The organism is Modicisalibacter muralis, from assembly GCF_900102945.1.
Classification (GTDB): domain Bacteria; phylum Pseudomonadota; class Gammaproteobacteria; order Pseudomonadales; family Halomonadaceae; genus Modicisalibacter; species Modicisalibacter muralis.
The window spans coordinates 113,333-227,203 of record NZ_FNGI01000002.1; the positions used below are offsets into that span (position 1 = coordinate 113,333).

Below are 113,871 nucleotides of genomic sequence, written 5' to 3' on the forward strand. Positions count from 1 at the left end.
CGCCAATGATGGCGATGGACCCGGTCAGCAGCAGGACATTGCGGGTAAGCATGACTCTACCTAAACTAGATTCGGAAATTTTATTTAATTGCCGAATTAAGTTCTGGACAAGTGAAAATATGCCGAACGATGCAAAAACAGAAGATGTTCGGAATCGTGCTGCCGACACCCGCCCACTCGATGCCTTCGACCGAAGGATATTAGGCGAACTCGCGGTGGATGCCGGCCTCAGTTACGCCGAGCTCGGGCGGCTCGTTGGGCTTTCGGCCCCCGCCGTGCATGAGCGTGTGAAACGCCTGCGCGCCACCGGGCGGGTGCGCGGCACCGTGGCGGTGTTGGATGGCCCGGCGGTCGGCAAGTCGCTTCTGGCCTTCGTGCATGTCGACACCAGTGGATGGGGCAAGACCCAGGAGCTGATGTCGATCGCCGAATTGCCGGAGCTGGAGGAAATTCACTCGGTCGCCGGCGATACCTGCATGCTGCTCAAGGTGCGCTGCAAGAGCAGCCGCGCGCTCGAAGGGCTACTCGCCCGGCTGTATGCCACGCCCGGCGTGAAGGCCACGCGCAGCTACGTGGTGCTTTCGACCTATCTCGAACGCACACCCCAGGCCGACACCACCGATGCCTTGGAAGACGGGCACTCGATGGACAGGACTGGCACGGCCACGTTGCCGGCTGACTAATATGTCGTCTCCCCCAGGCGCGAGAGCTTGTCGGGATTGCGCATGATGTAGATATTCGTAACGCGACCGGCGTCGTCATAGGCGAAGGACACGGCCGCAACGGTCACGACCTTGCCCTCTTGACGCAGGACAAGCCCCCGGCAGCCATTGATGTCCAACGCGACCCACCGATAATCGGCCCAGAACCGGCCAAGGCGCTCGACGATGAACTCGACCACTGCCGCCTTGCCATGCAATGCCTCGAGCAAGGCCGGCACCCTGCCGCCACCGTCGGTGGCGAGCTGGACGTCATCCGAGAGCAGCGCGGCGAACGCGCTTGCCGAGCCACTGGTCACGGCTGCCTCGAAGGCGGCAAGTAGTTGTTCCTGGCGTTCAAGCGGCGTCGCATGACGCACTTTTGCCTGCTCGATATTGACGCGCGCCCGGGAGACCAACTGTCGGCAGGCGCTTTCCTTGAGCTCGAGCGTCTCCGCGATCTCCGGGTACGGAACCTCGAAGATATCGTGCAACAGATAGGCGGCCCGTTCCTTTGGCGTCAGGCGTTCCAGCGTCAGCAGAAAGGCGGTCGTCAGGGATCCCGCCAGCTCCGAGGCGTTCTCAACTCCCTCTTCGATTGGTGTATGGATCGGCTCAGGCAGCCAGGTGCCGACGTAATCCACGCGCGATTTATGCGCGGATCGCAGCAGGTCGAGACACCGGCGGGTGCAGACGGTCGTCAGCCACGCCACCGGGGCATCGATCGTATGCCGGTCGGCCTTGTGCCATTTGAGGAAGGTGTCCTGAACCGCATCCTCGGCGTCGGCCAGCGAGCCCAGGATGCGATAGGCCAACCCCAACAGTTGCGAGCGAGCTTCCTGAAAAATCTGAGCGTTATCCAAATCCGCCATAAATCAGTGCCTCGATACCTGAATTCTGTTCCACAGGTTGATCATCGCCACGGCTGCGGTCAGCGCGCCGATTTCCTTGTCGGAAAACTGCTCTCTCAAGCGCGCGCGAAGCGCCGCGAAGTCGGTTCGCGCATCGAGTACCGTCAGGGCCTCGGTCCACGCCAGGGCGGCCTTTTCTCGCTCGCTGAAATCATTGACGTGTTCCCAGACGATGACCCGGTCCAACCTCTCGTTGGTTTCGCCATCCTCGCGGGCCTCCCGGGTATGCATCTTGATACAGAAGGCGCAGCGATTGATCTGCGACGCGCGAAGCTGGACGAGGTGATGAAGGGTTCGATCCAGCCCCCGCTCACCGATCACCGCATTCGCGCCGGCCAGGGCTTGCAATACCTCGGGGATTTCCTGCTCGTACTTGATAGCGTTCGTGTCACTCACGACCTTGCTCCTTGGGATGATGAAAAATTCGACGTTCAGCCTTATGACGATTGAGCTTGAGTATTTGTGACAGACATGGCGAAAAACCGATTATTTATGCCAACACCGACTAGCTGGGTAACGGCCACGACTTCGCTACGCTAATGGCGCCCCACAACTCGGACAGAGCGTGGGTATGGTGTCGCACCGGGCCTCCCTCGACTCGGTTAGTCCTGACTCGGTGCATGGCGGCGCCGGGACCGGCTCGTATATCACATCATTCTCGGGATAAAGCGGTCTGACGATGCCCTGCTCGACATGCAAGCCGATGTCCTTGAGCAAGTGGGCATCGAGATGAGACAGCGTTCTTACGCTGTCGCGATTACGACGCAGCGCCTTGAGGGTTACGCGTAGCCGACGAAAGAACCCAGACAAGATCATTCCCCGCTCTCCTTGATATCCTTAAGACGATTGCCTATCGGCTACCCATTGCGACGGCGCGCTCGATGATCGGCCGCCAGTCGGGCTCCACGCGCAGGCCAAAGGTTTCGACCAGCACGCGCTCGATCTCGTCGGCGCTCAGCAGGCGCCGCTGCAGGTCTCCATCCGGCGTGCGTACGCTCAGGCGATTATGCGCCAGGGTGTAGCGCGCCCGCGGTGTCGTCAGCGCAACGATCAGGTCGTGTCGAAAGTGCGATGACGGGTGCGTGGCGGTAAACCAGTTGGCCAGTTCGTAGTCCACGTCGAACTGCACTTCGCTGGATAGTTCGTAGACCGGCACCCATTCATCGCCGAGTTGGGCCTCCAGCATCAAGCCGCTAGCGAGCGGCGTCAGGCGGAATGTCTCGTAGCGGGTGGCCTGCGGCTCGGTGACATCGAAGCGCAGCGGCGTGGTGAGCACGACGGAACCGAAGCCGACATCCACCAGCCAGGGCTCGCCGTCGATGACGACGCGTAGCGCCATGTGGGTGCGTGGGCGGGGTGGCGCATCGGGCGGCGCCATCCAGCGCACGCGAGCTGCCAGTCCTTCGACCTCGAACCCCAGCGCCATGAGCACCCGCTTGAACAGGCCGTTGTGCTCATAGCAGTAGCCGCCGCGAGCGGCGTCGATCAGCTTGGCATCGATGGCTTCGGGGGCGATGTCGATACCGCGATCCAACAGCACGTCGATGGCCTCGAAGGGAATCGATGCCGGGTGAAGCGCATGCAGGGCGCGCAGCGTCTCGAGCGTCGGCGTGCGTGGCCCGTAGTAACCGATACGCGCGAAATAGGCGTCGAGATTAACGTTAGCTGCCGGGCTATGATTCGGGCCATTCATGCCACCACCTGCTCATAGGGCGTGGCCCGACGCGCGGCATGCAACGCCGTTGCCCACCAACTGAGCCGCGCCAGCAGCGTCGCCATGCCTTTCCTGGCGCGCTGCGGCTCGAGTAGCTCGCCAGTGGTATCGAACTGCTCCCAGACACTGGCGAAGCTCACGGCATCCCGGATTGCCACCGCGTGCAGCTCGGCGAATACCAGGCGCAACTGCTCGACGGCGCGAGTCCCGCCCGAGCCGCCACCGTAGGAAACGAATGCGACGGGCTTGGCCTGCCATTCGCTCTTGAAGGAATCGATCAGGCACTTGAGCGCCGCCGGGTAGCCATGGTTGTACTCCGGGGTCACGACGATGAACGCATCGGCCTCGGCCATGCGCTGCTTGATCGATACCCACTCGGGATCATCGCTATCGACATGTTGGGTCGGAAATCCCACCAGGGCGGGGTCGATCAATTGCAGATCGAAGTCATCATGGCGGTCGATCTGCGTGGTGGCCCAATTGGCCACTTTGTCGCAGAAACGTCCCTCGCGCGTGCTGCCGTAGATCAGTGCGACGTTGATTTTCCTGTGCATGGGTCTCGCTCCGGTTGCGTCACGAATTACCAGTAGCGAGAACTGTAAAACCTCAGGCTTAGTTTAGGTCAAGCATTGATCTCATGGCCGACTGCGTCGATCGATCTTTTTATCCTCGGCCCGAAAGCTCGGTGGTCTCCGCGCGCCTGCGGAAATGACTCAGCGCAAAGATGATGGCGGCCTGGGCGACGATACCGACCGCCAATAGAAGGTACGGCGAGTCAACGAAGTTGGTTAGGCAATACAGGATGCCGCTGATGGACGCTGGAACCATGGCGTAGGGTATTTGCGTACGCACGTGCGCGATGTGATCGGAGCCGGCAAAGATCGACGACATGACCGTGGTATCCGAGATTGGCGAGCAGTGATCGCCGAAGATGGCTCCCGAGAAGACCGCTCCAATTGCGATTTGCACCAGTGCCATGTCGCCAAGGTTATAGGCCAGGGGCACGGCGATGGGGGTGAGAATGGCCATGGTGCCCCAGGAGGTACCCGTGGAGAAGGAAATCACCATGGCGATGGCGAAGATAAGGATCGGCAACAGGGCGGGTGACAGCCAATCTCTCGTCGCATCGACGATATGCTCACCGGTATTGAGTGCTTCGGTAACCGTGCCGATGGACCAGGCGAGGACGATGATCACCAACGCCGGCAGCATGGTACGAAACCCCGCCAGCATGGTGTTTTCGCAATCCTCCAGGGACATCCGCTGGATAAGCGCGATACCCAGGCCCGTCAATGTCATGGCGAACGCCGACCAACTCAGCGCGATACTGACGTCCGTATCGGCAAAGGCATCCATGAGCGGTTTGCCTTGCATGCCGCCACCGGTATACCAGAGAGCCCAGATACTGACACCGATCAATACCACGAGCGGCAACAGGAAATGCCATAAGCGGCCATTTTCCGTGTGCGGTTCGCCCAGTTCATTCTCGACACTCATCAGTGGGGTGTCGTCCGATGCCACCAGTTCCCCGGTGTCGGATGCGCGTTTTTCGGCCCGGCGCATGGGGCCGAAGTCGCCCATCAGGATGATCATCGGCACCGCCGCCAGGCATAGCAACGCGTAGAAATTCCACGGAATCGAGCGAAGAAAGGTCAAATAGGGTTCCGCGGTCGTCAGACTGAGGGAAACGAAGGCAGCCGCGATCAGCGATACCTGATAGCCGATCCAATCCGATACCGGCCCTAACGTGGCCATCGGCGCGGAAGTCGAGTCCAGAACCCAGGCAAGCTTCTCGCGAGAGACTCGCTTGCGCGCGGCGATATCGCGCGTGGCATTGCCCACGATCACCGAATTCACGTAATCATTGAAGAAAATGACCATGCCAAGCAGCCAGGCCGACAGCATCGCACCCTTGGCAGTCGACACCTTGGCCTCCAGCCAGCGCGCCACGGCATGCGAGCCACCGGTCTTGTACATGAAAGCGGCACCGGCACCCAGCAAGGACGTCAGTACCAGGAAGCGGGCATTCCACTCATCGGTCATCACCTTGGCGAACCAGTCGAAGGTTTGCGCGACCGCTGAGAGTGGGTTGCCGGTGAAAATCCAGGCACCGATCCAGATGCTCAAAAACAGGGATAAATTGACGCGCCGTGTCAGTAAGGCCAGAACCACGGCCGCCAAGGGCGGTATCAGGGAAATTAAGGCTTCCATGCGATGCTCCCATTATTACAAGTCACCGTGTCACGGTGACTAGTGGCCTAAGCCTAGAAGATTCAGGCATTGCCCGCTTGGCGCAGAAAGACGACGATTGTTGAGATTGCCGGATACACAACGCCTGGGAGGCCAGATGTCACGCGAAACCATCGTTCTGGGGGCCGGCATGGTCGGCGTCTCCATCGCCTTGCACCTTGCTCGGCGCGGCCGCTCGGTCGTGCTGGTGGATCGCAAGGCACCGGGGCGCGAAACGTCCTTCGGCAATGCCGGAATCATTCAGCGCGAGGCGGTTCAGCCGCACTGCTTCCCACGCGATGCTGGCAGCCTATTGCGTATGTTGCCCAACCGCCGCGTCGACATCCGCTATCGCCCGGCAAGCGTGCTCGCGGCCGCCAATCCGCTCTGGCAGCACTGGCGTTATTCCGAACCGCGCCGTTATGCGCGTATCGTCCCCGAGTACGCATCGCTCATCATGCGCTGCACGGCTGAGCATGAAGCTCTGATCGAAGCGGCGGGCGCCGAATCGCTGGTCAAGAAAGAAGGCTGGATCGAGGCTTTTCGCTCGCCAAGCGTCTTTGACGAGCAACTGAAGAATGCCGCCGATGCACAAAAGCGCTTCGGTGTGGATTATCAAACGCTCGATCAAGCCTCGCTGAAGGCGCACGAGCCTTATCTTTCCGAGGCGTTATTGGGCGCCATCCATTGGACCAACGCGTGGACGGTGGTCGACCCCGGTGCCCTAGTGGCGGCTTACGCTCAGGCTTTCGCGGGGCTTGGCGGTCACATCGAAGAAACCGATGCGCGCGGCATCGCGCCAACCGCAAACGGATGGCGTGTCACCACGCGCGGGGGAAGCCTCGAAGCGCGGGAACTGGTGGTGGCGCTGGGGCCCTGGTCAGGCGCGTGGCTACGCCAATTGGATTATCGCTTGCCGCTCTTCCCCATGCGCGGCTACCACATGCACTACGCCGCCAGCGCTGACGCCAAGCTCAATCATTGGCTATTGGATTTCGATGTGGGCTACCTGCTGGCGCCCATGCGCGCCGGGATTCGGCTGACCACGGGGGCGGAGATCGCCAGTATCGACTCCCCACCCCGCACGAGCCAGCTCGATGCTGCGGAAGCCGCGGCCAGAAAGCTTTTCCCACTGGGTGAGCGACTCGATGCATCGCCCTGGAAAGGCGCGCGCCCGTGCATGCCAGACATGAAACCAGTCATCGGCCCGGCACCCAAGCATAAGGGGTTGTGGTTCGCCTTCGGCCATGGCCACCAGGGCTTCACGCTGGGCCCGGTCACCGGCCGCTTGCTGGGAGAAATGATGGATAACGAGCCACCTGCTGTCGATATGTCGCCTTTCCGAGCGGACCGCTTCTAACGCATCTGTGTATTGCGAATAAGTGTTGCCGCAGTCACAACGGCAGTGCCGTGGTGTACTTGATGCGCTCCATGGCGAATCGCGCCGACACGTCGCTCAAGCCATCGATGCCGTTGACCAGGCGCTTGTAGACCCGGTCGTAGGCGTTCATGTCGGCGACCTGCAGCTTGAGCAGGTAATCGTAATCGCCGGCCATGCGATAGAACTCGGTGACTTCCTCGAAGCCCTCGACCAGCGCCACGAAGCGCTCGTACCAGGCACTCGAATGATCGCGGGTGCGCAGTTGCACGAAGGCGGTCAACCCGAGCCCAAGCGGTCGGGGTCGAGCAGTGCCACCCGACCACGCAGCACGCCGCTTTCTTCCAAGCGCTTAAGACGTTTCCAGCACGGCGACGAGGTGAGATGAACCGCCTCGGCAAGCGCGTTCAGCGATAGCGTGGCATCGCGCTGCAAGAGCCTGAGCAACTCACGATCTATCTTATCGAGCAAGACAACATCCATCATGACACCATCCGAGAAAAATCATTCTCCAAATGTCGTTTATCGCGGGCTATTTTGGCAAGGATTACTCCCTCTGGCGGGATACGCTAGGCAACATCGAGTCATTCCAATTGCGCTCATCCAATGCCTGGAGCCGCCATGCCATCACTTGCCCCGCTACCCATTGCCAGGGATTCAACGACCGAATCGGCGAACATCGCCAACGATCGGCAGGGATTACGTGTCTGGCGGTACGAGCGGCTGGCGCGATTGCACGCGCTCAAGCGCCGCACACCCGCGACCCCACTGCATCGGCTGACGTTTCCAGGGCTGCCCGGTATCCGCGTGTATCTCAAGGATGAACGCGCCCACCCCAGCGGCAGCCTCAAGCATCGCCTCGCCGCCTCGCTGTTCGAGCATGCGCTGTGCCACGGCTGGCTGACGCCCGGCGCACCGGTGATCGAGGCATCGTCCGGCTCCACCGCCGTTTCCGAAGCCTGGTTCGCGCGCCGTCTCGGCTTGCCCTTTATTGCCGTGGTGCCACGCGGTACCGCGCGTGCCAAGCTCGATGCGATCACCGCCGAAGGCGGCCGGGTGCATGCCATCGACGATGCGGCGGCACTTTCCAGCACGGCGGCACGGCTCGCCGACGAGCTCGGCGGGCACTTCATGGACCAGTTCCGTTTCGCCAGCGAGGCCAGCGATTGGCGCGGCGATGACAACCTCGCCGCCGAGAGCCTGCGCCAGTTCGATGCCCTTGATGAACCCGCGCCGCAAGCGATCTTTCTGGGTGCCGGAACCGGCGGCACCGCCGCGACCTTCGCTCGGCATCTACGCTTGCGCGGCCTGGCGAGCGACATTCGTGGCGTCGACCCGCAATGTTCCGTTTATCGCTCGCTGTGGGCAGGTCACTCCACTTCCCTACTCACCGACTCGTCTTTGGGTCCCAACCCTATCGAAGGCATCGGCCGGCCCTGCCCCGCGCAGGCCTTTCTGCCGCAAGCCTTCGATGACATGCAGACCATCGAAGATGCCGCCAGCCTGGCCACCGCACGCTGGCTGAACGAGTGTTTCGGGTTGTGTGCCGGCCCCTCGACCGGCACCGCACTGATCGGCGCCTTGCGCCATGCCGAATGTCTGCACGAACGCGGAGAGCATGCGGTGCTACTGGCGCTGATCTGCGACGACGGCCAACGCTATCGCGACACGTTGTATAACGATGCTTGGCTCGAAAGGCGCTACCCGGCGCATCGCCAATACGCTGATGAGCTGGCACGAATCACCGCTATCGGTCGGGATAGTCAATAGGACCAGCGAGCCTCAAGACAAACATGGGATCTGGCACTAGGCTGTGATGGAGACTCGCGTCCCACCCTGCCGAGGAAAACGTCATGAACGAGGAAGCCTTCAATCTCAGCATCCGCAAGTTCCTAAAGAAAGTCGGCGTCGGCTCGCAGCATGAGATCGAGCAGGCGGTGTACAAGGCTATCGAGGATGGACAACTGAAAGGAACGGAAACCCTGCCGACGCACATGACGCTAGAAATCGGTGAACTCAGCCTCAAGGTCGATTTCGACGGCAAGGTCGAGCTGGAGTGATCGCAACGCCGAGTAACCGTCGGCATTCAATCCAGCGATTCCTCATCCGGATCGAGCAAGTGCGGCCCCGGCCCCTGCTCGGCGAGTTCATCCCAGGGATTGCGTAGCGGGCACTCGTCCAGCGAAAGACAACCGCAGCCGATGCAATGATCGAGTTGATCGCGCAGTTGGGTCAGCCCGGCAATGCGGGCGTTGAGCTCCTCCCGCCAGCTCGCCGACAGTCGGCGCCAGTCCGCCGCCGTAGGCTTATGCCCCTCGGGCAATGTCTTGAGCGCATCGCGAATCGAGGCAAGCGGCAGACCGGTGCGCTGGGCGACCTTGATAATCGCCACCCGGCGCAGCACATCGCGGGTATAACGGCGTTGATTACCCGCGTTGCGCCAGCTCGCGATCAACCCCTTGGCTTCGTAGAAATGCAGCGTGGAGACGGCAACGCCGCTACGCTTGGCGACTTCGCCCACGCTGAGTTGCTTATGGATACGCTCGCAATCGCTCTTGCTCATCACACACCTCTTGACCTAAAGCAATATTGAGGTTTTACGCTGATGACGCTCGGCTGACAAGGCCCTGGAGCAGGCGAGGCTAGCGTTACAGGCGCTCGACACTAGACGCTGGAGGCGTTGTCGAGGGCTCGCAAACCTTCCAGCCGTAAGCGATAACGGCGACGATCATCAGGGTAATCAACACTCGCCCGACCAGAATGATCCAGATATCCGCGCCGAGAGCCAACATGAGCAATGTGTCCTCGATCAGCGAGTGCGACAATGACAGCCACGCCAGGGCCAAGAAGCATGTGCGGGCTGAGAACCGTTGCTTTCTCGCTTCTTCGATGATGACCGCCCCGCCATAGGTCAGCCCAAGCAGTACCCCGACCGTCGTCACGGTCGCCACTCGCGAATCGAGCCCCGAGATTCTCAGCAGCGGCGTCAAGGCGGTGGTGATCCAGCGTGTTATGCCTAACCGATCGAAAATATCCAATAACAGCAGTAGCACGATGATGACCATGAACGTTATCGCCAGCGTGAACGCCGTAGACTGCATCCAGCCCCACAGACCAGTGCTTTCTCCCACCAGCGAGGAACCCCGCAGCCACTCCAGTGAGACCGGTTCGCTGAGGGCACCGCTCAGGCGGCACGCCCAGGCGACGCCAGCGCCATAGGCCAGCGCCACACCGATACGCAGTAGCGTGGTGAGCCAGAAGCTGGCCCCCGCGCGACGCACGATTGCCTGTTCGATGGGCAGCGCATGCGCGAACAGCATCATGGCGCACAAGGCGCTCAGTTGCCCTACGGTAAGCTCGAGATTCGATGCGAACCCGCTCAGGGCCGCAATTCCACCATACAGGCCCGTAAGCAGCGTAGTGGCCCATACGATGCCGGCCCCGGGAGGCAAATCGATCAGCGCCATTGCCGGGGCAATGGCGTATCCCAGCATTTCGACAAGGCCCAGCCGCTGCCCCACGTAGACGATGACCATCACCGGCAGCATTATCCTGGCCAGCGCAAGAAACGTTCGCCAGCTTCGTCCCAGCAAATTTTTAACGTAGGCGTAAAGGGTCATTGTGATCACCAATAATTGCGCAATGGCCCATCATAACGCAGGTGAATCACAACAATTTGCACGATTATTGTGCTATAAAAACATTTAACGCCTATTTAATCTTAAACAACGCCTTGAAATTGCGAACATGGAACTCGACGCTTTCGATCACCGCATCCTAACCGCCTTGCAACGCGATGCCGATATATCCAATACCCTGCTAGCCGATGCGATAGGCCTGTCGGCATCAGCCTGTTTACGCCGGGTCGCCCGGCTGAAGAAGCTGGGAGTGATTCGCCGGGTCGTGGCGGTGATCGATCCTGCCAAGGTCAATCGCGCCCTGACCGCGGTCGTCACGGTGGAGTTCGCACGCCACGGCAGTGGCTACCGCCAACAGTTCGTCGGCAAGGTGCGCAGCGAAGCCGCCATTACGCAATGCTATGTGGTGACCGGCGAGGTTTCGTGCGTTGTGATCCTTCATGTGCACGATATGGAGGAGTATCTATCGTTGGCCGATCGGCTCTTCGATCAGGACGAGAACGTACAGGCATTCCATACCTATATTGTCATGCAGACCGTCAAGCAGGAGACGAGCATCCCCCTGGAAGCGCCAAATCGTGCCGGGGATTGATCGCTGCACCGGAGGCTGACTGTCGGTCGGCCGATGGCGATGCCGATTTTCCTTGACCTAAAGCTAAGTTCAGGTTTTAGGGTGACCATCGAATCGCGCGAGATAGGCAATCGATGAATGGTAACATCGCCATTTCGATTTCGATCTCCGCCGCAGTGAATGGACATCACCCGATCGAGGCACCCACCATGTTTCGTTTCTTCGAGTCGCTGATCGACCCTTACCCTCAAGACGAGCCACGCACGCCACCCAACGGCCTGCTTGCCTTTCTGTACCACTATTCGAAGCCGGTCCTGCCGTTGCTGGCGGTGATGTCGGTACTCACCGCCTTGGTGTCCATCGCCGAGGTGGTGTTCTTCGCCTACATGGGCGAACTGGTCGACTGGCTCGGCGCTAGCGAGCGCGGCGCCTTCTTCGCCGAGCATGGTTGGGAGCTTGCCGGCATGGCGCTGTTGATCGTGGTGGTATTCCCGCTGCTGGTGCTGGCGCAGTCGCTGATCGTCCACCAGGGGATTTTCGGCAACTATCCGATGATCGTGCGCTGGCTCGCCCATCGCTACCTGCTCGATCAGAGCTTGCCGTTCTTTCAGGACGAGTTCGCCGGGCGTGTCTCGCAGAAGATCATGCAAACCGCGCTGGCGATCCGCGAGACGGTGATGAAGCTGATGGATGTCTTCGTCTACGTGGCGGTGTACTTCACCGGCGCGCTGTTTCTGCTCGGGCGTACCGAACTCTGGCTGGTCGCGCCGCTGGTCGTGTGGTTGGCGGGATATATGGCCATCGCGGTGTATTTCGTGCCGCGTCTGCGGCGCATCTCCAAGGCCCAGGCCGATGCGCGCGCGCAGATGACCGGCCGGGTCGTCGATAGCTACACCAATATCCAGACCATCAAACTGTTCGCCCATACACTGCGCGAGCAGGACTACGCGCGTGGCGCCATGGATGGCTTCATGCAGACGGTCTACAAGCAGATGCGGCTGGTGACCAAGCTCACCGTCTGCCTGCAGACGCTCAACTCGCTGCTGCTGGTCGCCATTGCCGGCATCGCCATATTCGCCTGGCATCAGGCGCTGATTTCGCTGGGCGCCATCGCCGTGGCCATCGCCCTGGTCATGCGCCTGCGCGCCATGTCGGACTGGATACTCTGGGAAATCGCTGGGTTGTTCGAGAACATCGGCACCGTTCAGGACGGTATCAATACCCTGGCGCAACCGAAGGCCATCGCCGATACCCCCGAGGCGCGGGAGCTGACCACGCCGCATAGCGAGATACGCCTCGAGCATGTGCGTTTTCGCTATGGCAACAACGGCGGCGGGCACAGCGAGCCACCGGTCATCGACGATCTGTCGCTGACCATCGCGCCGGGCGAGCGGGTCGGACTCGTCGGCCGCTCGGGTGCCGGCAAGTCGACACTGGTCAATCTGTTGTTGCGCTTCTATGAGCTTGAAAGCGGGCGTATTCTTATCGACGGTCAGGATATCGCCGGTGTCACCCAGGCGTCATTGCGACGCCAGATCGGCCTGGTCACCCAGGACACCTCGTTGCTGCACCGCTCGATCGCCGACAACATCGCCTATGGTCGCCCCGAGGCCAGCGAGGCAGACATCATCGAGGCGGCACGGCGCGCGCATGCCGACGGTTTTATCCGTGGGGCGTCGGACTCCAAGGGGCGAACCGGCTACGCCGCGCATGTCGGCGAACGCGGCGTCAAGCTCTCCGGCGGCCAGCGTCAGCGCATCGCGATTGCCCGGGTGTTGCTCAAGAATGCGCCGATCCTGATTCTCGACGAGGCGACCTCGGCGCTGGACTCGGAAATCGAGGCGGCAATCCAGGAGCAGCTATTCGCGCTGATGGAAGGCAAGACGGTGATCGCCATCGCGCATCGGCTGTCGACCATCGCCATGCTCGATCGACTGGTGGTCATGGACGCGGGGCGCATCGTCGAGACCGGTAGCCATGAGCAATTACTGCGCCAGGACGGCATCTATGCCGGATTATGGCGGCGCCAGTCCGGCGGTTTCCTGGGGCTCGATGCCCAGGCCGGGACCTCATCAGGGCCGCACGTCATGCCGACGACCTGATTTCATTTTTCTGTTAAGGACATCGCATGCAGCCAGCGATCCACGTCTCGAATCTCTCCAAGACCTACGACTCGGGATTCCAGGCGCTCAAGAATATCGATCTGGAAGTACGACGCGGCGAAATCTTCGCCCTACTCGGCCCCAACGGCGCCGGCAAGACGACACTGATCAGCATCATCTGCGGGCTGGTCAACCCCAGCGAAGGCACGGTACTGGCGGACGGCCACGATATCGTCAACGACTACCGCGCGGCCCGTGAGAAGATCGGCCTGGTGCCGCAGGAGTTGACCACCGATGCCTTCGAGACCGTATGGGCCACCGTCAGCTTCAGTCGTGGGCTGTTCGGCAAACCCGCCAATCCCGCGCACATCGAGAAGGTGCTCAAGGACCTAGCCCTGTGGGACAAGCGCCATAACCGGTTGATTACACTCTCGGGCGGCATGAAGCGCCGCGTGCTGATCGCCAAGGCGCTATCCCACGAGCCGCAGATCCTGTTTCTCGACGAGCCGACCGCTGGCGTCGATGTCGAGTTGCGCCGCGACATGTGGGAAGTGGTGCGCCTGCTGCGCGAAAGCGGCGTGACGATCATTCTGACTACCCATTACATCGAAGAAGCCGAAGAGATGGCCGACCGCATCGGGGTGATCAGCAGGGGCGAGATCATCCTGGTGGAAGACAAAGCCGAACTCATGCACAAGCTCGGCAGAAAGCAATTGACGCTGCATCTGCAATACCCGCTCGAGCGCATTCCCGCGACACTTGGCGCGCATGACCTGGCGCTCGCCGAAGACGGCACCGAGCTGACCTACACCTACGACACCCAGGAGGAACGCACCGGGATTACCGGCCTGCTCGGCGATCTCAATGCCGCCGGCATCGACTTCAAGGATCTGCACACCCGGCAGAGTTCGCTGGAGGAAATCTTCGTCAACCTGGTAAGGGAACGCCAATGAATCTCCAAGCAGTTCGCTCGATTTACACCTTCGAAATGGCACGCGCGCGGCGCACGCTGCTACAGAGCGTCGTGTCGCCGGTCATCTCGACCTCGCTGTACTTCGTGGTGTTCGGCGCGGCGATCGGCTCGCGCATCAGCCATATCGAGGGGATCAGCTACGGTGCCTTCATCGTGCCGGGTCTGATCATGCTGATGCTGCTGACGCAGAGCGTCTCGAACGCCTCCTTCGCGATCTTCTTCCCCCGCTTCTCGGGCACGATCTACGAGTTACTGTCGGCGCCGATCGCCTATTACGAGATCGTGATCGGTTATGTCGGCGCGGCCGCCACCAAATCGATCGTGCTCGGCCTGATCATTCTCGCCACGGCGGGCTTTTTCGTGCCGCTCGAGATCGCCCATCCGCTGTGGATGCTGGCGTTCCTGGTGCTCACGGCGGTGACGTTCAGTCTGCTCGGCTTCATCATCGGTATCTGGGCCGACGGCTTCGAGAAGCTGCAACTCGTGCCGCTGCTGATCATCACGCCACTGACGTTCCTCGGCGGCAGCTTTTATTCCGTCGACATGCTGCCGCCGGTCTGGCAAACGGTCACGCTATTCAACCCGGTGGTCTACCTAGTCAGCGGTTTTCGTTGGAGCTTTTATGGCATCAGTGACGTCAGCGTGACCGCGAGCCTGCTGATGATCCTGGTCTTTCTGACGCTGTGCCTGGGCCTGGTGGCGTGGATATTCAAGACCGGTTATCGGATCAAGCCATGACATCGAAGCGCACCACCACCCCAGACTACAAAGCGCCCCATTAAGGGCATAACCTGATAGTCATCGATAGTCACTCTGGATACTTCATGGAGGCTAGTGATGACGCCAAATAAGATGATGTACCGCCCCGGCGATGCCCTGCTGATCGTCGACATGCAAAACGATTTTTGCGAGGGCGGCGCGTTGGCCGTGACTGGCGGCCAGAAGCTGATCCCGGCAATCAATACCGAGAGCGCCGATGCAGACATAGCGGGTGCACTTGTCATCGCATCGCGCGACTGGCACCCCGTCGACCATTGCAGCTTCGCGGCCCAGGGCGGGCCGTGGCCGGAGCACTGTATTCAGGATACCCCCGGGGCTGCCTTTCACCCTGAGCTGGAACTTCCCAGCAACACCGTGAAAGTCAGCAAAGGCACCGCCTTCGACCGCGACGCCTACTCGGCCTTCGATGGCACTGGGCTGGCTACCTTCCTCCAGCACCGCGATATCTCGCGCGTCATCGTCTGTGGGCTGGCAATGGATGTATGCGTCCGCGCGACGGTGATGGACTCCCTTGATGCCGGCTTCGCGACTTGCCTGCTGAATAAACTCACCGAGCCCGTAGCGATAGATCGGCGCCAGACGTGCCGGGACGAGTTGCGTGCGGCAGGCTGTGAGATCGTGACATGAAGATACCCAACCCGAGAGTGGCTGTGCTCAGCCTGCTCGGTTTCATCATCGGTATCTGAGCCGATGGCTTCGAGAAGCTGCAACGCGTGCCGCTGCTGATCATCACGCCACTGACGTTCCTCGGCGGCAGTTTCTATTCCATCGACATGCTGCCGCCAGTCTGGCAAACGGTCACGCTATTCAACCCGGTGGTTTACCTGGTCAGCGGTTTTCGCTAGAGCTTTTATAACATCAGTGACGTCAGCGTGGCCGCGAGCCTGGTGATGATCCTGGCCTTTCTGACGCTGTGCCTGGGCCTGGTGACGTGGATCTTCAAGACCGGTTATCGGATCAAGCCATAACGACTATTGGTTCCATTATCATCCTGGAAAGTGGCTCTTATGCAAGAGCCACTATTCGGCTAGCCTGCCCCTTTGTGCGCCACGAGAAAGCAGCATGTATCTACCCAAGCAGTTTCGAGAGACACGTGCCTCCGCGCTGCACGCACTGATCGAGCGCCATCCGTTCGCCACCCTCGTTACGCAGGGCTCGGACGGTCTCGACGCCGACCACCTGCCCTTCGTGCTGGATGCCGATAGCGGCGAACACGGCCGCTTGCGCGGCCATGTCGCCCGAGCCAACCCGCTTTGGAAAAGCGTCTCGGACAACGCCGACGTGCTGGTCGTCTTTCAAGGGCCGCAGGCATATATCACGCCATCGTGGTATCCCGCCAAGCGCGAGCACGGCAAGGTCGTGCCGACCTGGAACTACGGCTTCGTGCATGCTCACGGGCGTATTCGCTTCATTGAGGATGCCGATTGGCTATACCGGCTGGTCGACGATCTCACCAACGCTCATGAAGCCGGGCGTGAAGCCCCCTGGCATGTTCAGGACGCGCCCGCCGATTACATCGCCAAGATGAGCCGCGCGATCGTCGGCGTGGAGATCGAGATCACGCGGCTGGTGGGCAAGTGGAAGGCCAGCCAGCACAAGCCCGACGACGAGCGCCAGGGGATCGAGCGGGGGCTGCACGAGGAGAGCGGCTTATCGCGACGCGACAGCGGCTATCTGGCCGGCAGGGATTCATGAACGCGCCTTGTCGATTTAAGAACCCAACTGACGACCACTACCGCCCCGAGTAGCGTGCCTCCAAACACCTGCAAGGCGATAGCATGGCCGAAAGCATCGACCATGGCTCCCGTCGTGATGACGGGCAAGCTGAAACCGATATACGCCATCAGAAAGAAACCGGCGCTCGCTCGCGACTTTTGCTGGCCAGCCACTTCAAGCACACCGCTCAGGCCACCAAGGTAGATAAAGCCGTAGCAGGCGCTGCTGGCAGCGACGGCACCTATCAGCAACGTCAGCGTGGCCGCAAGCGTGGTGATGGTTCTGTTCTTTCTGACGCTGTGCCTAAGCGTGGTGGCGTGGATATTCAAGACCGGTTATCGGATCAAGCCCTGAGAAACCACCTTGATGAATACCTGCACGCGCGGGTTTTCTCATGACAGGCATGAAGTCGCTCTTTCATGTATTACTCGCTTTTGAACAGAGCCTTGAACTGACGTGGCTGGCTGCGCAGGTACTGGTTAGGCGCATGCACGCTGGCGCCGAGTTGCGCTGCCGCATGCCACGGCCAGCGGGGGTCGTAAAGCATGGCTCGCGCCAACGCGATGGCATCGGCGTCGCCGGTGCCGATTATCGCCTCGGCCTGCTCCGGCTCGGTGATCAGGCCGACGGCGATGATCGGCATGGCAACCGCCGCCTTGACGGCACGTGCAAAGGGCACCTGATAGTTCGGCCCCAGGGGAACGCTCTGCTTCGGCGTCAAGCCGCCTCCGGAAAGATGCAGGAAGCTGCAGCCGCGCGAGTCGAGTGCCTGGGCGAGCGCCAAGGTCTGCTCCAAGTCCCAGCCACCAGCTGCCCAGTCGCTACCCGACACGCGCATGCCTACCGGTTTATCGGCGGGAAATGCATCGCGCACGGCCTCGAACACTTCCAGCGGAAAACGCAGGCGGTTCTCGAGACTGCCGCCATACTCGTCGTCACGCTGGTTGGAGAGCGGCGACAGAAACTCATGCAGCAGGTAACCGTGCGCCCCATGCAGTTCGATCAACTCGAGCCCCAGGCGCTCGGCACGCCGAGCGGCGGCGACGAAATCATCGCGCACCTGATCGAGCTGCTCCCGCGTCAACGCACTAGGCGGGCGGTCGTCATCGCCATGAGCGATCGCCGAAGGCGCCAGCGCTTGCCAGCCGCCCTCCTCGATCGGAACCTGCCCACCGCCCTGCCAGGGGGCACGGCTCGATGCCTTGCGGCCGGCATGGCCCAACTGGATACCCAGCGGAATCGGCGAATAGCGCCTCACTGCCGTAAGCACCCGCTTCAGCGCCTGCTCGTTGGCATCCGACCACAGGCCAAGGTCTGCCGGACTGATGCGCCCTTCCGGCGATACCGCCGTCGCCTCGAGAATCAGCAGCCCCGCCCCGGAAAAGGCCAGGTGGCCGAGATGAATCAGGTGCCAATCGGTCGCGCAGCCCTCCTCGGCCGAGTATTGGCACATCGGGGCGATGACGATGCGATTGTCTAACTCGAGCGAACCGAGTCGTAACGGCGTAAATAGCGTGGGTGTTGACATCGGCGCATCCCGAAACGAAGTGAGCATAAAATGTAGCAAGCTAATAATTTCTGCGCAATTCCATGGAGATTGCGTCCGAAGTATCGCACTTGGAAGAAGCGGTTGGGTATATTCTGGCAGTTCACCATCTCGCGTGATGATAGTGGTTATCTGGCAGGTAAAACCCTCTAAGCTAGACCGATCCAACCCACTGCCGAGCACTCTCAATGTCGCTAACTACCTGGTTATTGTTCGTCGCCGTTGCCGCCATCAGTATTCTGAGCCCTGGCCCGGCGTTCCTGGTGGCCATACGCAATGGCATGTCCGGCGGCGTTCGCCGGGTGGCCGTTTCGTCGCTGGGCAATATTATCGGCCTGCTCGCCGTGGCGGGTACCGCGGTGCTGGGTCTGGGTGTGGTGCTTAAAACCTCGGAGTGGCTGTTCACCGCACTCAAGCTGTTCGGTGCCGGCTATCTGATTTACCTGGGGGTCCGCCAGTGGCGAAGCCGGGAAAGCCTTGCCGTGGCCAGCGCCTCCATGCCGAAGCGTGGCAGGGTTCATGTATTCGGCGAGGGCCTGTTGGTCGCCCTTGGCAACCCCAAGGCCATCCTGTTTTTCACCGCGCTGTTTCCGCAATTTCTGGATACCAGCGTGCCACTGTGGCCGCAGTTCACGATCATGGTCGGCACCTTCATGGCGCTTTCGTTCTGCACGCTGGTGATTTACGGCAGTCTCGCCCGGCGTATCGCGGGTCTGTTCGGCTCGGCGCGCCGCGTGCTATGGATCAACCGGCTGGTGGGTAGCGCGTTCGTTGGCCTGGGCGTCTCGCTGCTGCGGCTGCGCCAGCCGCTATGATCGGGACCTCGAACCCCATCACGACCGCAGGTTCTTGCGCGGGGAACATTCGCCGCCCAGCGGGCATCCTAGCGTGACTGGCAAGGCTGTCGCGACGGGAGAAAACATGCGGATGCCATTGTGCAAGGCGATTGGAGTCTTCGTCTTGCTAGCCGTGTTCAGCCTGCCGGCACTGGCGGGTCTAGCCAACCCGGTAGCTTTCCAGGCGACGTATCATCTCAGCGTCGATGGCTGGCCCGATGCGCGTATCAGCCATCGGCTGTCGCAGCGTGGCGAGGTGTGGCAGAGCGAGATGCGCGCGGCGATCTCGATCGCCAAGGGCGATGAGCGCAGCCGCTTCCGAATCGAGGGCGAGACCACCGATGCCGAGTCCTACGCTAGCGGTTACAACCTGCTGGGCTTTGGCGAACGCTATCGGCTTACCGAAGACGACCTGAGCACACTGCCCGATCGTCAAACGGCGCTGTTCGCGCTCTCGCGGCGTGCGCCCGAGGCACGCTGCACTCACGATCGGGCGCCCTGCACGCTGCATTACCTCGGCTACAAGGGCGAGGAGGAAACGCTGCGCTATCGGGTGATCGAGCGCGGCGAGACACGACTGCCCCCCGGCACCTTCCCCAGCGTCACGGTCGATAGCTGGGACCCCGAGAAACCCGACCGCCACTTGGTATTCACCTTTCATCGTAAAATGCCGGGGCTGCTGCTGGCCATGGAGTATCGACGCGACGGCGAACGCCAAAGTCGCCTGACGCTGACGCAATTGACCCTTAGCGAAGAAGCGCCTGCCCATCAGCAAAACTGATAGGCCATCAGCGAAAATCACTGACGCAAATAGCCACCAGACGCTAAAGTAGCCGGTCGTTTCACTGCAAGGGATGCCCAATGCTCGCCGGCTTATTACTCATACTGCTGCCACTGATCGTGGGTTATCTGGTCCCGGTACGCGATGAACGCGCCCTGGCCGCGATCAATCGCGGCGTGAATTTCTCGGTGTATGCGATTCTCGGCCTGATGGGCGTCAGCCTGACCGGCCTCGAGGATCTTGGCGGCCAGTTGGCGCGCATGGGCGGCCAGGCCGCGCTGCTGTTCGCGGTGATCACGCCGATCAATCTTGCCGCGCTGTGGTGGCTGTCGCGGCGCAGCCGCTTGCACATCGGCGACTCCAAAGTGGTCGAGGGCGCGCCGACCAGCAAGCTCGCGGCGATGCTCGGTTCGCTGGCGTTGGCGGGCGTGGTGGTGCTCGGCGTACTCGCCGGGCTGGGCTTTGGCACGCTAGGTTTCAATGAGGCACCCGCGCTCGCCGAGCAACTCGCTGAATGGGTGCTGTATGCGCTGCTCGGGTTGATCGGTTGCCAGCTACGCAATTCCGGCATGCCGCTCAAGCAGATTCTGCTAAATCGTCATGGCTTGGCCATCGCTACCACGGTGGCGGTGAGTTCACTGGTCGCCGGCTTGCTGGCCGCGCCGCTGCTCGGGCTGCGCTGGAACGAAGGTCTGGCAATGGCCGCCGGCTTCGGCTGGTACTCGCTGTCAGGCATTCTGATCGGCGACCAACTCGGCCCAGTGCTGGGCGGCGTGGCGTTCTTCAACGACCTGGCCCGCGAGTTGCTGGCCTTCCTGCTGATTCCGCTGGTCATCCACCGCACCACACCGCTGGCCATCGGCTACGGTGGCGCCACCTCGATGGACTTCACGTTGCCGGTCATTCAGCAACACGGTGGCGTGGCCTGCGTGCCTATCGCCGTGGTCAGTGGGTTCATTCTGTCGCTGCTATCGCCGCCACTGATCCTGTTTTTGTTATCTTTGTAGTAAATTTACCAAAAATAACGCAGCTCGCGTGACACTGAACGATTCCGCTTAGTCTTTGAATTTCCTGTCGTGTCAGTGACTTCTGAATCAATAATAGCTAATGCTGCGGCGCAGCTACTCATAAAGTCTAGGTTGATACGAGAGGTCACTGGTGGCTAACTTTCCAACATATCTTAAACGATTAAGACGACGTTTAAAGCCACACTGACAACAACAATCGACGAGGACACTCATGCGCCCATTTATGACCCGTAAACTGATCCCCGTGCTCGCCTTGGCCGGCGCCGGTATAGGCCAGGCCCACGCCGCCGATCTGACCATCTCCTGTGGCGCCGTGGGCGCCGAACTCATCCTGTGCAAGGAAGGCGTCAAGGCCTGGGAGGAAAAGACCGGGTATAGCGTCGATATCGTTTCCACGCCCAGCTCGTCGACCGCGCGCCTGTCGCTGTATCAGCAGATTCTTTCCGCGCAATCCGACGACATCGACGTGCTGCAGATCGATGTGGTGTGGCCGGGCATGCTGGCCAATCACTTGATCGACCTGCGCGAGCATGGCGGAGAAGATATCGCCGAGGGCCACTTCCAGACCATCGTCGACAACAACACCGTCGACGGTCGACTGGTCGCCATGCCCTGGTTCACCGATGCCGGGGTGCTCTACTACCGCAAGGATCTACTCACCGAATACGGCCATGAGGTGCCCGAGACCTGGCAGGAAATGACCAATATTGCCAGCGACATCCAGGCCGCCGAACGCGAGGCCGGCAACGACAAGATTTGGGGCTACGTATTCCAGGGGCGCGCCTACGAAGGGCTGACCTGCAATGCGCTGGAGTGGGTGGCGAGTTACGGCGGCGGCACCATCGTCGACGATCAGGGCGAAGTCACCATCAACAACCCACGTGCCGCGGCGGCGCTCGATCAGGCCGCTAGCTGGATCGGCGAGATTTCACCCAAGGGCGTGCTCAATTACACCGAGGAAGAGGCCCGCGGGGTGTTCCAGACGGGCAACGCGGTGTTCATGCGCAACTGGCCATATGCCTGGGCGCTGGCGCAGAGCGAGTCGAGCGATATTCGTGGCAAGGTCGGGGTGACCACCCTGCCCCACGGCCCCGAGGGCGAGAGCGCGGCGGCGCTGGGTGGCTGGAACCTGGCGATTTCCAAGTACAGCGAGAGCACCGAACTCGCCGTCAAGCTGGTGACGTATCTGACCTCCAAGGAAGAGCAGAAGCGTCGCGCCATCGAAGGCTCCTATAACCCGACCATCAAGGCGCTGTACCAGGATCAGGAAGTGCTCGCCGCAGTGCCCTTCTTCGGCACGCTCTACGACACCTTCGTCAATGCCGTGGCACGCCCGTCCGCCGCCACCGGCTCCGCTTATGGTCGGGTGAGTAACGCCTTCTTCAATACCGTGCATGGCGTGCTGTCGGGCAATCAGAGCAGCGAGCAGGCGCTCGAGAAACTCGAAGACGAACTCAACCTTATCAAACGCCGTAACTGGTAACCCTGGAGCGCGCCATGGCTATTTCCGAACCCCTGAGCGCGCCGCGTGCCGTGCGCCGCACCCGAAGCACCCAGGTGCGGCGCCAGCGCGTTCGCGCCGCCTGGCTATTCCTTTTACCGATGCTGGTGGCACTGGCCCTGGTGGCCGGCTGGCCGCTCATCCGCACCTTCTATCTCAGCTTCACCGATGCGTCGCTGGCCAATACCGGCGGCGCGCAATTCATCGGCTTCGAGAACTATCTGCTGTATTACGAGGGCACCTGGTACGGTCTGCTCGTCGACCCGGAGTGGTGGCGTTCGGTGTGGAACACGCTGTTCTTCAGCGTGGTTTCGGTGTCGCTGGAGACTTTCTTCGGGGTCATCGTCGCGCTGATTCTGAATGCCGAATTTCGTGGCCGCATGTTGGTGCGCGCGGCGGTGCTGATCCCCTGGGCGATCCCCACCATCGTCTCGGCCAAGATGTGGGCGTGGATGCTCAACGACCAGTTCGGGATCATCAATCATGCCCTGATGGGCCTGGGGATCATCGATAATCCACTAGCCTGGACCGCCAATGCCGACCTCTCTATGTGGGCGGTGATCATGGTCGATGTGTGGAAGACCATTCCCTTCGTCGCGCTGCTGGTGCTGGCGGCGTTGCAGATGCTCCCCAAGGATTGCTACGAGGCCGCCGAGGTCGACGGTATCAATCCAATCAAGGTGTTCTTCCGGGTGACCCTGCCGCTGATTACGCCGGCATTACTGGTCGCGGTGATCTTCCGCGCGCTCGATGCGCTGCGCGTGTTCGATGTCATCTATGTGCTGACCTCGAACTCCACCAGCACCATGACCATGTCGATCTACGCCCGCCAGCAATTGGTCCAGTTTCAGGATGTCGGCTATGGCAGCGCCGCCTCGACCCTGCTGTTTCTGATTATCGCGCTGGTGACCGTGGCCTACCTCTACCTGGGCCGTCGCCAGTTGGGAGGTGACTCATGAACTCGCGCCAACTCATCGCCATCGCCAAGCGTGCCGGCTTCTGGGCGCTGATCGGCGTGCTGATGGTGTATGCCATCTTCCCGTTCTACTACGCCGTGATTACTTCGCTCAAACCGGCAAGCCAGCTATTTCGTGTCGATTACTGGCTGAACTCGGTGGACTTTTCCAACTATGAGCGCGTGCTCACCCAAGGCAGCTTTCTCCAGGCCATCGGCAACTCGGTGCTGGTCGCGGTCTGCGTGGTGTTCATCGCCTTGCTGCTGGGCCTGACCGCCGCTTACGCACTCGGTCGGGTACGCTTTCGCGGGCGCAACTCGGTGCTGCTGATCGTGCTTGGCGTGTCGATGTTCCCGCAGGTCGCGGTACTCGCCGGACTGTTCGAGGTCGTTCGCGTGCTGAACATCTACAACAGCCCCTGGGCGCTGGTGTTGAGCTACACCATCTTCACGTTGCCGTTCACCGTGTGGGTGTTGACCACCTTCATGCGCCAGCTACCCATGGAACTGGAAGAGGCCGCGATCATGGACGGCGCCACACCCTGGGTGACCATCACCCGCGTATTCATGCCGCTGATGTGGCCGGCCATGGCGACCACTGGCCTGCTGGCCTTCATCGCCGCCTGGAACGAGTTTCTGTTCGCACTGACCTTCACGCTCACCGACAGCCAACGCACCGTGCCGGTGGCCATCGCGCTGATTTCCGGCGGTAGCCCGCACGAGTTGCCATGGGGAACGATCATGGCCGCCTCGGTGGTGGTTACCGTGCCATTGGTAGTGCTGGTGATGATTTTTCAGCGGCGCATCGTTTCGGGGCTGACGGCCGGCGCCGTGAAAGGCTGAACCACGTTTGTATTTCATCTAGTCAAGGAAATTTCATGCAGGACAACACCTTCTGGTGGCGCGGTGGCGTCATCTACCAGATTTACCCGCGCAGTTTCATGGATAGCAACGGCGATGGCATCGGCGATTTGCCGGGGATCACCGCCAAGCTCGATTACGTCGCCGAGCTGGGTGTCGATGGCATCTGGCTGTCGCCATTCTTCACCTCGCCGATGAAGGACTTTGGCTACGACATCAGCGATTACCGCGACGTCGACCCGATGTTCGGCAGCCTGGACGACTTCAAGGCGCTGCTGGCACGCGCCCATGAACTGGGTCTCAAGGTAATCATCGATCAGGTGATCAGCCACACTTCGGATCAGCATGCGTGGTTCCAGGAAAGCCGCCAGGATCGCGACAACGCCAAGGCCGACTGGTTCGTGTGGGCCGATCCCAAGCCCGACGGCACGCCACCCAACAACTGGCTTTCGGTCTTCGGCGGCCCGGCCTGGACCTTCGACCCACGCCGTCGCCAGTATTACCTGCACAATTTCCTGTCAAGCCAGCCGGACGTGAACTTCCATAGCTCCGAAGCCCGTCAGGCTCAGCTCGACGGCATGCGCTTCTGGCTGAAGCTGGGTGTCGATGGCTTTCGCCTCGACACCGTCAACTTCTATTACCACGATGCCGAGCTACGCAATAACCCAGCGGTGCCAAGTGGCGAGAGCAAGACGTTGGGCGCGCCCGACGCCAACCCCTACACCTGGCAGCGTCACCAATACGATATCAGTCGCCCCGAGAATCTGAGTTTTCTGCAACAGTTGCGCGCGCTGATGGATGAATTCCCCGGCGCCACCACGGTCGGAGAGATCGGCGATGACAAGCCGCTCGAACGCATGGCCGAGTACACCGCCGGCGGCGACAAGCTGCACATGGCCTATACCTTCGATCTACTCAACACGCCACATTCAGCGGCCTACATTCGCGAAGTGATCGAGCGCTTTCAGCGCCTGGCCGGCGATGCCTGGCCGTGCTGGGCGCTGTCGAATCACGATGTGATGCGCAGTCGCACCCGCTGGGGCGAGCGCGAGGATCCGTACGCCTACCCGCTGGTTACACTGGCGATGCTGCTGTCACTGCGCGGCAGTGTATGTCTGTATCAGGGTGAGGAGTTGGGTCTGCCCGAAGCCGAGGTGCCCTATGAGCGCATACAGGATCCCTACGGCAAGGTATTGTGGCCGGACTTCAAGGGCCGCGACGGCTGCCGAACGCCCATGCCGTGGAACGACGCCGCGCAGGCCGGTTTCTCGTCGGTCGAACCCTGGCTACCGGTAGACCCTCGCCACCGCGAGCTGGCGGTAGCGCGTCAACACGACGACCCGGCTTCGCTGCTCAACGGCGTGCGTCGCCTGCTTAACTTCCGCCGCGCGCACCCGGCGCTGTTCGATGGCGCGCTCGAACTCATCGATGTCGGCAACGAGCTGCTCGGTTTCACCCGAGCGCACGACGATGAGCGCCTGCTGTGCGTGTTCAATCTCAGCGGCGAGACGCGAATCACGACGTTGCCGCTGGCGGTCGATGGCGCGCTCGATGGGCATGGTTTTAGCAGCACGCGCAATGGCGACAGCTTGACCCTGCCGCCCTATCAGGCAGCCTATTTCCGGCTCGCATGACACGCAAACAACGCATGCCGGCACACGCCGCTGCCGGCAAGGAGTGAACATCATGGCAAGCGTGACGCTTAACAAGATCAATAAAGTGTTCGGCAGCACCCACATCATCAACGACGTCGACTTGATCATCGGCGATGGCGAGTTCGTGGTCTTCGTCGGGCCTTCGGGTTGCGGAAAATCAACCCTGTTGCGGTTGATAGCCGGGTTGGAGTCGATTACCGACGGCGACCTGAAAATCGATGATGACGTGGTCAACGAACTGCCGCCCCGCGAACGCGGCGTAGGCATGGTGTTCCAGTCCTATGCCCTGTATCCGCATATGAGTGTTTACGAAAACATGGCCTTCGGACTCAAGCTGGCCAAGACCGACAAGCAGACAGTGCATGAGCGGGTCATGGCAACGGCGCGCATCCTGCAACTCGAAGAGCTACTCGAACGCAAACCCAAGGCGCTCTCCGGTGGCCAGCGCCAACGCGTGGCGATGGGCCGCGCGATGGCGCGCGAGCCACGCATTCTACTGTTCGACGAGCCGCTCTCGAATCTCGATGCCTCACTGCGTGTGCAGATGCGTAACGAAATCGCCCGCCTGCACGACCGCCTGGGCTCGACGATGATCTACGTCACCCACGACCAGGTCGAGGCGATGACCCTGGCCGACAAGATCGTGGTGCTCAAGGGCGGCCACATCGAACAGGTCGGCAGCCCGCAGACGCTTTATCAGCAGCCCGCCACCAAATTCGTTGCCGGCTTCATCGGCTCGCCGACCATGAACTTCATGCCGGCGGAGCTCGAGGACAACCCCGCCGAGGGCTGCCGGGTGCGCGCCAAGGGCATCGGCGCATTGAATTTGCCGCAAGATGCCAGCGCCCAGCGCACGAACGCCCAACTGACGCTGGGCGTGCGCCCCGAGCATCTGCGCCTGGCGCCCGCCGAGGGCGACAACGCCTTCGAGGTCGTCAACGTCGAGTATCTGGGTAACGAGGTTTACGTTTATCTCGAACCGATGGAAGGCCGAACCCTGCTGATTCATCGCAGCGAGGCACCCTGCCAATGGCAGGTCGGCCAGCGCGCGGCGCTGATCGCCGATCTGGCGTGCGTGCATCTGTTCGACGGCAACGATCATTCGCTGGCGGTGCGCAAAACCAGCGCGGCAGCCTGATCCTTATTTCAGGCTCGGACTGCGTCTAAAATCGACTGTCCCGGCTCTGGCCGGGGCGGTATGCTGAGGTATCACCGCTACGCGACCGGGAAGGACCGTGCCAGCACAGCAACGCCGAATCACACTCAAATACCTCGCCGCAAAGCTCGGTGTTTCCACCGCTACCGTGTCCAACGCCTTCAACCGCCCGGATCAGCTATCGCCCAAGCTGCGCGATAGCATTCTCGCCGAGGCCAAGCGGCTTGGCTATAACGGCCCCGATGCCAAGGCGCGCAGCCTGCGCACCGGTCGCTCCTGCATCATCGCCGTGGTGTTGGCCGAAACCCTCACCTATAGCCTCAACGACGCGGTGGCCAGCGAGTTTCTTTCCGGTGTCGCCGAGGTGCTCGATGCCCACGGCCACACCCTGCTGTTGCTACCTGGGCGCGGGCGCACGCAATCGCCGGGCTCGGCAAGCATGGCCGACGGTTTCATCGTCTATGGCTTGATGCCCACCACCACGCTGCTCGACGGGCTGCCCCAACAATGCCCGCGAGTGGCGGTGGATTTCGATATCGACGGGTGCGCCGCTGTGCATGTCGACAACCAGCCAGCGAGTTACGCCATCGCCCGGCACGCCTTGGCAGGCGGGGCCAAGCGACCCGGGATCGTCAACCTGCGCTTGACCGAGCAACCCTGTAACGGGCGCATCACCCACCAGACACTGCTTCCCGAGAAACACACCATCACCCGTAGCCGTCTGGCCGGCTTTCATCAGGCGCTGCACGATCATGGCATCGACCCCAAAGGCGTGCCGATGTGGAATATCGAGGAGAATACGTTTGATGTCAGCGCGCCGGTCATCGAAGACATACTCGATTTGCCCGCCGGCGAGCGCCCCGACCTGCTGCTGTGCATGTCCGATCGTATCGCGCTGACCGCACTGACGCTGGCCGAGCAGCGCGGCCTGCGCATCCCCGAGGATCTACGCCTGACCGGCTTCGATGGCATTCGCGAGGGCCAGTATCGCGCCCCGCGCCTGACCACCGTACGCCAGGACAGCGCCGAGAAAGGCCGCCTGGCCGCCTCGATGATTCTGGGCATCGCGCCCCGCCAGCGACAGGTGCTGACCACCGAGCTGCTGCTCGGCGATAGTTGCCCCTGAGGGTTCGTGCCGGCTGGCCCTTGGACCCGATACTGTTACCCTATCTATATCGAATTTCGATTCCGGCCAGTTCATCGCCGACGGTAACCGCATGAAGTCATTTACCCGACCCAATGTCTCGCGCCTGGGTCTCAAGCTGTTCGTCACCATCTTGCTGGTCAACGTGGGCATCTGCGGGCTGATCTTCGTATTCGTGTCACGCAGCCTCGATCAGGGCTTCATCGATTACCTGGAGCGAACCCAGACCCAACGTGCCGAGATACTGGCCAGCGCATTGGGCGAGGAGTGGGCGCTGCGCGGCAATTGGCAGTGGTTGCGCGACAACCCACGCGCCTGGTCGCGGCTGGTCTACCAACAGCTCTGGCCCAACCGTGAGCAGCAACCGCCGGGCCTGCAACGCCAACTCGGCGACCCGCGCGATTTCGTGTTGCGCGACTCCCAGGACCGGGTAGTGATCAGCCCACCGTCTCTGCCGCTGGGCGAGGAGTCGCCTGGCACTGAAGAACCACTGCGCATCGTACCCATCGTCAGCAACGGTCGCTATGTCGGCGAACTCGGCTATCGCCCGCCGCGGGAGTTGATGGCGCGCATGGATCGCATCTTTCTCTCTCGCCAGCAGCGCAATCTGTCGATCATCGTCGGCTCGCTGGCGCTGGCCTCGCTGTTGCTGGCTGGGGTGTTGAGTTGGTGGCTGGGACGGCGTACGCGTGGCATGGCGCTGGCCACGCGTCGCCTGACCGAAGGCGATTACAGCGTGCGCCTGAGGGAGCGTGGCCGCGATGAACTCGCGCGCCTGGCCCATGACTTCAATGTGCTCGCCGAGACGCTTGAGGCCAATCGCGAGTCGCGCCAGCGTTGGGTGGCCGATATCGCCCATGAGCTGCGCACCCCGCTGGCGGTGCTGCGTGGCGAGATAGAGGCGATGCAGGACGGCATTCGCCCACTCGATCACGATAGCCTCTATTCATTGAGTCAGGAAGCCGAGCAACTGGAGCGCCTGGTAGCCGACCTGCGCCTGTTGGCGCAAAGCGATGCCGGCTCGCTACAAACGCACCTGGAACCGCTGGACCTGGCATCCTCGCTTCACGACCGGCTCGAGGAAGCGCGCGGCTGGCTGCATGACGCCGGTATCACACTGGAAATCTCGATCGCCGCGTCGGCACCGATTCGCGGCGATCGTCAGCGCTTGCGTCAACTCTGGACTAATCTGCTGACCAATACCCGCGCCTATACCGATGTGCCGGGGCACCTGAAAGTCAGCCTGACAGTCGATAACCAACGGGTGTGGGTGCGCTGGGAGGACAGCGCGCCCGGCGTGACCGCCAACGATCTGCCACGGCTCACCGAGCGCCTCTATCGGGTCGAGGCCTCGCGCAATCGACGCCGTGGCGGCAGTGGCCTGGGGTTGTCGATTGCCTCTGCTCTGACTCATGCGCATGGCGGTATGCTCAAGGCATCACCTTCGCCACTGGGGGGATTATGCTGGACACTGAGCTTTCCGCTGAATAGAGGCTAGGCAAGCGGCACGACAAGCAAACGGCAACGAGGAGACAAGCGGGTGAGCGAAGCCATTCTGATCGTCGAGGACGAACCCAAGATCGCCAAGCTGGTCGCCGACTACCTGGCTGGCGACGGCTTCACCGCGCATCGCCTGGAACACGGCGACGAGGTCATGCCATGGCTGCTCGACCGCCCCAGCGGGTTGCCTGCGCTGGTACTGCTCGATCTGATGCTGCCCGGCACCGACGGTCTGACGCTGTGCCGGCAAATCCGCCAACAGTGGCCCGCCCTACCCATCATCATGCTCACCGCGCGTGTCGAGGAAGTCGACCGCCTGCTCGGTCTGGAACTCGGCGCCGACGATTATATCTGCAAGCCATTCAGCCCACGCGAGGTGGTGGCGCGAGTCAGGGCGGTGCTGCGCCGCGCTGGCGGGGCCACCGGGCACAACGGTGAGGCGTTGGACAGCCTGGCATTGGATGACGACGGTTGGCGCGCACTGGCCGGCGAGCATGATCTCGGCCTGACCGCGGTGGAATTCCAGTTACTCAGGGTCATGATGCAGGCACCGGGGCGAATCTTCTCTCGCGAGCAGTTGATGGATCACATGTATCGCGACCATCGTATCGTCTCGGAGCGCACCGTCGACAGCCACGTCAAGAAACTTCGCCGCAAGATCGCCGATGTCTGGCCCGAGCGCGAGATCATCCGCTCGGTGTACGGTGTCGGCTACAAATACCAGCCCGAGGAATGAGCGGCATTCGGCTAGGCTCCGCACACCATCGGCACTTTTCAGGCATAGCCTAACCGCCTTCGCCACGCACGACCAGGCAGTCCATGCCCCGCTGCATCAGTTGCTGGCAGGATTGCCGAGCCTGACTCTCCTGCAGCCCGATGACACGGGCGCGGAAGATCCTCTGCTCGCCCTGTGCGGGCATCACCGCGCTGCGCGCCTCGCTTAGCTCGGTGGAAAGGTAGTCGACGGCTTGCGTGGCCAACTGCTGGGCCCCCTCCCGATTGCTGAAGGCGCCCACCTGCACCGCCCAGACATCGGAGAGCACGCTGCTGGATAATTCCCCGTCGCGCTCGGATTGCGCGATGAGCGCCCGGATGGGATCGTCCTGGGCACCGGTGTCCGAGGCCGCAACGAGCGTTTCGCCGGAAGTGTCGGCGTTATCGGGCGAACTCAGTCCCGGTCCGCCGAACAAATCGGTCTGCGCCACCCAGTCGCCCTGGTTCATCATTGCGGCTCGGGCGAAGCTACGATTGAGCAGATCGGCCATGTGGGCATCCCGCGATCTTGAGGTGAAGCCGCCCATCACCACCCCGGCAATGCGCCGATCACCGCGCACCGCAGAGGTGGCGACATTGAATCCCGAGGCGCGAATGTAACCGGTTTTCAGACCGTCCACGCCGGCATAACTGCTCAATAGCCGGTTGTGACCGGTATGCATCGTGCCATTATAGGTATATCGCGTTCTGGAAAAGTAGTCGTAATACTGCGGGAAATCCTCGATCAAATGCAGCGCCAACATGAGCATGTCGCGCGCGGTCGTGACCTGAGCATCGTCCGGCAGCCCCGATGCATTGCTAAAGACGGTATCCTTCATGCCCAGCGCCCAGGCCTTGTCGGTCATTTGCACGGCGAAGGATTCCTCGCTGCCGGCCAGCCCCTCGGCCACCACCACCGCGACATCGTTTGCCGAGGTCACGATCAGCGCCAGAATGGCTTTCTCCACGCTGATCCGATCGCCGGGCTGTACCCAGAGCTTGGACGCCGGCTGGGAAGCCGCATAACTCGAAACCGGAAAGGTGTCATCGAGCGTCAGGGTGTTGTCCTCCAACGCTTCGAACAGCAAGTAGAGTGTCATCATCTTGGTCAACGACGCGGGATAACGCGGTTCCCGGGCGTTGTCGGCGTAGAGAACGACATCGCTCTCGATATCGACGACAATCCCCGCGTATCGCGGGTTGTCGGCTTGTGCCGATGGTGCGCACAACAGTGCCAAGCCGATGAACCAGACGACAAGGAACGCTCCGAAGCCACGCGAAGTGGCGTAAGAATGAATGGGCGCCATGAGTCTTCCCTTCGAGTTGTTGTGTTGGCGACCGACGCGGTCACGCCATCAAGCCTCCGGCAAACCGCAGCGACGAAGGCCCTCCCCTGCAAGAGGGCATTTTCGCAGTTAGTGAATCATTACTACGCTCCGATATCCATCCCCTTCTGACCCCAGTTCTACGTTTTAGTCAATACCGATAAAGTCGATGCCTAGAAAAACCCCATCGGATTGATGTCATAACTGACCATCAGGTTCTTGGTCTGCTGGTAATGTTCTAACGCCATTTTATGAGTTTCGCGACCCACGCCGGACTTCTTGTAACCGCCGAAGGCGGCGTGTGCGGGGTATTGGTGGTAACAGTTGGTCCACACGCGACCGGCCTGGATACCACGACCCATGCGGAAGGCGACATTGATGTCGCGCGTCCACACACCGGCACCGAGGCCGAACTCGGTGTCGTTGGCAATCGCCAGCGCCTCCGCTTCGTCCTTGAAGGTCGTCACGGCGACCACCGGGCCGAAGATTTCCTCCTGGAACACACGCATCCTGTTATCGCCCTTGAGCAAGGTCGGCTGAATGTAATAGCCACGCGACAGAGCCGGGTCGAGGCTTTCCTTCTCGCCCCCGGTAAGAAACTCGGCGCCCTCTTCACGAGCGACGTCCATGTACGACATGATCTTGTCGAATTGCTCCTCGGATACCTGAGCGCCGACCTGAACGTCGGTATCCAGTGGATTGCCGCGCTTGATCGACTGGGTGCGTTGCATGACCTTGGCCATGAACTCGTCGTACATGCTCTCCTGAATTAGTGCACGCGACGGGCAGGTACACACTTCGCCCTGATTGAAGAAAGCCAGCACCAGTCCTTCCACCGCCTTGTCAATGAACACCGGCTCGGCATTCATGATGTCGGCGAAGTAGATATTGGGCGACTTGCCGCCCAACTCGACGGTCGAGGGAATGATGTTATCGGCGGCGCACTTGAGGATGTGCGAGCCCACCGGGGTCGAGCCGGTGAAGGCGATCTTGGCGATGCGCTTGCTCGAGGCCAGCGCCTGCCCGGCCTCCTCTCCGTAGCCGTTGACGATATTGACCACGCCAGGCGGTAGCAGGTCGCCGATCAGCTCCATCAGCTTGAGAATCGATACCGGGGTCTGCTCGGCGGGCTTGAGCACCACGCAGTTACCCGCCGCCAGCGCCGGGGCCAGCTTCCAGGTCGCCATCAGAATCGGGAAATTCCACGGGATGATCTGCCCCACCACGCCCAGCGGTTCATGAAAGTGATAGGCCACGGTGTTGGCGTCGATATCCGCGACGCTGCCTTCCTGGGCGCGAATGCAGCCGGCGAAGTAGCGGAAGTGATCCACCGCCAGCGGCAAATCGGCGTTCAGCGTCTCGCGGATCGCCTTGCCGTTGTCCCATGCCTCGGTGACCGCGAGCATTTCCAGGTTCTGCTCGATGCGATCGGCGATTCTGAGCAGCACATTGCCGCGCTCGGCAGCGGATGTCTTGCCCCAGGCCGACGCGGCCTCGTGCGCGGCGTCCAGTGCCAGGTCGATGTCTTCGGCGCCCGAGCGAGCAACCTCGCAAAACACCTCGCCGGTGACCGGCGTAACGTTATCGAAGTACTGACCCTTGACCGGCGCGACGAACTCGCCGCCGATGTAGTTGCCGTAGCGCTTGTCGAAGGCAACGACGGACTCTGCGCTACCGGGATTTGCATAAATCATGGCACACGCTCCTTTTGGCTGGCTCTCATGGCCGGGCACGGCGACGCTGGCTTGGCTCGCAGCGTATTCACTCGGCCTTCAACAAGCGTAGTGGAGTTTGACCATGAACCCATGCCGGGAAGCGCTAGTGGCGCACGGTGTCGCCAGCCTATCTACCGCCTATGCCGGGACCGGATCCTGACCGGGAATCTCGAGGCCTTTTCCAACCGCCGGGCGCGCAAGGAATGCCTCAAGGGCGCGCCCGACATTAGGAAAGTCCGCGATACCCACCAAATCGCCAGCTTCGTAGAAGCCGATTAAATTGCGCACCCAGGGAAAGGTGGCTATGTCAGCGATGGTGTAGGTATCGCCCATGATCCATCGGCGCTTGGCAAGTCGTTGCTCGAGCACGCCAAGCAGGCGCTTCGATTCGCCAACGTAGCGATCGCGCGGGCGCTTGTCCTGGTAATCCTTGCCGGCAAATTTATTGAAAAAGCCGAGCTGGCCAAACATCGGGCCGATGCCGCCCATTTGAAACATTAGCCACTGGATCGTTGCGTATCGGCCTGCGGGGTCCTGCGGCATGAACTGCCCGGTCTTGTCGGCGAGATAAATCAGAATCGCACCGGATTCGAATAGTGGAAGTGGCTCGCCACCCGGGCCATCGGGATCGAGGATGGCCGGGATCTTGTTGTTGGGACTGAGCGATAGGAATTCCGGCGACATCTGATCGTTGGTTTCGAAACCGACACGGTGGGGCTCGTAAGGCAGACCAGTTTCTTCGAGCATGATCGAAACCTTGACGCCATTGGGTGTCGGCAACGAGTAGAGCTGAAGCCGTTCGGGATGCCGCGCGGGCCATTTCCTTGTTATGACAAAGGCAGAGAGGTCAGTCATTGTGACTCCATTCGAGGGGTGCTCGTCGGCTATAATCTCACGCGCGTCATGATGACCTGCAAGACCGGTGCGGCGCGCAGCGCTTCCGCGAAGTTCAGATGTAGGCCAAGATACTACGAATAATGCCATCGGCGGAGGAACAGTGAGCATTGAAATTACGCTCATGGTATTGCTGGCCGCCATGCTCAATGCTGGCTGGAATACACTGATCAAGGTCAGCGGCGATCGCATCGCGGTCATGGCCGTGGTGACGTTGCTCGGCAGTTTCGTTTCAGCGCTGGCGCTGCCTTTCATCGACATGCCCGATCCTGCAAGCTGGCCCTTGCTGGCGCTAGCGATCCTGCTTCACACCGGCTATCACTTCGTTCTTCCCGTGGCTTACAACTACGGCGATCTCGGCCAGGTCTATCCGATTGCGCGCGGTTCCGCGCCACTTCTCGTCACATTGGGTGCCGCTTTCTTCGCTGGGGAAGTCTTGAGTGTCATTCCGTTCTTCGGCGTGGCCTTTCTCGCGGTTGGCGTCATGGCGCTTGCCTTCGACCAGCGAACGGGATTGAGTCAGAATCCACGTGCGGTGCTGTTTGCGCTCGGAACGGGAGCCAGCATCGCCGCCTACACACTGGTCGATGGTTTGGGCGCGCGACAGGCCGGCTCGGTGATGGGCTTTGCTGTCTGCCTGACGATCGGCGACGGCTTGTTGACGTTCCTGGTCGCGTCGACCTGGAAGGCCAAGGCAATCAAGCAAGTCGTCCGTACCAACCTGACACCGGCAGTGCTTGCTGGCGGGATGCAGGTCGGCGCCTATTGGATTGCCATCTGGGCCTTGGCGCACGCACCGCTCGGGATGGTCTCTGCACTGCGCGAGACGAGCGTGCTGTTTGCCGCGCTCATCTCGACCTTTATCCTGAAGGAAGGCTTTGGCGTCTGGCGCTTCGTGTCGGCGGGCTTGATTGCCTGCGGGATCGGCCTGACACGCTACAAGCCATAACTGAATACGCGGAGAACATCATGCTAACCGGCCTCGATCACCTGGTCGTCACCGTTACCGACATCCCCCGCGCGGTGGATTTCTACACCCGCGTGCTGGGTCTCGAAGCCCGCTATCGCGACGCCGAGCGCGTCGACCTGGTGCTCGGCGACATGGCGCTACGCCTTCACCAGGCCGGCACGCCGGTCAGCCCCAAGGCTGTACAGCCCACGCCGGGCAGTCTCGACCTGTGCTTTCGCAGCGCCTTGACGCTGGACGAGATCCACGACCATCTGGGCGCGCTGCAAATTCCCATCGAGGAAGGCCCGGTAGCGCGCCAGGGAACCAGCGGTCCGATCATGTCGTTGTATTTACGCGATCCCGACGGCAATCTGATCGAAATCTGTCGCCCCAGCCGTTGATAGGCGATGCGGACGCGCGCATCGGTCTTGGCTATGCTGGTGGTCGTCGCCTACTTTTTCCAGGGAAAATCGATCATGCAAGAAACGAGTTCCATGACAGATGACAGCGTGGCGGGAGAAGCGCCCAAACCGGCCGACACCACGGTAGCGCTGGTGGTTTATGCGCTGATGCTGGCCGGCTTCGTGGTCGGCTTCACGCCGCTGATCGGTGTCATCGTCGCCTATGTCTATCGCGGCAAGGGGCCGGCGTGGCTCGACGAGCACTACCGCTACCAGATTCGCACCTTCTGGATCGGCCTGCTCTATGCGCTGATTGCTTCGATTCTGACCCTGATCGGCATTGGCCTGATATTGATGATCGCCCTGGCGATTTGGCTGATCGTGCGCTGCGTCAAGGGTTTCAAGGCGGTGCAGGAAAAACGCGCGCCGAGCAATGTCGAGTCCTGGCTGTGGTAGGCAAGCGGCGAGCACGAGAAAGCGTCGCGGGTCATCGGTATAATGCGGCGTTCAGCTAGCTATTGCGGAACGCCATGAGTCAGACCGAAACGTCATCGTCCTTTCAAGCCAAGGCCATCGCCGCGCTTTGGCGCCTGCTGGCACATCGCTCGCCGGCAACGCTCTGGCGCCTTGCACGGCGACTCGGGCCGCTGGTGTATCGCCTCGGTCGCCGTGAGCGCGAGGTCACCGAGGCGAATCTGCGCGAGGTCTTTCCCGCGCTCGGCGAGCCTGAGCGCCGCACGTTGGGCCACGACAGCCTGATACATTCCACCGCCACCATGCTCGAGCTGGGCTTCGCCTGGCTGGCCGAACCTCGCCGCGTCGAGGATTCGATTCGCGCCGTGCATGGCCGCGAGTTGCTCGACGAAGCGCGCGCCGAAGGGCGTGGCGTGATCGTACTCGCCCCGCATTTCGGCAATTGGGAAGTGCTCAACTTCTGGCTGTCCAGCCACTTTCCCTTCACCGCGATGTACGAGCCACCCAAGATCGCCGCACTGGATCCGCTGATTCGCCATGGCCGGGAGCGCATGGGCGCGAGCCTGGTGCCGACCAACTCTCGCGGCGTGGCGTCGCTACTCAAGGCGCTGAAACGCAGCGAAGCGGTGGGAATTCTGCCCGATCAGGAGCCCGACTGGAGCGGCGGCGTATTCGCCGACTTCTACCATCGCCCCGCTTATACGGCGACACTACTGCCCAAGCTGGTGGCACGCACCCAGGCACGCGTGGTTACCGGTGTCGCCAAACGCTGTATCGACGGCGACAATCGCAGCCAGGGCTTCGAGATTCATTTTCTCGCCGCCGATCAGCGCGTCTACGCCGCCGCCGAGGCCAGCGCGGCGCGCGGTGTCAATGCCTGCGTCGAAGCCGCCATCGCGCTGGATCCGGCGCAGTATCAATGGGAATACAAGCGTTATCGCAAGACACCCGAGCAGCAGCAGGGGCACTCTCAGCACAAGCGCTTTCGGATATACCGCTAACGTGGGCCGAGCAGGCCGCGCCACGCATCGCGGGTGAGCGTCTACACTAGGCTAGACATTCACTGCTGGAAGCCCACTTCCGCGGCCCGGCTCACGGAGTGAACCATGCTTGCGCTATCTTCGCCCTTCACGTCCCCTCTCGCCTTTTTACCCGCATCCGGCCTGCTGGCCCTGTCACTGGCGATAGCCGGCGTGGCCCAGGCTCAGGATAAAACGCCGAATGCAAGCGAGTTGAGCCGCGTCGATGTCGCCGGCACCGAACATCGGGTCATGGCCCCACCCGGCGCTCGGATCGAAAAGGTCGTGGCACTGGATGCCCCTCGCCTGATCAGTTTCGGGGTCGATGGCGAGATGTTCATCGGCAGTCAGGCCGATAAGGTCTATCGCCTCGCGCCCCCCTATGACGAAGCCGAGGTACTCGTCGAGCTCGATGGCTACCCGCACAGCGTGGTGCAGCGCGGCGACTCCCTGTACGTTGCCACCACCGATGGGCTGTATCGCGCCAAGTACCAGTCAGGGGCCGATCTTGGCGAGGAGGATTTCGAGCTGGTTGCCGAGATCCCGGGCGGCGGCGGGCACAGCTCGCGCTCGCTGACGCTGGGCCCGGACGGGCGGCTGTATGTCTCGCTGGGCATTCAGGGCAACTGCTCCGATCAATACATCGGCAAGGACTATGCCTTCGAGGATTGGCGTGGCGGAGTGATGGTGCTTGATGAAAGCGGCGATACCCCGCAATGGCAGCCCTATGCCACCGGCCTGCGCAATCCGATCGGCATGGCCTGGAGCCACGACGGCGTGCTCTACATCAATAACAACGGGCCGGACCATTGGGGCTACGCCTTGCCTCGCGAGGTGCTGGTGCGCGCCGAACGCGGCAGCTTCTTCGGCATGCCCTGGTTCCAGTGGGTCGACGGCGAATTCAAGCGCGACGATTGCATCGACAGCCAACCGCCGCGCAAGGCCAGTGAGGCGACGCCGCCGGTGGTCACCTTTCCGGCTCGCAGCGCGCCCATGGGGCTGACGTTTCTGCCCGAGGATAGCGGCCTGGCCGTGGACATGATCACCGCCTTGCACGGTAGCTGGGGCACTCAACCGGATGGCAGCGCCGCCGGCGACCCCAGCACCCGGCGCGAGCCGGCGCTGATGAGCATTCGCCTCAGCGATGATGGTACCGAGGGCGAGGTAGGCCCACTGATTACCGGCTTTCAGAATGATCAGGGGCAGCGCTGGGCACGCCCGATCGGTGTCGCCTATGGCCCCGACGGCGCGCTTTATTTCACCTCCGACGAGGGCGAGACCGGGCTATATCGGCTGACCATCGATGGCCAGCCGATCGACGCCGATACCACGCTCGATAAGGCGACCGACGGCGAATCGTGATTGAACGTATCAGGCCATGGCAGCACTCGCGGCGACTAGGCTTCGCATAGCCTATGGCTCCTCGGCAGCGGCGATACGCGGGGCCGGCGTCTTGAACAGGATCAGCCATAGCGCCCCGGCGATCAGCACCCCGCCGATCAGATGCGCCCAGGTGACTTCCTCATCGAGAAACAGCGCCCCCCACAGCACGCCGAAGGGTGGCACAAGCATGGTCACGGTCAGCGGCTTCACCGGGCCGAGGTCCTCCATCAGGCGAAAGAACAGCAGATACGCCAGCGAGGTACACACCACCCCCAGCGCCAGCATCGCCGACCACGCTTCGATGTCGCGCCAGGCGTCGAGAGACGGCATCGACCAGACCTCGCCCAGCATCATCGGCGCCAGCATCAGCGTCGCGCCGATCTGCGTGCCCACCGCCAGCAAGCGCGAATCCAGGCCGCCCTTGGCGGTAATCCAGTCACGCACCAGAAAGCCCTGAAACCCGTAGCAGGCCGAGGCGGCCAGGCAGGCCAGCGCGCCAAACAGCAACTCACGATTCATGGCCACCGGGCCGGTCTGTAACAGCACCGCCACGCCACACAGCCCCAGCAGCACGCCGATCAGCCGATCGCGCGTCATTGCCTCATGGAAGAAACTGGCACCGATGACGACACCCAACAACGGTGTCGCGGAATTGAACATCGCCGAATAGCCGGCGGGCAGAAACTGCGCGGCGATGCAGAACATGGCGAAGGGAATGCCGGAACTGACCGTGCCGATCAATAGCGAGCGCCACCATTTGCCGCGAAAATCCCAGCGCACGCGCAGCACCATGAGAATCGCCGCCAGCCCCAGGCCACCCAGAAACACGCGAAAAAAGGCGGTCGAAAACACGCCCAACTGCGGCGCGGCAATGCGCATGAACATGAAGCTGGCACCCCAGATCGAGGAAAGCAGTAGCAGGCGAAGTGTTGCGTCCAGCGGCATTGGCATTCCTCTCGACGAGCGCTTGGCAGGTTTTTTCGATGCACTATATTAGCGCTTATTTTAATCAACGGGTGACACTGTGACTGGCCAATTTCGGCAGTCGCGCCGCAAGGGGCTGTTCAAGTCCTCGCAACTTGCTAGACTGACCCGGCATGCTTGACGGGGTGCCGGTAGAGCCGGCTGAGATGGTGCCTTCCTTCCTGAAGGACAGCACTGGTCCCGTTGAACCTGAACTGGCTAGGACCAGCGTAGGGATCAAGCGGCCACGCAGGTGCATCTCAGCTATAACAAGCCTAACGACCTGCCCGTGTCCCTCCTTCGCTTGTCCTCCTGAATCATCTGGGAGAACAACGCACCATGGCTAAGACCGATCACTTCCTCAACGAGCGCGCCCGCGTCGATGACGCCGCCATCCAGGCCCTGCCCGGCTCGCGCAAGATTCATATCGAAGGCTCGCGGCCCGACATTCGCGTGCCGTTTCGCGAAATCAGCCTCTCGCCGACCCAGACCTCCGGCGCCGATGAGCAAAACCCAGCGCTGCTGGTCTACGACACCTCCGGCCCCTATACCGACCCCGGGGCCGACATCGACCTGCGCCGTGGCCTGGCCGAACTGCGCCGCGCTTGGATCGACGAACGCGACGACACCGAGTGGCTCGACGGCCCGACCTCGGAGTACGGCCAGCGCCGCGCCAATGATCCGCTGCTCGCCCAGTTGCGCTTCGATCTGACACGCACGCCACGCCGCGCCAAGGCGGGGAAGAACGTCACCCAGCTCCACTACGCGCGCCAGGGCATCGTCACCCCGGAGATGGAGTTCATCGCCATTCGCGAGAACCAGCGGCGTCAGGCATTGGGCACGGAGGAAGTCGAGCGCATCCTCGGCCATCAGCATCCCGGCCAGGGCTTCGGCGCCCGGCTGCCCGAGGAGATCACGCCCGAGTTCGTGCGCCGCGAGGTCGCCGAGGGCCGCGCCATCATACCCAACAACATCAATCATCCCGAATCCGAGCCGATGATCATCGGCCGTAACTTCCTGGTGAAGATCAACGGCAACCTGGGCAACTCGGCAGTCACGTCGTCCATCGAGGACGAAGTCGACAAGATGACCTGGGGCATCCGCTGGGGCGCCGACACCATCATGGACCTGTCCACCGGAGCCAACATCCACGAGACCCGCGAGTGGATCATTCGCAACGCCCCGGTGCCGATCGGCACCGTGCCGATCTATCAGGCGCTGGAGAAGGTCAATGGCGTGGCCGAGGACCTGACCTGGGAAGTCTTCCGCGACACCCTGATCGAACAGGCCGAACAGGGCGTGGACTACTTCACCATTCACGCCGGCGTGCTGCTGCGCTACGTGCCGCTGACCGCCAAGCGCGTTACCGGCATCGTCTCGCGCGGCGGCTCGATCATGGCCAAGTGGTGTCTGTTCCACCACAAGGAAAGCTTCCTCTACACCCACTTCGAGGACATCTGCGAGATCTGCAAGCGCTACGACGTGGCCTTCTCGCTGGGCGATGGCCTGCGCCCCGGCTCGGTGGCCGATGCCAACGACGAGGCGCAGATGGCCGAACTCAAGACGCTCGGCGAGTTGACCAAGATCGCCTGGAAGCACGACGTACAGGTGATGATCGAAGGTCCCGGTCACGTGCCCATGCATCTGGTCAAGGAGAACATGGACAAGCAACTCGAATACTGCGACGAGGCGCCGTTCTATACTCTCGGCCCGCTGGTCACCGATATCGCTCCCGGCTACGATCACATCACCTCGGGCATCGGCGCGGCGATGATCGGCTGGTACGGCTGCGCCATGCTCTGCTACGTCACGCCCAAGGAGCACCTCGGCCTGCCCAACAAGGACGACGTCAAGACCGGCATCATCACCTACAAGATCGCCGCCCATGCAGCGGATCTCGCCAAGGGGCATCCTGCCGCGCAAAGGCGCGACAATGCACTCAGCAAGGCGCGCTTCGAGTTCCGCTGGGAGGACCAGTTCAACCTCGGCCTCGATCCCGATACCGCGCGCGAGTATCACGACGAGACTCTGCCCAAGGACTCGGCCAAGGTCGCGCACTTCTGCTCGATGTGCGGGCCCAAGTTCTGCTCGATGAAGATCAGCCAGGAAGTCCGCGACTATGCTGCCGAACACGGCCTCGACGGCGATCAGGAAGCGGTGATGAAGGGCATGGAAGAACAGGCGGAGAAGTTCCGTCAAGAAGGAGCTGAGCTATATCGGGAAGTCTAACGGGCGCTTGGTTTCACGCCTGATTCGAGCAAAGCCGGCATCATTGTCGGCTTTTTGCATTTTTCGGAAATATTTTCTAAAAACTATGCGCAATGCCAGAATTCATAGCTGGCTCTCGCCGCCATCAGCGCATATCCTGATTTTTTGTATACGAACGGAGGAAAGCGCCATGCCTGGCCTGTTGCCCGATGTGGACCCTGACGGGTTACTCGAATACTCGGTGGTCTATACGGATCGTTCGCTCAATCATATGTCACGGACCTTTCAGGGTGTGATGCGTGACATTTCCAGTACCTTGAAAAGCGTCTACAACGCCGAGGCCGCCGTCATCGTGCCGGGCAGCGGTACCTTCGGTATGGAGGCGGTGGCCCGGCAGCTCGCCACGAACAAGCGCTGCCTGGTGATTCGCAACGGCTGGTTCAGCTACCGTTGGACGCAGATTTTCGAGATGGGCGGCATCCCCGCCGAGTCGGCGGTGATGAAGGCGCGCCGAGTCGCCGACGGCAGACAGGCGCCCTTCGCCCCCGCGTCCATCGATGAGGTCGTGGCGACGATCGAGGCACAAAAGCCGGATCTGGTCTTCGCGCCACACGTCGAAACCGCCTCGGGGATGATCCTGCCCGATGACTACCTGCGCCAGGTCGCCGAGGCCGTGCATAGCGTCGGTGGGCTGTTCGTGCTCGACTGTATCGCCTCCGGCACGCTGTGGGTGGATATGCAGGCCACCGGCGTGGATGTGCTGATCAGCGCCCCGCAGAAGGGCTGGAGCGGCTCGCCCTGCTGCGCCATGATCATGCTCGGAAGCGAGGCGCGCAAACGCGTCGAAGCCACCACCAGTACCAGCTTCGCCGCCGATCTCGGCAAGTGGCTGTCGATCATGCAAGCCTACGAGAACGGCGGCCACGCCTATCACGCCACCCTGCCGACCGATGGCCTGACGCAACTGCGCAACGTCATGAGAGAGACCGCAGCGTACGGCTTCGACAAGGTACGCAACGAGCAATGGGAACTGGGCAACAAGATGCGTTCGATGCTCGCCGAGCATGGCATCAAGAGTGTCGCAGCCGAGGGCTTTCAAGCGCCCGGCGTGGTGGTCAGCTACACTGACGACCCGAGTATCGCCGGCAAGTTCGGCGAGGCTGGGCTACAGATCGCCGCTGGCGTGCCATTGATGTGCGACGAAGGCGACGACTACCAGAGTTTTCGCATCGGCCTGTTCGGCCTCGACAAGCTGCATAACGTCGAGCGCTCGGTAACCAGCCTGGAAGAGGCGCTGAAACGGCTGAGATAAACACCCGCACTTGTGTGCAAAGCCCGCTAATGCGGGCTTTGCACATGCCCCTCCCTTGCTTCAGAAGTTAAACAACGAAAGCAGTATCAATTCGCCATAACCCCACAGCAGCACCGTCATCGACAACAGGGCCTCGAGTACCAACACGCCGACCGCCAGGGTCGTGCTCGAGACGATGAAGCCCTCCTCGCTGCTGATACCGAGAAACGCCGGGATCCCCAGATAAAGCAGGTAGGCGGTGTAGCAAAGCCCGATGGTGCCCGCCAGCAGGCACAGCCAGATCAATGGATACAACGCCACTATTCCACTGAGGAACATCGGCGTTGCCACATAACCGGCGAAGACCACGCAGGCGCGTCGGCTGGGGTGACTCGAATAACGCTTCGCCATCCAGTGGATGACGCTACCCACGACGAAGACCGAGGCCAGGATCACCAGATAGAACACGATCCCGGCATAGAAGGCATCGAGTAATCCCAGCACGATGGTGCGATCGCCACCCAGGCCCCAGCCCACCTGAGTCGTGCCGATATAGGAGCAAATCACCGGAATGGCGGCCAATGCAAACACATGACGCGCGTAAAGGTGGGTCAGTGTCTCCCGCTCGCTATGGATCTGTTTCCATTCCCGCTGCGGATGGGCAAGCAACCCCCAGACATGTGGAAGCATATCGATCTGCATGATGATTCCCCCTTAGATAACGGCACATTAGCCATTATCGTACAGGAATATCAGTACAGCGAGGCCCACAGCATGGGTGCTGCCGGCAGGCTGGCGTCCAGCGACATCATCACGCTGAGCGCCGTGATGGTGAGAATCGAGAAACCGAACACGCGCTTCGCCCACTTCTCGTCATCCCGGGCCCGATATCCTTCGAGGCCCAGATACAACCAGTAGATGCCCATGACCAGCGCGACGACGAAGTAGCCGACGCCAGCATAGCCCGCCAGGCTGAGTGCCAGGGTCGCGGCGACGAAGGCCAGGATATAGCCGAGGATATAATGCTTGGCCGTCTTGATGCCCCTGACCACCGGCAAGACCGGAATCGATGCCGCCTGATAGTCCTTGAAGCGGAAAATGGCGATCGCGTAGGAATGCGGCATCTGCCATAGGCAGAAGATGATCAGCAGCGTCAGTGCACCGGCATCGAATCGCCCGGTGACGGCGCAATAGCCCACCACCGGCGGCACGGCGCCCGACAAACTGCCCACCAGGGTGCCGTATTCGGAGTGCCGCTTCATGTACAGGCTGTAGGCACCGACATAGATCGCGAAGCCGAAGGCGGCCAGCCCCAGCGTCAGAACATTGGTGCCCAGCGCCAGCAGCGCGAAGCCGGCGACCCCAAGCAGGGTCGCGAACCACAGCGTGGCGATCGGCGTGATACGCCCCTGCACCAGGGGGCGGTTGCGGGTACGCTGCATCACCGCATCGATATCGCGATCGATGACGTTGTTGAACGCGCAACCGGAGGCGATCACCAGCGCAATGCCGAGTATCGCGGACAAAAACAGCAGCAGATCGAAGTGCCCTTGGGCGGCCAGGAAAAATCCGCCCATCGCGGCGATCAGATTGCCGAAGATGATGCCCGGCTTGGTGAGGGTGAGGAAGTCCCTGAACATCGAAGGGGCCGACGTCAGCCGGCCATCATATTCAGGTGCAGATGATGCATGATCCATATCGAGCCACCAATGACCAGCACTAGGATTGATATCGTGAACACGAAGGAAATGAAATTCCAACCGCCTTCCGACTTGGTGTTCATGTGCATGAACAGGATCAGTTGCACGAGCACCTGCAACACCGCCATCACCAGGATGGTGACCACCGCGGCCATCTTGCTGAAGTCGCCGCTCATCACCACGCCGAATGCCACCACGGTCAGGACGATCGACAGGATCAGGCCGATGACATAGGACTTGACGCTGCCATGGCTTTCACCCGCCACGGAATGATTGCTACCGCTCATGCTAAGACCCCCATCAGGTAGACGATGGTGAAGACGCAGATCCAGACGATGTCCAGGAAGTGCCAGAACAGGCTCAGGCATAGAATGCGCGGCCTGGTCATGTCGTTCAGCCCCTTGGTGGACAGTTGCACCAGCATCACCAGAATCCAGATCAGGCCGAACGTCACGTGCAGGCCGTGGGTACCGACCAGGGTGAAGAATGACGATAGGAAGGCGCTACGATCCGGGCCGAAGCCTTCGTGGATCAGGTGCTGAAACTCGTAGATCTCCATGCCGATGAAGCCGGCGCCGAGCAGGAAGGTGATGCCCAGCCAGGCCTTGACCTGACCCAGCCTATCGGCATTCATCGCCAGCACGGCGAGGCCGTAGGTGAAACTACTGAACAGCAGCAGGAAGGTCTCGACCAGCACGAACGGCAGTTCGAAGATATCCTCGGGCCCTGGCCCGCCCGCCGTGTTCCCGGAGAGCACGGCGTAGGTGGCGAACAGCGACCCGAAGATGATCAGGTCGCTCATCAGGTAGACCCAGAAGCCGAAGACCTTGGTGGCGCCGGCGTCGTGGTGCTCATGCTCGTCGGCATGAGCCATGTGGTTGCTTAGGGTATCGGTTGCCATGATTACGCCTGCATCTCCAGCCGTTGTTGGTGCTCGCGCTCGATGCGTTCGACTTCCGCCGCGGGAACGTGATAATCGATGTCGTCATTGAAGACACGCATCATGAAAGCCACGAAAATGCCCACGGCACCGACGGCGGCCAGCCACCAGATGTGCCACACTAGGGCGAAGCCGAAGACGATGCTCAAGGCGCCGATGACCGGACCGGCCACGGTATTCCTGGGCATGTGGATGTCCTGGTACTCGACCTGAGTCGGGCGCAGGACCTTTCCGCCATTGTTGCGTTTGGTCTCCCAGTAGTCGTCGATGGCCTCGACCTCGGGCAGATGCGCAAAGTTATAGAACGGCGCCGGCGATGAGGTGGACCATTCCAGGGTCCGCGCATCCCAAGGGTCGCCGGTCACATCCGCGTTCTTCTTGCGATCACGAATACTGACGATGAACTGCACGACGGTGCTGATAATCCCCAGCATGATGATGAATGCCCCGACCCAGGCCACCAGCATCATCGGTTGCCACTCGGCATTGGCATAGGACTGCATGCGCCGCATGGCACCGTCGAAGCTCAGGATGTAGAGCGGCGTGAAGGCCACGAAGAAGCCGATCAGCCAGCACCAGAAGGCACGCTTGCCCCACTTCTCGTCGAGCGTGAAGCCAAACGCCTTGGGGAACCAGTAGACCAGGCCGGCCATCATGCCGAACACCACGCCACCGATGATCACGTTGTGGAAGTGGGCGATGACGAACAGGCTGTTATGCAGCACGAAGTTGGCGCCGGGGACCGCCAGCATCACCCCGGTCATACCGCCCAGGGTAAAGGTAATGATGAACCCCAGCGTCCACAGTACCGGCGCCGTGAACTCGATGCGCCCGCGATACATGGTGAATAGCCAGTTGAATATCTTCACGCCCGTGGGAATGGCAATGATCATCGTGGCGATGCCGAAGAAGGCATTGACATCGGCCCCCGCCCCCATGGTGAAGAAGTGGTGCAGCCAGACGACGAACGACAGGAAGGTAATGGCCACGGTCGCCCAGACCATGGTGCCATAACCGAACAGGCGCTTGCGTGAAAACGTCGAGATGACCTCGGAGAACACGCCGAATGCCGGCAGAATCAGGATATACACCTCGGGATGGCCCCAGGCCCAGATGAGATTGACGTACATCATCTGATTGCCGCCAAAATCATTGGTGAAGAAGTGCATGCCCAGGTAACGATCCAAGGTCAGCAGCGCGATGGTCGCGGTCAAAATCGGGAACGAGGCGATGATCAGCGCGTTGGTGCACAGCGACGTCCAGGTGAATATCGGCATGCGGAACAGCGTCATGCCCTTGGTGCGCATCTTCAGGATGGTGACGAAGAAGTTGATGCCCGTCAGCGTCGTGCCTATGCCGGATATCTGTAACGCCCATATCCAGTAATCCACCCCGACCCCGGGACTGTATTCGATGCCGGAAAGTGGCGCGTAGGCGAGCCAGCCGGTCTTGGCGAACTCGCCAACGAACAGCGAGACGTTGACCAGCACCACGCCCGCCGCGAACAGCCAGAAGCTCAGGTTGTTCATGAACGGGAAGGCCACGTCGCGCGCACCGATCTGCAACGGCACCACCAGGTTCATCAGACCGATGACCATGGGCATGGCGACGAAGAAGATCATGATCACGCCATGCGCGGTAAAGATCTGGTCGTAGTGTTCGGGCGGCAGATAACCCTCGGCACCGCCGGCCGCCATGGCCTGCTGGGTACGCATCATGATGGCATCGGCGAAGCCGCGAATCAGCATCACCAACGCGACGAGGAAGTACATGATGCCGAGTTTCTTGTGGTCGATGGAGGTGATCCACTCCGACCACAGGTAAGTCCACTTCCGGTAGTAGGTGATCCCACCGAGGAGGATCGCCGCTGCGATCACGATGACCACTACCGTCGACATGATGATCGGCTCGTGGTAGGGAATCGCCTCTAGACTGAGTTTTCCGAACATAACGTTACTCCGCTGCCTCCGCACTCATGGGCATTGCCTGTTTCTCGCCACCATGTTCCCCATGGCCACTGGCATGACTTCCATGGCCGCTCATCTCACTACCGTCATGGAAACTCTGGATGATTTGGTCATACAGATCCGGCGACACATTCGAGAAGTACTCGACCGGGTGATCGATGCTCGGCTCGGCCAGCGCCTGGTAACCATTGGGGAAGGCCAGCGTGTCGGGCGAGTTACGCACCTCTTCGACCCAGGCATCGAAGCCCTGCTGCGAGGTCACCTGCGCCTCGAAGATCATTTCCGAAAAGCCGGCGCCGCTGTAGTTGGTCGAGCGTCCCCAATAGGTGCCTTGCTCGTCCGCGATCAGATGGACGTCGTTGTCCATGCCCGCCATGGCATAGATCTGGCTGCCCAGCCGGGGGATCATGAACGAGTTCATCACCGAACCGGACGTCACGCGGAAGTGCACCGGTACGTCAGCCGGAAAAACCACTTCGTTGACCGTGGCGATGCCCTGCTCCGGGTAGATGAATAGCCACTTCCAATCGAGGGACACCACGCCGATTTCCATCACCTCGGCATCGCTGTCTACATCGAGCGGCTTATGTGGATCGAGGGAGTGCGAGGTGTGCCAGGTCAGTATCGCCAAAAAGACGATGATGACGCAGGGAATGAACCAGACGATTACCTCGATGACGTGAGAGTGCGCCCAATCCGGTGAGTACCCTGCTTCCGAATTGCCGCTCCGATAGCGCCAGGCGAACATGATGGTCATCACGATGACCGGAATGACCACGATCAACATCAGGCCAAAGGCGGTCAGTATCAGTCGTTTCTCTTCTGCGCCGACCTGCCCCTTGGGATCCATCAGTATCGAGTCGCAACCCGCCAGCAGCAATGGCAGTGCCACTATCAGCAACAGGCTGAAAACGCGTAACCATCTGTTTTTTCTCATCTTACGACCTCGTTAGAGCAGGGAGGCTGACTTCTGATAAACCGCGCTAATATTCAGACAGCTAATTATATTTTCGGAATCCATCAGTCATTGGCACCGAACACGGCGGCCCGTCCGGGCATTGCCATGGCTTGAGCCGAGCGATGCCCAATAATGGCGAGCGGATTGTCAATGAGCCGCCGTGCTGTGAAAAGAGACGATTTGACGCACCAGGCTGCCCACTAGGGTAGGCCATGTTCGCCCAAGCGGCGCTAATCGTTTGGCAGACTGGCGAGGAAGACGCATGCCACAGTGGGAGTTAGTCCTTTTCCTGACGGACCCGGTAGCCTAAGGTGAATGTAACTTGTCACTTCAGTGTGAAGGAATCACGTGAATGGAAGCCAACGAGCCCACGAAAGCCGAGACACGGACCCCACCCTCCAAGCGTGAGCAACTATCGCTGTTCGCGAGAAATTTCTTCAAGCACCCGAAAATGCTGGGCTCGATAATCCCCAGCTCACCCTTTCTCGTCAAACGCATGCTGGGTCGCATCGACTGGGAGCGGGCCAGGGTGCTGGTCGAATATGGTCCGGGCACCGGCACCTTTACGCAGGAAATTCTTCGCCAGATGCATCCCGAGGCCGTGCTGATCGTGCTGGAAACGAACGAGGATTTCGTCAACTATCTCAAGCGCGCCTACCCCGACCCCCGCCTGCAGATCATCCACGGATCGGCCGAGGATGTTCAGGCGATACTTGCACAACGCGAGATCGACGAAGCTGACTACGTGATCGCCGGCATTCCTTTCAGCACGCTACCCGACACCATCAAGGGAAACATTCTTCGCGCGACACAGCGGGCGATCGCGCCGCAGGGGGCCTTCCTACTCTATCAGTTCTCGCCCAACATACTGCCTCACTTGAATCAGACATTCTCGAACGTAAAGCGCACCTTCGAGCCGCTGAATTTCCTGCCGGCGCATTTCTACTACTGCGTCCCGTAGTCGCGGGCTCAGGCCACTACGATCCTCGGTAACGCGACGCCGGCCCGCTCGCGCAGACTCGGCCTCGCCGCCTCGTCGGTGACGATCACGTCGAACTCGTCGAGCCGCGCGAAATAGGCCGGTCGAATGACGCCGAACTTGCTGCCATCGGCGACCAACAGACGCTGCATGGCATTGCCGATGGCGGCCTGCTTGGGGGTCACCTCGTGAAAGTGGAAACAACTCACCCCGCGCTCGGCATGCACCCCCGCCGCGGAGATAAAGGCCTTGTTGATGCCCAGACGCTTGACGGTCTGGGCCATGTCGTCGCTACCGAAGGATGACGATGACGCATGGAACAAGCCACCCAGCAACACCAGGCGCACATTCGGCAGGTGACTGACGGCATTGGCGATGTTCAGCGCATAGGTCACCACTGTCAGCGTCATGTCGCGAGGCAGCGCCGCGGCCAGCGGCAGCAGGGTCGTGCCGCAATCGATGAACAGCGTATCACCTTCCTCTATGAACGAGGCCGCACGACGGCATAGGCGCTGCTTGGCCTGATGATGGCTGCCCTGCTGCTCGTCGAGGTTGTAGACCGGGGCGTACTGCGGATTGTCGGCCATCATCAACCGCCCGCCGATGAAGACCATGGCTCCATCGCTGGCGGCGACATCGCGACGTATGGTCATTTCGGAAACGCCACACAGCTTGGCGGCGTCGGACAGGTGGATGGTACCACCGCGATTCAGGGCTTCCTGCAGACGCGTCATTCGCATTGCACTACGGCCTCGCATGCCGCTCACTCCCCTCGCCCGTCATTGTTCGATAATACCTTTCCCATCAATCGCTTGCCTCATGCATGCTGCGCCACTCAGGGGTAAATTACCACTGCCGGGTTAGCGACCAAGGTCGCATGTGGGGCGGTAACGGTGACTGCTAGACTGCCGCAAATGTGAAAAAATTAACATTATTGGTTATATTTCTCACAATTCGCCTTTTTATTGCCTGAATGTCGACAACTAACAATCAAAATCCTCGAGGTGCCTTGATGTCGTTCCCCGTACGCACGCTGTCCTTTCCCCTGTTGGCCGGTAGCGCCCTGTTGCTGACACCCGTGGCGCAAGCCGACGCATTGACGCCGACGTGGTCGTTCGCCAATGTCTCGGTCAACTACCTCGACTGGTCGAACGGCACCGAGCGGCGTACCGCCAGCAATGCCGCCAAGGGCGACTTCTTCTATCTCGAGCTGGAAGGTGGCGTCGGTTTCGAGTGGGGCGAGTTCTACGGCTTCTACGATTTCGAGAATCCCCAGAACGACACGGCCGAGGAGGATGGCCGCGACAACCGGCGTAGCGCCGCCAAGGTGACATCGCACATCTATCTGGGCGAGTCGCCGTTCTCGGTGTACTTCCACGTCTACGATTTCCGCGATTACGGCTTCAACAGCGAGGAGCAGGACCGCATCGTCGGCTTCGGCTATCGCCACACCTTCGCCAACGGCCTGTGGATCAAGCCCTTCCTGGGCAAGGCCTGGGTCGAGAGCGGCGAAGGCGGTTACGACGGCGAGAACGGTTACATGCTGGGCTGGGTCGCCGGCTACGATTTCGAAGCCTTCGACGAGAGCTTCAGTGTCACCAACTGGCACGAGCAGACCTTCGACCGCGACGAGGAGTACCTCGAGCAGAACTACGTCAACGGCCCCGCCGGCAGCACCGGCACCAATGGCGCCGTCGCGCTGTGGTGGCACCCCATCGAGGCAATCACCACCGGCCTCCAGTACCGCTACGCCCACAACAAGCTGGGCACCGCCGACGACTACCAGAACGCCATGATCTACACCCTCAAGTACAACTTTCTCTGAGGTGGGTGGACACCGTTCAGCCGCACTTCCACGTCGCCATTAGGAAAGACCAATAATGACAATTCTCATGAGCCTGGTGGGGATGATGACGCTCGTCCTCATCGCCATCGCGTTTTCCTACAACCGCCGCGCGATCCGCCTGCGCACCGTGGGCGGCGCGTTCGCCATCCAGGCCGGCATCGGTGCCTTCGTGCTCTACGTGCCGATCGGCCAGGACGTACTGCAGACCATCTCCAATGGCGTCAGCCAGGTAGTGACCTACGCCAACGACGGCATCAGTTTCCTGTTCGGCGGGCTGTCGGAACCCGAATCCGTGGGCTTCGTCTTCGCCATCAAGGTGCTCCCGGTGATCATCTTCTTCTCGTCGCTGATCGCCGTGCTCTACTATATAGGCATCATGCAGTGGATCATTCGCCTGCTCGGCGGTGCTCTGCAGAAGGCCCTGGGCACCTCGCGTACCGAATCGATGTCGGCGACGGCCAACATCTTCGTCGGCCAGACCGAGGCTCCGCTGGTGGTGCGCCCTTTCATCTCGCGCATGACCTCGTCGCAACTGTTCGCGGTGATGTGCGGCGGCCTGGCCTCGGTAGCCGGCTCGGTGCTGGCCGGCTACGCGGCGCTCGGCATCCCCATGGAATACCTGGTGGCTGCTTCCTTCATGGCGGCTCCTGGGGGCCTGCTATTCGCCAAGTTGATCATGCCCGAGACCGATCGCCCCGAAGACGATATTTCCCATGCCATGGAGCGCATCGAGGACGAGGACCACCCCACCAACATCATCGATGCCGCCGCCACCGGGGCCACCTCAGGGCTCATGCTGGCGGCCAACGTCGGCGCCATGTTGCTCGCCTTCATCGGCCTGATCGCGCTGATCAACGGCGTGCTCGGCGGCATCGGCGGCTGGGTCGGCATGGACAACCTGAGCCTGGAACTGCTGCTCGGCTGGTTGTTCTCGCCGCTCGCCTTCCTGCTCGGCATTCCCTGGGAGGAAGCCACTCTCGCCGGTTCCTTCATCGGCCAGAAACTGGTGGTCAACGAGTTCGTTGCCTATATCAACCTCGCGCCGTATATCGATGGCGAGCAGGTGGTGGCGGCCACCGGCCAGACGATGACACCGTATACCGTAGCGGTACTGTCCTTCGCCCTGTGCGGCTTCGCCAACCTGTCGTCCATTGCCATCCTGCTCGGCGGCTTGGGCAGCATCGCCCCCAACCGGCGTCAGGAGATCGCCCGTTATGGGCTCAAGGCCGTGCTGGCCGGTACCCTGTCCAACCTGATGTCGGCGTCTATCGCCGGGTTCTTCCTCGCCCTGTCGGCGATGGGCGGCTGAGCCCGATCACCGCCGCCTCTTTCAGAGAACGACACCATGACCGAATTGCAGCACGCGGCGCGCCAGGCCCTGGCACTGATGGACCTGACCAGCCTCAACGACGACGACAGCGACGCCGCCATCGTCGCCCTGTGCCACCAGGCCAATACACCGCTGGGCACGCCCGCCGCGCTATGCCTTTATGCCCCGTTCATCGCCACCGCCCACCGGGAACTGGCCGCCCTGGGGCTGGCGGACAGCGTCAGGATCGCCAGCGTGGCCAACTTTCCCGATGGCGCTAGCGGCATCGAGCGGGCCGTGCGCGATACCCGCAACGCCGTGATTCGTGGCGCCGACGAGATCGATGTGGTGTTTCCCTATCGTGCGCTGCTCAGTAGCGACGAAACCGCCGGCCGCGCCCTGGTCGAAGCCTGCCGCGAGGCCTGTGGCGAGCGCACGCTCAAGGTGATCCTCGAGACCGGCGAGTTGAAGGAGCCAGCGTTGATCCGCCGGGCCAGCGAACTGGCCATCGCCGCCGGCGCGGATTTTCTCAAGACCTCCACCGGCAAGGTCGCGGTCAACGCCACCCTCGAGGCGACCGAGATCATGCTCGTCGCGATCCGCGACAGCGGCCGCGACGTCGGCTTCAAGGCCGCCGGCGGCGTGCGCAGCGCCGAGGACGCCAAGGCCTATCTCGACCTGGCCGCGCGGCTGATGGGCGACGCCTGGCTTACCCCGGCGCACTTTCGCTTCGGCGCCTCCAGCCTGTTGGATAACCTGCTGACGACGCTGGGCGTCGAGCGAGACGCCGGCGTCAGCGCAGGAGATTACTGATGCTGCCCCAGGAACTCATTCGCCGTAAGCGCGACGGCGAGGAGCTCTCTTCCACGCAGATTCGCCGCTTCGTCGCCGGCATCGCCGACGGCTCGATCGGCGATGGGCAGATCGGCGCCTTCGCCATGGCGGTGTTCCTCAACGACATGAGCATGGACGAGTGCGTCGCGCTGACCACCAGCATTCGCGACTCCGGAGGGACCCTCGACTGGCGTGGGCTCGACCTGCCGGGCCCGGTGCTAGACAAGCACTCCACCGGCGGCGTCGGCGACCTGGTATCGCTGGTGCTGGGGCCCTGGATCGCCGCCTGCGGAGGCCACGTGCCGATGATCTCCGGGCGCGGCCTGGGCCATACCGGCGGGACCCTGGACAAGCTGGAGTCGATTCCCGGCTACGACATCACCCCCAGTAACGCCACCTTCCGCAGTCTGGTCGAAGAGGTCGGCGTGGCAATCATCGGTCAGACCGGCAGCCTGGCCACCGCCGACAAGCGCCTGTACGGAGTGCGCGACGTCACCGCCACGGTGGAGTCGATTCCGCTGATCGTCGCCTCGATCCTCGGCAAGAAGCTGGCCTGTGGCCTCGATGCGCTGGTCATGGACGTCAAGGTCGGCAGCGGCGCCTTCATGCCCACGCCCGCTGCCTCGCGCGAACTCGCCGAGGCCATCGTCGCGGTCGCCGGCTGTGCCGGCACGCCGACCACCGCGCTGCTCACCGACATGAACCAGGTACTGGCGAGTTGCGCCGGCAACGCGCTGGAAGTTCGCGAGGCCATCGCCCTGCTCACCGGCGAAGTGCGCGAGGGGCGGCTGTTCGAGGTCTCCCGGGAGCTAGCTTGTGAAATGCTACTGGCGGGCAACCTGGCCGATTCACGGGCTCAGGCGCTCGACCGGCTCGACGGTGCCCTGCGTTCAGGGGCCGCCGCAGAGCGTTTCGCGCGCATGATCGCCAGCCTGGGCGGTCCGGCGGATTTTCTCGAACGTCACGACCTCTACCTGCCGCATGCGCCGGTGACACGTGCCGTGCATGCCCCTCGCGCCGGCGTCGTTCAGGCCATGGACACTCGCGCGCTGGGCATGGCGGTGGTCGAACTCGGCGGCGGCCGGTTACAGGCCGGCGCGGCCATCGACCACGCCGTGGGCCTCTCGCGCCTCGCCGCCATCGGCGAGACGGTCGATGACAAGCGTCCCCTGGCGCTGATTCACGCCCGCTGCGAGACCGACGCCGAGCGTGCTAGCGCGCGGCTGCGGGAGGTCGTTACCGTCGCGCCGCAGCCGGTCGTCGCTCCGTCACTGATTCATGGCGTCATACGCCCACGCGAGGTTCGTTCATGAGACGCGCCATCGTCCTGGTCCTGGACTCCTTTGGCATCGGCGCCACCGCGGATGCCGCTGCCTTCGGCGATGCCGGCGCCGACACCCTCGGCCATATCGCCAGTGCCTGCGCTCGCCGTCGCGGGCCGCTGTCACTGCCCAACCTGGCGCGCCTGGGGCTGTTTCATGCCCACCGCGAGAGTACCGGGGCCTGGGCCGAGGGCGTCACGATTCTCGATGTCGTCACCGGCGCCTACGGCTACGCCCGCGAACTCTCCTCCAGCAAGGACACTCCTTCCGGCCACTGGGAAATCGCCGGCGTGCCGGTGCTCTTCGACTGGGGCTATTTCGAACCGTGGGGGCCTCGCTACCACCCGGCTCGCTCGGGGCGCGCGAGACCTTCGCCGACATCGGCCAGACGCTCGCCGACTACTTTGGCCTGAGCCCCACGGCGCATGGCCGCTCCTTCCTGCCATCCATCGACTGACGGTACCGAGCATGACGCCACCCATCGACCCGACGCTCTGGCAACACCTCGTCACGCTTCGCGGGCATGCCTATACGCCCTATTCCCGGCATCCCGTCGCCGCCGTGCTGGAAACGCCGGCCGGCCAACGCCATGCCGGCTGCAACGTCGAGATCGCCAACTACAAGGGACTGTGCGCGGAGGCCAGCGCCATTGCCGCCATGGTCTCGGCGGGAGAACGCGACATCGCCGCACTCTATGTCCTCGGGCCCGGCGAACAGCTCTGCACGCCCTGCGGCGACTGTCGCCAGCGCATTCGTGATTTCGCCTCGCCGCGCACACGTATCCACGTACTCGGCGCCCATGGCGAGGTTCTCAAGTCCTATCGCATGGAGGAACTGCTGCCCGACTCCTTCGGCCCCGAGAACATCGGTCAACCCTCGGCCATGACACACGCTAGCCACGTTACTCGAAGCGACGTCGCAGGTAGCGGTTGATGTCCTCGGATTCGTACATCCACCTCGTCTGCCCATCGTCATCGGCGATCCGTAGGCAGGGGACCATGCTGCGCCCCCCCGCCCTCGATCAATTCGTTGCGAAAGTAAGGATGCTGACCCAGGTCGCGCAACTCGATCGGCAGGTTCAAGCGCTCGATCTCGTAGCGCACCTTCACGCAGTAGGGACAAAAGCGGGTCTGGTAGAGCGCCAATGACCGGCACTGCCGTTCTACCTCGGCCTGCGCCTGGGGCGAGCGCTCCAGCGCCTTGCGCTTACCGAACATGAAAGATCACCGAGCCTTGCCGCTACGTCAACCACAGAGAATGGTGCAACGCCTCAAGGTCTGTCGGTTCTGTCCGAGCGCCCCGTTTTCGTGGCGTCCTTCAGGTTGCCCTTGGCTTTCTTGGCATCGCCCCGGGACGCCTGTGCCCGGCCCTTGGCCTCGGTGTCTCTATCTTTCGTTGCCTTGCCGACGGCTTCCTTGGCCTTGCCGGAAGCCTTGTCGATCATGCCTTCCGCCTTGTCGGTCTTCGAGTCCTTCATGTCATGCCTCCTGGCGTCAATGCCGGTGAGTCATCGTTACGACCGGGAACGGAGCGGTTTTTGCGAACTCCGTTCGCTCAATAAGAGCGTAGCAGCTACCTGGATTCGCTCAATGCCCTCATCGAGCGACATGACCCTTTAGCCAATGGTCGTAAAGCGACGTTCCTACCGCACCATTGCCGACAACCAACGATCGTGTTCGTTATACTCAGCGATTCGAATAAAGCATGGCGATCAACGCTATCGTCGCGATTATCGCCAATATCGGTCGGAGTCAGGCATGGCCAATACCCGTTTCTCGCCGTTCGAGTTGCTGCTGCTGAAAAGCAGGAACCAGACGGACACCGCTGCCCTGCTGTTGCTGGCCTGGGTCGCGGCCAGCCAGGGCGAGGTATCGGCAGCGGCCGGGCAGCGCCTGAGTGAATTGGCAGCCGGCTTTCGCCACGGCCATGAACTTCAACCGATTCTGGATGCCGCCAGTCCCCAGGATTTCGCCGCCATCCAGCTCGCCGCCGAAGTGCTGCAGAAGGATTGCCACGGCGAAAAGGCCCTGCCTTTCCTGCGCCATGCCATCGCCCTGGCGATGGTTGACGATAAGCTGGCCGCGGCCACCAACCATGTCCTGCGCTTCCTGGCCGATCTGCTCGGCACCTCGCCGCAACGCTTCAGCCAATTGTTCAGCGAGGTCGCCGGCGAGGATTTCGGCGCTCCCGACGACCCGAGCCGCGCGGACTACTGGCATGCCCGGGAACGCGCCCGGCAGCAGCAATCCCATCACCAGCATTCTCATCAGCATCAACACGAAAGGCAGCATGAGGAGGAGCCTTCTCAACAGCACTCATACCGAGGCTCCTCCCATGGGCAATCGTGGCATCGATCCGAGCGCGAGAGCGGCTCCTATCGCGCCGACGACCGCCCGCCACCCAGCGATCGAACCCTGCGCGCGCTGACCGTTCTCGGGCTCGAGGCGGATGCCTCGCGCGGCGATATCAAGAAGGCCTATCGCCGCATGGCGCAAATCCACCATCCGGATCGCTTCTTCGCGCGCGGCGAGAACGTCACCGCAGCGGCCTCCCAGCGCTTCCAGACAATCAAAAAAGCCTACGAGTACCTGATGCAAGATGCGCGATTTGTATAAACGCCTGGGCGTCGCCAAGAGTGCGTCCGACTCGGAGATATCCGCGGCCATCGAGGCCTGCCAGCATACGGTGTTGAAAGCCGAAGCCGCCGTGGTGCTGGAAGGCAAGCCCCGCCGCGAGGAGTACGATCGGCTGCATACGCTGCTGTGCGACCTCGGGCGCCTGCGAGCGAGGCTCGGGCTCACCCACGGTCAGTACTGGCAAGGCAGTGTCGCCAACGATTTCTCGCTGCCACCGGATAATGAACGCTCGCGTCACGACGAACTGGTGATCAAGATCGGCCAGGCCGTGTCATTGCACGAAACCTGCCAGCGCCTGCGTCATGGCTTGCCATGGCTGGCCTGCGCCGGATTCATGACTATCGCCGCGCTGGTCATCGCGATCGGACTGGACGCGTTATGATGGCAGCGTTGGGCACGGCCGGCTTGTTCGTGCTGACCGCCGTGGCCGAAATCGTCGGCTGCTATCTGCCGTATCTATGGCTCAGGGAGCGCGCGCCGATCTGGGTGTTGCTGCCCGCCGCCGCGTCACTGGCGCTGTTCGTCTGGCTGTTGAGCCTGCATCCGACCGCCGCCGGGCGGGTCTACGCCGCTTATGGCGGCGTGTACGTGGCCACCGCGCTGGCCTGGCTGTGGCTGGTCGATGGTGTGCGCCCGCAGTGGCCCGACCTGCTCGGTTCGGCGTTGGCAATCAGCGGCATGGCAATCATCATGCTCGCGCCGCGCGGTTGACGAGCCATCATGTCGCCGCCGCATCGCCATCGCCGCCCCGGGAGATCGAGTCGAGCGAATCCTCCCTGACCTCGACCTTCTTCTCGACCATGGGGGTCTCCAGCACCACGCTCATGCGCGGCATGGCCACCTCCGTGCCATCGCTGTCGAGGCGCTGCTTGAGGCGCAGGTTGAAGGCGCGCGCCACGTCCCATTGCATCAGCGGGCCGGTACGCATGCGTACACGCATGATCGCCGCGCCCTGATCGAAGCTCTCGATGCCCTGCAACTCCAGCGGCGACCAGATGTGGTGACGCATCATCGGGTCCTGGCGCAGTTCGTCGGCGACTTCGCGCACCACATCGATGGCATCGTCGATCTTCATGGTGTGCGGCACACGGATGCGCATCAGCGCGATGCCGTACTCGCGGGCGAAGTTCTGGATGCCCTTGATCTGGCTGAAAGGGATGATATGCACGATGCCGTCAAGGTCGCGTAGGCGCACGGTGCGCAGGCTGAGTTTTTCCACCGTGCCCATGTGGCCGCCGACATCGACGAAGTCGTCGATCGACAGCGAATCCTCGATGAGAATGAACATCCCGGTGATCAGGTCCTGCACCAGGGTCTGGGCGCCGAAGCCGATAGCCAGGCCGATGACCCCGGCGCCAGCCAGTAGCGGCGTGACATTGACGCCCAGATTGGCCAGCCCGACGATCGCGGCAATGGTCACGATGGTGAAGAAGATCACATTGCGAATTAGCGGCGTGATGGTCTGCGCCCGGGTACTGTGGACGCGCCGGCCGCGCGACTTGGCCGAGACGTTCAGCGCACGCTGAATCGCGGTATCGGCGAATATCCATACCAGCCATGCCAGCAGCACGGTCAGGATGATGCCGAGCAGTGCCTGGCCGATACGCGCGCTGATCGCGCCACCCTCGCCGATACCCAGTAACGAAGCGTCCCACACACGCAGCGACAATTCGGCGAAGATCACCCAGAACACGCAATGTGCCAGCGTATAACCGAAGCGTTCGAGGCGCTGACGATACTGGCTCTTGCGTTTGCGATGCGTGGCTTTTTCGCTGTGACGGCGCAGCACGCCATTGACGACCAGCGTCAACACTAGCAGCGCGGCACAAATCAGCGCCTTGGCGAAGGCATCGCCGGCGTCGCCGACGGTGATCAGAATCGCCGCCAGCGAGGCGCCGATCAACAATAACGCCGGGACATGCCATAGCCGGGCGAGCAGGCGCGTCAGCTCACGCACGCTGGTGGTGTCGCGACGCTGGGCATAGGGGCGATTACGAATCAGATGCTTGACCGGACGCTTGATGCGCAGCACCAGACGCCCACTGACCAGTCCGGCGAGCACGCTAGCCGACACCGCCAGCCAACCGGCCAGATCCTCGCCCAGCAACGCGGTTAGCTGATCGCTGCTAACGGCATCGCCCAACGCCGCCAGGGCACCGATAACGAACAGGCGGCGCAGCGCCTGCTGACGCAGAATCGCCACGGCGACCCGGCGATGGCCCCGAGTGAACAGCGAGATCACCACGTCGAATACCGAAGACAGCAACCTTCCACATAACGTGATATAGGCGATTACCAGCACTATGGCGCGTGCCGCCTCGGGCACCGCCAACCAGCGCAGGCTGGCCAGCATCACTGCGAACGCCAACGCCCACGGCAACACCCTGCGCAGAAAGTGCGCCGCTAACAACCCGGCGCGGGGTTCGGGCGGCAATACCAGCGGCCAATCCCGGCGCTTGGCGATTAGCCGCCCGGCACCGATCAGCAAGCTAAGCAGCCCAAACCAGACGCCCAACAGAATGCCCGCTTCGGCCAGGTTGCGCAGCACGCCGATGCGCGTCGTCGAGGTGAACAGCGCTTCGAGATCCTCGAAGGCGTTGCGTGAACGGCGCGCCCAGATATCCAACGGCGATTGCCCAGCCTTGGCCTTGGCATCGAAATCGCTGAGCGAATCGGCCAGGGCCCCGAGCAGGCCTTGATGCGGCATATCCGTTCCACCGCCCGCTGCCGACCCGGTCGCTGTGCGCAACTCCTTGAGCTGGGCCAGCAGCTCCTTGCGCTGTGCCTCGTTTTCCAGCGTGGCGATGACCCGGTCCAGCGAATCGCGCAGCGCCTGGGGGTCCACCGCTTCGCCAGCGCTTTCGCCACTGCCTCCGCCGCCACCCATGCCAGGGATCGACAAGCCCTGCGCTTGGGCAGTAGGCGCTGCAACCGACAGCATGGCCAGCAACAGCAGCGGCGCGAATACCAAGGTCAGGACGCGAGGGAGCGACATGACACCTCTCCAAACGATTGATCCGGCGGACAGAGTGCCGTCTGAAAACGACAAAGCCAAGGGGCCGGGCTCATATAGCGCAGCATGCCGGCATCGATGCGCCAGTCAGCGTGGACCCCGCGGACAATAATTAGCATGCGTAGCACGTTTACATACGCTATTGTATGCCATGCACGTTTACTAATATGGGCAAAATGATGATCGACAACGGACGCCTCGTACCACCGCTCGCCTGCTCCCTGTTACTGACCCTCCTGGCAACGCCGGCTTCGGCCGAGGGTCTGCTCTCGCTCAAGGTCGAGAACGATGCCTTCTCCAAAGGCGAGGATGGCCACTATACCAATGGGGTGGAGTTGATGTGGTCGTTCGAGCCCGCTACCGATCATTGGACACGCCGCTTCGCCGATATGCTGCCGGGCTGGTCGTCAAGCGGTCTCGATGGCGTGGCCTATCGCTTCGGGCAACAGATCTACACGCCCAACGATATCGGCATCGAACGGCTCATCGAAGACGACCGCCCCTATGCCGGGCTGCTGTTCGGCGGCATATCGCTGTTCGACGATGTGCGCCTCAACGGTTGGCGCCAGGCCAGTAGCCTGCATTTCGATATCGGCGTGGTCGGCCCGGCCTCGGGTGCCGAAAATATCCAGCGCAGCTTCCACGAACTCATCGCCAGCGAAGAACCCGAGGGTTGGGATAACCAGCTCGAGAACGAACCCATCGTCAATCTCGCCTACGAACGCGCCTGGATACTTCAGCATCATCTCAATGGGCTGGACTTCGAGTACGGGCCGAGCCTCGGCTTCTCACTGGGCAATTTGTATACCTATGCGTCGAGCGGACTGGGAATGCGCTTCGGCGAGGGACTCGATCGTAGCTTCGGCATTCCCAGCGTCGCGCCGGCGCGTAGTGGGCAGTCGTTTTTCAAGCCCGATCAAGGCTTTAGCTGGTATGTCTTCGCCAGTTTCGAGGGTCGCTACATGGCGCATAATCTATTGCTCGACGGCAATACCTTCGAGGATAGTCACAGCGTGGATCGCCGCGAGTGGGTCGGCGACGCCCAGCTCGGCTTCGCACTGACCTGGGATCGCTGGCAGTTGGCTTTCACCAATGTGTGGCGCACCGATGAATTCGAAGAGCAAGGCCGCCACGATCAATTCGGCTCCCTGACGTTGTCGACCTGGTTGTAGGCACCAGCGTCAAGAACCCGCCAGATACCACCGCTATCGCGTAAATGACAAAGCCAGGGCCGAAGCCCTGGCTTTGTCGTTGCGAGCATTGCGTACTGCTAACCGCGATCCGGCTCGGGCTCGGCCCCGTCATCCTCGACAGGCTTGCCGCGCTTGCGATCGAACCAATCCTCGGCCCTGGCCACCAGCTCATAGAACATCGGCACGAAGAAGATCGCGATCAAGGTCGCCCCCAACATGCCGCCGATCACCGCGGTACCGATCGAGTGGCGGCTCGCCGAGCTCGCGCCGGTGGCAATGGCCATGGGAATCACCCCGACGATAAACGCGAACGAGGTCATGATGATCGGCCTGAAGCGTATGCGCGCGGCCTCCCTGGCGGCCTGGTAGACACTCATGCCCTCCTGGCGCTTCTCGACGGCGAACTCGACGATCAGGATGGCATTCTTGGTCGCCAGGCCGATCAGCACCAGCAGGCCGATCTGGAAATAGATGTCGTTCTGCAAACCGCGAAGCAGCATCGCCACGGTCGCCCCGAACAGCGCGAATGGCACGGCGGTGATCACCACCAGCGGCAGCGACCAGCGCTCGTATTGGGCGGCGAGAATCAGAATGACCATCACCAGGCCGAACACGAAAGCCAGCGTCGATGTACTCGAGGAGCTCTGCTGCTGGAAGGCAGAGCCCGTCCAGCCCAGTTGGTAGCCTTGGCCGGCGACCTCCTGAACCACCTCCTGCATCGCGTCCAACGCCTGACCCGAGCTGTAACCCGGCGCCGGCTGTCCCATGATCTTGGCCGACGGAAACAGGTTGAAGCGCTGGATGATACTCGGCGCCTGCTGGCGCTCCATGCTGACGACGCTGGACAGCGGCACCATCGTGCCGCTTTCGGCGCGCACGTAAATGTCGTTCAGGTCGTCCGGCGTCTCGCGGAAATCGGCCTCGGATTGCAGGTTGACCTGGAAATTACGCCCGAACAGCGTGAAGTCGTTGACATACAACCTGCCGAAGGTGCTCTGCATCGTCGCGTATATCTCGCTGAGCGGAATGCCCATGCTGCGCGCCTTGTCGCGGTCGATGGTGGCCTTGTAGGACGGCACCTGAGTGTTGATGGTGGTGCGGACCTGAGCCAGTTCGGGGCGCCCATTGGCTGCCTGCGCCACCTGCTGGGCCTTCGCTTCGATCTCCTTGGGCGACGCACCCTCGGTCGACTGCAGGTAGCCCTCGAAGCCACCCGTGGTGGACAGCCCCTGAATCGGCGGCGGATTGAAGGCGATCACCTGGCCATCCGGCATGGTGCTACCGATGCCGAATGTCTTACCGACCAACTGCTGAGCGGTCATACTGCGCTCGGACCAATCGTCGAGGGTCACGAAGGCAACCCCGGCATTGGGCAATTGCGCCCCCGCCAAAATATCGAAGCCGGCGAACGAGACGACGTTTTCGACGCTTTCCTCTTCCAGCAACTTGGCGACGAGTTCCTGATTGTAGTCGTCGGTGCGCGGCAGGGATGAGGCCGCCGGCAGGCTGGTAATCGTCAGGATGAAGCCTTGATCTTCCTGCGGCACTAGTGCCCCGGGCAGGCGCATGAACAGCAGGAAGGTGATCACGCAAAAGCCAGCGAACAGCGTCAAGCCCACCAGCACCCGACGCATGAAGAAGCTCACGCCCTTCATGTAGCCGCGCGTGGTCTTTTCGAGCGCGCGATTGAACCAGCGAAACGGTGCCATCACTTCCTTATCGTGTGGCTTGAGCAACAACGCGCACATCGCCGGTGAAAGCGTCAGCGCGACGATCGCCGAGATCAGCACGGAAATCGCGATGGTGATCGCGAACTGGCTGTATAGCTGACCGGAAAGACCGCCGAGAAAGCCCACGGGGATGAACACCGCAGCCATGACCAGCGTCACCGCGATGATCGGCTCGGATATCTCCGACATCGCCTTGAGCGCGGCCCGCTTGGGCGACAGGCCCTCCTCCTCCATCACTCGCTCGACATTCTCGATGACGATGATTGCATCGTCGACGACGATACCGATCGCCAGGATCATGCCGAACAGCGTCAGCAGGTTGACCGAGAAACCCAGCACGTACATGCCGGCGAAGGTGCCGATGATCGAGATCGGAATGGCGATGATCGGCACCAGCGCCGCCCGCCACTTCTGCAGGAACACGAATACCACGATCACCACCAGGGCCAGTGCCTCGACGAAGGTCTTGATGACCTCGTTGATCGACATCTGGACGAACTTGGTGGTGTCGTAAGGCACGCTGTACTGCATGCCCTCGGGGAAGTTGGCCGACAACCGGTCCAGCGTCGCCTGGATCGCCTCGGCGGTTTCCAGGGCATTGGCGCCGGGTTGCAGATAGATGCCGATCGGCACCGCCGGCTGGTTGTTCAGGCGCCCCACGAACGAATAATCCTGCGCGCCCAATTCGACCCGCGCCACATCGCTCAGGGTCAGCGAGCTACCGTCTTCGCTGGTGCGCAGCAGAATATCCTCGAACTGCGCCACGCTATTGAAACGGCCCTCGGTGGTAATCGTGAACGTATAGGGGCGTGGGTCCGGATTGGGCATGGCGGCCAGCTTGCCCGCCGGGAACTGCGAGTTCTGCTGGCTGATCGCATCGGCCACCTCGCTGGTGGTGATGTTGTAATCGGCCATCTTGGCCGGATCCAGCCATACCCGGATGGAATAATCCTTGGCGCCGAATAGCTGCGCGGTACCCACGCCGTCGGTACGCTTGAGCGCATCGATGATATTCACCAGCGCATAGTTACTCAGGTAGACCGAGTCGTAGGTATTGTCGGGCGACGATAGCGTGATGACCTGGAGAATGGTCGATGAACGCTTTTCGACCTGGACCCCCTGGGTCTGCACCACGCTGGGCAACTGGGCCATGGCCTGCTGCACACGGTTGTTGACGTCGATGGTCGCCTGATCCGGATCGGTACCGATGGCAAAGGTCGCGCTCAGGCTCATCGTGCCGCTATCGGCGCTCGTGGAGTCGATGTAGAGCAGGTCGGGAACACCATTGATCGCCTGCTCTATGGGTGCCGCCACGGCCTCCGAGACGGTCTGCGCGCTGGCTCCGGGATAGGTCGCGGTGACCTGAACCGAGGGTGGCACGATCTGCGGGTACTGCTCGACCGGCAGCACGCGCAGCGAGAGTAGCCCGGCGATCACGATAATCACCGAGAGCACCGTCGATAGGACGGGGCGATGAATGAAGAAACTGGAAACATTCATTCGCCGTCACCCTCCTGCGCCGAGGCGGCTTGCGGTTTCTGGGGCTTGTCGCTGGCGGATGATGCCTCCGGCGTGGCCGCCGGGGCATCGCTTGCAGGCTGCTCCTGCATCTGGTTCCCGGCGGACACCGCCTTGGGCTCGGCCTTGCCATCGAAGGGTTGCGGCTCGATACGCCGCCCCGGCTGAACGCTGGCGACATGCGTCACCACCACTTGCTGACCGGGCTCGAGCCCGCTGTCGATCACGATCCACGGCCCGGCACGATCGCCAAGATTGACATTGACCGGCTTGGCCTCGCCATTCTCGGCGACGACGTAAACCATCGGTCCTTCACGGCCTTCGAGCACGGCGATCTCGGGCACGGCGATGGCGTTGGGCATCACCAGGCCGTCGAGCTTCACATGCACGAACTGGCCCGGGAGAAACAGCGACTGCGGATTATCGAACGTCGCCTCGACCTGCACGGTGCCGGTATCGCGATCGACACTCGCGCCCAGGTAATTGAGCCGCCCGCGCAAGCGGTCCATCTCGCTATCCGGCGTCAGATTGGCCAGCGCTACGGGCGTTACATCGCCACCCCCGGGCGTACGGCGCAACTGGCGCAGTGCCGCGGCGTCCTCGGGCGGCAAGGCGAAACGCGCCTCGATGGTCCGCAAGGAAGTAATGGTCACCAGTTCCTGCGGTGGCTGCACCAGGCTGCCGACGTTCACTTCACTCAGGCCTATCTGCCCGGAAACCGGCGCCGTCACCGTGGTGTAGTCCAGGTCGATCTGGGCATCGTCGAGCGCCGCCTCGGCCTGGGCGACCATCGCCTGCGCTATCTTCAGCGTGGCCAGTGCCTCGTCACGCTGCTGCTGGCTCACCGAGTTCTGCTCGTACAGCCGCTCGAAGCGCTCCCAGTTGCGCTGCGCCCGATACAGCTCCGCCTCGGCGCTCTGCAGATCGGCACGCCGCTGACGCACCGTCGCCTCATAGCGGGCGGGCTCGATCGTGAACAGCAACTGGCCCTTCTTGACCCGCTCACCTTCCTGGTAATGCTTTTCTTCGAGAATACCGGTAACACGAGCGGTCACGACCACCTGCTGTTCGCTGCGCAGCAATGCGGAATATTGCTTATCGACCGGCAGATTGCGGGGCTGCACCTTGAGCACCTGAGCGGCAAGCGGTGGCGGCTGTTGCTGCTGGCCGGCTTGTTGCTGCGTCGATTCCTGCCCGCACCCGGCCAGCACCAACGACACCAGCGCCATGCTCCAGCCCAGCCTACGCACGCCCTTGTTGTTGCGCATCGCGCTATCCCTTGATCGTTTAATAATGGCGGCCAAGATTACATCCATACAGCCATGAATGTAAATATCGGGGCGTTACGGTATGATGACCATAACGACGCAACATGCTTTCTATTAGCATTGCTAATATATACTTATCGTTCCGAGCCTTCATCATCCATGCCCAGACGCACCAAAGCCGAAGCCAAAGCCACCCGCGAAGCCTTGCTCGATGCCGCCGAAGAGGTGTTTTTCGATAAGGGCGTCGCGCGCACCTCGCTCGAACAGATCGCCCGCCACGCGGGCATGACCCGCGGCGCGGTCTATTGGCATTTCAAGAACAAGGCCGACCTGTTCCATGCCCTGCTCGAGCGGGTGCGCATGCCTTTCGAGGAACTGATCGACGAGGTCGACGACCCGACGCTGATCGACTCCCCTCTCGATGCCCTGCGCCTGGCCTGCCATAACGGCCTGGCGCGCATCGAACAGCCCCGCGTTCAGCGGGTCCACTCGATCCTCCTGCATCGCTGCGAGTTCTTCAGCGACATCAACCCGTTGGAAATGCAGAATCGATTGGCCTGCGAATGCCATGACGAAATGTGCGAGCACTTCCGCCACGCGCACGATCAGGGGTTGTTGCAACCCGGCCTGTCGCCGGTAATCGCCGCTCGGCTGCTGCAGTCGACGCTTGGCGGGCTTTTCCACGACTGGCTGCGCGACCCCACGAGTTTCTCGCTGCGCGACGAAGGCGGCGAGCTGATCGACACCCTGTTCCGGCTGATCAGCAAGGACGAGTAACCGCCGCCGTCCCGACTCTCCATCCGTCAATACGCGATTAAAGGGTCTCCGGTTCGGGCCGCGCGGTACCGGGGGCCTCGCTGCGCGGCGACCGTCCGCTCAATTCCTTCTGGAATAGCGACTGCAACTCGGCCATCGCCGCTTTCTCATTGGCCAACAGCGTCGCTTCATCGTTGCGATGCTCATAGGAGTCGACAAATAGCTGATTGTCGAAATCACGAAAAGTACGCACCGCGTCCAGCGCATTGGAACTGGGATAACCCACGCCCTTGAGCACTTCGTGACTCATTTCCATACTCGCCGCGAAGGTTTCGCGAACCACCGCATCGACACCGATTTCCATCAATTGCCAGGCATGATGCCGATTGCGGGCGCGAGCGTAGATCTTGAGCCGCGGAAAATGCATGCGCACCTGACGCGCGATCAGTGTGGCGGTGTCGGCATCGTCGACGGCGATGACCATCACCCGGGCCTGCTCGGCACCCGCCGCGCGCAGCAAGTCGAGCCGCGTGGCGTCAGCGTAGTAGATTCGCGAGCCAAAGCGACGAATGAACTCTACTTGGGTGATGTTGGGATCGAGTGCGGTGAAGTTGATGCCCTGGGTCTTTAGCACCCGCGCGACCATCTGACCGAAGCGCCCAAGGCCGGCGATCAGCACCGGCGGCGTGTCGTCGCCGAAATCGCCATCGAACGGCCGCTTGTCCTTGAAACGGTCGCCCAGGCGCTCGCCGCTGCGATACAGGAACGGCGTCAGTGCCATGGTCAACGTCACCGCGGCAATGCACAGGCTGGCGATACGCTGCTCGAACACCCCGGCGCTGACCGCTGCAGTCAGCAGCACGAAATCGAACTCGCCACCCTGAGCGATGACCGTGGCCAGGCGTGGAATTTCGCTGCGTGGTAGCCGCCCGACCACGCCCACCAGTGCGATGACCGCCAGCTTGGCGGCAAGCAACGCCACGCTGATGCCCAGCACCCACAGCAGATTGTCGTAGACCAGCGCGAGATTCACCGACATGCCCACGGCGATGAAGAACAGCCCCAGCAATAGCCCCTTGAATGGCTCGATATTGGCTTCGAGTTCATGACGATAGGCCGTGTCAGCGAGTAGCACGCCGCCCAGGAAAGCCCCCAGCGCCATCGACAGGCCGGCCCAATCCATCACCAGCGCCATGCCCAGCACCAGGAACAACGCGGCGGCGGTAAACACCTCATGCACTTCACTGCGCGCCACCAACGCCAACACACGCGGAAACACCAGCCGCCCAAAGACGATCGCGGCGACCACCATGCCCACCCCACGCAGCGCGGCCAACCAGGCATTGCCGGAGGCGGCACTGGCATCGCCGGCGAACAACGGCAGCAACGCCAGCAGCGGAATCACCGCCAGATCCTGGAAAAGCAGAACCGAGAACGCCGCCTGACCATGCGGCGTGGCGAGTTGGTGTCGCTCGTTGAGCACCTGCAAGGCAAACGCCGTCGACGACAGCGCCAGAATCATCCCCAGCAGAATCGCCACTTCCAGCGACAGTCCCAACGCCAGCCCGATGGGCGTCAGCAGCGCGCCACAGCCCAGCATTTGCAGGCTGCCCAGGCCGAACAGCCGCTTACGCAGCGCCCACAGTCGCGATGGCTCGAGTTCGAGGCCGATAATGAACAGCAGCATGACCACGCCGAACTCGGCGAAATGCAGCACGGCCTCGGGATCGGCGATAAAACCGCTGATCGACGGCCCGAGCATCAACCCGGCGGCCAGATAACCGAGTATCGAGCCCAGACCGAGGCGCTGGAAAAGCGGCACCACGAGGATCGCGGCACCCAACAATACGGCGGCTTCAACGAGAAAGTGCATGGTACGACGTTCCTTGCATGCTGATTTTACGGTTCGTCCGGCGACGCTTGGCGAAACGGCAACCGAGACAGGGCCTGGCGATGATAAGCCATGACGTAGTCACTCTCCTCGCGGCAGAAATGCGCCACCGCGCGGTGAAAGTCGGGATCCGCTATATGGTGCAACGAGCGCAGCAGACGTGGCGCGAAACCGCGCGTCAACTTGTGCTCGCCTTGCGTACCGGGATCGAAGCGCGTCAACCCATGGGCTAGACAATGCTCGACACCCTGGTAATAGCAGGTTTCGAAATGCAGGCAATCGGCCTCTACCTCGCTACCCCAATAGCGCCCGTATAGCGTCCTGTCGCCCTGCAGGCATAGCGCCGCCGCGACCGGCCGAGCGCCGAGTCGGGCCTGAATCAGCACCAGCGCATCCGGCATCGACTCGTGCAGGCGCTGAAAGAACTCGAACGCCAGATAAGGCCGCTGGCCGCGCTCCAGATAGGTCATTCGATAACAGCGGTAGAAATGCTCGAGCGCCGCCCGATCGATCTGCGACCCGCACAAGCGATGCAGCTCGAAACCCTGCTCGGCGACCCGGCGACGTTCGCGGCGAACTTCCTTGCGCCGCTTCGAGGTCATTGCCGCGAGAAACCCATCGAAGTCGCCGAAACTGCGATCCCGCCACTGGAACTGCACCGCATGACGTTCGATCAAGCGCGGCCTTGCCGCCCGCCAGGCATCGACCTCGGCATCCTCGGCGAACAATAGATGCCAGCTCGACAGGCTATCGTCGCAGCAGTGTTCGGCCAGCGCCTGGATCGATGCTTGCAGCGACCCATGGCGCTCGCCGCCCGGCGCCAGCAGCACGCGCGGTCCCGGTACCGGAGTAAAGGGAATCGCACTCAGTGCCTTGGGATAATAGTCGCCACCGGCACGCTCCCAGGCATCGGCCCAGGCCCAGTCGAAAACGTACTCACCATAGGAATGTGCCTTGTAATAACGCGGCAGCGCCGCGATCAATTCTCCATCCTGCCATACCGCTAGATGGCTGGGTGTCCAACCGCGTTGCTGCGTCACCGCCCCCGAGGCCTCGAGCGCGTAGAGAAACTCATGGCGCAGGAACGGCTGATCGGCGCCGACCAGCGCATTCCAGCACGTCGCATCAATGGCCTCGATGGCGGCTAGCGTCTGTACCTCGCAGCGCATCGCATCTCCCTGAGTTAGTCTGATGAGAGTCGTCTGACAAGAAGCTGCCGATAAAAACGGAACCTCTGAAAAACGTAGGCGAGGCTGTCACAGCAAGGCAAAAACAGGTGAAAAAGCGGAGTTTATATGTGAGTAAATGAGCATTATGAGCCTATTTTTAACGCCGCTGTGGCAGCGCAGGTAGTTTTTCAGAGGTTTCGAAATATCATGGTCATGATGACGAGACATACGCAAAGCACCGAGAATCGTGACAATAACGAGGATAGCGGCATGGGCATGGGCATGGGCATGGATATCGATAGCACAGCGACCGGCGAGCTCGACCGCCGCTTCGCGGCGCAGCGCCAGGCCTATCGCGACGACCCTTACCCGTCGCTTGCGAGCCGGCTCGAACGTCTTGCGCGCCTGGAGCGCATGACGCTGCATCACGCCGATGATATCGAACGCGCGATCGATCAGGATTTCGGCCATCGCTCGAAAGTCGAGACGCGCATGGCCGAGATCACCACGCTCAAGCAAGCGGTTCGCCATACCCGGCGCCACCTGAAGCGCTGGATGCGCGCCAAGCGAGCCGCCATCAACTGGCGCTTTTCGCCCGCCAGCGGGCAAGTTCACCGCCAGCCGCTCGGCGTGGTCGGGATCATCTCGCCCTGGAACTATCCCTGGAACCTGGCCATGCTGCCGGCGCTCGATGCACTGGCGGCGGGCAATCGGGTGATGATCAAGCCCAGCGAACTGACACCGGCGACGTCGCGCCTGATGGCCGAGCTCGCCGCGCGCTATTTCACCCCAGAAGAGCTATGCGTGATCACCGGCGACGCCGAGATCGGTCGCGCCTTCGCCAGCCTGCCCTTCGATCATCTGCTGTTCACCGGCTCGACCGAGGTGGGGCGTCAGGTCGCGCAGGCCGCTGCCGCCAACCTGACCCCGGTGACGCTGGAACTGGGCGGCAAATCGCCGGTAATCATCGATACCGGTGTCGACCTGGCCGACGCCGCGCGGCGTATCGCCTTCGGCAAGTGGCTCAACGCCGGCCAGACCTGCATCGCCCCGGATTACGTGCTGCTTCCCGAGCGCGACATGAAAGCGTTTGTCGAGGCACTCGAGATCACGGCCGCGCAGTTCTATCCCAATCCGGCCGCCAACAACGATGTCAGTGCGATCATCAGTCGGCGCCATCGTCAGCGGCTGATCGAGATACGCGACGAGGCGGAGAACCACGGCTGCCGGGTGCTCGAACTGGGCGCCGACGCCGAGCAACTCGAGGCCAGCGGCAAGCTGCCGCCGACCTTGGTGCTGAACCCGCACCGGGAACTGCGCGTGATGCGCGAGGAAGTCTTCGGCCCGCTACTGCCGGTGATCGGCGTCAAGGATCTCGACGCCGCGATCGCCTTCGTCAATGCCCGACCGCATCCGCTGGCGCTATACGCCTTCAGCGACGATCCAGCGAGCCGTGAACGGCTGCTGACGCAGACCACCTCGGGCGGCATGGTGATCAACGACACGCTGTGGCACGTCGCCCAGGAGGCCATGCCGTTCGGCGGGGTCGGCGCCAGTGGCAGCGGGGCCTATCATGGCGAACAGGGTTTTCTCACCTTCAGCCATCAGCGCAGCGTATTTCACCAATCGCGGCGCAACGGCACGACGCTGGCGTACCCGCCTTATCGGCGCTGGTTGTTGAAGCTGCTACGGGTGATTTAAAACGCGCTACTCACCGTTCAGGGCCTCGTCCAGCGTCAACAGCGCCGCCTGCCATGAAGCGGCATCGGCGGCGGGGTCGTAGCCCACCGGCAGCCCATACTCCTCGGCGACTGCGTCGGCATGGGGATTGCTGAAACCGTGTTCGGCACCGGGATAATTGGTGATCTCGACGCTAGCGCCCTGGGCCTCTAGCGTACTGGTCATCGCCAGCAGCGCATCGCGCTTGACCAGCGTATCCGCGGCGCCATTGTGAATCTCGACGATGCCATCGAAAGGCTGCGGCTGGGTCACCGCGCGGGTTGGGCTGCCGTGGAAGCTGATCGCCGCCTCGATCGGCATGCCGGCCAACGCCATGTTCATTACCACGCCGCCACCGAAGCAGTAACCGATCGCCGCCATGCTTTCGCCAGCCACCGCCGGATGCTGGCTGAGCTTGACCATCGCTGCCTCGAGTCGAGCGCGCGCCGCCGGCCAATCCTGCATCACCCGTTTGGAGAACGCCCCGGCTTCATCGGGGTGCTCGGTGGTCTTGCCGCCACCGTACATATCGACCGCCAGCGCCACGAAACCCAGTGCCGCGAGTTGATCGGCGCGGGCGCGGGCGTAGTCGTCGAGCCCCCACCATTCATGCACCACCAGCACCGCCGGACGCGGTTGGTCGTCGGCGATGTTGCGTGCCAGATAGCCCTGATAGGTTTCACCGCCGGTGGAATACTCGAATATCTCGCCCTTGACGCGCGGCCCCTCGACGACCTCTGCCTCGACGGCCGCCTGAACCAGGGGTTCGACCTCGGGCTGGACCTGATCCTGTGTCTGAACCTGGGATTGGACCTGCACCGGCGCATCGCCCTGAGCCAACACCGGCTCCATCAACAGAGCGGGGGCCAGGCACAGCAGCTTGAAAAGGCTTCGCATGCAACGCTCTCCTTGCTTGGCATATTCTCCCTTCAGCCTATCAGGAATCGCGAAACAACGCCTGATGAACCCGGTTACGGCCCTGACGCTTGGCGACATACAGCCCCATGTCGGCGCGGTGCATCAGGTCGTCAAGCGTCTCGCTGTCGAGACGCTCGGCGATCCCGAAACTGGCCGTAAAACTGAGCCATTCACCGTGAAATTCGACCCTGACATCCTCGAATTTCCTGCGCAGGCGCTCCGCCAGCACCGCCGATTCCTGTAGCGACTGCCCGCTCAGCACCAGCGCGAACTCCTCGCCGCCGATACGCCCGAAGATATCGTGAGAGCGCAAGGTACTGCGGCAAATCTCGCCCAGGCTGGCCAGCACCAGGTCGCCCGCCGCATGCCCCCAGGTGTCGTTGGTGGTCTTGAAATGGTCGATATCGAAGATCACCAGCGACAACCGCGATGGCATGCTGTCGCTGGATTCCAGGGTGGTTTTCAGACAACCCAGGAAGGCCCCGCGATTGAGCGCGCCGGTCAGGCTATCGGTGGTCGACAATTCATGCAGTTTCATCTCGCGCAGCTTGCGGTCGGTGATATCGCGAGAAACCGCCAGCAGCCACTCGTAGCGCCCACTGGCTGGATTGATATACGGCGAGCAATGCGTCTCCACCCAAACGTAATAGCCCTGGGCGTGACGCACCCGCAGCTCGAGTTGCAGATTGCTGCCCGCCCGCGAGGCTTCATGAATGCGACGTTGTATGCGTGGCGCGTCATCCGGCGGCAACAATTCGATCAGCGCCAGCGAATGCAGTTCCTCGGCAGTATAGCCAAGCACGTTGCTGACCGAAGGCGAGGCGAAACGACACAGTCCGTCGACATCGATTAGCGTGATCAGGTCGCTGACGTTCTCGACGATAAAGCGATAGCGACGTTCGCTCTCGGCCAGCGCCAATTGGGCTTGCTTGCGCAGCGTGACGTCCTCGCAGAAACCGTGCCAAAGGATACTGCCATCGGCCTCGCGCTCCGGCGTGGCATGACCATAGACCCATAACTGATGACCATCGGGGTGGCGGTAGCGGAATTCGTGGCGCCACACGCTCATGCGCAGCGCGCTGCGATGAATGCTGCGCCATAATGCGTCGGTATCGTCGGGATGAACGCGTTCGATGGCAGTCTGTGGATTGTCGACGATGGATGACGGCTGCAGGCCGAATAGGCGCTGCATGCCGGCGCTGACCAGTGGGAAATGCAACTGCCTGTCGGGCGTGAGCCGACATTGATAAAGCGTGCCCGGCACCTGTTCGCTAAGCTTTTCGAAACGCTCGAGCAGCGACTGGCGCCCGGTGACGTCGACCAGCGAGCCGACCAGCTCGGTGACTTCGCCACGGCCATCGCGATGCAGAACGATATCGTCCTGCAAATGATGCAGCGTGCCGTCGGTATGCCAGATCGTGTAATTGAGGCTGAGATGATCGGCGCCGTTACCACGCGCTTCATGCAGCCGAGCCAGAACGTCCTGGCGCGAATGGCTGGCGAGCAGTTCCAGCCAGCGGTGGGGGGCATCGCGCAGAGCTTGGCGTTCGAGGCCGCACAATGAATGCACGTTGACGCCCAGATAATGCAAACGCCCCTGCCACCAATCGAAATCCGTGGCGTAGACCACGGCGGGAGAAGCGCATAACAGCGCATCGAGAAAGCGCGGCAAAAGTTGCAGCGTCGATGATGCCGGCGGCATGTTCATTCGGTCCCCTAACGTCCCCTGTGCCGCTGCATGCCGCTTTTCTATCGATAATCGCTAGCGACTTTGCCCATTCGACTCAGTCCCCTTCACCCACCTGACCGGGTCGCGGATTCCGCAACGGCGTTCGCCCCATCAATTGCATCGTCGGTCGATATCGTTCGACCGATAACGCAGGCTTGCACCAACTCATGCAACTCACGCACGGATAACGGCACTCGCGCTGGCGTTACCTGACCTTCCCAGATAATCAGCAGCGCGGGCAGATCGCGGGTCTGGTCGACGCCCACGACCTGCCCCATGGACCGGCGCTGCGGATCGCGCAGTCGCGCGCCAATCAGATGATGTGCCTGTGCAACGCTATCATGCATGGCCGAGCCCGAAGTATTATTTGCTTATACGGTGAACTTTCGAGTCTAGCATACTCCCACGCCACCCCAACGTGGCCCGAAAAGACCCACCTGCCTGACAGCTTAGCAGCTTCGCCGCGCGGCTCACGGCGCTTTTTCCACGCTGGAAAACAAAAAGGTGCCCCAGAAGAGCACCCAGACATACTGACTTGCATTGAATACGTTAAATAAAGGGTGGCGCGCCGACTCGCAATTCCGTGCAAAGCCGTGAGTGCGCGAAGAAGTCTCGCCGGCGCACCACCACACCCGGGGGCATGGCGATCAGCCGGTGGCCTGCATGGCCAGCGCCGTATCCAGCATGCGGTTGGAAAAACCCCACTCGTTGTCATACCAGGCCATGACCTTGACCAAGCGACCATTGACGCGCGTGTGATTGGCGTCAAAAGTGGAAGAATGCGCGTCGTGATTGAAGTCGATGGACACCAGCGGCTGAGCGTTGACGGCCAGCACCGGCGAATTCGCCGCCGCCTGCTCGACGATGGCATTGACCTCTTCCTTGGTGGTATCGCGGCTGGCGGTGAACACCAGGTCCACCAGCGAGACGTTGATCACCGGCACACGCACCGCCAGGCCATCGAACTTGCCGGCAAGTTCCGGTAGCACCAGTCCGACCGCTGCAGCGGCGCCGGTCTTGGTCGGAATCATCGACTGGGTGGCACTGCGCGCGCGGTACGGATCCTTGTGATAGACGTCCGAGAGGTGCTGGTCGTTGGTATAGGCATGCACGGTGGTCATCAAGCCGCTGTCGATGCCGAGCGCATCGTTCAGCGCCTTGGCCACCGGCGCCAGGCAGTTGGTGGTGCAGGACGCATTGGAAACCACGCGATGCTCGGCGGTCAGTACCCGGTCATTGACGCCGTAAACGATGGTGGCATCGGCATCCGGGCTGGGCGCCGAGATCAGCACCCGCTGGGCGCCGGCAGCGAGGTGTTGAGCGGCAGCTTCGCGCTTGGTGAATAGCCCGGTGCACTCCATCACCAGGTCGATCCTGAGCTTGTCCCATGGCAGCTGGCTCGGATCGCGCTGGGCGAAGATACTGATGCGATCGCCGTCGACACTCAGCGTCTCCTCGTCGTGTTCGATACGGTAGCCGAAGTGGCCATGCACGCTGTCGTGCTTGAGCAGGTGAGCGTTCAGCTTGGGATCGCCAAGGTCGTTGATCGCGACCACCTGAATGCGATCGCGATAATCGTTCTCGTAGAGCGCCCGCAACACGTTGCGCCCGATACGTCCAAAACCGTTGATGGCGATACGCAGTGTCATGGTGGCCTCCTCTTGTTCAATTGACCCGACTGTCGGAAACGAAGTGGCGACCACATTCTCTGCGGCTATCGATGCTTCAGCGATTCGCTATCGACGCTCAGGAGGCAGTCGCGATGAAAAAATCCTACGCTTTAGCCACAATTTGGCCCAAAGGATGACGACATTCAAGGTATTTTTTTGCTAAATTTACACACATATTCCTCGAAATAGCCAAAGAGGTTGCCCCATGACCATCCATGACCGCGTGTCCGAAGTGACCCAGCGCATCCGTGATCGCTCCAGCGAACGGCGCGCCCTCTATGAGCGCCACATGCAGGATCAACACCGTCGCGGCGTGCATCGTGGCGAACTGTCATGCGGCAACCTGGCACATGGCTTCGCCGCCTGCGGCTCCCAGGACAAGAACCGGCTGAAGATGATGAGCAGCGCCAATCTGGGAATAGTTTCGTCATATAACGACATGCTCTCCGCTCATCAGCCGTTGGCCCCTTTCCCCGACATCATCAAGGACGCCGCTCGCGCCATGGGCTCCACCGCGCAGTTCGCCGGCGGTGTCCCGGCGATGTGCGATGGCGTCACCCAGGGCCAGCCGGGGATGGAGCTATCGCTGTTCTCGCGCGACGTGATCGCCATGGCCACCGCCGTGGCGCTGTCGCATAACATGTTCGACGCCGCACTGTATCTGGGTATCTGCGACAAGATCGTGCCGGGGCTGTTCATCGGCGCCGCGCGCTTCGGCCACCTGCCGGCGATCTTCGTGCCCGGCGGGCCGATGACCAGCGGCCTGCCCAACAGCGAAAAGGCCCGCGTGCGTCAGCTATATACCGAAGGCAAGGTGGGCCGCGATGAACTGCTCGAAGCCGAATCGCAGTCCTATCACAGCCCCGGTACCTGTACCTTCTATGGCACCGCCAACTCCAACCAGTTGATGATGGAGATAATGGGCCTGCACCTGCCGGGCGCCTCGTTCGTCAACCCCAATACCCCGCTGCGCGAGGCACTGACCCGCTACGCCGCCGAGCAGGCGATACGCAACACCGAACCCGCCGGTAACTACCGGCCGTTCTGGCAACAGATCGACGAGAAGGCGATCGTCAACGCCATGGTCGGCCTGCTAGCCTCGGGCGGCTCGACCAATCACACCCTGCATCTGGTCGCGATGGCCGGCGCGGTGGGCCTGACCATTACCTGGGACGACTTCACCGAGCTATCCGCCGTGGTGCCGAGCCTGACCCGCATCTATCCCAACGGCCAGGCCGACGTGAACCACTTCCAGGCCGCCGGCGGCATGAGCTTGCTGACCCGCGAGCTACTCGGGGCCGGGCTAATCCACGGCGATATTCCCAGCGTGTTTGGCGGCGATCTGAGCGATTACACCAAGGAACCGTTTCTCGACGACGGCGAGTTGGTCTGGCGCGAAGGTCCCACCGAAAGCCTCGACCCCGACGTGCTGCGCCCGGTGGCCAACCCGTTCTCGCCGACCGGCGGCCTGACCGTGCTCGACGGCAACCTGGGGCGTGGCGTCATCAAGATTTCCGCGGTCAAGCCCGAGCATCGCCAGGTCGAAGCGCCGGTGCGCTTGTTCAGCGATCAGAACCAGCTCAAGGCCGCCTTCGATGCCGGCGAGCTGAACAAGGATGTCGTGGTGGTGGTGCGTTTCCAGGGCCCACGCGCCAACGGCATGCCGGAGCTACACAAGCTGACGCCCTATCTCGGCGTGCTTCAGGATCGCGGCTACAAGGTGGCGCTGGTCACCGATGGGCGCATGTCCGGCGCTTCCGGCAAGGTGCCGGCGGCCATCCATATCACCCCCGAAGCAGTCGACGGCGGCCCGCTGGCCCGCCTCAAGGAGGGTGACGTGGTGCGCCTGGATGCCGACAAGGGCGAACTGGTGGCGCTGGTCGATGATGCCGAGTGGCAGGCCCGCCAATTGGCCGATGGTGATATCGAGGACTACCGCTACGGCCTGGGGCGCGAGCTGTTCGCCGGTTTCCGTAGTCTGGTCGGTGGCGCCGAGGACGGCGCGGCGGTGTTCGGCGGTTTCGAAGCGCAGGATCTGGGCTCCCCCGAGGGCACTCGCAAGCACAAGGAAACCCAGGCATGACGCGACCGGCGCTGATCGGCGATATCGGCGGCACCAATGCCCGTTTCGCGCTGGTGACGCCGGGTGAGTTCGACCTGCGCGACATTCAGACGCTGCCCTGCGCCGACTATGCGACGCTCGAAGACGCCGTCCGGGATTATCTGACCCGCGCCGGCGCCACCGGCGAGTTGGCCCCCCGCGAGGCCTGCCTGGCCTTTGCCTGCCCGGTGCACGACGACGACGTGCGCATGACCAACAATGCCTGGCGCTTCTCCAAGCGCCAGGTGCAGGAGGCGCTGGGGTTAGAGCTATTCAAGGTGATCAACGACTTCACCGCTCAGGCGCTGGGCGTGCCGCACGTCGGCAAGGACGAACGCGTGGCGATCGGCGACGGCCAGGCCGAGCCCCGCCGTGCCTGCCTGGTCATCGGACCCGGCACCGGGCTCGGCGTGGCCGGGCTGTTTCCTGGCCAGCACGACTGGATTCCCTTGCCTACCGAAGGCGGCCATGTGACCTTCGCGCCCACCGACGAGCGCGAGCAGAACCTGCTGCGCTATTTTCGTAGCCGCTACGGCCGCGTTTCGGTCGAGCGCCTGCTGTGCGGCCAAGGGTTGCTCGACCTGTATCGCGCGCACGCCTCGCTCAAGGGCGCCAACCCGCGCTATAACTCACCCGCCGAGGTCACCGGCGCGGCGCGCGCCGGCGACGGCATCGCCGAGGATAGCGTGCTGCGCTTTCTGAAGATTCTCGGCGACGTGTGCGGCGACACGGCGTTGACCATCGGCGCGCGCGGTGGCATCTATCTATGCGGCGGTATCCTGCCGCGCTTGCTCGACTGGTTGCCGCGCAGTCGCTTTCGCGAAGCCTTCGCCGACAAGGGCCGCATGAGCGCTTACAATGCCAGCATCCCCATCTGGGTGGTCACCGCGCCCTGGACCGGGTTGCTGGGGGCCGCCGAAGCACTGCACAACGAGGAGGTCACATGATCCCACCATCCCTGCGTCAATTGCTGGACGCCACCCAAGGCCAACGTCAGGCCGAGTGGGCTGGGCGCCGGGTGTGGCTGGCGCGCGAAGCGTGGGGTGAACTGGCGGTATCGCTGCAGGGCGCGCAGGTGCTTCATTTTGCGCCGAGCGGTGACGATGGCTGGCTGTGGGTGACGCCCACGCCGCAGGGCCTTCCCGGCGCGATCCGCGGCGGCATTCCGCTGTGCTGGCCGTGGTTCGCCGATGAAAAATTCGCCGACGAGTCGCCGGACCGCTCGGGGCCGATGCACGGCACGGCGCGCAAGGCCGATTGGCGCCTCGACGCCGTCGACGAACACGAGGATGGCGTCGAGTTGCATCTCTCCCCCGAGACGCGCCTGCACGAACAGCTCACTCCGCGCGCGGTGATCCAGGCCAACGCCCGGCGCCTGCATGTCGAACTGATTACCGAGCATCGCGGCGAGACGCCGATCAAATATACCGGCGCGCTGCATACGTATTTCAGCGTGGCGCACAGCCATCGCTGCAAGGTCGAAGGCCTGGCCGGTGCGCGCTATCTCGACAAGCTCAAGGATTTCGCCGAGAGCGTACAACAAGGCGAGCCGGGTATTCGCGGCGCCACCGACCGCATCTATCAGTCGAATCGTGAGGTGGTGCTCGACGATGGTCAGCGTCGCCTGCGCATCGCCAAGCAAGGCAGCGACTCCACGGTGGTCTGGCACCCCGACGACGAACTGCCCGCCGATACCCCGACCGAGGTCGGTCATCGCTTCGTCTGCGTCGAAGCCGCCTGCACGCGCCTCGATCCCGTCTGGCTGGTGCCCGGCGCACAGCATTTGTTGGCCACCACCATCAGCCGCGAGGCAAGCCAATGAACGTAAGCGACGCTGGACCGGTCTTCGACGTGCCTTTTCTGCTGGGCATGATGCGTCTGCATGAATCCCATGAGTTGCAGGAGCCCGACCGCCTGGCCGATTGGATCGAGGCGCGCCTCGACGACGGCCTGCACTGGTTCGATCATGCCGATATCTATGGCGACCGCCAAGGCGAGACGCTGTTCGGCCGGGCCTTGAAGAAGCGCCCGGCGCTGAAGACCCGCGTCAGGATCGTCACCAAGGCGGGCATCGTGCTACCGGCGCGCGATGATTCGGGTTTCGAGGTCAAGCATTACGACACCTCGCCGGTCTACCTCAATGCCGCCATCGATGCCGCCCTCGCCCGGCTGGGTGTCGAGCGCCTGGAGCATTTCCTGATTCATCGCCCCGATCCGTTGATGGATGTCGCCGCCACCGCCGAGGCGCTGGACGACGCCATCGATGCCGGCAAGGTCGGCGCCGTCGGCGTCTCCAACTTCCTGCCCGAGCAATGGCGGCATCTGCAGCGCGCCATGCGTCATCGACTCGGCGCCCATCAGCTCGAACTGTCGTTGGCACGCCCCGAGCCGTTGTTCGATGGTCTCTATGAGGCACTGATCAACGATGGCCAGCAGCCCTTGGCCTGGTCGCCGATGGGCGGTGGCTCGGTATTCGAGGATGTGCTGGGCTCGGCCCTGGAGCGCCTGGCGAGCGATTTCGATGTCAGCTCCGCGGGGCTGGCATTGGCCTGGCTGCGTCGCCTGCCCGGCCAGCCGGTGCCGGTGGTCGGCACGCTCAAGGAAAGACGCATCGGCGAGTTGGTACACGATAGCGCCCTGACACTGGATCGGGCGACCTGGTTCGCCCTGCTCGAAGAGGCGCGCAGCCAGCGCGTGGCCTGACGCCGCCGCATCTCGCCAAGCGGGAATCGCCAGCGACCGCGCCAGTCGGGAGCCAAGTTGAGAAGTTAAGCTGAGAAACCGAGCTGACACGATTCACTCAATCGCCAAGTCAAACGCCCCCATTCGACAACAACAGGAACCCGTGCATGTTCCAACTCACCCGTAGTGTCACTTGGCAGGCTCTTGAGCGCCTGCGTCGCGAGACCGCCGATGAGCGCATTCGCGATTACTTCACCCACGATGGGCAGCGCTTCGAGAAGATGAGCCTACGCGTCGGTGGCCTGTTTCTCGATTACTCCAAGCACCCGATTTCCGATGCGGTGCTCGCCAAGCTGATCGAGCTGGCCAACCATTCGGCGCTCGTGCAGCGTCGCGCGCAGATGTTCTCCGGCGATATCATCAACGTCACCGAAAATCGTCCGGTACTGCACACCGCGCTGCGCAATCTCGGCGACGAGCCGGTAATGGTCGACGGCCAGGACGTGATGCCCGAGATCCAGCGCACCCGCGAGCAGATTCGCGCCTTTTCCGAGGCGGTACGCGACGGTAGCTGGAAGGGCTATAGCGGCAAGCACATTCGCGATGTCGTCAATATCGGCATCGGTGGCTCGGACCTGGGGCCCAACATGGCCTGCCGCGCGCTGCTCAAGCATCGCCATGCCCAGCTCAATTTCCACTTCGTCTCCAACGTCGACGGCGCGCACATCCAGAAGGTACTGCGCAGCCTCGATCCCGCCACCACGCTGTTCATCGTCTCGACCAAGACGTTCTCCACCCAGGAGACGCTGCTCAACGCCAAGACAGCGCGCCGCTGGTTCCTCGACAACGCCGGCGAGGATGCCGACGTCGGCGCGCATTTCATCGCCGCGTCGACCAATCGCAAGGCCGCGATGGAATTCGGTATCCGCGAGGAGAACGTCTTCGAGTTCTGGGCCTGGGTCGGCGGACGCTACTCGATGTGGTCGTCGATCGGCCTGCCGATTGCGCTATCGATCGGCTTCGAGGGCTTCATGGAGTTGCTCGAAGGCGCCTACCAGATGGATCGTCATTTCATCGAAGCCCCGCTGGATAGCAACATGCCGGTGCTGATGGCACTGATCGGCATCTGGCACATCAACTTCATGGGCGCCGAGACCCAAGCCATCGTGCCCTACGATCAGGCACTGCATCAGTTGCCATCGTTCCTGCAACAACTCGACATGGAATCCAACGGCAAGTCGGTGGACATCTTCGGCCACCCGGTGGATTACAAGACCGGACCGATCGTCTGGGGTCAGACCGGTTCCAATGGCCAGCATGCGTTCTTCCAGTTGCTGCATCAGGGCACGCGCTACGTGCCCATCGACTTCATCGCCTCGCTGAAGCCCGAGCCCGGCGTCGAGGAGCACCACTTCGCGCTGCTCACCAACATGCTGGCCCAGGCCAACGCCTTCATGGAGGGCAGCCAGGGGGTGAGCAATGACAGCCAGCTCGACCCCTATAGCTGCCCCGGCAATCGCCCTTCCAGCACCCTGCTGCTTGACGAACTGACGCCACGCAATCTCGGCGCGCTGATCGCACTCTACGAGCACAAGGTGTTCGTTCAGGGGGTGATCTGGAACATCAACTCCTTCGATCAGTGGGGCGTCCAGTTGGGCAAGCGCATCGCCGGCGAGATCAGCGAGCGCATCGACGAACGCACCCAGGATTTCGACGCCTCGACGCAGGGCTTGCTGGCATTGGTTCGCCAGCATTTCCCGGCCCATCAAGCGCCTCGGCAAGGCGCGAGCGACGCAAGCAAGAAGGCAAAGAAACCGCCAAAGCGCCCAGCCACCAGCAAGGATTCGCGCTCATGACCCCGGTCGTCGCCTTCGGCGAGGCGCTCGTCGATATGCTCTCAAGCCGCCTGGGCGCTGCTCGTGGACCGGAAACCTTCACCCCTTACGCCGGTGGCGCACCCGCCAATGTCGCGGTGGCCTGCGCGCGCCTCGGCGTGCCCAGCCGTTTTCTGGGCATGGTCGGCAATGATCGCTTCGGCGCTTTCCTGATCGACGAAATGCGTGCCCACGGCGTCGATACGTCCGGCGTGGTGACCACGGACGAGGCGCGCACCGCGCTGGCGTTCGTCTCGCGGGACTCAAGCGGCGAGCGCACCTTCGATTTCTATCGACCGCCGGCGGCGGATCTGCTCTACCGTCTCGAACATCTGCCGGCCGGCGTCTTCGCCAAGCCCGCCATCGTGCATCTGTGCAGCAATAGCCTGACCGAAGAGGCCATCGCCGACACCACCCTGGCACTGGCCGAACTCGCCAACCGCTCGGGGAGTCTGGTCAGCGTCGATGCCAACCTGCGCCACAACCTGTGGCCGAATGGCCAGGTCGATATCGGCCGCGCCACCGCGTTGCTCGATTGTGCCCAGCTGGTCAAATTGTCACGCGAGGAAGTCGAGGCGCTGCGCGGCGATCACCCGGTCGATGCCTGGCTCAGCCAGCGCCTGGCCGCGGGAGTGCGACTGATCGTGATTACCGACGGACCTGGCCCGGTGCAGGTTCATAGGCTGGGACAGCGCCTGGAGATTGTGCCGCCGCCGGTCAAGGCAGTGGATACTACCGCCGGCGGCGATGCCTTTATTGGCGGGCTACTGGCGATCCTCGCCGAAGCCGGCGTCGATGCCGCCGGCTTCGCCGGCTGGTGCGAGGATAGCGAGCGCATCGAGAACGCAGTGAGCGTCGCCTGTCGCTGTGGCGCGCATGCCGTTACCCGACCCGGCGCCTACGCGGCGTTGCCGTCGCGCGAGGATCTCGACACGCTCAGGGCATCGGTCAGAGACTAGCCAGGCGCTGCGTCAACCAGGCGGCGATATCGGCGACCTGCTCGGGGCACAGCGAATGCGCCATCGGGTAGCTGCGATAGTTGGCCGCCAGACCCATGTCCCTGGCGCGCTCGAAGCCCTCGCGACCCAGCGATTCGGGCACCACCGGGTCGTGAGTGCCGTGATGCACCTCGACGCTCAGCTCTCGGTTGGCCGGTGACAGTTCGATGCTTCCCGCCGTGGCGAAATACGTCGACATCGCCAGCAAGCCGGCCAACGGCTCGGGATGACTCAGTGCCGCCTGATAAGCCACGGCGCCGCCTTGCGAGAAACCGGCGACGACGATGCGCCGGCTGTCGATACCCGCGGCGCGCTGCGCGTCGATCAACGCATACACGCGCTGCGCCGAGGCCTGCAACTGAACCTCGTCGATCTGGCGGGCCAAGTTCATCTCCAGTATGTCGTACCAGGACGGCATCAGCATGCCGCCGTTGACGGTCACCGGCCGCCTCGGTGCGTGCGGCAGCACGAAGCGCACCGCCATATGAGGGGGCAATTGCAGGGCCGGAACCAGCGGTTCGAAATCATGACCATCGGCGCCCAGTCCATGCAGCAGAATCACCGCGGCATCGGCCGGGCGGCCATTGGTGGGCTCGATCACCAGGGGCTTGATCGAGGGCTCGGAGATAGACATACGATCGTTCCTTACACAGAGACAGGGGCGAAGAGGCTTGGCTGTGAGCGGCGAGTCTAACCCATCGCTGCCCGCTTTCTAAAATGGCCAGAATAGCGGAATCAGCGCCAACGCCACGATCCCGACCAGCACATTGAGCAGCCCGCCCACGCGCGCGAAGTCGCCGAAGCGGTAGCCGCCCGGGCCATAGACCATCAGGTTGGTCTGATAGCCGATCGGCGTAAGGAAACTCGACGAGGCGGCGAACATTACCGCGATGGCGAATGGCATAACACTGACGCCCAAGGTTTCGGCGCCGGCGGTGACGATGGGAAAGCTGATCACCGCCGCCGCGTTGTTGGTCACCACCTCGGTCAGCAGCGCGACCAGAATGTAGGCGCCAATCAATAGCAGATAAGGCTGGTTGCCGGCCAGCGACAAGGCCTGGCTGGCAATCGTCGTCGCCGCGCCGGAGCTTTCCAGCGACGCCCCCAGGCCGAACGAGGCGGCGATGGTCAGCAGTACCTGGGTGTCCAGTCCGCGCTTGGCGGCGCCGATCGTGCAGCAGCCGGTGAGTACCGCCAGCGCCGCGCCGAGCATTGCCGCATTGAGAATGCTGAGGACACCGAACGTCGCCAACCCGACCACGCCAGCGAGTATGCTCCAGGCCAACCAGGCCTTGTCGTGATTGGGACGCGCCTGGCCGTTGACCTGGCTGATCAGCAGGAAGTCCCGCGACTGGCGATGACGCTCGATGAACGGTGGGCGCGCCTCCAGCAACAGCACGTCGGCGGGCTGCAGGCGAATCTGGCCGAGATTGCCGGCGACCCGCTCGCCGTTACGGCACACCGCCAGCACTGCGGCGCCGTACAGGGTACGAAAGTGGCCCTCGCGGATGCGCTGGCCGATGAACTGACATTGATCGGAGACCACCGCCTCGACCAGACGCCGCTCGCGATAGTCCTTGTTCAGGCTCGACTCGCCCAGGCTGGAGGGCTGCAGGCCGCGAATCTGCTGCAGCTCGATAGCCGCCTCGGTGGTACCTGCGAATACCAGCCGGTCGCCTTCCTTGAGGCGCTCGCCCGGTCCCACCACACTGACGATATTGCCGGCGCGCTCGATCTCGACCAGGAAGAGGCCATCGAGGTGACGCAAGCCCGCCTGCTGCACGGTCTTGTCGACGATCGGCCCGTCGCGGGCGACTTCCATCTCGATGGTGAATTCGCGCGGGTTGTCGAACGCCTGGGCCAGACCACGCCGTTCGGGCAGCAGCCAGCGGCTGGCCAGTAGCAGATAGGCCAGCCCGATCAGCGCCACCGGCACGCCGACCCAGGCGATATCGAACAGGCCCAGTTCCAACTCAGGGTAGTTGTCGCCGAGCAACCCGCTGACCACCAGGTTGGTGCTGGTGCCCATCAGCGAGCAGGTGCCGCCGAGAATCGTGGCGAAACTGAGCGGCATCAGAAAACGATGCACCGGCAGCCCAAGCCGCCGGCTCCAGGACATCACGGCGGGAATGTACGTCGCCACGACCGGGGTATTGTTGATGAAGGCGCTGAGCGCCGATACCGGGATCAACAGCCGCGCCTGAGCGGCAGCTTCGCTGCGCGGGCGCCCCAGTACATAGCGGATGATGATATCGATGCCGCCGGTTTCACGGATGCTGACGACCAGCACGTACATGAAGGCGACAGTGAACAAGCCACTGTTGGAAAAACCGCTCAATGCCTGATCGGCATCGATGACGCCCAGCGTCAGCAACGCCACCACCCCACCCAGCAGGATGATATCGGGGCCGATGCGCGTGGTTGCCATCAGCACAAAGGTGACGGCGACGGTAGCTAGCGTTATCCAGGCATCGAGGGGCATGGCGGTCCTGCGGCATGAAAAGTTCAACACCGCATTTTGACCGCCAATTGATATTCCCTGAAGTTATTTGTAGAAATTTGACTAGACCATAATACTATAACGCTCGATCAGCTCTCGACCGGACGCGCCCCGCCCAGCCCCCAACGCGCATCGAGAGGCTGTATGGGCATGACCAGAGGGCTCTCTCTGGTGGGGAGCAGGCTATGATCGTCCTGCGCCTGTGCATCGATGGCTGGCGGCGTCTGTTCGAGCAGCGCAAGGCGATCCAGCACCACGGCGGGGCGAACCTCGGCGGGAATGCACAGTAGCCCACGGCGACGCAGCCATTCGCCCGCCTTCAGGCTACTGGTGAAGCGCACCAACGGTGCCGCGGCGACCATGCCCAGCAGTACCGGTGTCAACCACCAGAAGAACAGCGGCGCGTAGTAATAACTCACGCCACCCCATGCCAGCCCGAGTACGGTCATCGCACCGGTACGCCGCCAGGCCACGCGCCACGCAATCAGGCGGCCAGCGCGCGATCCCGTGCTCCAGGAAACCGTGCGCCCCATCAGCACGCTGATCACGAACCAGGCGTGAAAAGCCATCATCAACGGCGCAATCAGGATCGAAAAGACGATCTCGAGCAGCGCGCTGAAGGTCAGCTTGAAACCACCGCCGAACTCCCGTCGGCGCTGGAAGAGCGCCACCAGAAGGCCAAGCAGCTTGGGGAAAATCAGCATGATCACGGTAATGACCAACAGCGAGGCGATCATCGCCACCTTCGACTCCGGCCATTCGGGAAATAGCTGGTAGCCGGCGTCGAAGAATTGCACCTTGACCACCGCGCGGGCCACGGCATCCACTGTGCTCAGCGCCAACATTACCAACCACAACAACGAGGCTATGTAGGCCAGCGCCCCCAACAGGAAATGCAGGCGATTGATCGGGTGCAGCCCCGAGGCGAACAGCAGCCGCAGGTGTTGCATGTTGCCCTGGCACCAGCGTCGGTCGCGCTTGGCGTAGTCGAGCATATTGCCGGGCAGCTCTTCGTAGCTCTCCTCCACGCCGGCATGCAGGCGTACCTCCCAGCCGGCGCGCCGCAGCATCGCCGCTTCGACGAAATCATGACTGAGAATCTCGCCGCCCAGCGGGGCTTCTCCAGGCAACTCGGGTAACCCGCAATGTTCGACGAAGGCCGAGATGCGGATAATCGCATTATGCCCCCAATAATTGGCGGTATCGCCCTGCCAAACGCTTTGCCCCGCCGCCAGCATGGGGCTGTAAAGTGTCGCGGCGAACTGCAGGAAACGTCCGAACAGAGTGCTCGAGCGTGTCGGTAGCGGTACGGTCTGCAACAGCGCCAGCCGTGGGTTGGCCTGCATCGACGCGGCCAGGCGCACCAGCGCGCGCCCGCCCATGACGCTATCGGCATCCACCACGATCATACTTTCGTAATGCTGGCCCCAGCGGCAGCAGAAATCGGCGAGGTTGCCGACCTTGCGACCGATGTTGCGCTCACGACGGCGATAGTAGACGTCCAGATCGGGAGCCAGACGCTTGCGCAGCGCCTGGGCGGCCAAGCGCTCGTTGGCGGCAACCTCGGCATCGGTGGTGTCGCTGAGTAGATAGATATCGAAGGCCGCCGCCTTGCCGGTATCGATCAGCGATAGGCAGGTAGCCTCCAGCCCGGCGATCACCCGCTCGGTTTCCTCGTTGTAGACCGGCATCACCAGCGCCACCCGGCGCTCGGGATCGAGGGTCTCGTCGAGAGGTTGCGCGCGTCGCAGCGTCAGTGGATCGCGCTTGAACGCCACCACCAGAAAGCCGGCGATGCCGGTCCAGAAAGATACCGTCAACCAGGCGAACATCACCACGAATAGCACTTCGATCGACAGTTCGAGCACGGTCAGGCCGTTGGCGCGCAGGATGTCGAACATCATGTAGGCGCCCTGCAAACTGGTCAGTACCACCAGCGTGAAGAATATCAGCCGGCGTAATCCCAATAGCGGCATGCGCAAGGCCGGGGGCGTTTTATCCGGCCCTTGCGGTGCCGCCCCGCCACGCAGCAAGGGCTCGTCAAGCGCGCTCGACGCCTTGTCGCCGAGCTCGGGCTTGTCGCTCATGGTGGCAGTGTCGCTAGCGGCGCTCATGGTCGAATCGCGACGATTGTCTTCATAGGGCATCGGGATTCCATATGTAGCTCCAGGTTTCAGTCAGCGCTTCGCCACGCAGCATCAAGCGCAATTGCATGTCCGCCAACTGCCCATCCTGCGGCGCCAACTTGAACGAAGCCCGCCAGGTCTTGCCATCCGGTAACTTGAATACCTTTACGTCGGTTATCTTTCCCGTTGACGTGTTCAGCGTCGCCTGCACCGGCTGAGTCGGGTGCAGGCCGGCAAGAGCGCCGCCCTTGAAACCGACCACGAACTGGCGCAGCGCATCGGGTCCCGGGGAATCGGATTCACCGGCGGTGGCTCCCCAGCCGCTACGGGTGCGGACCACCCGCCCCAATCGATGCTCGGCCAGTGGCTCGCCATGGGTCGACAGGCGATAGACATAGCGGCGTGATTCACCGGCGCGAAGAGGCGTATCGGGGACCCAGTAGGCAACGATGTTGTCGTGAATCTCGGACTCGGTCGGAATCTCGACGAGTTCGAGGCCACCTTTCCCCCAGTCGCCTTCGACCGGGTCGACCCAAAAGCTCGGGCGTTGGTGATAATCGGCCTGCGCATCCAGGTAATGCTCGAAATCGCGATCGCGCTGCATCAGGCCGAAACCGCGCGGCCCTTCATCGCGCAGTTGGGTCACACTGAGCGCCGGCGGATTGGACAGCGGCCGCCGAATCCATTGGTCGCCGGAGGTATGCATCAGCAGCCCATCCGAATCGTGCACCTCGGGGCGAAAGTCGTCCCAGTCGCCCACGCTGTTCTCGCCATGCAGGAACATGCTGGTCAGGGGTGCCACGCCCAGCTTGCCGACATTGTTACGCGCGAACAGCCTGGCCTCGACATCCATCACAACGTTGTTGCCGGCATGCACGACGAAGCGGTAAGCGCCGGTCACCGACGGGCTATCGAGCAGCGCGAAAAGCGTCATCTGCGTTGCGTTGGGTTCCGGGCGTACCAGCCAATAGGCACGAAATGAGGGAAATTCCTCGCCATCCGGTGTCGCGGTGTCCACCGCCAGGCCACGCGCCGACATGCCGTAGTTCTGGCCACGCCCCACCATGCGGAAATACGACGCGCCGAGGAACACCACGAACTCGTCCTTGTAATCGGGGGTATTCAGCGGGTAATGCAGCCGGAAGCCGGCGAAGCCGAGTTTCGCCGGGTCGATGTTGGCCAGCGCATCGTGTACCGATGCGGTGCCGTCGCCGTAGCGGAACATATTGGGATCGAAGCGCAACTCCTCGACCCGGCCATCTTTCAACACATGGATATCGATCGGCTGATCGTAGAGAAAGCCGGGATGAAAGAACTGCACCTCGAACAATCGCTCGCCGCGCCACAAGGCATTCTCCTGGCGGAAACGAATGTTTCGATAGTCATTGTAGCCCAGGTTGGCCACCGACTCGGGTAGCGGCGACTGTGGCGCCTTGTACGGTTTGTCGGCAAGCTGGCGAGCCTGCTCGGTGACATGCTCGAATAACGCCTCGGGCGTCCAGTCCTGGCGCGGCTCGGGTTCCGGCGGGGGCTGTTGAGCCTGCTGCTGTTGCTTGGCGTCCTGGGCATCGTTTGCCGGCTCGGCCGCTGGAGGCGCCTGTTCGGGCGTCGCTTCCTGTTGCTGTTCTTGTTGCTCGGGAGCTGACGTTTCCTGAGCCTCGGCCAGCGTGAACCCCATAGACAGCCCGACTATCGTCAGACATTGCCACACCTTCATGTGCTTACCTCATTCCTTATTAAACAATGCGACCCTTTCGTTCGCTGTCCCGCTGCAATTCACTACTCACTGCGATGCACTGCTCCACTACTATTATTCGCTCCCCTACTATAGCGTTCTCGTTGCGACTGCGCGTTCCTGTAGCGAAGCGGCACCCAAAGCCCAGCCCTTTTTACCAGCGACATCGCCTCGGAGCACCCCCTTGTACCAAAATCTGCTGGTTCTTTTTTTATTGAATGCGCTACTACTGGGCCTGTCCTTTTCGGTGCAAGGCAGTCCCGGCCCGGCGTGGCTGGCACTGGAGGCTGTCTGGGCGGTCGTCGCACTAGCGCTGGCGACCACCACTTGGCGGCGCTGGCTGGCCGCGTCGGTGGCTCTGGCGCTGACCCTGCTGGTGCTGCTGGCGATGGCCGACGCGCTGGCCCAATTGAGCCTGGGAAGGCCGTTCAATCCACTGCTCGACTTCGGCCTTGCCGATTCAGCTTACCATCTGATGGCACAGAACCTCGGCGGGTTCCCTGCCCTGCTGATCACTTTGGCCGCCTTTGCCGCCCTGGGGTTATTGGCCTGCCTCGCTTACCTGGCTCTGTGTCGGGTGCGCGGCCCGCGCCTTTCGCCTGGCTGGCGTGCATTGGCCGGGTTGCTATTGCTGTCGTTACTGCTGCCTGGCATGCCGGACATCTCAACCTGGTCGCAGCGCCTGGCCACGCCAGCGCTCGATCTAGTCGCCTCGCATTGGCGTCAGGTTCGCGAAACCCGCGCGGTACTGGCCGACTTCCAGCAACGCTTGGCCCACGCCGACAGCTTGGCGGCACACGGCCTGCCGGAACTCGCTGGACGCGACGTCACCCTGGCGTTCATCGAGTCCTACGGCGTCTCGGCGATCTTCGATACGCGCTATGCACCACGCATACGCCCGCGTTTGGCGAACATGCAACAACGCCTGCGCGATGCGGGATTGTACATCGCCACGGGGCGTTTAACCTCACCGGTGCAGGGCGGTCAGTCCTGGCTGGCGCATGCCACCCTGCTCAGCGGCCTGTGGCTGCCCAGCCAGCGCCATTATGAGCTGCTGTTGGCGCAACGCTACCCAACCCTGATCGACGATTTTCAGGCAACCGGCCACCATGCCCTGGCCGTGATGCCGGCGATCACCGCGCCCTGGCCGAAAGGCAAGCAGTTGGGGTACGACACGATACTGGCGGCCAAGGATATCGACTATGCCGGCCCGTCACTGAATTGGGTGACCATGCCCGATCAATTCACCTGGCACTATTTCGAGGGCTTTCGCCGGCGCTTTGAGGGGCCATTGTTCAGCGAACTGGCACTGATCAGCAGCCACGCGCCCTGGACACCGATACTGCCGGTGATCGACGACTGGAGCGCGCTGGATGATGGCGAAATTTTCGCGCGCTGGGAAGATAGCGGTATAGCCCCGGAAACGCTTTGGCAAGACTCCGAGCGGGTTCGCCAGCATTACGCTCGCGCGGTGGATTATGCGCTGGCGACCGTGACGGGCTACGCCGAACGCTATTTGGATGATGGTTCGCTGCTGATCGTGCTCGGCGATCACCAGCCGGCGCCACTGGTGACCGGCCCAGATGCCAGCCGCGACGTGCCGATTCACGTGATCAGTACCGATCCCGCCCTGATCGCGCCCTTCATCGATGCCGGTTTCAATCCCGGCACGCTACCGCGCAATGCACCCGCGACCCGGCGCCTGGACGATTTTCGGCCCCTGCTGCACCGGCTGTTCGGCGAGCGACACGAAAAGACCACGCAAAAAAAGGAGGAGACCGGGTTCCTAGGGGAAGAACTCTCGGTCTCCTAACCAGAAGAGGATCACATTGGCGCGGCAAGTACGCGGGCTCCTTGACATGAGCTGGCATCCAGTCATTGGCTGTCTCCCTGCCCTTTTTTGTGGTCATCCTTGACCATGCGCGTCACTGCGCTAGCGACCCTCTCTGGTCACTGCTTGCCGCTGATTCAACTTTAGTCGGCTCTCCGCACTCATGCAAAAATTGTACATTTTTTTACACAGAAAACGCTCAACCTCCTCAGAACGAGGGCTGCAACCCAGAGAATCGCTGAATAAATAGCCGAACGGAATGATGCGGGCGTCGCTACGTCGCAAGACGCACGGAACGCAGAAGGCGAGACATAACATGTGTTAGGTGAGGCTCGACCGGGCTGGCGCACCAGTACCGCGCAACCTGCGATTCGTCGGGGACGCCGAGTCCGTGCAGGCATTTAGGCAGTGGTTCTCAAGTATTCAGCGGGTAATGGCAGGTATAGACATGCCCCTCGCCCGCATGGGAAACGCCGGGCGCCACTTGCCGGCAGTGCTCGCGCGCATAGGGGCAACGAGTATGGAACTCACAACCCTGGGGGCGATTCATCAGGCTCGGCACTTCGCCCTTGATCTCGATGCGCGCCAGTTGCGCGTCGGGGTCGGGCTGCGGGTTCGCCGAGAGCAAGGCTTCGGTATAGGGATGGCGCGGGCGATGGAATATTTCCTCGGTCGGCCCCTGCTCGACGAATCGCCCCAAATACATGATCGCCATGCGGTCGGTGATATGGCGCACCACATTGAGATTGTGGGTGATCACCAGCATGGCGATGCCCAGCTCTTCCTGCAGGCGTGCCAGCAGATTCAGCACTTCGCCCTGCACCGAGACGTCCAGCCCGGCGGTCGGCTCATCGGCGATGATCACCTTGGGGCCCAGCGCTAGCGCCCGCGCCACACCCACCCGGCGCGCCTGCCCACCCGAGAGCTGGTGCGGAAAGCGCTGGGCGAAGTCCTCGCCGAGCCCGACCATTTCCAGAAGCCGCTTGGCTTCGGCACGCCTGTTTCGGTCCTTGATGCCGTGAATGCGCAACGGCTCGGTGATCAGCGAGCGCACCGTCAAACGCGGCGACAACGAGCCCACCGGGTCCTGGAACATCATCGTCATGTCGCGGCGATATGCCTTGTAGTCGCGCGATGAGAGGCCGATCAGTTCATCGCCGGCGAAGCGAACCGACCCGGCATGTGCCGGTGTCAGCCCCATGACGGTGCGCGCGATGGTCGATTTACCCGAGCCACTCTCGCCAACAAGGCCCAGCGTTTCGCCACGCCGCATGTGAAAGGAAACATCGCAGACCGCGTCGATGAACGGGTCTGGCGTGCGCGTTACCAGCGCCCGCAGCATGCCCAGGCTACGAAAGCGCACGCGCAGCGACTGAACATCCAGCAGCGCGCTCATGAGTGGTTCCCCCGAGTTTCGTCGAGCAGATGACAACTCGCCGTGTGGCCCTCGGCGACCGGATAATGCGGCGGGCGCTCACGCTGGCAACGCTCGAACGCATGCGGGCAGCGATCCTTGAAAATGCAACCTTGGGGCACCTCGACGAGATCCGGCAGGCTGCCGGGAATCGTCGGCAGATGCCGCGTTTTCTCGTGGATACGACCCGGATCGCACTCCAGCAACGCCTGGGTGTAAGGGTGCCCCGGGCGCTTGAAAATATCGCGAACGCTGCCGCGCTCGACCACCTCGCCGGCATACATCACCACCACGTCGTCGCACAGCTCGGCCACCGTACCCAGATGATGGGAGACGAACAGGATCGAGCAGCCCAGCTCGCCTTGCAGTGCCTTGAGCAGACCGACGATCTGAACCTCCATGGTCGCGTCCAGCGCCGTGGTCGGTTCGTCCGCCAGCAATAGCGCCGGCTCCACCAGCAACGCCATGGCGATGCAGATGCGTTGGCGCATGCCACCCGAGAACTGGTGCGGGAAGTCGCGCAGGCGACTCTCGGCATCGGCAATGCCCACCCGGGTCAGTGCCTCGGCCGCGCGGCGGCGCTTGTCGGCTTGAGAGATCTTGTCGCGATACTGAATGTCGATCATGTGCTGGCCGACCGACAGCACGCGGTTCAGCGAGGTCATCGGGTCCTGAAAGATCATCGAGACACGCCGGCCACGAATGTCGCGCATCTGCCGGGGCGTCAGCGTGAGCAGATCCCGGCCTTCGAGACGAACCTCACCGGCGGTGATCATCGCGTTCTCGGCCAGCAGACGAATGATCGCGAAGGCCAGTGTCGATTTGCCGCAGCCGCTCTCGCCGACCACCCCCACGATGCGCCCCCTGGGCACGCTGACCGACACATCGCGAAGCGCACGGACACGCCCGCGCGAACTGCCGAAATCCAGCGACAGACCGCGCACCTCGAGCAGCACGGCTCCGGCGGGGGCTTCAATGGGCTGTGTCGCCGAGGCTTGCGTCATAGATCCCTCCTCAGCTTGGGATCGAAAATGTCGCGCAACGCTTCACCCAGGAAGGTGAAGCCCAGCGTGGTCAGGATGATCGGCACGCCACCGGCGATGACCGGCCACGGCGAGTTGTGAATATAGTTGTAGCCGTCGTTGAGCAGCGTCCCCCAGGATGGCGTCGGCGGCCGTACGCCCATGCCAAGAAAGCTCAGGCCGGCCTCCAGGGCGATGATCAAGGGCACGTCCATGCTGGCGAGAATCAGCAGCGGACCGATCACGTTGGGCAGAATGTGCACGCCGAGGATGCGCCCGGTGCCCGCCCCCATCGCCCGCTCGGCGAGGATGTACTCGTTGTTGCTGAGTGCCTGGGTCTGGGTGCGCACGACCCGCGCGTACACCGGAATCGTGGTGATCACGACGACCAGGATCACCGTGGCGAGGCTCGGTCCCAGCAGCGTGATCACCGCCAGCGCGAAGATGATCACCGGGAATGCGCGTATCGAATCGAGCAGCAGAAGCAAGCCGTTATCGAGCCACTGCGGCCCGAAGCCGGCGATCAGCCCCAGTATCAACCCGGCCGACAACGCCGCCGCCAGCGAGGAGAGCGCGACCAGTAACGCCACCTGCCCGCCCATGATCACCCGGGAGAAGACATCCCGGCCGAGTTGGTCCGTGCCCATCAGGTGATCCCAGGATGGCGGCGCCAGACGCGGTCCGGCCATCACCTGGGTCGCATCGAACGGCACGATGAAATCCGCAAAGACGGCGCTTAGCACGATCAATACGACGAGCGCCAAACCGAACAGGCCCAACGGGTTTCGGCACAACTGCCGCCAATGCTGTGCGAATGCCCCGGCATCGCCGTGTGTCGCGTTCTTTGCCGGCGTATCGCCGTGGGTCGTGTCGGGTGGTGGCATGTCACAGCCCCTCCCTTACGCGAGGGTCCAGCGCCGCGTTGATCAAATCGGCGACGGTCGTGGAAATCACGAACAGGGCGGTGGTCACCAGCACCGTGCCCATCACGATCGGGTAGTTGCGGGTATCCACGGCATGCACGATCAGCGCGCCGAGACCCGGCCGGGCGAAGACCACCTCGGCGAACACCGCGGCGGACAGCAGATGCGCCATGCCCACCCCGAGCACCGTTACCGTGGGCAGAATAGCCAGGGTCAGCGCATAGCGAAACACGATGCGCCGCTCCGGCAGCCCGAAGGCGCGGGCCATGCGGATATGCGTCTCGCCCAGCACCTCGAGCATCGAGGCACGCACGATGCGCGCGATGTAACCGACCCAGCCGACCCCCACCGCAAATGCCGGCAGAATCAAGTGGCTGAGCGTGTCCCAGAAACCATCGCCACCGGCACCGATCGCCGGCAGCCAGCCGAGCCATACAGCGAAGATCAGCAGCGCATAGATCGCCATGACGAACGAGGGAATCGCAATCGCGCTCACCGAAATCACCCCGACGAACTTGTCTATCAGCGAGTTGCGCCGAATCGCCGAGTAACATCCCAACGGAATGCCGACCAGCGTCGCCCAAGTGATCGCACTCAGAATCAGCGTGATCGTATAGGGCATCTGGCCCAATACGATCTGACTGACCGGTCGCTGAGTGAACACATCGGTGCCCATGTCGCCGCGCGTCACATCGACGAAGAAGTTGACGATCTGCAGCGGCAAGGGGTCATCGAGTCCCATTTTCTCGTGAATCTGCGCGATTTGTTCCGGCGTGGCGCGCGGCCCGAGGATGACCGCCGCCGGATCGCCGGGAACGGCATGAATCATCACGAACAGCAGCGTAACGGCGAGCATCACGATCGCCACGGCAAGCAGCAGGCGTCTGGCAAGATAGAACCACATGGGCGGAAACCTTGGACGGCAGCCCGCGCTACGCGGATGTCACGTCATAAAAGCGATACAGCGGCCGCCCATCCGGTCGGGTCGCCGGGGTCATGATCGACTCACGGTAAATGTAGGGCGCGCCCTCATGGGTCAGGAAGCGATAGGCCCCCGAGTTCTCCATGATGTCCTGCATTTCGTGATACATCTTCGCGCGCTTGCTTTCGTCCGTGATAGCCACTGCCTCGGCATTGAGCTTGTCGAAGCGCTTGCTGCAAAAACGCTCCCAGTTCCACTCGCCGACCTGGTCGCAGGTGAAGAAGGTCGTCGCGTAGTACGGGTCCGGGACCATCGAGAAGCGCTGAATGATCAGTTGCATGTCCTTCCAGCGCTGGCCCTCGGATTCCATGCCGATGGTCCAGAACGAACCGGGATCCTGAACGTCGATTTCGAGAGTAATACCGACCTGGCCGAGTTGCGCCTGAAGCATCTCGGCCATGGTCGTGAACTTGGATTCGTTGAGCACATCGATGTGCAGCGTGAGCCCTTCGGCACCAGCCTCGGCAAGATATTGCCGGGCCTTTTCCAGATCGCCCTCGGGCGGCACCAGCGCCTGATCGCGATGCCCAACCAGTCCCGGCGCAATCATGCCGGTAGCGACGTCGGCCTGGCCGAAATAGCCGACCTCAAGCAACTGGGGCACGTTGATGGCCCATTGCACCGCGCGGCGCACGTTGATGTCCTTGAGCTTGGGATGGTCGGTATTCATGCCGACATAGACGTAATAGAGCGACGGACGCTCTTCAAGCGCTGTATCCGGCAGCGGCTCGGCCTTGATCTGTTCCAATGAAGACAGGCTGACGTGGGTAAAATCGATGTCGCCCGCGCGGTAAGCGGTTTCCGCCGTTTTCGGATCGCCAATCGGCAGGATGTGTATCTCGTCGAACCCCGGCTTCGGCCCGTTCCATTCCGGGTTGCGGGTCAGGATCACCACCTGGTTCGGCCGCCAATCCGACAACACATAAGGGCCCGAGAAGCACGGCGGCTTCATGCCGAAATCACCGCCGTTCTCGGTCACTTCGAGCACCGCCTTCTTCGAAACGATATGCCCGGCGCCGTATGGCAGCGTAATGTTCCATAGCGGAACGAAAGGACTCTTGAGCACGATGACGCCGGTGTAGTCGTCCTCGACCTCGACGTGGTCAAGCGGCCCCCAATCACCCGCGATCGGCGAGTTATGCTCGATGATCCGCTCGAACGAGAACTTGGCGTCCTCCGCGGTCATCTCGCCGTAGCCATCGGTGAACATGATGCCCTTCTTGAGGCGAAAGCGAATGTGCGTTGGATCGACCTGCTCCACCGATTCGGCAGCCTGCAACTCCGTGCCCCACTGCGTACCAGGTTGATAATGCAGCAGTTTCGAGTAGATGCAGTTCATCACATCGACGTTATAGGCATTCTGGTAGAAACCGGGGTCGAGCTTGTTGATATCCGCATAGGAGCGGGCCCGCAACACCTTGCCCTGCGCCGCCCAGATCGCCTGGGACAATGGCAACCCATAAGCCATGACACCAGCGGCGCTGGCCGCGCCGGCCTTGAGAAATTGGCGGCGGTCGAGCGATAACCCGGTCGTGGATTTCATATCCTTCATGGTCTGCCTCCCTGTCTTATTGCTGTTCGTCGTTGACCATCAACACAGACCAGGGAAAGGGCCGCTCAATCCATTGTTTTTACTGACAAACAGGCCCTATATCTTCACTCGATAGCGAGCGGACGGGTCGACCCTGGCAAATTTCCATACAATTCACCTTTAGCAGCAAGGTCATGAAATGCGCAATTTTTGATTGGCTTATTTCGGGTGGGCGAAGGAACATCGTCGCGTCGGACAGGTGAACAAGGCAATTTGCATGGCAGCCACAATGAAGCCACAAAAGGAGGCATACTAGATGAAGACGCCGAAGCAATGGACAGGCAAGAGGAGGGGCAGATGGGTAAATCCGAAACACTGAAGCTACTTCACGACCACATGCCGACTCTGAAGAGCGAATTTGGGGTCAAGGAGCTTGCGTTGTTCGGCTCAATGGCCCGTGACCAGGCACGGGAGGAGAGCGACATCGACCTCCTGGTGGTCTTCGATGGCCCGGCAACCTCCGCCCGCTACTTCGGCGTTCAGTTCTACCTGGAGGACCTATTGGGACATTCCGTCGACCTGGTTACCGACAAGGCACTGCGCCCAGAACTCAGACCTTATATCGAGCGCGAGGCGCTGCAGGTCTGAAGCCACACCCCAGCGCGAGTGGCGCTTCTATGTAGACGACATGATCGGCTTTGCCGAGAAGGTGCTTACCTATACCGATGGTTTAGAACAAGACGCCTTCATTAGCCATGACCTGGCCTACGATGCCACTCTGCGTAATCTCGAGCTGATCGGCGAGGCCGCAACCCGTATACCAAACTCGATCCAGACCGAGCACCCATATATCCCTTGGCGGATGATCATCGCGACGCGTAATCGGCTGATACATGCCTATCTCGGTATCGACGACGACACAATCTGGAGCATCATCAAGGAAAATATTCCTGAGTTAGTAGGTCAACTAAATGCCTTGAAAATCAAGTCATGAGGGCCGCCGAGGCATGCGCCCATGCCTGACTCCGGGTATGCTAGCCCGTAATAAAAGAGTACGAGGGCAGGGAGACCTATGCTCGCTGGTGGAACATAAGGAACTCATGAGCAAGCACGAGGGGTTAGGCCGGGAAACGCTGATCCGCTTGCTGAAACAGCGCGACCTAGGCGTCAGCTAGGGCTGGTGTGGGAGCGCGACATCGCGCTACTGGAAATCCTGGAAATCAAGGGCGTGCACTTATGGGGCGCCGGCAAGGCCGTCGACGCGGGGGAGTCCAATTATAAATATCTAAGGAACCTCAGCGGATGTCTCGAAGAAGAGTCCACCTTTGAGGTTTCGCGAATGACTTGGCGTTAAGCTCGAGACCTGGCGCCGCCAGCCTGATGAAACGACGCGGTTTCAAACCGTGTTTGCTCGGCGCTAGCCAATTGCACGCTTCTCTCGGCTTCTATCGCTTGGATATGTTCCTCGAACCTCTTACGCCGTGAGGTGGTACGGGCATGCAAAGTCCATAAACAACAAGCGACAATTGCCAGGCCAACGACCGCAATCAGCATTTCCCCTGTGAACCACGTGTTTATTATTTCAAATAATTCAGTCACTTGCCCGACCTCCACACAACAAGCACTATTTATCCAAATATTCTCATGCCATTAGCAGTCAAGACAGCCTACACCACTAATTCCGATGGCTGATCTTAATATTACCACAACCTTGGGATTGAGTACTTGTTTTGTGGTGTAAGTTCAGGCAATCACTAATGCTCACACCCCACTAGGGCAATGGGTATCCGAGAACCTGAGCAATGCCTGGTGGACACAAGAGCAAGTACAGGAATGCTTAGCGGGAAGCCGAAGGAAACCAGTTTAACTAACTGATTTTCAAGGGGTGGCCATCATGATCGAGATTGAGCAAGGCAGCACCAACGTCTATGCGGATATTGGCTTTCCAGACGCCGACGAAATGTTCATCAAGGCACAGCTAGTCACTAAGATCGGTGACATCATCAAGCAACGCCGACTGACCCAAACACAGGCCAGTGTCATCATGGGTATCGCACAGTCCAGACTCTCCGACCTTTTGCGCGGGCGATTTCGTGACATCAGTGAAGGGGAGATACTTGAATACCTCGCTCATCTTGAGCGCTAGTATCGCGCCATGGCCGGGTATCGGTCGTTTCGTTCGCTGGCGTCGTAGGTAGGCATTACTAGAAGCAGGATGGTGGGCCCAGCAGGACTCGAACCTGCGACCAAGGGATTATGAGTTCGCTTTTAAATCAATAAGATACTGATATTCAAGGAAAAGCGACCGTAATCGAGCGAAAGGTACAGTTCTTTGGAATCAGTAGGTTAGCGAAAGTTGAGGATAGCATAGGAAGCTGGAGTGTGTACCGCTGGTGTACCGTGACGATGGTACACCACTATCATCGAGCTTATGAACACCTACCGAGGAGAATGACACTCTCCCGTCATCACAGTTACCTACGAACCTCCTATATTAATTGGCTGGCATTTCAAAAGCTTTATTAAAACTTAATTAAACATAAAAACCTCCCTAGCGTTTCTCTTACGTAATTTCAACATTTATTTAGAGGGCTTACCCTAAGCATTGAAAAGAAAATCTTTTTGAATCAGTCAAAATTTAAATATAGAAGTTGGCGCAGCTCCTCAAGTATGAACTACGCACAACAACGCGCTATATTAGAGGACTCCATATCTCCACCGCCCTCTCCTCCAGCTTAACTACGGTCTAGCTTTGACTTCCCGATATCCAGCTTACCTTTAATGACGTAACTCCTTAATTCGCGCAGCCTACGATAATAGGCAAGCAATACCCGCAACTGCCGAAGGGGATTAGACTCTATCGAGTCAAACTGCTGCCTAAAACCCTTCCAGTCCATAAGCTCAAAAAAAGTATCAACGAAAACCGACAGGGCTTCTTTAGTATCAGCTGTCAGCTTTTCACTTATTGAACCAGACTCTTTCTCAAACCCCGATATACGATTTTGGTCAAAAAACCTATAAACTGACCTATAAAAGGACTCCATTTCCTGAAACTTAACTTCATCAACAATTATATCAGAGCTTTTTTCTATGCTTTTAGCCATTCTGGGCAAAAGATTGAGCTTAATGTGCCCCGGTGAGTTATACCTAAGCTCTTGGAGCCTCGCCCTATGAATAGAAGGAATTACATTACGAAGCCCAGTAAATATATTGACCGCACTAAAGCCCCCTCCCCAACTCCCCATAAGCCTCCCCAACTTATGCCTCACAGCAGACCTTTTTAGGTGCTCTAAGCCGTAGTGAAATGAGTAAAGCTGTTTATAGAGCTGAGGTATTCTTTGAATATCATCTATATAAAGATCTCCATCCAGGCCAAGATAGTAGTCCTGAGGCGAGTCTTCACGCAAAGCTACCGCAGCATTAGTCGCAATATCATCTGTCAAAAATGAGTCTTTTTCTGGACGATACTCTTCGGGCAGGTGAGAAAAATCAGTGCGAATAAATGCGCTTCTGCGGCCAGCTCTGCTAACACTAAAAACTATCAATTCCGAAGAATCAGCCATGATATTTCTTAAGGGTAACACACTGCCAAGATAACCCTTAAGTTGATCACGATCGACCGCAACCATACACCAACGGTTCTTAGTATTGTTACAATCCAACCATACAAAAAGAAAATCTTCATCCTCGTCATTTTTAAAAAGACTAAGTAAAGGACCTTCAAAATTTATCAGATCGGCATTCCAATAAAAGCTCCCAAGAGAATTACCCTTGACAACCTCTCCGGGCACTCTAACAAATCCGTTCACTTTATTTCTCCAGAGACACTAAATGCCGCAAGGAGATTAGCATCGGCGCTAAGATGCAAATCAAAATGACCAAAACGGTCCGGCGGAGTGCAGATGCCGTCTGCTGGAGTTAGTTTTCCATATGCGACAGACCCACCAAAAATTTTACGAGCTCTTTTGAAGTTACGTTCCAAATTTTTAAAAGCCGATTCACTTTGAGCCCGAGACGTGTACAGAGAGATGCCCCAGCATGAACACTTTTTTGCCAGATCTTCTTCTCTATGCAAACGCGGTGGGTTCTTCACTGCTTGAGGATAAAAACACTCATGGCTCAACGGATTACTTACCCATCGCCAAGCTTCTAGCTCGACTGCCGCTGCATCAGGAGGGGGGCAAGTTCCTCCGCTGTTTCTAACTTCTTCAACCCCTTCTGCGTACTTAAGATTCATAATTATTCACTAAATTCTTTGGAACGGCTCGAATCCGATTAAAGTTGAAAGATCGAAAGGCTCTTGACGTTATCTCCTCTGTGGGGGCTTGTACCACACCTTACTCCCTAGCTCCAAATTTCCTACCACCTTTTCGCAGCGAAAATTAGCAGCCAGAGGAGGCCCGATTCTCACATAAGGCGTACGAGGGGGCCGTACGGCGCATTTTGTGACTGCCGCCGCAATGACGGGCATTTCAGCGGCTACCCATGTCGGCACTCATGGATTAGTAATATTCCCGAATGTACTCGTACGAGCGCTCGAAAAGCTCACTGTCCTGGTGCAGCTTGTACTTGAACAATTTCTTCCTCAGAGCCAGCTTGACCTCCCTCTCCCCTGCATGGGTGGCCTGCCAACCATCGAACCGTACCGCACGCACGATCTCATCGATGTCATCAACGATCCGCTTGACCATGACGGGAGTATCACCGCACTTGGCTTCCTCGAACAATCCGGTGAGGGCAGCCTTCCCTCTATCCAGGTCTTCCTCTACGGGTGTCTCACGCTCGACCCTGACGACGTCCTTGGCCAGCTCCAAGAGCTGCTTGAGGAACTCGATGCTGATCAGTACACCGTTCTCATGTCGTTTCTTCAGGTCTTCGAGGCGTTCCGCCAAGGCCTTGTACTTGGGGTTATGGGAGTGCTTGCGAAGCCGGCCAGTGAGCTTGACCGATATCTCCTTGGCCTTCTTCTCGGGGTCTGGGCTGCCCAGCACAGCCTCAAGCAGCTCGGCATCCAGTACGAGCGTGTCCAGATCATCACGCACGGTATCGACGTGTACGTTCTCATGGATCATCTCGATGGTCTTGGCACCCAGGGTATGCCACAACAGCTTGCCCGTACCGGTGGAGGGCTTCAGCGACTCGTAGACCTGAGCCAGCCAGCGGTAGTCGATCTCATGAGGCTTGAGCACCGGGTCTGGCGACAAGGCCTCCCAGATCCGATTGAGGATGCTGAAGTCGGAGGCGAACGCATCTCGCAGATCGTCGCTGGGCAAGCAGTCCTGAGCCGCGATGAGGCCCTCATAGCCAGTGAGGGTGCGGTCCACACCTGCAAAGTACTCGAGACACTTCTGGATGGCGATAGGTAGCATCGCAGCGAGTTCCGCGATGTTGCTCACCGCTTTCTTCACACTCTCCTCATCGAACTTCAGAGCCTGGGCCACATCATCGAAGACCCCAAGGTAGTCCACGATCAAGCCATGGGTCTTCTGCTCGCCATAGGGTCGGTTCGTTCGGCAGATCGCCTGCAATAGCGTGTGATCCCTCAGCGGCTTGTCTAAGTACATGGTCTGCAGTATCGGTGCGTCGAAGCCAGTGAGCAGCTTCGAGGTGACGATGATGATCTTGAGAGGATCCTTGGGATCACGAAACCGATCCAGGAGTTTCTCCTCGGCATCACGGTCACGTCTGAAGTCAGCGTACTCATCTTCTCCGCTGTTGACCGACATGACGATATCCGAGGTTTCAGGAGGAAGGTGCTTGTCCAGCTCCTGCTTATAGAGCAGGCAGCTCGGGCGGTCGAGCGTAACCACCTGAGCACCAAAGCCGTTTGGCGCTACCTTCTCTTTGTAGTGCTTGGCCACGTCGGCACAGATCGCACTGACTCGCTTCGGTGCCTTTACCAGGATCGCCATCTTCGCAGCCGCACGGCCAACCTTGTCTCTGTCCTCGTCAGTCAGCCCCTCGGTCAGCTCCGCGTAGGCTTCCTCGATGGCTTGCTGGTCAATATGCAGATCCACCAAGCGTGGCTCGAAATGCAGCTCCTTGGTTGCCCCATCACGAATCGAGTCATTCAGACCATAGCGGCTCATATAACCGTTCTCGTCCACCTCCGCCCCGAAGGCATAGAAGGTGTTTCGATCCGCACGATTGATAGGCGTACCGGTCAAGCCAAACAGAAAGGCATTGGGCAGGGCTTCGCGCATCTTGCGCCCAAGGTCCCCCTCCTGTGTACGGTGTGCCTCGTCCACCATGACGATGATGTTGTCACGGTCATTGAGCACCCCTTCGGCTTCACCGAACTTATGGATCGTCGTGATCACTACCTTGCGCACGTCATTGGCGAGAAGAGCAGAAAGCTCCTTCCGGCTCTCTGTCCGAACCAGGTTCGCCATGTCCGCCGCGTAGAAGGTGCCCGCGATCTGGCTGTCCAGATCGATCCGATCCACCACCACCAGTACGGTAGGGTTCTTTAAGGTGGGGTGGAGGCGAAGCTTGCGAGATGCGAACAGCATCAGCAGCGACTTGCCTGAGCCCTGAAAATGCCAGATCAACCCCTTGCGAGGCTGGCCCGCCACCACCCGCTCAACAATCTTGTTTACCCCCTCCACCTGCTGGTAGCGAGCAATGATCTTGATCCGCTGCTTGCCCTTCTGAGTGGCGAAGGCAGTGAAGTTGGCCAACAGATCCAGCACCATCGCAGGCTTTAGCATCGAGATGACGGACTTCTCTACCTCCCCTAGAGACTGCAGACCATTCTCATCCGTCCGCCATGGCCCCCAGAGATCCACCGGCATACGCACGGAGCCATAGCGGTACTCCTTGCCCTCGGTGGCCACGGAGAACAGGTTGGGCACGAATAGCTCGGGGATGTTCTGCTCGTAATCGTCGCGGACCTGGATCGCGCCATCAAACCAGCTCTGGCTGGAGCGCACCGGAGTCTTGGCCTCGATCAGCACGAGTGGTAAGCCATTGACCAGCAGGACCAGATCAGCGCGCTTCTCGGTTTTGCCAGCTCGGAAGATGTATTGCTGGGTGACGACGTAGGTGTTCAGCTCCAGGTCATCAAAGTCGATCAATCGAACGGTGACATGCTCACCGTTCGGTCCGAAAGGCATCGAACGCTCACCCAGAAGCCAGGCTGAAAACTCCTCGTTGGCTTTCACCAACCCGTCCGAGCGAGCCCCCAGGATGATCGCACGCAACCGGTAGAGCACATCATCAACTCGGGTTGGAGTGGAAGCGATGTCGGGATTCAACCGAACCAGAGCATCTCGCAAGTAAGGCTCAACGATGGCCTCCTGAGGCTGGCGTGGGAGGTTGCCGGAGCCGACGTAATGCCAGCCGAGTCCGGCAAGATCCCTGCCCTGACGAGCGAGGCCGTGGGCAACAGAGGTATGAGCCGCACTACCGGCAAGGCGGTTACGGATGAAGGCTTCGACGGTATTGGCTTCGTTGAATGTCATGGTGATGTCGCTTCGGAAATGACGTTGGCGATCAATCGTTTCGTTTCATTTATCCGATCTTTAATCGCTTCCACCGCAGATCGATTAGCCTGAAGAATCTCTACGGTTTCTCGCTGATACTTTAAGGGCGGCAAAGGAATGAGGACTTTCTTTAAGTTTGTTGCATTCACATTAGTTTGGCTCACACCTCTTGTAGCAAAAGACATAACCTGACGGCGCCCAATAGGAGCATTCAGAAATGCACATAGATATTCAGGATCGAGGCGCTCTCTGTTCGTCGTCAACCGAACGAGATATGAGGCGAAAACGTGATCCCCCGAAAGGGTATAAACACCTGTACGACCCACCAGTTCATAGCTATTGGTACGGTTGAAGAGAACATCACCTTTTTTTAGCCGATACCTATCGAATTCCGTCACACTCAGGTCAATGAACTTAATATCGTTCTCGACAACACGGCCATTTTCTAGGTTCATCATTCGGAGCATTGGATACTTCCCAGCACTACCAGCCTCTTCCGAAAGGCCGTACTGTGCAGAGTTTATCTCTTTTCCTAAAGGTCGAAGCGGCCAGTTGTGGTGAAAAAAACCTACTCGCTCATGGTGTGAGTAACCTGAAAAACTTTTACCACGCATACGGCTGTCAATTGTCGCTACTGTTACTGCCCGAAGGGCATCGAGGGAGTTCTGTAGCTCAGATTGAATACGCATGCTTGCTGTCAGAGCCTTCACCAACCGTGCCTGCTCCTTAATTGGAGGCAACAGAAATTCCTCTCTGGCTAGCGCCTTCCAATTGATAGTTGGTGATAGAGACCCGACAGAGATGCTTATCGCCCGCTCCATGAACAAATCGCTCTGCATGAAGAACGGAAGGAAATCAGGCAGCACATTCTCTGGCTTTGCACGCAATACCATTGCATGTGCCGAACAGATTCCCTCCGTATCAGCCACTGCTACCTTACGCTGATAGACACGACGTTTTCCAAAAATGATGTCTCCTGGTTGAAACCGAAGCTTGGTGGATTCAACCTCGCTAGGATCACCCCACCGCCGAATCCGCAAGCTATCCGCCTCAAGGTGCTCCAGCCCAACATAACGCTCAACATCAGCCTCTTCAGGGAGTACCCGATCATTGATCTGATCAGCCAGCTCATCGAACCGGTAGGGGATCAATTTTGAGGATCGATCAAGCATGACTCACCTCTTCGACAACCAAGCCATCCAGCGTACTGACCAGAGCATCCATGCCGGTCCAGAACTCGCGACCTTGGGTATCAAAACCATCCCAAACTGACTTCAGTGTTACGGCTTCTCCGTAAGCCACTCCTGCTTTTACCTTCTTCACATAGCGGGCTATAGAAAGGTCTCCCTCAGCAGCCAACACCTCGTCAGTGCTGACCACCGCCGCGAAGCCAGGCTGATCCTCAAAGGCTTGGTAGGCCGTCAGGATACGTTCCTGATGTCCAGGTCTCAGGAAGCTCTGTGCACGCTCTCGGGATATATCTTTGAGCGCATCGATGAACTGGATGCGACCCTGCCGCTCTGCTGGCTTGTGGCTACGGCAGATGACAACGCAGGCCTCCATGGGCGAGTTGTAGAACAAGCCAGGCCCAAGACCCAGCACGCACTCGACCAGATCAGCCTCGATGAGCTTACGTCGCATCTCGGCTTCTTCGTTACGGAACAGCACGCCATGCGGGAACAAGATCGCACAGCGTCCGGTTTCCGGGTCCATGCTCTTCAGGATGTGCTGGAAGAAGGCGTAATCCGCCCTACCCTGCGGAGGGGTCCCGAGGAAGTTTCGTCCCCAGGGGTCATCCTTCCAGACCTCGCGGTTCCACTTTTTGATTGAGTAGGGGGGATTGGCCAGCACCACATCGAAGTTGCGGGGCTTGTCCCCCTCGATGAAAGCTGGGCTCTGCAGGGTGTTCCCACTGGCGATGTGGAAGTCCTCCACACCGTGGATCACCAGGTTCATCCGTGCGATAGCTGCGGTGATCGTGATCAGTTCCTGCCCATACAAGCCAATAGTGCGAGTATCTCCGCCCCGCCGCTTCACCTCAGCGATGCACGAGATCAGCATCCCCCCGGTGCCACAGGTGGGGTCGTAGATGCTCTCATTCGACTTCGGCTCGAGCATCTGAGCCATGAGGTGCACCAGGGTCCGATTAGTATAGAACTCCTGGGCCGTGTGGCCGCTGTCGTCGGCAAACTTCTTGATCAGGTATTCGTAGGCATTGCCCAGCTCATCCTCCGGCACGGCCTTCAGCGTCAGCTCATGCCGGGAGAAGTGTTCTATCAGATTCTTGAGTGTGGCATCGGGCATCTGTCCCTTGTCGGTCCAGGGTGCATTTCCGAACACCCCCTGCAGCCGCTCAGGGTTGGCCGTCTCGATCGTCTGGAAGGCAGAGAGTAAGGCTCGCCCCACATCGTGGGTCACGCTGCGCACGTCCTTCCAGTGAGCGCCTTCGGGGATGACGTAGCGGTCGTTGGCAACAGCAGCCGCGTAGCCAGAGGCTCCGGTCTCATCAAAGATGCTCCGGTAGTCCTCGTCCCACACATCCGAGAGACGCTTGAAGAACATCAGCGGGAAGATGTACTGCTTGTAGTCGCTAGCATCCACCAGGCCGCGCAGCAGCGTGGCGGCTCCCCAGAGATAGCTTTCCAGTTCACGCTGAGAGAGATGCTCGCTCATTTCAGCCACCCCCCTTCGTTCAGCACCTTGCGCAGGTGGTCTTCGGCTGCCCTTGCCTGCTCCAAGGCAGTCTTGAAGTCCTTCATGGCTTCCGGGAGTGGAGGAATGTCCTCACCGATCGGTGGCAATACGTAGCGCGAGATGTTCAAAGTCCAACCTTCCTTTTTGATCTCATCCAGCGTGACGACCTTGGCGCGATCCTCAACATCCTCGAAGGCGTGGTACCACCCAACGATCTGCTCACTGTGCTCGGGATCCAAGAAGTTCTGAGCTCGTCCCTTACGGAACAGGCTAGAGGCATCGATGATCAGCACCTTGTTCTTGCGCTCCACTGGCTTGTAACGACGCAGGATGACGATGCAGCCAGCCAGTTGGGTGCCATAGAAGAGGTTGGGAGCCAGTCCGATCACCGCCTCGATGAGGTCATTCTCCAGAAGGGCCTGACGAATCTTGCCCTCGGCCGCCTTACGGAACAGCGCCCCCTGGGGCAGTACCACCGCCATGCGGCCGTTGCCCGTCGAAGCCATGGAAGCAACCATGTGCTGCACAAAGGCATAGTCACCGTAGTTCTCAGGGGGCAGCCCATATTGGGCACGGGACCACGGATCAGACTCCCAGAGATCACGGCCCCACCCCTTCAGAGAGAACGGAGGGTTGGCGATCACGCAGTCGAAAGTAGCCAGGCCACCGGTACTGGAATCGGAGAAAGCTGGATTCCTGAGGGTGTCCTCACGGGCTACCTGGAAGTCCTCGATGCCATGCAGAACCAGATTCATGCGAGCAATGGCGGAGGTGGTCAGGTTCTTCTCCTGCCCATAGATCTTGCCGTAGAAGGTTCTGGGGTCGCCTCCCTTGCGCATCACATGCTCGATGGCACCCAGTAGCATGCCCCCGGTACCACAGGCCGGGTCATAGATGCTCCCCCCCTCCTGAGGATCGAGCATCTCCACCATCATTCGTACGACGCTGCGGGGGGTGTAGAACTCTCCGGCCTTGTTGCGGCGCGTGACGTCCGCGAACTTCCCTACCAGATACTCGTAGGCATCACCCAGCGCATCGGTGCTCACCGAATTACCCAGTGGGATCTTTGAGAACGCCTCGATCAGGTCCTTCAGCAGTTCGTCCGAGAACTTCTCCTTGTTGGACCAGTCCGCCGTGCCGAACACCCTGAACAGCGTGTCCGGGTTCGCACGCTCGATCTCCTGCATGGCACGGTGCAGTGCGGCGCCCACGTTCGTCGGGGTCCCTCGCACATCCTTCCAGTGGCATCCTACAGGCACTGTGAAGCGGTGCACCTCGGGGAAGTGAGAAGGGTCAGCCTCACCGAAGGTCTCAGCGGCTTCAGCCGTCTCCTCATCCCATACATCGCTGATACGCTTGAAGAACAGCAACGGGAGGATATAGCCCTTCCAGTCAGTTCGGTCGACCGCAGACCCACGCAGGTGGTTCGCCGCCTCCCATAGGGCAGACTTCAGATACGGGCTACCATTCGTCATGGCAAGCCCCGCTTGAAGCCAAGAATTGGTTGCCCAGTACAGAGTATTGCTGAATTTCTCTCATGTTTTCCGTATGTAAGCTTAAGTGCTGTTGAGGATGCCGGTTCACCCCTGAAGGGAGCCAAAAGTCACAGCCTGGCGGTATTAACAAGTGGGTTCGGACGATGTGGCCATCCCAACGATACATTTATAAAAATTACTGTAGAAGTTGTCTGTCGGGCCAATCATACACAAAGCGTCAGACGGGATGCAGCGGAGAACCTAAAAGTGCTACCAGCGTGCGACGAGGAAAGAGCTCTGGAACGGCGAGTTTTACGCCTCCTTCGTGGGTGATCGCCGATGGGAGCTGGCACGCCGTCATGGCTTAATCGCCAGCGAGGGTGCGCCTGGTACTCGAAGACGCTCGACATGCTTTCCGAGGGTGATCGGTGCTGGTAAACATCCCCAAGACAGGTTACGTGGGCGTGGCCGAGGTGATTGGAGAGCAATGAGGTGAGTACCGATCAAGGCGATATGCGGTTACCGGTCATTGCAACGGCCAGTGGCATCCACATATTCACCGTGCTAACGATGAATATGACGAGGAGGCAGCGGAATATCTCGTGCCGGTCCGCTGGATCGCTTCATTCCCTGCCTCTCAGGCATTCAGCGAGGTCGGCCTGTTCGGCGACCAGAATACGGTCAGCAAACCCACAGCGCCAAAGTGGGAACATACCGTGACGCGCCTGAAGCATGCATGGAACATAGACTGATATGTCAATCCTAGTTGCAAGCAATGTGGGAGCTTGGACACACTTTCGATCATCTATCGAGTTTTAAGCTTAATTGGCTAGGATCTGGCTAGCTCTCAGCCTGAGCTCCTACATCCGCTCCTCCCGCTGCCATATCTTTTACCCATAGCTCACCTGTGAGCTGAGCATTCTCGAATTCAACTTTCTTCATCCATCCAACATCATAAGGGGATAAAAAAAACCTCATATCCCGGAATTTCCCAATCATCTTCAAAGTGTCAACGACGGTTTAAAACTGACCCTCTAGTGGGTCAGTATTACCCCGCCGGCGACAAAAGTACCGCAGGACCCATCCATAACCTTCTTCTGGAGGGCAAATATCGATCTTGAAGCTATATCGCGGCATTTCCAATCTCCAACGCTCAAACCAGATTCCAACGCTTGCGCCCACCGGAGACCAGTGCCATCACACGCTCGTCAACCTCCCAGACTCTGTCTTGTAACTCCTTGATGCTGATTTCTCCATGACTCTGTCCCTTTATTCGCATACGGGGCAAGCCCAGCCGACTACCGCCCGAGTTTTCAATGACATCGGTCAGCGCGAAGGATGCCTGGATCAAGGCCGAGAGCTCTTCTTCGTTCATGACCGGCTGGCGTAGCAGCGTCGCCCGAATCAGCGCCGAAGCCCAGCGAGTGCGATTCGGAAAGCCCTCGTAGGCGGCCCGCTCCGTGATCAACTCCTGCTCCTTCCGAGTCAGCCGAATCGATAACTTGCAAGATTTGGGGCCTCGCATCATGTCTCGCCCTTCTTCGGCGATGCTCTCCCCACAGACGCGCTGGATCATCTCCCGTAGTACGTCTGACTCCGAACGGCCAGATGCCTCACAAAGGCGCTGCCAGGCTTCCTTCTCGGCTGGTGTAAGCCTGGTCTTGACCACTGCAGTTTCTGTCATCTCATCCTCTTTCATCACGTGCTGCCCATCGAGTCTGGTACCAAATGCCAGCACACTGCCGGCAACTGCTACCACTTTGCGAATCCTGCCCTAGCCTCAGAATCAGTCATGGTTTTCGTACGCACGAAATTTTGGCTTCAACAGTGCTCTCTCTGCGCTCCAGATAGGACGGCGGTACCACGTGCTGGCACTTCGCGAATCCTGCCCTAGTTCTAAAGCCATTCACTCTTCTCATACGCACGAAAAACGGGTACAGAAACGCGCTAGGCTGCTCCGTTAGTAATACGCATGGACCTGTCTCAAGCTTTCTGCCTTGCCTCGGTACAACCACTTCGTTTCGTGCGCACGAAAAGCAGTATGCGCTCCAAGCTACGTTGTCGTACTCAATCCGCAGGGCTTCGCTATTAGTAATACGGACGGACCTGTCTCAAACCTGCTCGCCGCCTGGGGCTGATCGAGAGGCTTCGCCATTAGTAATAGGGGAGGCACTTGTCTCAACCGCATCCGTCTCTTCATGCTCCCGGCGACGCCTGGCCAGCTCAGCTTTCATCCACTGGCCGGCGGCACGCATTTCGGCACGCAAGTCCTCTATCTCCTCGGGTGTCAAACGGCGATAGCTCATGAGGTCTCCTTCTGTGATGTATCACGCCGGAGCTGCGGATATATCGCTGTGCGCCATCGCCACTGGAGCATGCATACGGCAATGCCGGCTGCACAGACAAACAGAGTACGAGCAGTCTCGCCATCGCCCGCAAGGGTGCCCCGGACCAAACCAGGCAATTCAGGGAGCAACGCCACGGACAGCAGGATACCCACCACCAGTAGCAGGCCCGAGAGTCCCAGCTCACCGCCTCGCTTTACTCGCGCCCAGCGGACGCGCCAGGTGTTGATCCACTTAGTGCCCATTGTTTCAACCTCCCGTGATCGTGTTGGCGCTGAAGCGCTTCTGATAGGCCTGCTGGGCTGCCCTGCCGGCCCGGTAAACACCTTTTGCTGGAGCTGCCGCTGCCGCACCAGCGAGGCGAGCGTCACGCTGGACACCACGATATTGACGCCGGATCGTTGAAGGACGCATGGCGTTCATGGCTGAGCCGAGGGCACCTTGCGTTGCCAGCGCGATACCGCCGCCCAGGGCCGACGCCATGGCAGGTACCTGCTTGAGAAACAAGAAACAAAGTCCGAAGAAAATCACAAAGACAGCAGCATCCCACATGGTGGTCAGGTCTCCGCCGCCTGCCGTCATCCTGTCCAGAAACAATTCACAGAATTCAAGAGCCAGTCGTCCGCCAGCGGCGGCAAGCACCAGGACCATCCCGAAATTCATCACTTGACCCAGCCAGCTCTCGAACCACCGCTGCGTGGTGTTGAATAGAAGGCCAATGATGAACAGTGGGCCGATGCCCAGCAGCAGCGTAGTCATGATCTTGCTCAACAAGATAAGGAACGCCACGATAAAGGCCACAGCGCCCCCCGCAGCAAGGATGGCTAGAGCAATCAGGTACAGTCCAAAATTACCGTTCATCACGCCAGCCTTGTCCCAGGCCCGGTCTGCTATCTCGAATACCCGAGAAAATAGATCGTCCATGATGCTGGCCATGCTGTCGGCAGGTGTGCCGGTTACCACAGCCGCGATTTCCTCCGGGCCATGGGCCAACACATCAACGACAACATCCATATAGGTACCGATTGTCAGGCCTAGGGTCATGATGAAGCCGATGCGGATGATGCGAAAAACACCCTCCTGCAAGGGCTCACTGACCTTTCCAAACATCATCATGTAACCCCAGACGGCAATCCAAAGGATCATCATGCTGGTAAAGATCGGTGCGATGTATGCGATCACATCCCCAACAGTGCTGGATATATAGGTATCCAGAGCATTTTCGACGAGCTCGAAGGCCCCTTGAAAGAGATCCATAAGGCCTCCTTACCAGATATCGCGAGGTTCGCCACTGGACAGCAGTCGTTCGGCTTCCCTGGCATTGATGCAATTCGAGTCGTCTTTCAACTCGCCGGGGTTGTTCGCGCACTCTTCCAGTGTGCCCTGACGTTCGTCGTCGTGAGCCTGATACCAGTCCACGGTCTGTATTGACCCGGTTTCCGGGGTGTCGTCAAGGCACCCGGTCAGCACGACGCTGGCTAGAGCGACGATCACAAAATTTCGTGCGCACGAAAATTTCCTGATACTCATGGGGACTCCTCACCAGATATCGCGGGGCTCGCCGGATGACTCGATGGCCATCTGCTGTACGCGCTGGTTGTGCATGGCTTGGCTAGCCTCGGCCTGCGAACGGAGCATGGACAGCTTGGCCATCTCGTTTTGCAGCATGACTTGCTCGGCGCCGATACGGGCCTGAAGGTCCAGAACGTCTTTCTGGTCGGGGCTGTTGTTGACCTCGGCCACCAATCCAGTCAGCTCGCTGAAACGCTCCTGAGCCTGTTCCAGGGACTTTTGAGACTGGCTAAGCCAGGTCGCCGTGTTCTCGTTGCTGCTGTCGTACAGGTCAGCCACGTCACCGGTCAGGCCGTGTTCATTTGCGCCCCTGATGCCAGCGTTATTCAGTACCTGGTTAGGATCGACGTTCACGGCGGTGTCATAGGCCGAGTCGATGACATTGCCCAGGCCACGGACGCCGCTCATGCTGTCTAACTCCTTGTTGGCCGTTTCGAGCTGGCTTTTCAGTTGCTCGATTTGGTTAAGC

At 61.1% G+C, this 113,871-nt stretch carries 106 protein-coding genes, 2 pseudogenes and 1 riboswitch (2 of these 109 only partly in view); of the genes and pseudogenes, 54 read left to right on the top strand and 54 right to left on the bottom strand.

Going from position 1 to position 113,871, the window contains the following annotated elements:
• Positions 1-52, bottom strand: the start of a protein-coding gene (locus BLR92_RS05115; RefSeq protein ID WP_089726215.1) for an MFS transporter. 1,106 nt of this gene lie to the left of the window's left edge; only the first 52 of its 1,158 coding nucleotides appear in the window; the start codon lies at positions 50-52; the stop codon falls past the left edge of the window.
• 67 nt (positions 53-119) lie between these two features.
• Between BLR92_RS05115 and BLR92_RS05120 the strand changes: the two genes are divergently transcribed.
• The gene (locus BLR92_RS05120) at positions 120-683 is read left to right on the top strand and encodes an Lrp/AsnC family transcriptional regulator (protein WP_089726217.1); all 564 of its coding nucleotides are present in this window, start codon (positions 120-122) and stop codon (positions 681-683) included.
• Here BLR92_RS05120 and sigJ read toward each other — a convergent pair.
• From sigJ to BLR92_RS05150, 6 genes are all read right to left on the bottom strand, one after another.
• Entirely contained in the window at positions 680-1,570 is an 891-nt protein-coding gene (gene sigJ / locus BLR92_RS05125; RefSeq protein WP_089726219.1) for an RNA polymerase sigma factor SigJ, read from the bottom strand. The genes BLR92_RS05120 and sigJ overlap by 4 nt on opposite strands.
• A gap of 3 nt (positions 1,571-1,573) precedes the next feature.
• On the bottom strand, positions 1,574-2,005 hold the full coding sequence (locus BLR92_RS05130; RefSeq protein ID WP_175488727.1) for a carboxymuconolactone decarboxylase family protein: 432 nt from the start codon (positions 2,003-2,005) through the stop codon (positions 1,574-1,576).
• Positions 2,006-2,140: 135 nt separating this feature from the next.
• On the bottom strand, positions 2,141-2,425 hold the full coding sequence (locus BLR92_RS05135) for a DUF1127 domain-containing protein (protein WP_089726221.1): 285 nt from the start codon (positions 2,423-2,425) through the stop codon (positions 2,141-2,143).
• Positions 2,426-2,459: 34 nt separating this feature from the next.
• Positions 2,460-3,302 carry an arylamine N-acetyltransferase family protein gene (locus tag BLR92_RS05140; RefSeq protein WP_089726223.1) on the bottom strand — a complete coding sequence of 281 codons (843 nt, stop codon included), beginning with the start codon at positions 3,300-3,302 and terminating at the stop codon, positions 2,460-2,462.
• Entirely contained in the window at positions 3,299-3,877 is a 579-nt protein-coding gene (locus BLR92_RS05145) for an NADPH-dependent FMN reductase (protein WP_089726225.1), read from the bottom strand. Before BLR92_RS05145 ends, BLR92_RS05140 begins: the two co-directional genes overlap by 4 nt.
• A 109-nt stretch (positions 3,878-3,986) precedes the next feature.
• Positions 3,987-5,534: a Na+/H+ antiporter NhaC family protein gene (locus tag BLR92_RS05150; RefSeq protein ID WP_089726227.1), complete on the bottom strand. Its 1,548-nt coding sequence runs from the start codon at positions 5,532-5,534 to the stop codon at positions 3,987-3,989.
• Between the two features lie 136 nt (positions 5,535-5,670).
• Between BLR92_RS05150 and BLR92_RS05155 the strand changes: the two genes are divergently transcribed.
• A complete protein-coding gene (locus tag BLR92_RS05155; protein WP_089726228.1) occupies positions 5,671-6,912 on the top strand; it encodes an NAD(P)/FAD-dependent oxidoreductase in 1,242 nt (413 codons plus the stop codon).
• A gap of 34 nt (positions 6,913-6,946) precedes the next feature.
• On the opposite strand, the gene BLR92_RS20120 is transcribed toward BLR92_RS05155, so the two are convergent.
• Complete coding sequence (locus tag BLR92_RS20120) at positions 6,947-7,201, bottom strand: Lrp/AsnC ligand binding domain-containing protein (protein ID WP_340148212.1); 255 nt, start codon at positions 7,199-7,201, stop codon at positions 6,947-6,949.
• Positions 7,202-7,209: 8 nt separating this feature from the next.
• On the bottom strand, positions 7,210-7,401 hold the full coding sequence (locus tag BLR92_RS20125; protein WP_340148213.1) for an Lrp/AsnC family transcriptional regulator: 192 nt from the start codon (positions 7,399-7,401) through the stop codon (positions 7,210-7,212).
• 150 nt (positions 7,402-7,551) lie between these two features.
• On the opposite strand from BLR92_RS20125, the gene BLR92_RS05165 reads away from it, so the two are divergent.
• Together BLR92_RS05165 and BLR92_RS05170 are read left to right on the top strand one after the other, a co-directional pair.
• The gene (locus BLR92_RS05165; RefSeq protein ID WP_089726230.1) at positions 7,552-8,700 is read left to right on the top strand and encodes a PLP-dependent cysteine synthase family protein; all 1,149 of its coding nucleotides are present in this window, start codon (positions 7,552-7,554) and stop codon (positions 8,698-8,700) included.
• Positions 8,701-8,783: 83 nt separating this feature from the next.
• Positions 8,784-8,990, top strand: a complete 207-nt coding sequence (locus tag BLR92_RS05170) for a DUF6494 family protein (protein ID WP_089726233.1) — start codon at positions 8,784-8,786, stop codon at positions 8,988-8,990.
• 26 nt (positions 8,991-9,016) lie between these two features.
• Here the strand turns inward: BLR92_RS05170 and soxR are convergent, their stop codons facing one another.
• Both soxR and BLR92_RS05180 read right to left on the bottom strand, forming a co-directional pair.
• Entirely contained in the window at positions 9,017-9,493 is a 477-nt protein-coding gene (gene soxR, locus BLR92_RS05175; RefSeq protein WP_089726235.1) for a redox-sensitive transcriptional activator SoxR, read from the bottom strand.
• An 85-nt stretch (positions 9,494-9,578) separates the two neighbouring features.
• Positions 9,579-10,550: a hypothetical protein gene (locus tag BLR92_RS05180; RefSeq protein WP_217636539.1), complete on the bottom strand. Its 972-nt coding sequence runs from the start codon at positions 10,548-10,550 to the stop codon at positions 9,579-9,581.
• A 127-nt stretch (positions 10,551-10,677) separates the two neighbouring features.
• Here BLR92_RS05180 and BLR92_RS05185 point away from each other — a divergent pair, with 127 nt between their 5' ends.
• From BLR92_RS05185 to BLR92_RS20130, 8 genes and pseudogenes are all read left to right on the top strand, one after another.
• The gene (locus tag BLR92_RS05185) at positions 10,678-11,160 is read left to right on the top strand and encodes an Lrp/AsnC family transcriptional regulator (protein ID WP_089726237.1); all 483 of its coding nucleotides are present in this window, start codon (positions 10,678-10,680) and stop codon (positions 11,158-11,160) included.
• Positions 11,161-11,348: 188 nt separating this feature from the next.
• Positions 11,349-13,241 carry an ABC transporter ATP-binding protein gene (locus tag BLR92_RS05190; RefSeq protein ID WP_089726920.1) on the top strand — a complete coding sequence of 631 codons (1,893 nt, stop codon included), beginning with the start codon at positions 11,349-11,351 and terminating at the stop codon, positions 13,239-13,241.
• Positions 13,242-13,267: 26 nt separating this feature from the next.
• Complete coding sequence (locus BLR92_RS05195) at positions 13,268-14,194, top strand: ABC transporter ATP-binding protein (RefSeq protein ID WP_089726239.1); 927 nt, start codon at positions 13,268-13,270, stop codon at positions 14,192-14,194.
• Complete coding sequence (locus BLR92_RS05200) at positions 14,191-14,952, top strand: ABC transporter permease (RefSeq protein ID WP_089726240.1); 762 nt, start codon at positions 14,191-14,193, stop codon at positions 14,950-14,952. The genes BLR92_RS05195 and BLR92_RS05200 overlap by 4 nt, the downstream gene beginning before the upstream one ends.
• 99 nt (positions 14,953-15,051) lie before the next feature.
• Positions 15,052-15,621, top strand: coding sequence for a nicotinamidase (locus BLR92_RS05205; protein WP_089726242.1), 570 nt, complete (start codon positions 15,052-15,054; stop codon positions 15,619-15,621).
• A 29-nt stretch (positions 15,622-15,650) separates the two neighbouring features.
• Positions 15,651-15,962, top strand: a pseudogene (locus tag BLR92_RS05210) (ABC transporter permease); the annotation flags it as partial.
• A 94-nt stretch (positions 15,963-16,056) separates the two neighbouring features.
• Positions 16,057-16,689 (top strand): FMN-binding negative transcriptional regulator, encoded by a 633-nt coding sequence (locus tag BLR92_RS05215; RefSeq protein ID WP_089726244.1) that lies wholly within the window; start codon positions 16,057-16,059, stop codon positions 16,687-16,689.
• Between the two features lie 83 nt (positions 16,690-16,772).
• A complete protein-coding gene (locus BLR92_RS20130; RefSeq protein WP_175488728.1) occupies positions 16,773-17,108 on the top strand; it encodes a hypothetical protein in 336 nt (111 codons plus the stop codon).
• Between the two features lie 26 nt (positions 17,109-17,134).
• Here the strand turns inward: BLR92_RS20130 and BLR92_RS05225 are convergent, their stop codons facing one another.
• The gene (locus BLR92_RS05225) at positions 17,135-18,238 is read right to left on the bottom strand and encodes an NADH:flavin oxidoreductase/NADH oxidase (RefSeq protein WP_089726922.1); all 1,104 of its coding nucleotides are present in this window, start codon (positions 18,236-18,238) and stop codon (positions 17,135-17,137) included.
• A gap of 206 nt (positions 18,239-18,444) precedes the next feature.
• On the opposite strand from BLR92_RS05225, the gene BLR92_RS05230 reads away from it, so the two are divergent.
• The 11 genes from BLR92_RS05230 (at position 18,445) to BLR92_RS05280 (ending at position 30,409) form a co-directional block, all read left to right on the top strand.
• Positions 18,445-19,071 carry a LysE family translocator gene (locus tag BLR92_RS05230; protein ID WP_089726246.1) on the top strand — a complete coding sequence of 209 codons (627 nt, stop codon included), beginning with the start codon at positions 18,445-18,447 and terminating at the stop codon, positions 19,069-19,071.
• A 106-nt stretch (positions 19,072-19,177) separates the two neighbouring features.
• A complete protein-coding gene (locus BLR92_RS05235) occupies positions 19,178-19,873 on the top strand; it encodes a hypothetical protein (RefSeq protein ID WP_089726248.1) in 696 nt (231 codons plus the stop codon).
• An 80-nt stretch (positions 19,874-19,953) separates the two neighbouring features.
• On the top strand, positions 19,954-20,880 hold the full coding sequence (locus tag BLR92_RS05240; protein WP_089726250.1) for a LysO family transporter: 927 nt from the start codon (positions 19,954-19,956) through the stop codon (positions 20,878-20,880).
• Positions 20,881-21,124: 244 nt separating this feature from the next.
• Positions 21,125-22,384, top strand: a complete 1,260-nt coding sequence (locus BLR92_RS05245; RefSeq protein WP_089726924.1) for an ABC transporter substrate-binding protein — start codon at positions 21,125-21,127, stop codon at positions 22,382-22,384.
• A 14-nt stretch (positions 22,385-22,398) separates the two neighbouring features.
• Positions 22,399-23,361 carry a carbohydrate ABC transporter permease gene (locus BLR92_RS05250; RefSeq protein ID WP_089726251.1) on the top strand — a complete coding sequence of 321 codons (963 nt, stop codon included), beginning with the start codon at positions 22,399-22,401 and terminating at the stop codon, positions 23,359-23,361.
• Positions 23,358-24,200: a carbohydrate ABC transporter permease gene (locus BLR92_RS05255; RefSeq protein ID WP_089726254.1), complete on the top strand. Its 843-nt coding sequence runs from the start codon at positions 23,358-23,360 to the stop codon at positions 24,198-24,200. The genes BLR92_RS05250 and BLR92_RS05255 overlap by 4 nt, the downstream gene beginning before the upstream one ends.
• Positions 24,201-24,235: 35 nt before the next feature.
• The gene (locus BLR92_RS05260) at positions 24,236-25,852 is read left to right on the top strand and encodes an alpha-glucosidase family protein (RefSeq protein ID WP_089726256.1); all 1,617 of its coding nucleotides are present in this window, start codon (positions 24,236-24,238) and stop codon (positions 25,850-25,852) included.
• Positions 25,853-25,904: 52 nt separating this feature from the next.
• Positions 25,905-27,011, top strand: coding sequence for an ABC transporter ATP-binding protein (locus BLR92_RS05265; RefSeq protein ID WP_089726259.1), 1,107 nt, complete (start codon positions 25,905-25,907; stop codon positions 27,009-27,011).
• A 97-nt stretch (positions 27,012-27,108) separates the two neighbouring features.
• Positions 27,109-28,155, top strand: coding sequence for a LacI family DNA-binding transcriptional regulator (locus BLR92_RS05270; protein ID WP_245704084.1), 1,047 nt, complete (start codon positions 27,109-27,111; stop codon positions 28,153-28,155).
• A gap of 91 nt (positions 28,156-28,246) precedes the next feature.
• Positions 28,247-29,671, top strand: a complete 1,425-nt coding sequence (locus tag BLR92_RS05275; RefSeq protein ID WP_089726261.1) for an ATP-binding protein — start codon at positions 28,247-28,249, stop codon at positions 29,669-29,671.
• Positions 29,672-29,713: 42 nt separating this feature from the next.
• Positions 29,714-30,409, top strand: coding sequence for a response regulator (locus BLR92_RS05280; protein ID WP_089726263.1), 696 nt, complete (start codon positions 29,714-29,716; stop codon positions 30,407-30,409).
• 49 nt (positions 30,410-30,458) lie between these two features.
• Here the strand turns inward: BLR92_RS05280 and BLR92_RS05285 are convergent, their stop codons facing one another.
• The 3 genes from BLR92_RS05285 to BLR92_RS05295 form a co-directional block, all read right to left on the bottom strand.
• Positions 30,459-31,733, bottom strand: a complete 1,275-nt coding sequence (locus BLR92_RS05285) for a D-alanyl-D-alanine carboxypeptidase (RefSeq protein WP_089726265.1) — start codon at positions 31,731-31,733, stop codon at positions 30,459-30,461.
• A gap of 191 nt (positions 31,734-31,924) precedes the next feature.
• Complete coding sequence (exaC, locus tag BLR92_RS05290) at positions 31,925-33,445, bottom strand: acetaldehyde dehydrogenase ExaC (protein WP_089726267.1); 1,521 nt, start codon at positions 33,443-33,445, stop codon at positions 31,925-31,927.
• A gap of 159 nt (positions 33,446-33,604) precedes the next feature.
• Positions 33,605-34,471: a glutathione S-transferase N-terminal domain-containing protein gene (locus tag BLR92_RS05295; protein ID WP_245704086.1), complete on the bottom strand. Its 867-nt coding sequence runs from the start codon at positions 34,469-34,471 to the stop codon at positions 33,605-33,607.
• On the opposite strand from BLR92_RS05295, the gene BLR92_RS05300 reads away from it, so the two are divergent.
• From BLR92_RS05300 to BLR92_RS05320, 5 genes are all read left to right on the top strand, one after another.
• Positions 34,464-35,309 carry an EamA family transporter gene (locus tag BLR92_RS05300; RefSeq protein WP_089726272.1) on the top strand — a complete coding sequence of 282 codons (846 nt, stop codon included), beginning with the start codon at positions 34,464-34,466 and terminating at the stop codon, positions 35,307-35,309. The two genes, BLR92_RS05295 and BLR92_RS05300, sit on opposite strands and share 8 nt — an antisense overlap.
• A 20-nt stretch (positions 35,310-35,329) precedes the next feature.
• Positions 35,330-35,710, top strand: a complete 381-nt coding sequence (locus tag BLR92_RS05305; protein ID WP_089726274.1) for a VOC family protein — start codon at positions 35,330-35,332, stop codon at positions 35,708-35,710.
• 93 nt (positions 35,711-35,803) lie between these two features.
• Positions 35,804-36,166: a DUF4870 family protein gene (locus tag BLR92_RS05310; protein ID WP_245704088.1), complete on the top strand. Its 363-nt coding sequence runs from the start codon at positions 35,804-35,806 to the stop codon at positions 36,164-36,166.
• Positions 36,167-36,240: 74 nt separating this feature from the next.
• Positions 36,241-37,185, top strand: a complete 945-nt coding sequence (locus BLR92_RS05315; RefSeq protein ID WP_089726276.1) for a lysophospholipid acyltransferase family protein — start codon at positions 36,241-36,243, stop codon at positions 37,183-37,185.
• 105 nt (positions 37,186-37,290) lie between these two features.
• On the top strand, positions 37,291-38,565 hold the full coding sequence (locus tag BLR92_RS05320) for a PQQ-dependent sugar dehydrogenase (protein ID WP_089726278.1): 1,275 nt from the start codon (positions 37,291-37,293) through the stop codon (positions 38,563-38,565).
• Positions 38,566-38,616: 51 nt separating this feature from the next.
• Here the strand turns inward: BLR92_RS05320 and BLR92_RS05325 are convergent, their stop codons facing one another.
• Complete coding sequence (locus BLR92_RS05325) at positions 38,617-39,531, bottom strand: DMT family transporter (RefSeq protein ID WP_089726281.1); 915 nt, start codon at positions 39,529-39,531, stop codon at positions 38,617-38,619.
• A gap of 150 nt (positions 39,532-39,681) precedes the next feature.
• Positions 39,682-39,803, top strand: a riboswitch (TPP riboswitch).
• Between the two features lie 85 nt (positions 39,804-39,888).
• On the opposite strand from BLR92_RS05325, the gene thiC reads away from it, so the two are divergent.
• Positions 39,889-41,778, top strand: a complete 1,890-nt coding sequence (gene thiC / locus BLR92_RS05330; RefSeq protein ID WP_089726283.1) for a phosphomethylpyrimidine synthase ThiC — start codon at positions 39,889-39,891, stop codon at positions 41,776-41,778.
• Positions 41,779-41,947: 169 nt separating this feature from the next.
• Positions 41,948-43,069, top strand: a complete 1,122-nt coding sequence (locus tag BLR92_RS05335) for an aminotransferase class V-fold PLP-dependent enzyme (protein WP_089726285.1) — start codon at positions 41,948-41,950, stop codon at positions 43,067-43,069.
• Between the two features lie 60 nt (positions 43,070-43,129).
• Here the strand turns inward: BLR92_RS05335 and BLR92_RS05340 are convergent, their stop codons facing one another.
• From BLR92_RS05340 to cyoA, 6 genes are all read right to left on the bottom strand, one after another.
• Positions 43,130-43,738 (bottom strand): Yip1 family protein, encoded by a 609-nt coding sequence (locus tag BLR92_RS05340; RefSeq protein WP_089726931.1) that lies wholly within the window; start codon positions 43,736-43,738, stop codon positions 43,130-43,132.
• A gap of 62 nt (positions 43,739-43,800) precedes the next feature.
• Complete coding sequence (gene cyoE / locus BLR92_RS05345) at positions 43,801-44,745, bottom strand: heme o synthase (RefSeq protein ID WP_089726287.1); 945 nt, start codon at positions 44,743-44,745, stop codon at positions 43,801-43,803.
• Entirely contained in the window at positions 44,703-45,035 is a 333-nt protein-coding gene (cyoD, locus tag BLR92_RS05350) for a cytochrome o ubiquinol oxidase subunit IV (protein WP_089726289.1), read from the bottom strand. The genes cyoE and cyoD overlap by 43 nt, the downstream gene beginning before the upstream one ends.
• Positions 45,032-45,649, bottom strand: coding sequence for a cytochrome o ubiquinol oxidase subunit III (locus BLR92_RS05355; RefSeq protein WP_089726291.1), 618 nt, complete (start codon positions 45,647-45,649; stop codon positions 45,032-45,034). Before BLR92_RS05355 ends, cyoD begins: the two co-directional genes overlap by 4 nt.
• 2 nt (positions 45,650-45,651) lie before the next feature.
• Positions 45,652-47,637 (bottom strand): cytochrome o ubiquinol oxidase subunit I, encoded by a 1,986-nt coding sequence (gene cyoB, locus BLR92_RS05360; protein ID WP_089726293.1) that lies wholly within the window; start codon positions 47,635-47,637, stop codon positions 45,652-45,654.
• Between the two features lie 4 nt (positions 47,638-47,641).
• Positions 47,642-48,592, bottom strand: a complete 951-nt coding sequence (cyoA, locus tag BLR92_RS05365) for a ubiquinol oxidase subunit II (RefSeq protein ID WP_089726296.1) — start codon at positions 48,590-48,592, stop codon at positions 47,642-47,644.
• A 373-nt stretch (positions 48,593-48,965) separates the two neighbouring features.
• On the opposite strand from cyoA, the gene BLR92_RS05370 reads away from it, so the two are divergent.
• A complete protein-coding gene (locus BLR92_RS05370) occupies positions 48,966-49,574 on the top strand; it encodes a class I SAM-dependent methyltransferase (protein WP_089726298.1) in 609 nt (202 codons plus the stop codon).
• 8 nt (positions 49,575-49,582) lie between these two features.
• On the opposite strand, the gene BLR92_RS05375 is transcribed toward BLR92_RS05370, so the two are convergent.
• Positions 49,583-50,350, bottom strand: a complete 768-nt coding sequence (locus BLR92_RS05375) for a DeoR/GlpR family DNA-binding transcription regulator (RefSeq protein WP_089726300.1) — start codon at positions 50,348-50,350, stop codon at positions 49,583-49,585.
• A gap of 254 nt (positions 50,351-50,604) precedes the next feature.
• Here BLR92_RS05375 and BLR92_RS05380 point away from each other — a divergent pair, with 254 nt between their 5' ends.
• The 6 genes and pseudogenes from BLR92_RS05380 (at position 50,605) to BLR92_RS05405 (ending at position 55,836) form a co-directional block, all read left to right on the top strand.
• The gene (locus tag BLR92_RS05380) at positions 50,605-51,417 is read left to right on the top strand and encodes an outer membrane protein OmpK (protein WP_089726302.1); all 813 of its coding nucleotides are present in this window, start codon (positions 50,605-50,607) and stop codon (positions 51,415-51,417) included.
• A 55-nt stretch (positions 51,418-51,472) separates the two neighbouring features.
• Positions 51,473-52,747, top strand: a complete 1,275-nt coding sequence (locus BLR92_RS05385) for a NupC/NupG family nucleoside CNT transporter (protein ID WP_089726304.1) — start codon at positions 51,473-51,475, stop codon at positions 52,745-52,747.
• A 36-nt stretch (positions 52,748-52,783) separates the two neighbouring features.
• Positions 52,784-53,560 carry a deoxyribose-phosphate aldolase gene (deoC, locus tag BLR92_RS05390; RefSeq protein ID WP_089726306.1) on the top strand — a complete coding sequence of 259 codons (777 nt, stop codon included), beginning with the start codon at positions 52,784-52,786 and terminating at the stop codon, positions 53,558-53,560.
• The gene (gene deoA, locus BLR92_RS05395) at positions 53,560-54,894 is read left to right on the top strand and encodes a thymidine phosphorylase (protein WP_089726308.1); all 1,335 of its coding nucleotides are present in this window, start codon (positions 53,560-53,562) and stop codon (positions 54,892-54,894) included. Before deoC ends, deoA begins: the two co-directional genes overlap by 1 nt.
• Positions 54,891-55,223, top strand: a pseudogene (locus tag BLR92_RS05400) (phosphopentomutase); the annotation flags it as partial. The gene deoA and the pseudogene BLR92_RS05400, both read left to right, overlap by 4 nt.
• Before the next feature lie 148 nt (positions 55,224-55,371).
• Complete coding sequence (locus BLR92_RS05405; protein ID WP_089726310.1) at positions 55,372-55,836, top strand: cytidine deaminase; 465 nt, start codon at positions 55,372-55,374, stop codon at positions 55,834-55,836.
• A 38-nt stretch (positions 55,837-55,874) separates the two neighbouring features.
• Here BLR92_RS05405 and BLR92_RS05410 read toward each other — a convergent pair whose 3' ends face one another.
• Together BLR92_RS05410 and BLR92_RS05415 are read right to left on the bottom strand one after the other, a co-directional pair.
• On the bottom strand, positions 55,875-56,120 hold the full coding sequence (locus BLR92_RS05410; RefSeq protein ID WP_245704096.1) for a glutaredoxin family protein: 246 nt from the start codon (positions 56,118-56,120) through the stop codon (positions 55,875-55,877).
• 53 nt (positions 56,121-56,173) lie between these two features.
• The gene (locus BLR92_RS05415; RefSeq protein ID WP_089726312.1) at positions 56,174-56,380 is read right to left on the bottom strand and encodes a CsbD family protein; all 207 of its coding nucleotides are present in this window, start codon (positions 56,378-56,380) and stop codon (positions 56,174-56,176) included.
• Between the two features lie 280 nt (positions 56,381-56,660).
• Between BLR92_RS05415 and BLR92_RS05420 the strand changes: the two genes are divergently transcribed.
• Genes BLR92_RS05420 through BLR92_RS05430 form a run of 3 tightly spaced genes read left to right on the top strand, consistent with a single transcriptional unit; the run spans position 56,661 to position 58,250 of the window.
• The gene (locus BLR92_RS05420; RefSeq protein WP_089726314.1) at positions 56,661-57,518 is read left to right on the top strand and encodes a J domain-containing protein; all 858 of its coding nucleotides are present in this window, start codon (positions 56,661-56,663) and stop codon (positions 57,516-57,518) included.
• Positions 57,502-57,921, top strand: coding sequence for a hypothetical protein (locus BLR92_RS05425; protein ID WP_089726316.1), 420 nt, complete (start codon positions 57,502-57,504; stop codon positions 57,919-57,921). Before BLR92_RS05420 ends, BLR92_RS05425 begins: the two co-directional genes overlap by 17 nt.
• Complete coding sequence (locus BLR92_RS05430) at positions 57,921-58,250, top strand: YnfA family protein (protein ID WP_089726933.1); 330 nt, start codon at positions 57,921-57,923, stop codon at positions 58,248-58,250. The genes BLR92_RS05425 and BLR92_RS05430 overlap by 1 nt, the downstream gene beginning before the upstream one ends.
• Before the next feature lie 7 nt (positions 58,251-58,257).
• On the opposite strand, the gene BLR92_RS05435 is transcribed toward BLR92_RS05430, so the two are convergent.
• A complete protein-coding gene (locus BLR92_RS05435; protein WP_089726318.1) occupies positions 58,258-60,534 on the bottom strand; it encodes a mechanosensitive ion channel family protein in 2,277 nt (758 codons plus the stop codon).
• Positions 60,535-60,731: 197 nt separating this feature from the next.
• Here BLR92_RS05435 and BLR92_RS05440 point away from each other — a divergent pair, with 197 nt between their 5' ends.
• On the top strand, positions 60,732-61,724 hold the full coding sequence (locus tag BLR92_RS05440; protein ID WP_089726935.1) for a lipid A deacylase LpxR family protein: 993 nt from the start codon (positions 60,732-60,734) through the stop codon (positions 61,722-61,724).
• A gap of 98 nt (positions 61,725-61,822) precedes the next feature.
• Here the strand turns inward: BLR92_RS05440 and BLR92_RS05445 are convergent, their stop codons facing one another.
• Both BLR92_RS05445 and BLR92_RS05450 read right to left on the bottom strand, forming a co-directional pair.
• Positions 61,823-64,975, bottom strand: a complete 3,153-nt coding sequence (locus BLR92_RS05445) for an efflux RND transporter permease subunit (protein ID WP_089726319.1) — start codon at positions 64,973-64,975, stop codon at positions 61,823-61,825.
• The gene (locus BLR92_RS05450) at positions 64,972-66,261 is read right to left on the bottom strand and encodes an efflux RND transporter periplasmic adaptor subunit (RefSeq protein WP_175488729.1); all 1,290 of its coding nucleotides are present in this window, start codon (positions 66,259-66,261) and stop codon (positions 64,972-64,974) included. The genes BLR92_RS05445 and BLR92_RS05450 overlap by 4 nt, the downstream gene beginning before the upstream one ends.
• Positions 66,262-66,420: 159 nt before the next feature.
• Between BLR92_RS05450 and BLR92_RS05455 the strand changes: the two genes are divergently transcribed.
• Positions 66,421-67,038, top strand: a complete 618-nt coding sequence (locus BLR92_RS05455; RefSeq protein WP_089726323.1) for a TetR family transcriptional regulator — start codon at positions 66,421-66,423, stop codon at positions 67,036-67,038.
• 37 nt (positions 67,039-67,075) lie between these two features.
• Here BLR92_RS05455 and BLR92_RS05460 read toward each other — a convergent pair whose 3' ends face one another.
• Complete coding sequence (locus BLR92_RS05460) at positions 67,076-68,890, bottom strand: monovalent cation:proton antiporter-2 (CPA2) family protein (protein ID WP_089726325.1); 1,815 nt, start codon at positions 68,888-68,890, stop codon at positions 67,076-67,078.
• A 26-nt stretch (positions 68,891-68,916) separates the two neighbouring features.
• On the bottom strand, positions 68,917-70,077 hold the full coding sequence (locus tag BLR92_RS05465) for a GNAT family N-acetyltransferase (RefSeq protein WP_089726327.1): 1,161 nt from the start codon (positions 70,075-70,077) through the stop codon (positions 68,917-68,919).
• Positions 70,078-70,290: 213 nt separating this feature from the next.
• Between BLR92_RS05465 and BLR92_RS05470 the strand changes: the two genes are divergently transcribed.
• Positions 70,291-71,778 (top strand): coniferyl aldehyde dehydrogenase, encoded by a 1,488-nt coding sequence (locus BLR92_RS05470; RefSeq protein ID WP_245704116.1) that lies wholly within the window; start codon positions 70,291-70,293, stop codon positions 71,776-71,778.
• A 6-nt stretch (positions 71,779-71,784) separates the two neighbouring features.
• Here BLR92_RS05470 and BLR92_RS05475 read toward each other — a convergent pair whose 3' ends face one another.
• The 4 genes from BLR92_RS05475 to gap all read right to left on the bottom strand — a co-directional run bounded on the left by BLR92_RS05475 (position 71,785) and on the right by gap (position 76,092).
• Positions 71,785-72,693, bottom strand: a complete 909-nt coding sequence (locus tag BLR92_RS05475; RefSeq protein WP_245704117.1) for a dienelactone hydrolase family protein — start codon at positions 72,691-72,693, stop codon at positions 71,785-71,787.
• Between the two features lie 40 nt (positions 72,694-72,733).
• Positions 72,734-74,422 carry a sensor domain-containing diguanylate cyclase gene (locus tag BLR92_RS05480; protein WP_089726330.1) on the bottom strand — a complete coding sequence of 563 codons (1,689 nt, stop codon included), beginning with the start codon at positions 74,420-74,422 and terminating at the stop codon, positions 72,734-72,736.
• A gap of 86 nt (positions 74,423-74,508) precedes the next feature.
• Positions 74,509-74,790 carry a hypothetical protein gene (locus tag BLR92_RS05485; protein WP_089726333.1) on the bottom strand — a complete coding sequence of 94 codons (282 nt, stop codon included), beginning with the start codon at positions 74,788-74,790 and terminating at the stop codon, positions 74,509-74,511.
• A gap of 300 nt (positions 74,791-75,090) precedes the next feature.
• A complete protein-coding gene (gap, locus tag BLR92_RS05490) occupies positions 75,091-76,092 on the bottom strand; it encodes a type I glyceraldehyde-3-phosphate dehydrogenase (RefSeq protein WP_089726335.1) in 1,002 nt (333 codons plus the stop codon).
• Between the two features lie 226 nt (positions 76,093-76,318).
• Between gap and edd the strand changes: the two genes are divergently transcribed.
• The 6 genes from edd to BLR92_RS05520 all read left to right on the top strand — a co-directional run bounded on the left by edd (position 76,319) and on the right by BLR92_RS05520 (position 83,729).
• Complete coding sequence (gene edd / locus BLR92_RS05495) at positions 76,319-78,196, top strand: phosphogluconate dehydratase (protein ID WP_089726338.1); 1,878 nt, start codon at positions 76,319-76,321, stop codon at positions 78,194-78,196.
• Positions 78,193-79,161: a glucokinase gene (gene glk / locus BLR92_RS05500; protein ID WP_089726340.1), complete on the top strand. Its 969-nt coding sequence runs from the start codon at positions 78,193-78,195 to the stop codon at positions 79,159-79,161. Before edd ends, glk begins: the two co-directional genes overlap by 4 nt.
• Positions 79,158-80,036 carry a D-hexose-6-phosphate mutarotase gene (locus tag BLR92_RS05505; RefSeq protein ID WP_089726341.1) on the top strand — a complete coding sequence of 293 codons (879 nt, stop codon included), beginning with the start codon at positions 79,158-79,160 and terminating at the stop codon, positions 80,034-80,036. Before glk ends, BLR92_RS05505 begins: the two co-directional genes overlap by 4 nt.
• Positions 80,033-80,917 carry an aldo/keto reductase gene (locus BLR92_RS05510; protein WP_089726343.1) on the top strand — a complete coding sequence of 295 codons (885 nt, stop codon included), beginning with the start codon at positions 80,033-80,035 and terminating at the stop codon, positions 80,915-80,917. Before BLR92_RS05505 ends, BLR92_RS05510 begins: the two co-directional genes overlap by 4 nt.
• A 146-nt stretch (positions 80,918-81,063) precedes the next feature.
• A complete protein-coding gene (gene pgi, locus BLR92_RS05515) occupies positions 81,064-82,752 on the top strand; it encodes a glucose-6-phosphate isomerase (RefSeq protein ID WP_089726344.1) in 1,689 nt (562 codons plus the stop codon).
• Positions 82,749-83,729 carry a carbohydrate kinase family protein gene (locus tag BLR92_RS05520; protein ID WP_089726345.1) on the top strand — a complete coding sequence of 327 codons (981 nt, stop codon included), beginning with the start codon at positions 82,749-82,751 and terminating at the stop codon, positions 83,727-83,729. Before pgi ends, BLR92_RS05520 begins: the two co-directional genes overlap by 4 nt.
• On the opposite strand, the gene BLR92_RS05525 is transcribed toward BLR92_RS05520, so the two are convergent.
• The 4 genes from BLR92_RS05525 to BLR92_RS05540 all read right to left on the bottom strand — a co-directional run bounded on the left by BLR92_RS05525 (position 83,719) and on the right by BLR92_RS05540 (position 90,111).
• The gene (locus BLR92_RS05525) at positions 83,719-84,402 is read right to left on the bottom strand and encodes an alpha/beta hydrolase (protein WP_089726347.1); all 684 of its coding nucleotides are present in this window, start codon (positions 84,400-84,402) and stop codon (positions 83,719-83,721) included. The genes BLR92_RS05520 and BLR92_RS05525 overlap by 11 nt on opposite strands.
• Before the next feature lie 78 nt (positions 84,403-84,480).
• A complete protein-coding gene (locus BLR92_RS05530; RefSeq protein WP_089726349.1) occupies positions 84,481-86,250 on the bottom strand; it encodes an SLC13 family permease in 1,770 nt (589 codons plus the stop codon).
• Positions 86,251-86,357: 107 nt separating this feature from the next.
• Positions 86,358-88,415: a glucans biosynthesis glucosyltransferase MdoH gene (gene mdoH / locus BLR92_RS05535; protein WP_245704118.1), complete on the bottom strand. Its 2,058-nt coding sequence runs from the start codon at positions 88,413-88,415 to the stop codon at positions 86,358-86,360.
• Positions 88,405-90,111 carry an OpgD/OpgG family glucan biosynthesis protein gene (locus BLR92_RS05540; protein WP_089726351.1) on the bottom strand — a complete coding sequence of 569 codons (1,707 nt, stop codon included), beginning with the start codon at positions 90,109-90,111 and terminating at the stop codon, positions 88,405-88,407. Before BLR92_RS05540 ends, mdoH begins: the two co-directional genes overlap by 11 nt.
• 202 nt (positions 90,112-90,313) lie before the next feature.
• On the opposite strand from BLR92_RS05540, the gene BLR92_RS05545 reads away from it, so the two are divergent.
• Positions 90,314-91,942: an alkaline phosphatase family protein gene (locus tag BLR92_RS05545; RefSeq protein WP_089726356.1), complete on the top strand. Its 1,629-nt coding sequence runs from the start codon at positions 90,314-90,316 to the stop codon at positions 91,940-91,942.
• 433 nt (positions 91,943-92,375) lie between these two features.
• Here the strand turns inward: BLR92_RS05545 and BLR92_RS05550 are convergent, their stop codons facing one another.
• Genes BLR92_RS05550 through BLR92_RS05570 form a run of 5 tightly spaced genes read right to left on the bottom strand, consistent with a single transcriptional unit; the run spans position 92,376 to position 97,853 of the window.
• Positions 92,376-93,356 (bottom strand): ABC transporter ATP-binding protein, encoded by a 981-nt coding sequence (locus BLR92_RS05550; RefSeq protein WP_089726357.1) that lies wholly within the window; start codon positions 93,354-93,356, stop codon positions 92,376-92,378.
• Positions 93,353-94,378, bottom strand: a complete 1,026-nt coding sequence (locus tag BLR92_RS05555; RefSeq protein WP_089726358.1) for an ABC transporter ATP-binding protein — start codon at positions 94,376-94,378, stop codon at positions 93,353-93,355. Before BLR92_RS05555 ends, BLR92_RS05550 begins: the two co-directional genes overlap by 4 nt.
• A complete protein-coding gene (locus tag BLR92_RS05560; RefSeq protein WP_089726360.1) occupies positions 94,375-95,280 on the bottom strand; it encodes an ABC transporter permease in 906 nt (301 codons plus the stop codon). Before BLR92_RS05560 ends, BLR92_RS05555 begins: the two co-directional genes overlap by 4 nt.
• Position 95,281: 1 nt before the next feature.
• On the bottom strand, positions 95,282-96,223 hold the full coding sequence (locus BLR92_RS05565; protein ID WP_089726362.1) for an ABC transporter permease: 942 nt from the start codon (positions 96,221-96,223) through the stop codon (positions 95,282-95,284).
• A gap of 28 nt (positions 96,224-96,251) precedes the next feature.
• Complete coding sequence (locus BLR92_RS05570) at positions 96,252-97,853, bottom strand: ABC transporter substrate-binding protein (RefSeq protein WP_245704119.1); 1,602 nt, start codon at positions 97,851-97,853, stop codon at positions 96,252-96,254.
• Positions 97,854-98,189: 336 nt separating this feature from the next.
• On the opposite strand from BLR92_RS05570, the gene BLR92_RS05575 reads away from it, so the two are divergent.
• From BLR92_RS05575 to BLR92_RS05585, 3 genes are all read left to right on the top strand, one after another.
• Positions 98,190-98,480, top strand: a complete 291-nt coding sequence (locus BLR92_RS05575; RefSeq protein WP_175488730.1) for a nucleotidyltransferase family protein — start codon at positions 98,190-98,192, stop codon at positions 98,478-98,480.
• A 40-nt stretch (positions 98,481-98,520) separates the two neighbouring features.
• Positions 98,521-98,826, top strand: coding sequence for a HepT-like ribonuclease domain-containing protein (locus BLR92_RS05580; RefSeq protein ID WP_089726363.1), 306 nt, complete (start codon positions 98,521-98,523; stop codon positions 98,824-98,826).
• 900 nt (positions 98,827-99,726) lie between these two features.
• A complete protein-coding gene (locus BLR92_RS05585; RefSeq protein ID WP_089726947.1) occupies positions 99,727-99,978 on the top strand; it encodes a helix-turn-helix domain-containing protein in 252 nt (83 codons plus the stop codon).
• 589 nt (positions 99,979-100,567) lie between these two features.
• Here the strand turns inward: BLR92_RS05585 and BLR92_RS05590 are convergent.
• Positions 100,568-101,641 carry a hypothetical protein gene (locus tag BLR92_RS05590; RefSeq protein WP_139171573.1) on the bottom strand — a complete coding sequence of 358 codons (1,074 nt, stop codon included), beginning with the start codon at positions 101,639-101,641 and terminating at the stop codon, positions 100,568-100,570.
• A complete protein-coding gene (locus tag BLR92_RS19535; protein WP_139171574.1) occupies positions 101,638-102,069 on the bottom strand; it encodes a hypothetical protein in 432 nt (143 codons plus the stop codon). Before BLR92_RS19535 ends, BLR92_RS05590 begins: the two co-directional genes overlap by 4 nt.
• A 174-nt stretch (positions 102,070-102,243) precedes the next feature.
• Between BLR92_RS19535 and BLR92_RS20150 the strand changes: the two genes are divergently transcribed.
• A complete protein-coding gene (locus BLR92_RS20150) occupies positions 102,244-102,405 on the top strand; it encodes an SWIM zinc finger family protein (protein ID WP_353961329.1) in 162 nt (53 codons plus the stop codon).
• Here BLR92_RS20150 and BLR92_RS05595 read toward each other — a convergent pair.
• The 9 genes from BLR92_RS05595 to BLR92_RS05640 all read right to left on the bottom strand — a co-directional run.
• Entirely contained in the window at positions 102,335-105,295 is a 2,961-nt protein-coding gene (locus BLR92_RS05595; protein WP_089726367.1) for a type I restriction endonuclease subunit R, read from the bottom strand. The two genes, BLR92_RS20150 and BLR92_RS05595, sit on opposite strands and share 71 nt — an antisense overlap.
• Positions 105,292-106,488, bottom strand: a complete 1,197-nt coding sequence (locus BLR92_RS05600) for a restriction endonuclease subunit S (RefSeq protein ID WP_089726369.1) — start codon at positions 106,486-106,488, stop codon at positions 105,292-105,294. Before BLR92_RS05600 ends, BLR92_RS05595 begins: the two co-directional genes overlap by 4 nt.
• Positions 106,481-107,989 (bottom strand): type I restriction-modification system subunit M, encoded by a 1,509-nt coding sequence (locus BLR92_RS05605; RefSeq protein ID WP_089726371.1) that lies wholly within the window; start codon positions 107,987-107,989, stop codon positions 106,481-106,483. Before BLR92_RS05605 ends, BLR92_RS05600 begins: the two co-directional genes overlap by 8 nt.
• Positions 107,986-109,485: a type I restriction-modification system subunit M gene (locus BLR92_RS05610; RefSeq protein WP_089726373.1), complete on the bottom strand. Its 1,500-nt coding sequence runs from the start codon at positions 109,483-109,485 to the stop codon at positions 107,986-107,988. Before BLR92_RS05610 ends, BLR92_RS05605 begins: the two co-directional genes overlap by 4 nt.
• 1,153 nt (positions 109,486-110,638) lie before the next feature.
• Entirely contained in the window at positions 110,639-110,953 is a 315-nt protein-coding gene (locus BLR92_RS19670) for a hypothetical protein (RefSeq protein WP_175488731.1), read from the bottom strand.
• A 643-nt stretch (positions 110,954-111,596) separates the two neighbouring features.
• Entirely contained in the window at positions 111,597-111,791 is a 195-nt protein-coding gene (locus tag BLR92_RS05620) for a hypothetical protein (protein ID WP_089726377.1), read from the bottom strand.
• A 288-nt stretch (positions 111,792-112,079) separates the two neighbouring features.
• On the bottom strand, positions 112,080-113,087 hold the full coding sequence (locus BLR92_RS05630) for a TrbL/VirB6 family protein (RefSeq protein ID WP_089726381.1): 1,008 nt from the start codon (positions 113,085-113,087) through the stop codon (positions 112,080-112,082).
• 9 nt (positions 113,088-113,096) lie between these two features.
• On the bottom strand, positions 113,097-113,324 hold the full coding sequence (locus BLR92_RS05635; RefSeq protein WP_245704120.1) for an EexN family lipoprotein: 228 nt from the start codon (positions 113,322-113,324) through the stop codon (positions 113,097-113,099).
• Between the two features lie 45 nt (positions 113,325-113,369).
• Positions 113,370-113,871: the 3' portion of a TrbJ/VirB5 family protein gene (locus BLR92_RS05640; RefSeq protein ID WP_089726384.1), read on the bottom strand. Its footprint extends 146 nt past the window's final position; only the last 502 of its 648 coding nucleotides appear in the window; its start codon lies off the right edge, out of view — the gene reads right to left on this strand; the stop codon is at positions 113,370-113,372.

Bases quoted from the DNA above. Each gene is read 5' to 3' on its own strand.
- BLR92_RS05120 (WP_089726217.1), top strand. From the start codon at position 120: ATGCCGAACGATGCAAAAACAGAAGATGTTCGGAATCGTGCTGCCGAC.
- sigJ (WP_089726219.1), bottom strand. From the start codon at position 1,570: ATGGCGGATTTGGATAACGCTCAGATTTTTCAGGAAGCTCGCTCGCAA.
- BLR92_RS05135 (WP_089726221.1), bottom strand. From the start codon at position 2,425: ATGATCTTGTCTGGGTTCTTTCGTCGGCTACGCGTAACCCTCAAGGCG.
- BLR92_RS05140 (WP_089726223.1), bottom strand. From the start codon at position 3,302: ATGAATGGCCCGAATCATAGCCCGGCAGCTAACGTTAATCTCGACGCC.
- BLR92_RS05145 (WP_089726225.1), bottom strand. From the start codon at position 3,877: ATGCACAGGAAAATCAACGTCGCACTGATCTACGGCAGCACGCGCGAG.
- BLR92_RS05150 (WP_089726227.1), bottom strand. From the start codon at position 5,534: ATGGAAGCCTTAATTTCCCTGATACCGCCCTTGGCGGCCGTGGTTCTG.
- BLR92_RS05155 (WP_089726228.1), top strand. From the start codon at position 5,671: ATGTCACGCGAAACCATCGTTCTGGGGGCCGGCATGGTCGGCGTCTCC.
- BLR92_RS05165 (WP_089726230.1), top strand. From the start codon at position 7,552: ATGCCATCACTTGCCCCGCTACCCATTGCCAGGGATTCAACGACCGAA.
- BLR92_RS05170 (WP_089726233.1), top strand. From the start codon at position 8,784: ATGAACGAGGAAGCCTTCAATCTCAGCATCCGCAAGTTCCTAAAGAAA.
- soxR (WP_089726235.1), bottom strand. From the start codon at position 9,493: ATGAGCAAGAGCGATTGCGAGCGTATCCATAAGCAACTCAGCGTGGGC.
- BLR92_RS05180 (WP_217636539.1), bottom strand. From the start codon at position 10,550: ATGACCCTTTACGCCTACGTTAAAAATTTGCTGGGACGAAGCTGGCGA.
- BLR92_RS05185 (WP_089726237.1), top strand. From the start codon at position 10,678: ATGGAACTCGACGCTTTCGATCACCGCATCCTAACCGCCTTGCAACGC.
- BLR92_RS05190 (WP_089726920.1), top strand. From the start codon at position 11,349: ATGTTTCGTTTCTTCGAGTCGCTGATCGACCCTTACCCTCAAGACGAG.
- BLR92_RS05195 (WP_089726239.1), top strand. From the start codon at position 13,268: ATGCAGCCAGCGATCCACGTCTCGAATCTCTCCAAGACCTACGACTCG.
- BLR92_RS05200 (WP_089726240.1), top strand. From the start codon at position 14,191: ATGAATCTCCAAGCAGTTCGCTCGATTTACACCTTCGAAATGGCACGC.
- BLR92_RS05205 (WP_089726242.1), top strand. From the start codon at position 15,052: ATGACGCCAAATAAGATGATGTACCGCCCCGGCGATGCCCTGCTGATC.
- BLR92_RS05215 (WP_089726244.1), top strand. From the start codon at position 16,057: ATGTATCTACCCAAGCAGTTTCGAGAGACACGTGCCTCCGCGCTGCAC.
- BLR92_RS20130 (WP_175488728.1), top strand. From the start codon at position 16,773: ATGGCCGAAAGCATCGACCATGGCTCCCGTCGTGATGACGGGCAAGCT.
- BLR92_RS05225 (WP_089726922.1), bottom strand. From the start codon at position 18,238: ATGTCAACACCCACGCTATTTACGCCGTTACGACTCGGTTCGCTCGAG.
- BLR92_RS05230 (WP_089726246.1), top strand. From the start codon at position 18,445: ATGTCGCTAACTACCTGGTTATTGTTCGTCGCCGTTGCCGCCATCAGT.
- BLR92_RS05235 (WP_089726248.1), top strand. From the start codon at position 19,178: ATGCGGATGCCATTGTGCAAGGCGATTGGAGTCTTCGTCTTGCTAGCC.
- BLR92_RS05240 (WP_089726250.1), top strand. From the start codon at position 19,954: ATGCTCGCCGGCTTATTACTCATACTGCTGCCACTGATCGTGGGTTAT.
- BLR92_RS05245 (WP_089726924.1), top strand. From the start codon at position 21,125: ATGACCCGTAAACTGATCCCCGTGCTCGCCTTGGCCGGCGCCGGTATA.
- BLR92_RS05250 (WP_089726251.1), top strand. From the start codon at position 22,399: ATGGCTATTTCCGAACCCCTGAGCGCGCCGCGTGCCGTGCGCCGCACC.
- BLR92_RS05255 (WP_089726254.1), top strand. From the start codon at position 23,358: ATGAACTCGCGCCAACTCATCGCCATCGCCAAGCGTGCCGGCTTCTGG.
- BLR92_RS05260 (WP_089726256.1), top strand. From the start codon at position 24,236: ATGCAGGACAACACCTTCTGGTGGCGCGGTGGCGTCATCTACCAGATT.
- BLR92_RS05265 (WP_089726259.1), top strand. From the start codon at position 25,905: ATGGCAAGCGTGACGCTTAACAAGATCAATAAAGTGTTCGGCAGCACC.
- BLR92_RS05275 (WP_089726261.1), top strand. From the start codon at position 28,247: ATGAAGTCATTTACCCGACCCAATGTCTCGCGCCTGGGTCTCAAGCTG.
- BLR92_RS05285 (WP_089726265.1), bottom strand. From the start codon at position 31,733: ATGGCGCCCATTCATTCTTACGCCACTTCGCGTGGCTTCGGAGCGTTC.
- exaC (WP_089726267.1), bottom strand. From the start codon at position 33,445: ATGATTTATGCAAATCCCGGTAGCGCAGAGTCCGTCGTTGCCTTCGAC.
- BLR92_RS05295 (WP_245704086.1), bottom strand. From the start codon at position 34,471: ATGCTCACTGTTCCTCCGCCGATGGCATTATTCGTAGTATCTTGGCCT.
- BLR92_RS05305 (WP_089726274.1), top strand. From the start codon at position 35,330: ATGCTAACCGGCCTCGATCACCTGGTCGTCACCGTTACCGACATCCCC.
- BLR92_RS05310 (WP_245704088.1), top strand. From the start codon at position 35,804: ATGACAGATGACAGCGTGGCGGGAGAAGCGCCCAAACCGGCCGACACC.
- BLR92_RS05315 (WP_089726276.1), top strand. From the start codon at position 36,241: ATGAGTCAGACCGAAACGTCATCGTCCTTTCAAGCCAAGGCCATCGCC.
- BLR92_RS05320 (WP_089726278.1), top strand. From the start codon at position 37,291: ATGCTTGCGCTATCTTCGCCCTTCACGTCCCCTCTCGCCTTTTTACCC.
- BLR92_RS05325 (WP_089726281.1), bottom strand. From the start codon at position 39,531: ATGCCGCTGGACGCAACACTTCGCCTGCTACTGCTTTCCTCGATCTGG.
- thiC (WP_089726283.1), top strand. From the start codon at position 39,889: ATGGCTAAGACCGATCACTTCCTCAACGAGCGCGCCCGCGTCGATGAC.
- BLR92_RS05335 (WP_089726285.1), top strand. From the start codon at position 41,948: ATGCCTGGCCTGTTGCCCGATGTGGACCCTGACGGGTTACTCGAATAC.
- BLR92_RS05340 (WP_089726931.1), bottom strand. From the start codon at position 43,738: ATGCTTCCACATGTCTGGGGGTTGCTTGCCCATCCGCAGCGGGAATGG.
- cyoE (WP_089726287.1), bottom strand. From the start codon at position 44,745: ATGGATCATGCATCATCTGCACCTGAATATGATGGCCGGCTGACGTCG.
- cyoD (WP_089726289.1), bottom strand. From the start codon at position 45,035: ATGAGCGGTAGCAATCATTCCGTGGCGGGTGAAAGCCATGGCAGCGTC.
- BLR92_RS05355 (WP_089726291.1), bottom strand. From the start codon at position 45,649: ATGGCAACCGATACCCTAAGCAACCACATGGCTCATGCCGACGAGCAT.
- cyoB (WP_089726293.1), bottom strand. From the start codon at position 47,637: ATGTTCGGAAAACTCAGTCTAGAGGCGATTCCCTACCACGAGCCGATC.
- cyoA (WP_089726296.1), bottom strand. From the start codon at position 48,592: ATGAGAAAAAACAGATGGTTACGCGTTTTCAGCCTGTTGCTGATAGTG.
- BLR92_RS05370 (WP_089726298.1), top strand. From the start codon at position 48,966: ATGGAAGCCAACGAGCCCACGAAAGCCGAGACACGGACCCCACCCTCC.
- BLR92_RS05375 (WP_089726300.1), bottom strand. From the start codon at position 50,350: ATGCGAGGCCGTAGTGCAATGCGAATGACGCGTCTGCAGGAAGCCCTG.
- BLR92_RS05380 (WP_089726302.1), top strand. From the start codon at position 50,605: ATGTCGTTCCCCGTACGCACGCTGTCCTTTCCCCTGTTGGCCGGTAGC.
- BLR92_RS05385 (WP_089726304.1), top strand. From the start codon at position 51,473: ATGACAATTCTCATGAGCCTGGTGGGGATGATGACGCTCGTCCTCATC.
- deoC (WP_089726306.1), top strand. From the start codon at position 52,784: ATGACCGAATTGCAGCACGCGGCGCGCCAGGCCCTGGCACTGATGGAC.
- deoA (WP_089726308.1), top strand. From the start codon at position 53,560: ATGCTGCCCCAGGAACTCATTCGCCGTAAGCGCGACGGCGAGGAGCTC.
- BLR92_RS05405 (WP_089726310.1), top strand. From the start codon at position 55,372: ATGACGCCACCCATCGACCCGACGCTCTGGCAACACCTCGTCACGCTT.
- BLR92_RS05410 (WP_245704096.1), bottom strand. From the start codon at position 56,120: ATGTTCGGTAAGCGCAAGGCGCTGGAGCGCTCGCCCCAGGCGCAGGCC.
- BLR92_RS05415 (WP_089726312.1), bottom strand. From the start codon at position 56,380: ATGAAGGACTCGAAGACCGACAAGGCGGAAGGCATGATCGACAAGGCT.
- BLR92_RS05420 (WP_089726314.1), top strand. From the start codon at position 56,661: ATGGCCAATACCCGTTTCTCGCCGTTCGAGTTGCTGCTGCTGAAAAGC.
- BLR92_RS05425 (WP_089726316.1), top strand. From the start codon at position 57,502: ATGCGCGATTTGTATAAACGCCTGGGCGTCGCCAAGAGTGCGTCCGAC.
- BLR92_RS05430 (WP_089726933.1), top strand. From the start codon at position 57,921: ATGGCAGCGTTGGGCACGGCCGGCTTGTTCGTGCTGACCGCCGTGGCC.
- BLR92_RS05435 (WP_089726318.1), bottom strand. From the start codon at position 60,534: ATGTCGCTCCCTCGCGTCCTGACCTTGGTATTCGCGCCGCTGCTGTTG.
- BLR92_RS05440 (WP_089726935.1), top strand. From the start codon at position 60,732: ATGATCGACAACGGACGCCTCGTACCACCGCTCGCCTGCTCCCTGTTA.
- BLR92_RS05445 (WP_089726319.1), bottom strand. From the start codon at position 64,975: ATGAATGTTTCCAGTTTCTTCATTCATCGCCCCGTCCTATCGACGGTG.
- BLR92_RS05450 (WP_175488729.1), bottom strand. From the start codon at position 66,261: ATGCGCAACAACAAGGGCGTGCGTAGGCTGGGCTGGAGCATGGCGCTG.
- BLR92_RS05455 (WP_089726323.1), top strand. From the start codon at position 66,421: ATGCCCAGACGCACCAAAGCCGAAGCCAAAGCCACCCGCGAAGCCTTG.
- BLR92_RS05460 (WP_089726325.1), bottom strand. From the start codon at position 68,890: ATGCACTTTCTCGTTGAAGCCGCCGTATTGTTGGGTGCCGCGATCCTC.
- BLR92_RS05465 (WP_089726327.1), bottom strand. From the start codon at position 70,077: ATGCGCTGCGAGGTACAGACGCTAGCCGCCATCGAGGCCATTGATGCG.
- BLR92_RS05470 (WP_245704116.1), top strand. From the start codon at position 70,291: ATGATGACGAGACATACGCAAAGCACCGAGAATCGTGACAATAACGAG.
- BLR92_RS05475 (WP_245704117.1), bottom strand. From the start codon at position 72,693: ATGCGAAGCCTTTTCAAGCTGCTGTGCCTGGCCCCCGCTCTGTTGATG.
- BLR92_RS05480 (WP_089726330.1), bottom strand. From the start codon at position 74,422: ATGAACATGCCGCCGGCATCATCGACGCTGCAACTTTTGCCGCGCTTT.
- BLR92_RS05485 (WP_089726333.1), bottom strand. From the start codon at position 74,790: ATGCATGATAGCGTTGCACAGGCACATCATCTGATTGGCGCGCGACTG.
- gap (WP_089726335.1), bottom strand. From the start codon at position 76,092: ATGACACTGCGTATCGCCATCAACGGTTTTGGACGTATCGGGCGCAAC.
- edd (WP_089726338.1), top strand. From the start codon at position 76,319: ATGACCATCCATGACCGCGTGTCCGAAGTGACCCAGCGCATCCGTGAT.
- glk (WP_089726340.1), top strand. From the start codon at position 78,193: ATGACGCGACCGGCGCTGATCGGCGATATCGGCGGCACCAATGCCCGT.
- BLR92_RS05505 (WP_089726341.1), top strand. From the start codon at position 79,158: ATGATCCCACCATCCCTGCGTCAATTGCTGGACGCCACCCAAGGCCAA.
- BLR92_RS05510 (WP_089726343.1), top strand. From the start codon at position 80,033: ATGAACGTAAGCGACGCTGGACCGGTCTTCGACGTGCCTTTTCTGCTG.
- pgi (WP_089726344.1), top strand. From the start codon at position 81,064: ATGTTCCAACTCACCCGTAGTGTCACTTGGCAGGCTCTTGAGCGCCTG.
- BLR92_RS05520 (WP_089726345.1), top strand. From the start codon at position 82,749: ATGACCCCGGTCGTCGCCTTCGGCGAGGCGCTCGTCGATATGCTCTCA.
- BLR92_RS05525 (WP_089726347.1), bottom strand. From the start codon at position 84,402: ATGTCTATCTCCGAGCCCTCGATCAAGCCCCTGGTGATCGAGCCCACC.
- BLR92_RS05530 (WP_089726349.1), bottom strand. From the start codon at position 86,250: ATGCCCCTCGATGCCTGGATAACGCTAGCTACCGTCGCCGTCACCTTT.
- mdoH (WP_245704118.1), bottom strand. From the start codon at position 88,415: ATGCCCTATGAAGACAATCGTCGCGATTCGACCATGAGCGCCGCTAGC.
- BLR92_RS05540 (WP_089726351.1), bottom strand. From the start codon at position 90,111: ATGAAGGTGTGGCAATGTCTGACGATAGTCGGGCTGTCTATGGGGTTC.
- BLR92_RS05550 (WP_089726357.1), bottom strand. From the start codon at position 93,356: ATGAGCGCGCTGCTGGATGTTCAGTCGCTGCGCGTGCGCTTTCGTAGC.
- BLR92_RS05555 (WP_089726358.1), bottom strand. From the start codon at position 94,378: ATGACGCAAGCCTCGGCGACACAGCCCATTGAAGCCCCCGCCGGAGCC.
- BLR92_RS05560 (WP_089726360.1), bottom strand. From the start codon at position 95,280: ATGCCACCACCCGACACGACCCACGGCGATACGCCGGCAAAGAACGCG.
- BLR92_RS05565 (WP_089726362.1), bottom strand. From the start codon at position 96,223: ATGTGGTTCTATCTTGCCAGACGCCTGCTGCTTGCCGTGGCGATCGTG.
- BLR92_RS05570 (WP_245704119.1), bottom strand. From the start codon at position 97,853: ATGAAGGATATGAAATCCACGACCGGGTTATCGCTCGACCGCCGCCAA.
- BLR92_RS05575 (WP_175488730.1), top strand. From the start codon at position 98,190: ATGGGTAAATCCGAAACACTGAAGCTACTTCACGACCACATGCCGACT.
- BLR92_RS05580 (WP_089726363.1), top strand. From the start codon at position 98,521: ATGATCGGCTTTGCCGAGAAGGTGCTTACCTATACCGATGGTTTAGAA.
- BLR92_RS05585 (WP_089726947.1), top strand. From the start codon at position 99,727: ATGATCGAGATTGAGCAAGGCAGCACCAACGTCTATGCGGATATTGGC.
- BLR92_RS19535 (WP_139171574.1), bottom strand. From the start codon at position 102,069: ATGAATCTTAAGTACGCAGAAGGGGTTGAAGAAGTTAGAAACAGCGGA.
- BLR92_RS05595 (WP_089726367.1), bottom strand. From the start codon at position 105,295: ATGACATTCAACGAAGCCAATACCGTCGAAGCCTTCATCCGTAACCGC.
- BLR92_RS05600 (WP_089726369.1), bottom strand. From the start codon at position 106,488: ATGCTTGATCGATCCTCAAAATTGATCCCCTACCGGTTCGATGAGCTG.
- BLR92_RS05605 (WP_089726371.1), bottom strand. From the start codon at position 107,989: ATGAGCGAGCATCTCTCTCAGCGTGAACTGGAAAGCTATCTCTGGGGA.
- BLR92_RS05610 (WP_089726373.1), bottom strand. From the start codon at position 109,485: ATGACGAATGGTAGCCCGTATCTGAAGTCTGCCCTATGGGAGGCGGCG.
- BLR92_RS05620 (WP_089726377.1), bottom strand. From the start codon at position 111,791: ATGAGCTATCGCCGTTTGACACCCGAGGAGATAGAGGACTTGCGTGCC.
- BLR92_RS05630 (WP_089726381.1), bottom strand. From the start codon at position 113,087: ATGGATCTCTTTCAAGGGGCCTTCGAGCTCGTCGAAAATGCTCTGGAT.